Genomic DNA, 115,343 nt, shown 5'->3' on the forward strand with positions numbered 1-115,343 from the left:
AATTAAAATTAAAAATTAAAAAATATTTAATGTTGTTTTTGCATTAAAAATATAAAAAAAATCACAATGTTTATCATTGTGAAATTTATTATTTCATAACATTATTGTTGTTTAGCTAGTTCAACTATTTTTGCAAATGATTCAGGATAATTGATTGCTAATTCTGAAAGCATTTTCCGATTAATATTAATATTTGCTTTTTTTAGACCTTCAATTAATCTTGAATATGTAACACCATTTGCTCTTGAAGCCGCATTGATCCGTGCGATTCATAATTTTCTAAATTCACGTTTTACTTGTTTACGGTCTCTAAATGCATATGTTCATGATTTCACAACAGCTTGTTTGGCAACTTTATAGCCAATTGATTTATGTCCTCAATATCCTTTAGCTAATTTTATTCATTTTGCACGTCTTCTTCTTGTAACGATTCCGCCTCTTGTACGCATTTTATTTCCTTTCTAAATTTAATTTTAATTAAATTAATTCTTTATATCTTTTGAAATCTGATGCTGATAACATTGATGATTTACGAGATTGACGTTTTTGTTTTGTTGTTTTGTTTTGTGCTAAATGTGAACGGTATGCATTTCCTCTTTTAACCTTACCAGTTGCAGTTATTTTCAGTCTTTTTTTCAAACCGCTTTTGGTTTTCATTTTTGGCATATTATTTTCTCCTTGGCAATTTTTTGGAAGTTTAGTTATCTTTAATATTTGAAGTGCCAACTTTTTTCTTATCTTTTTCTAGATACATATCTAAAAAACGTTCATTTACTAAAGTGGCTTCTTTTGTAATCTTTGCAATATCTTCAACTAAAGCATAAAATTTGTTTAAAATTTCTTCTCCCAATTCAGTTCTACTACGTTCTCTTCCTCTGAATTTAACAGAGACTTTAACACGATTACCATCTAAAATAAACTCACGTGCCTTTTTTGCTTTTGTTTCAAGATCATGTTGCCCAATTAAAGGTGTTAATCTAATTTCCCGATTAATTGTTACAGCTTGTTTTTCTTTGATAATTTTTTGTTTTTTCTTCTTGTCGTATTTGAATTTTCCATAATCCATAATTCGCACAATTGGTTTGTTATTTTCAATTGAAATAAGCACTAAATCCATTTTATTTTCTTTTGCTTGTTCAAGTGCTTCTTCTTTGGTTAAGACACCAATTTTTTCATTATCTGGACCTAAAACAAAAACTTTTTTATATGGTATTTCGTTATTTACAACGTGTTCTGATTTTGGTTTTTTACTTTGACTACCTGCAAAGTTTGCGTTATCTTTTTGTATAACTTCCTCCTTAAAAATAAATAAAAAGTGGATCTAGACCACTCCCCAAAAACTACAAGATAAATTACTCTTTATGTGTAGCTATACCCAGCAAAAAATCACTTAGGTGAGAAATGAATCTACTTATTGCTATTAAAGCTTTATCATTATACTATAAAATCAAAACAATTTAAACTTATTTGAAACAAATAATTTAAAAAAATTCAACCAAAACTTAGTTGAACTTTTTTTAATATTCATAAATCTATTTTATTTTAAATTGCGGTTTTTTATCTTGATTTCAATTTGGGTTTGCATGTGTATCAAAATCATCTTTTTGTAGCACAGAAGCAACATTTCAATTTGAAAGATCTTGATTAAATGCAAAAGCATTAAAAAACATTTTATTCATATTAATCAAATTTGAAGTATCTCAATTTTTTAGATCCTGATTAAATAAAAATGCATTTTCAAAAATACTTTGCATTGTTAAAACATTTGAGGTATCTCATCTTGAAATATCTTCATTAAAATAATTTGTTGTTCTAAATAAACCGCTCATATTTTGAATATTTGAAGTATCCCATTTTTGAAGACCTCGAATTTGTTTTGATCTAACTCCATAAAACATATTTTCTAAACTTGTAATTTGCGGTGGTAATACATCAGTAATTCACTCAATATTTTTTGGCATACGAGGTACTCTAAATACTCCATCTTTATCTTTATAATATCCAATTTCTAAAATTTCAGTTGCTTTTAAATCACTTAAATCTGTGGCATATGTTTCTTTTCAGATTGGATTTCAAATTTCAAATTGAATATCATTCTTTGAATTTTCTTCTGGTTTGATTTTGTTATATCCAACAACATATCTTGTTGGTTTATTTTTAACCTCAATTAAATTCCGAAAATGTAATGAAATATCTTTATTAATATTTTTAATTGTTATATGAATAATATTGTTGCTAGATGTTTTGTTAAAACTTAATGTTTTTAAATCAAAATTATATTGCTTTAGTTCTTTTTTTAATTTTGATTCAACAAGATTTTTTGGTCATGATTCATAGATTTTATTTTGAAATTTTTTCTTTCAAATTTCTGTAATTTTTTTGATCATATCATCTGAATTTAATGGTTTAAAATTTTTTATTAATTTACCTAAATTAAAATCAAATTTTTGTTCCAAAATACTTATTCCAATTGTTTCAAAATCATCTTCTGCTTTTTTAAATTGTTCAGAATTTTCAATTAATTTTATTTCAACATTAATTTCAAATTTTTGTAATTCTTTGCCAATTTCTTTTTGAAAATCATTCAAAATATCTTGATATTTCTTTCCTTCATTTATTTTGTTAAAAAACTTGTCCAACCAAATTCCTTGAACTAAATTTAACAATTGAATTTGATGAACCAAATCTTCATTTGGCGAAGAATTAGAAGGTATTTCATTATTATCTTTATTTGCAATTGGATTTAGGTTATTTTCATTTTGATTTTGATTTGAGTTTGGTTTGTTTTCATTTTTATTTGGAACAATACCAGGTTTTATTTCTGGATTGACATTTTTTTCTTCATTTGGTTTATGAACTGGAAACACATGTGAATTACTTTGCGATCAATGATTTGAATTTGAGTTTGGTTTGTTTTACGAATTTGAATTATTAGAATTGTTTGGTTTAGGATTTGGATCACCACATGAAATTGCAGCAAGTGGTGTTGCTATTAAAGGTAATGAAACTATAAAACTAATAAGTTTTTTAAACTTATTTGCTTTTTGCTTATTTTTATGCATTATTTCCTCTTTTTTTATATTTTTTTGATTAATTTAAATGCTAAGTTGCTATTAAATAAAATTATTAAATTAAAATTAAGACTCAAAATTGATATAAATTCAATTTTTATACTTCATGTAAATTTTAACATATTTAAATAAGAATTTTAGCTACAAAAAAATACCAAAAAATCAATCAAAAATTTCTTGGTATAAATACTTTTTAAACTAAAAAAATAAAATTACATTATTAATTAATGAATGAAAATTATGACAATAAATCATCAACTGTTTCTTTTGAAAAATTCTTAACCAAATACGAACCAACAACAGCTAAATTAATACCTGCATCAAAGCAGGATTTAATATTATGCTTTTTAACTCCGCCATCAATTTGAATAATTGTTTTTAAATTATGATTAGTAATATATTGTTTAATCTTTCTTACTTTTTCATAGCTTGTTTCAATAAAAACTTGACCACCTTTACCTGGGAAAACACTCATAATTAAAACTAAATCTAAGTTTTTAAGATATGGATATAAAACTTTAATCTCAGTATCTGGATTAATTGCTAGTCCTAATTTAACATGGTCTTTTTTAGCTAACTCAATTAATTTTTTAATTTCAGTTTCTTTATCTTTAAATGCTTCATAATGAAAAGTCAAAATTGCGTTTAATTCTTTATACATTTGATAATATTTAAAAACATCTGAAACCATTAAATGAATATCCATTTGGTGCGTTTTACAATTTTGAGCAATTTCTTTAATTTTATTGAATTCCAATGCAGTGTTAGGAACAAATTCACCATCCATAACATCATAATGAACATTTGTTACACCTCAATCAATTAATGTATTGACATAATTAACCATATCCTCTTTTTTTACATCCAAAATTGAAGGACTAATTTTTCTAAGTTTCATAACTTTAAACTCCTTATTTATACTGTTAATTATTTTGCTAATTTTATGATAATCATTCCTAATAAAATGGTTCTAGCATTCGCTTTAGAAAACTAATATAGTTATCATATCTTTCTTTTTTAATGATTCCTTGTTCAACCCTTTTTTTAACTTCGCAATCCTCTAATTTTTCATGATAATGTTTACAACTTCGAAATTTACATGAAATTGAAGCTTCTCTAAAAGCATTGAATGCTTTAGGGATTTCATCAATTGTTAAATCAAACTCAATTGATGAAAAACCTGGGGTATCAATAATTTCACCACCATTGAATTCAATTAAACTAACTTCTCTTGTCGTGTGTTTTCCGCGATTAAGCGCTTTTGAGATTGCTTGTGTTTCAAAATTTGTATTTGCTAAATGATTAATTAAAGTTGTTTTCCCAACACCTGTTTGACCAACAAAAAAACTTGTTTTATTTTTAAAGATTTCTTTTAATCCTTCAAACCCGGTATTATTCTCATAATTAATTTCAAAAACTTTATAGCCTTGATCTTTATAAAAATTAATTTTTGAGGTTGAAGTTAAATCTTTTTTTGTCAATACAATAATTGGTTCAACATTTTTATTTTCAATAATGATAAGAAATTTATCGACTAATTGGGAACTAAACTCTGGCTCAACTAATGACATAACAATGATTGCCTGATCAACATTGGCAATTTTTGGTCTAATAAAAAAATTTTTTCTTCCAAAAATATGATGAATTAATCCGTTTTCTTCAAATTCTACATGATCACCAACGATTGGTTTAATATCCAGTAATCTTAATTTCCCGCTTCCACGAACACGATAAATTTTTTGATCATCAAATGATTTGATGTCAAAAAAACCGGCAACAGATTTTATAATTTTTCCACTCTTCATAATATTTTTACCTTATTTTTATTATAAATGATAAAAGATATTATTTTTGGTTATAAGAAAAATAAGTGTTGTATTTTAATTTTTAATTTATTAGTTCAAACTAGCTTCTAGGTGATTCAAATCATTGATTATTTCTAAACAATTTTTATATCTTTCATTTGGATTTTTTTTGCAACAATGAACAATAATTTCTTTAAATTCTTGAGGAATATTTTCGTTTTCTAAATCTGCGATCGAAATTTCTTTTTGAATCTTAGATAACATGATTGCTTGATAATTTTTATTAACATACATTTTTTTCTTTGTAAGCATTTCATACAAAATAATGCCAAAAGAATAAATATCACTCTCAATTGATGGATTGTGTGATCTTAAAATTATTTCAGGCGCTAAATAATGAATTGATCCAATAATTTTATTGTTATTAATCAATTCTTTTTGATTTTGATACAATGAAGTTCCAAAATCAATTAGTTTAATTTTTTTTGTATCATTTTCAATCAAAATATTGCTTGGTTTTAAATCCCGATGAATGATTCCTAAATTATGAATATCATTTAAACCATAGCATATTTGTTTTGCTAAAAAAATAATTTCCTTTAATGTCATTTTTTCTTTTTTTGCAATTAAATTTTTCAAACTAATGCCATTGATTAATTCCATTGCATAATATGATTCATCTTTACTTAAATAATAACCAATAATTTTGATTACATAATCGGAATTTATTTTTTGCAAAAATTCACATTCTTTTTTAAAAAGATCTTGTTGATATGAATGATTATTTGCAAATGAATTCAACATTTTAATTGCAACACTTCTTTTTTTATTTTTAAAATAAGCTGCATATATTTGACTATATCCACCTTTACCAATTAAAATAAAATTTTCAAAATGCTTATTCACATTTTTATATTGATCTAATGTTTTTTGCATACTTTCAAAACTCCATATTGATCAAAATATTCAATTAAATTAATTATTGATTTTAAACACTTTTTTCTTTAATTATATTAAATAAAAAATAACAACTATCAAAAAGATAATCCTACCTTTAGTAGTTGTTATTATTAATTAAAATTTAAGCTTTTCTTTCTGCTTTAATTTCTTCTTTACTATTAATTACATGATCAAAATTATTTCGAATAATTTCTTCAATTTGTGCTGTTGTTTCATCAATTGAATGATTAATGATTACATGTTCAAACATATGTGACAAATCAATTTCATATTTTGCTTTATCTAATCTTTTTGTGAATTCATTGCCCGTTTCAGTATTTCTTTCAATCATTCTTCTTTCAAGTTCAGCCATTGAAGGTGGCATTAAAAAGATTGAACAAATTTCATCTTCTCTGCCTTCTTTTTTATATTTTTCAATGATTTGCATTGCACCATTTGTTTCAATTTCAATAAAAGGAATTTTCTTAAATGCACAAATATTTGAAATTTCAGAATTTAATGTCCCATAGTAATTATCAAAATGTTTTGAATACTCTAAAAATTTATCCTCTTTGATGAATGTTTCAAAAGTGTCAAATGGTACAAAATAGTAATGCACACCATCAATTTCACTTTGCCTTTTTTCTCTTGTTGTTGCTGAAACTGATAGTTTTAGTTTCAAATCTGTTTTTTCAAATAATTTTTTTTCAATTGTTCCTTTACCAACTGCACTAGGACCTGAAAATATAATTATTTTTTTGCTCATTAATAATTCCTCCTTATTTTTTTGTTATAAAATTAAACAACTAAATCAAATTAAATTATCAAAAAAATTGGATTTAAGTCCTGTTTTGAATAAAATATATAAAAATTTTCCCATATTTTTTAACTTTTGAAATAATAAAATTGTTGTTTTCATAATTAAAATTTGCTCAATCTGTTTCGATAATAATTTTCCCTCCTTGATTAAGCATTGCATTATTTGTCAATAAATCAAGACATTTAACCAATAACTCTTTTTCCAAAAAAGGCGGATCTAAATAAACAAAATCATATTTTTTTTCTAAATTTTTATTCAAAAAAGATATCGCATTTGTATTAAATGCAAGCAAGTTTTCTTCTTTTAAATTATTTTTATTTTCTAAAATAATCTTGTAAGCATCAATATCTTTTTCAACACAAGTTGCCTTTTTTGCACCTCGAGATAATGCTTCAAAACAAAACGATCCTGAACCTGAAAATAAATCAAGAAATTCTTTATTTTCAATCTCAAAATGAATTGAAGAAAAAATTCCTTCTCTTGCCCGATCAATCGTTGGTCTTGTTGTTGTTTTTGAAGGTTGTTTTAATAATCTTGAACGATATTTTCCAGCTATAATTCTTAACATATTTAAATATTATATCTATGTTGTACTTATGTAATTAAATTTCAAGATTAATGACTTAATTTTAAGACTACTAAATTTAATAAAAATAAATAATTTTAAATTCATGAAGAATATAATTTATTTAAATAAATAAGAAAGGAATTGAGATTATGAAAAAAAATAAAAAATCAAAAGAATTTGTTTTTTTAATTGCATTTTTTCTTTCTTTATTTTCGCTTGGTTTTTTAGCAACGATTGGTTATTTCACATATCATGTAATATCGCAAAAGAAAATAAAATATGTTGAAATTCAAAACGTTGATGATGATAATTTTTTGAATCAAGATGAAGATATTAAAATCGAAAATAGTTCAGATCAATCAATTATTTTTAACCGTAAGGGCAATGAAAATGATTTTAAATTTGGAAATTTAACAATCATTGAAAAACCTTTCAAAACCACAGATGGTAATGATGAATATTTTCTTGGTCCTTGGGGAATTTCATTGTTAAATGAAATGTTCAAAGAAAGAGCAGTATTTGGCCCAGAAATAAATGATTTAAAAAGTATTCGGATTAATGATAGCATTAGTCCAAAACTTGACAATTTAGCAAATGGTTTATATTTTCCTAAAGAAAGAGAAATCTATATATCAATAAAAAATATTATTAGCAATGATAATAATCCAATTGCACAAAAAAATGAAATTGAGAAAAAGAGTATTATTGCCAAAAGAGTTGAAACTATTTTTGGAACAGTTATGCATGAATATACCCATCATATTGATAATACCTATAATAAAACTCTTCGATCAAATGATGAATTGGCAAACAATGACTTAGTTGAATATGATGATAGACATAATCATTTTTTTAATAGAGATTATGTTGCAACAACTAACAACAAAAAATTTTTAACTGAATTTCGAAAAAATTTAAATTATCAAGATCTCAAAGAAGGCGAAGATAGAAATAAATACCTAAGAAGAAAAAATGATTTTCAACATCAAATTGATACAATTCCAGTATACAAGGAATTTAGTTCAAATGAACTCTTTCGTGCTGCTAACATTAGTAATTTAAGTCAAGAAGAAAAAAATAGATACTTAGAACTTAATAATAAAAAATTCTTTTTTAATAACAATAACAAATTTGTCAAAATTCAATTTGCTCTTCCAACAGATTTAAACCAAATAAGATATTTATTTTCTTTAACTGAACTAATTCCAAGAGAATTAATTAAATTATCTCTTGGACCAAATTGATGGTTTTATGGGGAAGAAACAAATTTAATTAATCGTTTAAAAGAAGGAAGTGATTTGTTTGATGATTTCTTTTATTTCCAAAAACCAAATGGCGAATTAGTTTTCAATGCTGCTGGGGTTGATATTTTAAAGAATTTGGGTCTTGGGAAAAGAATTCAAAATGGTTTATTAACATTTGCTCCAAATTGAGTTTTTCAAGAACAAATTGAAAATTTTATTTCGAATGTAAGATTGGGTAGTAATCAAGAATTTATTAAACCTTTTAAAGATATTAAAGATCAATTTCATAAAGGTTTATTCAAAGCTTATATTGATTTAATGGGTTTTGGTGAATTAATTAGTTTTGCAAACTTTAATGAAGAAAATAAAAAAAATATAAACTTTGGTGGTTATTTTCAAATTCCGAAAGAACTTTTTAAATTTAAAAAACTAAATTCACAAGCAAATAATAAAAAGCAATTAATAAAAAATCTTAATAGTTTAAAACCAAAATTATTGCTTGTTGAAAAAGAAAATGATAAAAACTACATTGAATTAGATCTTAAATTTCAAAAATATAACTTTATTACAAAAAAACAATGAAATTCAATTTATTACTTTCATAACAAAGGCAATAAATTAAATGAAAACTATTATAATGAAAAATGAATTTATCCATTAAAAAACAATAATTACACATATGTTTCTTATTTTGCCAATAATTCCAACAAAGGCGACTTAATAAAAAAATTTAAAAACAAGCAATTTGATTTAAAACTTTGAATTGATCTAAATCAAGATGGTAAACCAAATTTAGGTGAAACAAATCAAAAAAATAATGAAACCTTTTCTTTAATGAATGATAATTTTTGAAATAATAATGGGTTTGATTTTTTTAAAAAAAATATTCAAAATCAAAGAAAAACAACAACATTTAGGAATTCATTTTTAAATACCTCTTCTAAATATGAATGATTTAAATTAAATCATGATCAGGATTCAAAAAAATACTATTACAGTATTGAAGAATATTAAAAAGCTAGTGTTGAAAGCTGGCTTTTTATTTTGTTTTATTTGAATCAATATATAATTTTTTTTATGAAAAAAATTAAACTAGTATTAGCCGGAACAGGAGAATTTTCAAAAACAATTTTTGAAAGTCTTATTTTGGATGAAAGGTTTGAAATAATTGCATTAATTAGTCAACCAAATAAAGAATATGACAGGAAAAAAAATCTTATTTTAACTCCTGTTGCAAAACTTGCGAATCAATATAGTCTTAAACTATATCAACCAAATAAAATAAAAGAAATATATGATGAATTAGCTGCCAGTGATTTTGATTTCTTTATGACTGCTGCATTTGGGCAATTAATTCCATCAAACATTTTAGAATTACCAAAAAAACTACCTTTAAATGTTCATGGAAGCATTCTTGAAAAATATCGTGGTGCAGCCCCAATTCAACATGCCTTGTTAAATGGTGATAAAAAAACTGGAATCACTTTAATTGAAATGGTTGATAAGATGGACGCAGGAGATATTTTAAAAGAGTTTTCGATTGAAATTGATGAAGCGGATACGGCACTTGAATTATTTGAAAAACTTGGAAAGCAAACAGCAAAAGTAATTGGCAATTGATTAGTTGATATTTTTAATGGAAATTACCAAAGAAGAGTTCAGAAAGAAGAATTAGTTACTTTTGCTAAAAAAATTAAAAACGAAGATGCAGAACTATTTGAAACACTAACAAAAAAAGAAGCTTTAAACAAAATTAGGGCATTTAATGATCAACCTGGTGCTTTTATTCTATACAATCAAAAAAGATTAAAAATTTTTAGAGCAACAGATAAAAAAATCAAATCACCACTTAAAATCAAATTCCAAGATGGATTTCTATATTTAATTGAGTATCAGTTTGAAGGAAAGAAAAAAGTTATCCATGAAATTTAATTTTGAAAAATTTTTAGCAAGACAAAAACTCTTACCATATTGAAAAAAGATTGAAGAAATTCTGCAATCAAAAAATTTAATTCCAAATAGAAATTTAATTTTTGAAGCTTTTAATAATTTTGATTTTGATAATCTCAAACTAGTGATTGTCGGACAAGATCCTTATCCAACAAATAACAATGCTGATGGACTTTGTTTTTCTTCCAAAAATAAACAAACACCAAAATCACTTCAAAATATTTTTATTGAAATAAAAAATTCTTATCCAAATGCAACTTTTTTATCAAATAGTCTTCTTAGTTGAAAAAACCAAGGAATATTATTACTAAATTCCATTTTAACAACCGAAGCATATAAACCTTTAGCACATAAAAATATTGGTTGAGAAATTTTTAACATCAATTTATTAAATGAATTGCTTTCAATAAACAAAGAAATTTTATTTCTTGCAATGGGTAAAAACGCTCAGGATTTTGTTCAACAATTAAAAACTAAAAAAGAAAATTTTTTCTTTACAGCACATCCTTCTCCACTTTCATGTCATAAAGGATTTTTTCATTCACAAGTTTTTAAAAAAATCAATGAAAAATTGCTCAAACTCAATAAAAAACCAATAATCTGAGATACAAAATAGTTATATTTCAAAAATTACTACAAAATTTCAATGTTTATAATTTAAAGTTTATAATTTAAGAATATTATTTATTCAAAAAAATAATGTTATTTTTAATCTAAATTTTAAGATTTAAGAAAGGGACTTAATGATTTCAAATTATAAAACACTACGTAATGATGATATGTTATTAAAAGTTGCTTATGAAGGACAAGAATTTTGTTCATGCGTTGCAACAACACATAAATACATTACAGAAGATTTTGAGAAAAACATTGCTCATATTTATGTTTCAAAAGAAGTTAAAGATTACTATGGATTTTTAAAAATCGTTGATCACATTATTAATTTAAAAAGAAGAAATTACCAAATTGATGTTGAATCATTTGCGAGTTTACCATTTTTAAGCATCGAAGAAGTTTTGAGAGCTTTTATTACAAGAATCGCTTTTTTTGATGCAAAACTTTATTCAGCAAAGAAAGAAACTAAAAAACAAAACAAAGTTAATTTATCACTTTATTTAGAAGATGAAAGTTATTCAAAATTTGCAAAAAAATTAATTACAATTTCAGAAAATGTAACAAAGACTCGTAATCTGCAAATCACTCCACCAAACATTGCAACAAGTGAATGAATAGCAAAAGAAATTGAAAAAGATTTTGCAGATACAAAAAGCATTAGTGTAAAAATTCTAAAAAAAGATGAAATTAAGAAACTAGGAATGGGATTGCTATTAGCAGTTAACTCAGGATCATCTTATGATCCAAGAGTTGTAGTTCTTGAATATTCAGGAAACAAAAAAAGTAAAGAAAAATTTGTTTATGTTGGAAAAGGTATTACTTTTGATTCAGGTGGATACAACACAAAAGGTTACCATATGGAAGGCATGAAATTTGATATGTCAGGATCAGCAATTGTTGCCTATGCACTAAAAACTATTGCACAATTAAAAATTAAAGCCAATGTTGCTGCAGTTATGATGTTAACTGACAATACAATTGATACACATGCAACTGTTCCTGAATCTGTTGTTACTTCAATGAGTGGAAAAAGTGTTGAAATTACAGATACTGATGCCGAAGGTCGTTTAGTATTAGGTGACGGAATTTATTATGCTGCTAAAAATTTAAAAGCTTCTTTAATTGTTGATGTTGCAACATTAACTGGTGCAATGGTTCGGGCACTTGGAAAAACCTACTCAGGAATTTATGCCACAAATGACCAAAGATGAAATGATTTTGAAGATGCTGCAAAAATTGCTCATGAAAAAGTTTGAAGACTTCCTATGCATAAAGATTTTGATAAAACCAATAAGGCTTCACTTGTAGCTGATTTATGTAACTATAATTCAAATGCAAAATCAGATTCAAATGCTGCAGCAATGTTTCTAAATGAATTCGCAAATGGTGTTGACTTTATTCATTGCGACATTGCAGGAACAGCTGATGCAAAAAATATGGGATTAGGAATTTTGGTATCAACACTTGTTGAATTAGCTGAAAAACAATCATAAAATAAAAGGGGAAATTTATGGAATTAATTAAAACACTAGAAACAAAACAAAATGACTTTTTATTATTAAAAGCTGTTTATGAAGATGATGAAATGTTAGCGAATGTTGTTAAAAATGAATTTGCTATCACTGAATTTCCTGACCAAAAAATTGCTTATGTTTACATGGGCGAAAGAGATAAAGTTAATTTTGATAAAGTTTATGAATTTGCAACATCACTAGCACAAAATGCTGCAAGAAATTATCAAATTGATTTAAAAACATTCCCAGTTGACAAAAGAATTTGTATTTTTGATACAACTGATGCATTTGTTAAAGGAATTAATTTTTCAGCGGCACAACTTTATAATAAAAAAACTGTTTACAAAAAAGAAAATAAAAATTCACTTTCATTATTCTTTGAAAATCCTTCAGAAAAATTATTAGAAGTTTTCAACAAAGCAATCATTTTATCAAAAGCACAAAATTGAGCAAGAAATTTAGGACTTACTGCTCCAAATGAACTTAATTCAGAACAACTAGCTGAAGCAACCAAAGAGGAATTAGCGCAATATCGAAATTTATACACCACAATTCTTAATAAAAAAGAAATTGAAAAATTAGGAATGGGGTTGTTGCTATCAGTTAACCGTGGCTCTGTTTATGAACCAAGAGTTGTTGTTATTGAATACAATGGAGATAAATCTTCAAATGAAAAAACTGTTTTAGTTGGAAAAGGTATCACTTTTGATTCAGGAGGATACAACATTAAAACTGGTCGTCATATGAATGGAATGAAATATGACATGAGTGGAGCAGCAATTGTTGCTGCAATTATGAAATGTGTTGCAGAATTCAAACCTAAAAAAAATATTGCTGCAATTATGTGTATCACAGATAACAGAGTTAATGGTGATGCTTCAATTCCTGACTCAGTTTGAACATCAATGAGCGGAAAAACTGTTGAAGTTAATAACACTGATGCCGAAGGGCGTTTAGTAATGGCTGATGGTTTATGATACGCGGTATCAAAACTAAAAGCAACAAGATTAATTGATGTTGCAACCTTAACTGGAGCAATGATCATGGCCTTAGGTGAAACTTATACTGGTGTTTGATCGACAACTGATAAAGGTTGAGAAGATGTTAAAAATGCAGCTGAAATTCAACATGAATTAGTGTGAAGAATGCCACTTGATGAAGATTATGCTGAATATATTAAAGGTTCAATTGTTGCTGATTTAAAAAATACTGATTTTACTGGCAATGCTGGTTCATCATCAGCAGCAATGTTCTTAAAAGAATTTACAAATGACATTGAATATATTCATTTTGATATTGCTGGAACTTGTGATATCAATGAAAAACCAATGTTTCCAATGGTAAAAACGATTACAGAATTACTTTTAAAATAAGATTTATTTGTTGTTAATAAGAGGTTTACGATATGTTTGTACAATTATTTCAAAATATTAAAAGAAGCATTAAAACAAAAACATATCGATTAACTATTTTTGAAATTGCACTATTTGGACTTTTACTTGCAATATACATCATTAGTGCTTTAATTCAAAAATATGCATTTCGAGGAATTTTTAGAATTAGTTTAACATATGCTGTAGTGATTATTTTTGGTTTAGCACTTGGTCCATGAAAAGGTGCAATTATGGGGTTACTAGGCAATACGATTGAATCAATCATCAATGGTATTGGTGAGTGAATGCTTGAATATGCAATGATCCCTGTGATTATTGCTTTATTAACAGGATTCTTAATGAATCTTATGAACAAAAATCAAAAGCAAACTTGAATAATTGGGTTTATTTTCTTGTTCTTAATTACGACAGTATTTATTGTTGTCCTAATTACACATTATAATAATTTGCCAATTAGTGAAGGGGCACTAAAAAGAACAAAAACAATTCCGCTGCAAACTGTTATTGGCATTTCTGCATTTGGAATTTTCTTCATTTGAGCAATTGCTTTAACACTGATGGTGATTTATTTCCAAACAAGAAACATTAAAAGAAAATATTCAGTATTTTTATTCTTTAACATTCTGATTGTTGTTTTCTTTATTTTGGTTTTAGTAAGATGATTATGAGGTCCGTTTGCATATATTACTTATCGTAATCGCTTTAGAGGTGGAAACTTTGCTTACAATGAATGGTATTCATTCTTTATGATCCCAATTGTCTTTAAGGGTCTAATTGAAATCCCTTTTTATACATTAGTAATTTTCCATATTTATCCAGTTCTAAGATTAATTCGGGAAAAAATCATTTACTCAACCAAAAAAATTAGTACTTACTAAAAATTAAAAAAAATATAAAACACTGAATGCCAGTGTTTTATTTTATTTTTTATTTTAAAAATCAATTATTGCGCTGCTTCTTGTGTTTGCTGATCAAAAGTCATTTCTTTTAGTTCATCTTGTGTCAATTCACGTGCAAGATTGTCTTCTTTTGTTTGATTTGGAATTTTTGCAACACCGACAATTGATGCATTTCTTTTTTTAAGATTTACTAGTTTAACACCTTTAGCATTTCTTCCCGTTACACTTACTTCTTTTAATGAGAATCTAATACTAATTCCATCATCAGTAATAACAATAATGTCTTCATTGCCTTCAACAGTTGCAGCATAAGCCATTGCACCAGCTTTATCTTCATTTAAAGCAATCACACCACGTGAATTTCTTTTTGTTTTTCGAAAACTATTTGCAAGTGTTAATTTTCCAAACCCTGAAGCTCCTAAACTAAGAATATATTTACCTTGTGATGATGTCGACATTGAAACAACATTTTCATTATCTGATAACTTAATTCCAATTACACCAGCGGCTGTTCTTCCCATTGCATTAATATCTTTAACATCAAAACGACATAATTTTGCATTATTTGCAGCAATATATAACTCTTCATCATTTGTTGCTACCAATGCATCCACTAAAGCATCATTTTCTTTTAACCCAAAAGCATATTTACCATTTTTATTAATCAAACGATAATTTGATAAATGCGTTTTTTTAACAATTCCATTTTTTGTAATTGTAATTAAGAATTTTTCTTTTTCATAGTCTTGATCATCAATACTTAAAATCTTAATAATTTTTTCATTTTTTTCAAGACTGCCAATAATATTAATTGCTGGAATTCCTTTTGATTGTTTTGTCCCAATTGGAATCTCATAACCTCTCAAACGATAAACTCTCGCTGCTGAACTGAAAATTAATAAATCAGTATGCGTGTTTGCGACTAAGATATCTTGAATATCATCATCTTGATAGGTTTTTGTTGTTGAAACACCAATTCCTCCACGACCTTGTTCTTTATATTCTTCTAAATCAAGTCTTTTTAAATAGCCATTTCTTGTAATTGTAATCACAACATCTTTTTTAGGAATTAAATCTTCATTGTTAATATCAGACATTTCTTCCCAATTAATTTCCGATTTACGTTTATCACCATAAATATTTTTTATTTCTTGCAATTCTTTAATAATCAAATCAATCAAAGCATCTTTATCAGCTAATATTCTTTGATATTCAGCAATTCTTTGGTGTACTAAATCAAGTTCCTCATTCATTTTTTCAATTGCTAATCCAGTTAATCTTCCAAGACGCATATCAACAATTGCTTTGGTTTGAATTTCAGATAAATTAAATCTTTTACCTAAAGTCTCTTGTGCCTCAGCATCATTTTTGGATTTCTTAATAATTGCAATAACTTCATCAATATTTTCAACACAAATTTTTAAGCCTTCTAAAATATGTGCTCTTGCAATATCTTTTTCTAAATCAAATTGTAATCTTCTTGTAACAACATCAACTTGATGTTTTAAATATACTTCTAAAGCAGTTTTTAAATTTAGTTTTTTTGGTTCATTATTTACAAGAGCAACCATGTTGAATGAAAATCTTGTTTGGAATTCGGTTAATTTAAATATTTTGTTCAAAATAACTTCAGGAACAAAACTTTTTTTAACATCAATAACAATCCGAATTCCATCCCGGTTTGACTCATCTCTAAAGTCAGCAATTCCTTCAATTTTTTTATCCTTAATTAAATGTCCAATACTTTCAATTAAGACTGACTTATTTTTTCCATAAGGAATTTCTGTGATAATGATTTTAGATTTCCCATTTTTTAACTCTTGAATTTCAGATTTTGAACGAATAATTACTTTCCCAACACCAGTTTCATAAGCTTTGATTAAACCTTCTTTATCAAAAATAATTCCACCAGTTGGAAAATCCGGTGCTTGAACATATTCCATTAACTCCGCAACACTAATATCTGGATTTTTTGCCAAAGCACAAACCCCATCAATTACTTCACCTAGATTATGTGGCGGAATACTTGTTGCCATTCCAACCGCAATTCCATAAGATCCTGAAACTAATAAATTAGGAAATCTTGCAGGTAAAACAGTTGGTTCTTTCTCAGTTCCATCATAATTATCAATAAAGTCAACAGTATTTTTTTTAAGGCCATCAACCATTGCTCCTGCAATTTTTGACATTCTTGCCTCAGTATAACGCATTGCGGCCGCTGAATCACCATCAATTGATCCAAAGTTCCCATGGCCATCAATTAAAGGATAACGAAGTGAAAAATCTTGTGCCATTCTCACCATTGCTTCATAAACAGAGCTATCACCATGTGGGTGGTACTTACCTAAAACATCCCCAACAATACGTGCTGATTTTTTATGTTGGACATTATGAAACATTCCAAGTTCATTCATCCCATAAAGAATTCTTCGATGCACAGGTTTTAATCCGTCCCTTGCATCAGGTAATGCTCTAGCAACAATAACACTCATTGCATATTCTAAGAATGAGCTTTTCATTACTGTAGCTAAATCCGCTGGTTTTAATCCGTCTTTTTCACCCTCAAGAATTTGACTCTGAACAACATAGTCATCTTTATTTTGTGGAATATATTCTTCCTCGTCAGTGTCATTTTCTTCTTCAATTTCATCCGAAAACACACGTTTAATTTCATCATCCACAAAATAATATTCATCCGATTTACTTTGTTCGTCTTTAGAATCTAATTCTAAATCTTTTTCATCCTCTAAAACCATAAAATCTCCTTAGATAATATATTACTAGTAATATATTATACCAAAATCTAATAACAAATCATTTATTGCTTTATATTGAAAATTTAAAAAAATCTTCAATAAATTAAAAAATGTGTAAGGTCAATTACACAAAATGCAATTTTGTTTATTTGAATTAATTAAAAATTAAAAGCAATGAAATAAATATTTTTTCCTTCATTTTTAAATTTTTCTTCATAATCTGTTAATTGATTATCAATCTCATAATCACAATGGTGCAGGTCATTTGTGTTATAAAGCACATTGGCATTAAATTCATTTAATTGTTCAAGTGCAAATTCATATAATAATTGATTATCAGTTTTAAAATAAACAACTCCATCTTTAGCCAAAATTTTCTTATATTGTTCCAAAAATGTTTTATAAACAAGTCTTCTTTTAAAATGACGTTTCTTTGGTCATGGATCAGAAAAAGTCAATCAAATTGTTTTGATTTTTCCATCAAAATATGAATCCAATTGAATTGCATCATTAACAATAATTTTCATATTTTTTAATTTTTTTGATTCAATCTTTTTTAGTGCTGATAAAGCAGGAGTTGAATATTTTTCTAGTCCAATATATTGAATGTTTGGATTTTTTTCAGCTAAATTTGCTAACATTCTTCCTTTCCCCATCCCTATTTCTAAGACAGTATTATTCGAAATTTTATAAGGGAATTCTTTAATACAAAATTCACTATTCTCAAGTAAATTTATTGCATTTTTATTGTATCTAAGTCTCATAAGTAATAATTTTATCTTAATTTTAATTTAAAAAATGATAGAATTTCTTATTAAGATGTTAAAAAATAAATACAAACTACTTTTATCATTTGTGTTTATTCCGATGTTAACAATTCCAATAATTTCAGCTTCATGTAAAGATAAAAAAGATAATTCTTCACAAAACACAAATGATAATTCAGAAAATCAAAATAACAATAATTCACAGCCAACACCCAATGTTCCAAATAATAAAGATGAAGAAAAAACAAGATATTCAAATTGGGAAGAAATTTCAAAAAATCAAGAACTATGAGTTGATTTTTTTAAAATGTTAATTAGTGATCTTGAAAAAATCTTTAAGACTTTTTCTGATCCGAATAATAAAAATGACGAATTTAAGCAATATATACTTGAAATAATGCAAATGGGTGAAAAAAATGATTTTAATAAAATTGCTCAAGATATTCTTCAAATCAAAGATAAATCACTAGAAGAAATTACTAGTAATGAGAAACTTCTTGCGATTGCAAAAGAAATTTTTATTAAATTCCCTAATTTCAAAGAAATTATTGAAAAACTAGTTAAATTGGCTGAGATTTAAAATTTTAGAAAGGAAACTAAAATCACAATAAGACTGTGATTTTTATTTTGTTTTATAAATTAAAAAAACCACCTTAATTATTATTTGATTAAGGTAGTTTGTTCATAATGCATTTATTATAAATGTGAATTATTCAAATTTAAAACTAATAGCATTAGCTTTTGATTTTGTTTCATCTTTAAAAAATGATTTTATTTTATTATATTCTACATTTAATCAATTTGCATAACCTGGAAATTTTTGAGTTGACCCTTTAAGTCAAAATAATGCTTTTTTAAGTTCAAATTCTAATGCAGCACTTTTATTATTTTTTAATTTTTCTAAATTCTCAAGTTTATATTTAGCTCCTAAAATAAAACCTGGAATTTTTTCATCAATAAATTTGTTAAATTCATTTTGAACATTTGAATTATTATTTTTAAAATTTTCTTTAAGATTTAATTTTTTAATTTGTTCAACATTTTTTTCTACTCTTGAAACATAATTTTTAAATTTTTCATAATCAGCTTCAATTTTTTCTTTGCTTTCTTCTTTTGGTTCTTCTTTTGGTTCTTCTTTTGGTTCTTCTTTTGGTTCTTCTTTTGGTTCTTCTTTTGGTTCTTCTTTTGGTTCTTCTTTTGGTTCTTCTTTTACATCTTTTTTAGTAGTAAATGTAACTTCTACTTCACCTTCATGCTTTTCTGAAGTAACTTTAGCATTTTTTTCTGTAATATCTTTTATAGACAAAGTTAAATCTTTAGTTTTTTCATTTTTAGCTTTTATAACATCAATAATTTCTTTTTCTGAAGGTTTGTCTTCTTTAGTTTTTATTTCACCTAAACTAGTTTCTTTGACAAAATCACTTAATTTTGACTTAACTTCAGGTTTTTTAACTGGTTCACCACACTTTGCAGCAACCAAAGGTAAAGTTGATAATGATGCAACTGAACCTAATGCTAATAATATTTTATTTACTTTTTTCATTAATTATCTCCTAAACAAAATTTATGATTCAATACTTATTGTTATTAATTTATTACTTAAGTTCAAAATATAACGTTTTCCAACGCTACGAAACCAATTATAGTTTTTTTTTTTTTTTTGCACAAAATAGTTAAAATTCGTTGATTTTATACTTAAAGCTAATTGAATTTTCAAACAAATTTATTGAAAATGGATTCATTTTTATATTGGTTAAGTTATTGAACACATTGAAACTTAATTCAATTAATTAGTAATATTTTTTTCAATAAAATTCAGTCTAAAAATAAAAAATATAAGCAATAGTTCATTGATTTTTTTAATATATTATTTAATAAAATAAAAATTGCTTTTTTAAGCTTTTTTTATTTATAATTTAAATTAATAATCAATTAAATTTGAAATTTAATTTTTTATAAAAATTAAAATCTAAAACTATATGGTGGAACATGAAATCTAGAAAAAAAAATAAAAGTTTTCATGCCCAATCACAACAAATAAAAATAAAAAAAACTGAAATTAAAAATGATCAAAAAATTTATCAAATTGGCCAACTAACTTCAATTCAAGCTTTTAAATATGATGGAACTTTATATCGTCAATATGAAGGTTGCAAAATTGTTGCTAATTTAGATGATTTTGTTGTTGTGTTATTAATGAAAACTAAAGTCCAAGAAGCAGATATTAATTGAGTTGTTTCAACGCCAATTTTATTTTTCTTTGCAAAAAAACATTTTTATAATGTACTAATTACATTAAATGAGAATGAAAAAAATAATATCTATATTAATTTAGCAAGTCCTTTTTTTATTGATAAGGAGGCAATTAAATATATTGATTTTGATCTTGATGTTAAATGCTATAATGAAAATGATTTCAACGTTATTGATTGACAAGACTTTAAAAAATCAATTACAACTCTAAATTATCCATTAAAGTTAATTTATAAGATATATAAAGAACTAGATTCCTTAGAAAATCAAAGAAAAATGAACAAGGGAATTTTTTCAAAAAAAATGATTAATGAAATTAAAAAAATGTTAATTAGTTCTGGAGACATTTAAAAAACTACCCAATTAAGATTAAGGTAGTTTTTTTATTAAAAAAATGTTAGTAGAATTATTTTTTAAATGATAATTTCAATATTGATTGATTGCTTTCATTTGAAATTACATGTTTTCCTCTAGGAACAAAAGTAGCAACTTTGTATTTTACAATTATTTCAAATTCAACAGATTTATCGCTATTTTCCTTAACGTTTTTTATTTCATAATCTAACATACTTGAAAGATTCATTCTATTTTTATTTTTTTTGTCTTCTATAGTTGGTTTATTTGCATTTACAAGTTGTTGTTTATCACGTCCAAGTTTAGAAGCCACATTTGATTTAATTGAAAAAAATTCATTATGGTTTTTCTTGGTAGAATCCTTTTCAGTCCAATTTGGTATTTGACCCTTTTTAACAAATACAATGCTATTTGATGAAAAACTATAATATAAATCTAATTTCTTTTGACTTAGATCTTGTGCTAAATTTAAATCTTCCAATTTAACTTTCTCTGATTCTTTTAATTCCAAGATATCACGAAGTTCTTTTGCTAATTTATCTTCTTTCGACTCATTAGATGTATTTTCACCATCTCTTTTGATTTTATCAACTTTGTCTTTAAATTCTCGTCTAGCTTTCTTAAACTCTTCGTCTGTTTTTAACTCTGAAATTTTCTTTTCAGCATTTCTTACTTCAAGTTGTAAAGCACTTTTTACTTTACCATCATTCATTTTTGCAATTTCTTCTTTAACTTTTTTAATTTCTTTTTCAAATAATTGTTTTTCTGTTTCAGTACATGAGATTGCTAATAAAGGTAATGAAACAACTGAGATGCTAGATAATGATAATAATAATTTTGAACTTTTTTTCATATTATTTTTTCAATTTCCTTTCCTATTTTAATGTTATTGATTTAAATTTAAATTTTGATTTTATTATTCTAATTAATTACTTTTTTTATTTTCCTTATATAAATAATTTTACTATTAATTAAGACTAAAAGGAAGAAGTTAATCAAGTTTAATCAAATAAATTTAGGTGTATTTATAAACAAAAATACTATATTTAAGTCTTTATTAAAATTAAAATAAATTTAAGTTTTTATAGTCATTTGATTAAAAAATAAACCCACAATTATAATCGTAAGTTTATTCTCTTTTTTAATAAAAAATGTGTAAATAGTCAAATAAATTATTTAATAATGTTATTAAGTTGCTATTCTTTTTTTAATTTTTTTGAAATAGCAGAATTAAGAATTTGCTAATTGAATCTTTTTAAATTATTTAAATTTATTTTATCCTTTTTTGATTTCTTCAACTTCTTTTTTAAATGCTTCTCTAGCTTTTTTTATTTCTTCATCTTTTTCTAGTTTATTTAGTTGCTCTTTTGCCTCAGTTACTTTTTTATTTAATTTATCTTTGATTTCTTCTTTTAAATCTTTTGTGTTCTTAATGTAATCTTCAACACTTTTAATTTCTTTTTCAAATAATTGTTTTTCTGTTTCAGTACATGAGATTGCTAATAAAGGTAATGAAACAACTGAGATGCTAGATAATGATAATAATAATTTTGAACTTTTTTTCATATTATTTTTCTTATTTCCTTTCTTTAATTTTAATTTTGGATTTTTAATTTATTAATTAGTTTTTAAAATTTAAGATTATTATTCTTATTTACACTATTTTTTTATTTTTTTTAAATATCAATATCAAATTATTAATATAGAAATGTAAGTCAATTAGCAAATAAAAATAAATTCAAGAAAAATTGTATATCAAAATCTTTTTTTGAAGTAAAATTTATGCGTTTTAATTCAAACTTAATCATAATTTTTAGGTTTAAATTAAAACAAACCCACAACATTTGCCCTGTTGTGAGTTTTTATAGGTTGTTAATAGATTAACTAGATAATTCAATAGTTATATTAATAATTATTAAGCTGCTGGTTGAGCCTTTTTAACAGTAAAAGTAACTTTTACTTCGCCTTTGTGACCTTCAGCTGTAACTGTTGCTTCTTTGTTTTTCTTTTCACCTTCAGCAAGTTTAATTGTTAATTTTAGATCCTTAACTTTTGGATTTTTTTCTAAAATAACTTTTTTAAGTTCTTCAACTGTAATGTCATCTTCTTGTGTTGAAATTTCACCTAATTCTTTTTTATCAAATAATTTTGTTAGGTCTTTTTCTTCAACTGGAGCTGCTTCTTTTTTAGCAGTAAAAGTAACTTTTACTTCGCCTTTGTGACCTTCAGCTGTAACTGTTGCTTCTTTGTTTTTCTTTTCACCTTCAGCAAGTTTAATTGTTAATTTTAGATCCTTAACTTTTGGATTTTTTTCTAAAATAACTTTTTTAAGTTCTTCAACTGTAATGTCATCTTCTTGTGTTGAAATTTCACCTAATTCTTTTTTATCAAATAATTTTGTTAGGTCTTTTTCTTCAACTGGAGCTGCTTCTTTTTTAGCAGTAAAAGTAACTTTTACTTCGCCTTTGTGACCTTCAGCTGTAACTGTTGCTTCTTTGTTTTTCTTTTCACCTTCAGCAAGTTTAATTGTTAATTTTAGATCCTTAACTTTTGGATTTTTTTCTAAAATAACTTTTTTAAGTTCTTCAACTGTAATGTCATTTTCTTTTGTTGAAATTTCACCTAATTCTTTTTTATCAAATAATTTTGTTAGGTCTTTTTCTTCAACTGGAGCTGCTTCTTTTTTAGCAGTGAATGAAACTTTTACTTCACCTTTGTGATCGCTTGAAGTAACTTTAGCTGTGAATTTTTCACCTTCTTTTTTAATATCTTCAGCTTTTAAGTTTTTGAAATCTTTGGCTGCTTCATTTTTAGCTTTAACGGCAGTAATAACTTCTGTTGCTGATGGTGTACCACTTTGTTCTTTGGTTGTAATTTCACCTAGATCTGTGGTTTTAATAAATTCATTTATATTCTTTTTATTATCGCAAGATGCTGCAACTAGAGGAATTGCTGACATTGAAGCAATTGATCCTAAAGCTAAAAGAATTTTGCTTGATTTTTTCATATTATTATAATAGTTCTCCTAAAATTTATATTTTTAAATTTCGTTTATTTGTATACAAATAAAAAAATGCTTTTCAACTCAAAAAAATATTAAATTTTTAGCATCATATTTCATTTCCAAAATTAATAATGCTTTAAGAACTTATGTAAAGTAAATTCATTAAATGTGCTTCATTATAAGTTTTTTAAAAAAATTTTATTATTAATCTAAAAATTGAATTATTTTTAATTAAATAAATATCGACAATGCTTTATTTTTGTGTAGATAATTTTGATGTAAAAAATAATATTTCAAATGGTAATTTAGTAATTTAAGTATAATAATCCTTCTTCTTATAATTACCATTGAATTCTTAATTATGAAAATGAAAAATATTTTTTTGTTGAAACTAAAAATTATTAATATTATTTTATAAAAATCGAATTGAAAGTATTATAGTGATATATCTTAAAAGTATTTTACATTTAAATTGTTATTTATTTTACCTAAGTCTAAAACATATAACATTTTCAGTGTTACAAACACTATTATAAATGTTTTTTTAGTTTTTTTACAAAATAAAAATATATTTAATATATATTTAGTGAAATAAATGCACTTTTTATTCAATTTAATTGAATTAACAAGAAATTATTAATTGATTTAAAAGAGTTTTGTAAATGAAAAGGCATTTAATTTATAGGAATAAATATCAATAAATTAACAATTATTTAGATTGAATTATTTGAAATTTAAGAATATTGCAAAACTAATTTTATTTAATATTATATTTCATTAAAAAAATCAAGTTTTAGATTCTTTTTAAAAATATTAAATCGATATTAAGATATATATAGATTATTTAAAATAAGAAAACTCAAATTAAAATATATTTTCATTTTAAATTCAAGGAATGTATGCAAACTTAATTTTAATTTTAAAAATAAACCCACAACAGATTTGTTGTGAATTTTTATATTTCTAATAATATTAATTAAATAATCTAATATTCAAATTAATAATTTTAAGTAGATATTTATTTTGTTTTAATTTTAACTGCAAAGGTAATCGTTATTTCTTTGCTATCTAAATAACTAATTTTAGCTGTATATTTATCACCATCTTTTTTAATATTTTTTATTCTTGAAAAAGCTGCAAAATATAAAGCATATACGAATCCCATTTCTTTTCCAACTTCTTCAGAATTTGATTCAAGCAATTTAAGAATAAACTGATCTTTTTCAAAATAAAGAGAATCAATAATTTTTTCTTCTAATTCTTCCTTACTATCTTCAATTTCAATTTCAATAGGTTTTTCTAAATTAGTTTCTTTTAAAATCTCATTTACTGGTTTGTAATTTTTTCCATTTAATATGTCAATATCAAATTTTACCTCTACTTCTTCACCTTTATATTTATTAGAAATAATTTTTGCACCATATTTGGTATCTTCAATTTTTCTAATATCTTTTACATCTAGCTCTTCTACAAAATCTAGTAAATCTTTATTATGCAATCAACTACTTTTAGATCCAGCAAGATTATTTGTATTAATAATTCTTAAAATAATTACATAAATTGATCTATTAATACTTGCAAAAATTTTATCTTCATTTTGCTCTTGATTTTTTTGAATCATAATTGGAATAGTAACTAAATTAGTTTTCTTAATATATTCCTTTAAACTTTCAAATTTTTTAAAAGTGGTTGGATCATTTTTATTTATCTTAACTTTAAATTTAACTTCAATGTCACCTTCATGTTTACTAGAAATAACTTTAGCACTATAGATATCGCCATTATTCTTAATATCTTTTATTTTCAATGTTTTTCTTAAAGTAGAAATTAACTTGGAATCATAGTTATTTTTGAATTTAAGTTGAGTATTAACTACTATATTAACAACAATAAAATCAATAATTTTGTTTGTTTCTTCATTAAGTCTTTCAAGAATTTTTTCAGGTGATTTTTCATTTCCTTTAAGATCGATCTCAAAGGGTAGAAATGATAAATAAGGATTTTCAATAAGTTCACTTATATGAGGTCTTTGCAGTAACTCAATCTTAATCTTAAATTTAATTGTTACATAACCAATATATTCGCTCGAAGTTACTTTTGCTAAATAAATACATGGCTGATTACGAGATTTCTTAATTCCTTTTATTTCTAATTTTTTATCTTGCTTCAGAGATTGCAATTCATTTTCTTTTTCTTTATTTGCCTTAATAATAGCATCAAAGATCTTATCTATCTCTTTATTAAGTGCTGCAACAACTATTTTTTCAGTTTGTTCTTCGCCTTCATTTAATTTGATTGAAATATCTTCTAGCGTAGTTTGCCTAATAAGTCCATTTAATTTCTTTTTTTCTTCAATAACTTCTGTAGGCTTAATTTTAAAAGTAACAGTTACTTCACCTTTATGATCACTTGAAGTAACTTTAGCAATAAATTTATCGCCATCTTTTTGAGAATTTTCAACTTTTAGATTTTTAAAATTTTTCGTTGCTTCATTTTTAGCTTTAATTGCATTAATGATTTCTTCAGATGATGGTATGCCATCTTTTTCTTTAGTTGAAATTTCACCTAAGTCAAGATTTTTAATAAATTCATTGAGATTTTTTTTTATTGCAGGATGCTGCCACTAATGGAATTGTTGACAGCGATCCAATCGAACCTAAGACTAAAAGAATTTTGTTTGATTTTTTCATATTATGTTTAATAAATCTCCTAAATTCTAAATAAATTTCAATTATTTATGTACAAATAAAAATGCATCTTAACATTAAAAAAATATTAAACTCTTAGTAGCATTTTCATTTTCAAAATTAGCAATGTTTTAATCAACTTAAATAAAAATAAATTCATTAAATGCAAAATATCTGATCAGTTTTTTTAAGAACTTTATTATTATTCTAAAACCTAAATCATTCAACTAACTAAGTGAATGTTAACTATGTGCTTTTTTATTAGTACGAATTAAGTTTTAATGATGAAAATGAAAAATTTTTTTTGTTGGATCTAAAAAGTGTTACGATTATTCTTTTTAAAAATTGAATATAAAGTTATTATATTTTTTATATGTTAAAAGTATTTTACATTTAAATTGTTATTTATTTTATTTAAGTTTAAAACATATAACATTTCAATGTTAAAATCAATTATTTTAAAGACTTTTTTGGTTTTTATTGCAAAATAAGCATATTTTCAGCAAAATTCAATGAAATAAACATAATTCTTATTGAATTAGATTGAATTTATAAAATATTGTACATTGATACAAAAAAATACTTTGATCAAGAAAATATTCATTCATAAAATAAATTAAAAAAAATAAAAAACCTGAATTGCATCAGGTTTCTTATTTTAATTAATCAATTAAGAAAAGAATTTTTAACTCCCCATTTTGTGGACTAATAAGTTTAGCTGAATTTTCTTGTCTTATTAATTCTACACTTATACTTAAGTTTTTAGTTTCAGAATATTTTTTATTAATGTCATCAAGAATTGCTTTTTTTAATAATTCGTCATTTGATTTATTAATTTCAGAACCTCTTAGATCAACAAATGGAATATTAACAATTTCTTTTAATGTTTTGATTGATGAAACAAATTTAATTTCAACTGAATCATCATGTTTTGATGAAGAAACGATTGCAGTAGTTGATGTTATTTCTTTGATATCAATTTCTTGTTCAAATTTCTTAGCTTCTGGATTTTTTGCAACAAGTGCAACAAAAATTTCTTCTTTAGTTGGTTGTTCACCAGTTAGATACTTAATTTCACCTAAATCTGTAACTTCAATTACATCTAATAATTTTTGTTTGATTGGAGCATAAGTAACTTGTATTCTGCTATTAAATTCAGATGAAATAACTGTTGCTTCTTCTTTGGTAATATCTTTGACTTCTAAATCTGCTTCCAAATTTAGCATTTTTGTTTCTTTTAATTTTTTTAATTCTGGATTTTTTTCAACTAATTTATTAATTATTTCTAAATATGATGGTAATCCACTTTTTTCTGATGTTTTAATTTCACCTAAGTCAGTTACTGGTGCAATTTCATTTAATTTAAATTTAGATGAAATGAATTCAACTTTAAAGTCTTTAATTTCATATTTTTTTGAAGCAATTTTTGCACTAAATTTATTATTATCTTCTGCATCTTTTTTAATTTCCCCAATTTCTAAATCTAAAGCCAAACATTCGGCATTAGGGTTTTCTTTAATGATCTTTTCAAGTACTTGTTTTTTTGTTGGTCTATCACCTAACAAGTATTTAATTTCTTTTAAGTTAGTAACTTTAATAATGTCAGATAATTTTTCTTTGACAACATTAAAATTAATTTCAACTTTATCATCATAAGATTTTGAGGTTATTTTTGCTTTATTGTTAGTAATATCTTCAACATCAAAAAGTAATTTTTTTGCTTTTGGATTATTTTTATTAATTAATTTAATAAGTTGTTCTTTAGTTGGAGTTTTTCCACCAAAGGTTACAATTTCACCTAAATTTCTTTTATCAAAAAACTCTGATAATTTTTCTCGCACAAGACTGAAATTTACAATTACATCACCAAGATGTTCACCTGAAAAAATCTTTGCATTTTCATCTGTAATATCAATTGCACTTAATTTTTTAAAATCCTTTGTTTTTTGATTTTTGTTTTTGAATACTTCAATAATTTTTTCAGAATTTAGTTTTTGACCACCTTGAGTTTTAATTTCTTTTAATTCTAGTGTAGTAATAAAGTCTTTTAAATTTTTTCGATTATCACATCTTGCAGCAATTAAAGGTATTGTTGATAATGAGACAATTGAACCTAATGCTAACAAGATTCTACTTGATTTTTGCATTATTTATAATCTCCTAATAATTTAATATTGAATGAATTATTCAAATACAAAATACTTTTTTAATTGCTTACAAAATTCTTTAATTACTTTTTTTATTTTATTTATATTGAAATTATTTTTATTTAAAATGCTTTTGCATTTAAACTTATTAAAATTAAAATTTATTCCAACAATGAATTTAAATTTCAATATCTAACGCTATTTTTTTAAATTAAATTAAAAAAATTAATAATCTAAGAAATTAAATTATTTTAATTTTTTTTATTAGAACAAATTATTAATAAAAGAATGCAAATAATATAAAGAACAAAATTTTATTTATTCATATTATTTAATTTCGTAAGTAAATTATTTATATTGAAACTAAAATTATTAATCCAAAGAAATTACATTTACATGTGATCAATTAATAAATGTTTTTTCTTGCTTAAATTGATTAAAAATTGATATATATTTGTAAAGTATCTTGTATTTTAATTTTTTATTGTACTTAAATTAAAAATATATAACTTTTAATGTTACAAAAAAAATTATAAGTCATTTTCTAAAGATTTTTTGTAAAAAGTAATTACTTTTTTAAAATAATCATCTTATTTGCTGCAAAAAAAATATAAAAAAATACAGATTGTAATTTACACATGCCAAATAATTTTTTTAAAAAATATTTTTAGCATTTAGTTTTTAATCTGTATTTTTATTTTAAATTTAATTATTAATTTTCAAAATCATTTTCTTTAGATTCGTTATTACCTTTATCAGCAACATCATTTTCATCTTTGATCGCGTGTTTTTTTAACTCTTCGTCAAGATCGTCTTTATATTTATCTTCAGTAATATTTTTCTTGCCAGAAATTTCATTAAATAAATTATTAAAATCATTTTCAGAATATTCTTCTTTTAAAGTTTCTTTTGTAGTTGTGATTTCCTCTGGTAATTTCATGTTTTTAGCAATGTATTCAATTTCTTCGGCAACTATTGTTTCTTTAATAATTAAAGCGTCTTTGATTAGTTCTAATAATTCACGATTTGATGAAATAATTTCATGCGCTTTTTTTTCTGCTTCTAGAATAATTTTTCTAATTTCTTCATCAATTTCTTGGCCGACCTTACTTGAAAATGAAGTATTTTTCATATAATCACGACCTAAGAATGGATTAGCATTATCTTCTTCGTATTTAATTGGACCTAAATCTGATAATCCTCATTCAGTAACCATTTTTCTAGCAATGTTTGTTGCTTTTGCGATATCATCACTTGCACCAGTTGAAACATTTTCTTTGCCATAAATAATTGCTTCAGCAACACGACCACCCATAAATGAAGTAATAATTGCAAGTAATTCTGATCTTGAATGATTATATTTTTCTTCTTCAGGCATCATTAAATTGTATCCACCAGCTTGTCCCCGTGGGATGATAGTAATTTTTTGAACTTTATTACCACCTTGCATTTTAATCCCAACAACAGCATGACCGGCTTCATGATAAGCAACAGAAATATTTTCTTTTTCTGAAATTGTTCTTGATTTTTTCGCAGGACCAGCCATTACCCGGTCAATAGCTTCATCAATTTGGTCTAAAGTAATGAATTTTGATCTTTCTCTAACACTTAATAATGAGGCTTCATTAATAACATTTTCTAATTGTGCACCCGAAAAACCTGGTGTTCTTCTTGCGACTTGTGAAAAGTTGATTTTTGGATCTATTTGTTTTCCTTTTGAATGAAGTTTTAAAATTGCTTCTCTTTCTTTTACATCCGGTAGTCCAACTGTAATTACCCGATCAAAACGACCTGGTCTTAATAGTGCTGGATCCAAGACATCTGTCCGGTTGGTTGCTGCCATAATTAGAATTCCACTATTTTCTTTAATTCCATCCATTTCAACTAGTAATTGGTTCAGTGTTTGTTCTCTTTCATCATTTCCACCACCAATTCCGGCACCTCTTGAACGCCCAACTGCATCAAGTTCATCAATGAAAATAATTGCTGGTGCTTCTTTTCTTGCATTTTCAAACATGTCTCTTACACGTTTAGCTCCAAGTCCAACAAACATTTCGACAAAGTTTGATGCTGAAATAAAGAAAAATGGTACATTTGCTTCACCTGCTGTTGCTTTGGCAATTAAGGTCTTCCCTGTTCCTGGAGGTCCACCTAATAAGATTCCTTTGGGAATTCTCGCACCTGCTGCTGCATATTTTTTAGGATTTTTTAAATAGTCAACTAATTCAAAAACTTCTTCTTTAACTTCATCATTTCCAGCAATATCTGAAAATTTTTTATCTGAATAAACTCTTTGTGCTAATGATTTATTATTAAATCCTGCAATATCACCACCCAAACCTCTTAATGACATTGATCTAATACTATAAATTAAAGCAATAATAATTACACCAATGAAAATAAAATTAAGGGCAGGACTGATATATCTTGAAAAAATCCCTGGTCTTGGAACTGGAATTGCAACATATTGTCCGACTGCGCCATTTGCTCCGGTTGTTATTACTGATAGTGCACCATGGTATGTTGTAACTGATTCTTTATTAACCCAGCTCACAACTGCTTTAGGAAGAGTTTTCTCAATTAATCCACTTACATGCACAGTAAATGTATAAGAATTAAAAGGATATGAACTATTTCCTAATAGTTGACCAATTTTGTTGGGTGGTCCTGCTATTGTGACTGAAAGTGTATCTGCATATGGATTTTCAATTCATTGAGAAACATATAATTCATTATCTGCTACTGTTTCTTTAACAACTTTTTGTAAGAATGATATATCTTGAAATTTAATTGATGCTGCTCGGATCTGTTCAATTGCAATTAAAATTAAAACAATTAATGCAACAATTCCAATAAAAATTCCAATAATTCCAACCATCCCAATTTTTTTCTTTTCTTTGGGTTGAACTGGCTTATTATTTTTGTCCATAATATTAATTTGCCTCCTTATTTATTTATAAATAATAAAATTATAAATTAAAACCTATTTTTTATCGATTTTAATAATTTTTAGTAGTTTATTCTTTTTAAAAATTGCGAGATTTTTATTAATAATAAATGACTTAAAATTCTTTTGTGACAAAATGAATTTTTTAAATCCAATAAGTTTATTTTTAGAGATTTTAATATCACCAAGATTTCTGTGTAAATATTCAAAAAGAATTTCATTGATATAACAATGATTTAAATCTAATTTTTTGTAATTAAAATTGCTTTTTTCAAAATCAAGATATATTGATTCAACAATTTGATTTTTTTTGCTTAAATCTTTATTTACTTGATGAATTTCATTTATAAGACAATCCTTTTGATTGTTTTTGCATTTTGCTAATTCAATTCGAATTTTATTTCTTGTATAAATCGGCAATAAATTTGTGCAATCAATTGCATAAGGGATTTGGAAGTTTTTGCAAAATTCTAAAATTTCATCTTTGTACCAAAGATTAATCATTGGTCGAAAAATTTTCATTCCCAAAATATTATTTAATATTGAAATTCCGACATTCCTAGGTTTTCTTTTTGATTGTTTTTGAAATAAATAAGTTTCCAATAAATCATCTTTATGATGTGCCAATAATAAACAAGAGGCTTGATATTTATCATAAATTTTTTTATAAAAGCAATAGCGTTCATCTCTTGCAACTTTTTGGAAATTACCTTTTTTTTCTTGTTCACATTGATCTAAAATTAATAGTTCATATTTGATATTGTGCTCTTTGCAAAAATCTTCAACAACTTTTTGATCAACTCATGAATCTGCACGTTTGTTGTAATTAACACAAGCAACAATAATATTTTGATTTTTCATTAGGTTAAGTAATCACATTGAATCAGGACCCCCACTTATTCCTAAAATAAATGGCTTATCAAGTGTAATATTTTTGTTTGCAAATTCATTGAAAAATTTACTATTTATTTGCTGCATCATCTTATTTGTCATGATTTTTGTTTGAGAAATTATTCATTACATAACGAATGTCGTTGTAAATAAATGAAATCAATGCCTCAGTTGCAACATCAATAACTTTTTCAATGATCTGGTAATCTGCAAAACTAAATTTACCCAACACAAAATTAATTGCATTATTACTTCTTCCAATCCCAATTTTCAAACGTTTGATTTCATCTGTTTTTAAATGCTGAATGATACTATTAATTCCATTATGACCACCTGACGAACCTTTTTGACGAATATTAACTTTTCCAAGTTCAGTATCCATATCATCATAAACAACAATAATGTCATCAATCAAAATATCATAATATTCAGAAATTGCTTTAACAAATTCACCACTATTATTCATATAAGTTAAGGGTTTTGCTAAAATCACATCTTTATTTTTAAAAAAGATTCCGTTGAATTTTTTTTCTTTAAGTGGTGCCTCTAGTTTTTCAGATAATTTATCAATCACCATAAAACCAACATTATGTCTTGTTTTTTCATATTCAACTCCAGGGTTTCCTAACCCAACAATTAATTTCATTTTTTTAACTCCTTTTATTTCACAAGTATTTGATATTTGTTATTCTTTCTGAATCACTATCATTTTTAATTCCAAATTCTAAAGCTTCTTTCTCTCCGATGATAACACTATATTGTTTTGCTCTTGTAATCGCTGTATAAATTAATTTCTTGCTTAATAATTTTTTTGCTTCAGAAAATAAAACAACAATAACTGCTTTTGTTTCGCTTCCTTGATATTTATGCACACTTGTGCAATAAGCTGGGTAAGTGTTTTCAAAAAAATTGCTTCGTGAATATGTGATGCTTTTTTTATCCTGATCAAAATCAACACCAATATGGGTAAGAATTTTTTCTTTTTTTGTTTTAAGATTTCCAAAAACAAAACGCGAAATATAACCAATTTCCCCATTAAAAATTTTTTGTTTTGAATCATTAACTAAATTAATTACTTTATCATTTAAGGCAAGTTTTTTATCATGATATGTAATTATTTCTTGATTTTCTTTTTTTCTAAAATAATCATTTAATTCAATATTTAGTTCATCAATCCCTGTTTGATATTTATAAATTGGACTTAGGACTGCAATTTCTTTTTTATCATATCCAGCTTCTAGCAATAAATCAATTTTTTTAATTAATTCCTTTTTTAATAATTCAGGTTCACACTCAATAAATTGCGAGCTACTTCCATCAAAAAAAGGCATAAGTCCTTGATTAATTTTTAGAGCATCATGAACAATTTGATAATTTTCAGCTTGACGATAAATTTTTTCTAAAAAAATTGTTTCAAAAATTTTTGCGTCAATGAAATCATTAATTAAATAACCTGAGCCAATTGCTGGCAATTGATCTTTGTCACCAACTAAAATAATTTTTTTTAATGACTTTTTAGAAAGACCTTTCAATAAATGATAAAAAAGTTCAAGTGAAACCATTGAAAATTCATCAATGATTAAACAATCAATTGAAATTGGATTTTTTTCATTAATATAAAACTTATTTTCATCAGCATCTCATTGTAAAAAACTATGAATTGTTTGGGCTTTAACGTCATTTTGTTTTGTATTAATATTAATTGTTGCTCGCCCCGTGGGGGTTAAAATTGCAATGTTTTCTTTGTCATATTTTTTTAGTAGATGATGAATAATTTCATTTGTAATTAAAGTTTTCCCTGTTCCTGGATTACCAGTAATTAAAAGTAATTTTTTTGCAAGTGCTTCTTTAATTGCTAATTCTTGTGTTTGATCAAAATTCATTGTTGGTTCAAACAAAATATCAAAATTAACATTTAAATTATTAATATGAATTAATTTATTAATGACATATTTTTCCATATAAATAATGTCACGAGTTGTGTAATAAATTCCATCATCATAAGCTAGTTCAATTAAATAAACTTTTTGAATTAATTCTTCTTTTGCAGCATTAAATTTATTGATTTCTTTAAACAATTCTTGACCATAATTATTTTGAAAAAGTATTTTATATAAAAGTTCTTTTTTTATTCTTGTATTTCCAGATAAAAAAAAGTATTCTTGTAAATAATGGTATAAATATGTTGCATTTTTATAAGCAAAAGCTTCAGGATGATAATTTTTTACAATTTTATCCAGGTCAGTTAATCTTACTTTTTTATCTTCATCTGCATCAAAATAATATTGATAAAAATTATCATGATATTCTTCAAGAAATTCATTGAGATTTTGAAATGTTTTTGCTATTTGCTTATAAAAATTTAAACTCACATCAATTTTAAATAAGGCTGAAATATCAGAAATAAATGCATAATTTTCTTTTACAATTGAAACAAATTCATTTCAAGTTTCTTCCTCTATTCCAAATAAGCTACCATTGATTCTTTGATTCTTAATAATTTTAAAAAAGAGGTCTTCTTTTAGTTCATTAACTAAAATTCCTGCTTTGGAATCAACTAGTTTTTTAAAAATTGGTAATCTTAACACACGAACTAGGTAATTTAGTTTATTAATCTCAGTTTCTTTATTTTTAATTGGTAAGATTTCTGAAGATAAATCAATTAAATAACTATCAGGATATTTTGAAACTTGATTTTTAATCAAACTAAGTTGATAATCTTGCTCTTCAAAAACAATTTTTGAATCAGCAAAAAGATTATTTTTAAAAGTTATGGAAATTCCTTCATATTTATTCAATGAAACAGGATTAAGATCATCGTTTTTTTTGATATAAAAAGAGACAATCAATGTTTTTGAATCACTTGATTGCCAAAGAATTTTCTTAAACTGCCCAATAACTTTTGAAGTTTGTCTTTCCATTATCTTTTAAATTGTAACATAAACACCCATTTTATTCCTTTTTTAAAAATAAGTTATCTTTTGGGTTTTTCATTAATTTTTTTGAACAAAAAAAGTATAAAATTTAAACTAATATAAGGAGAATTAAATGATTGATCTAAAATATCTTTTAAGAAATAAAGAAGAAGTTACAAAAAAATTAGCAACAAGAAACTTTGATCATTCACTATTGGAAGCAATTTATTCACTAGGTGAAAAAAGAAATAAATTAATTCATAATCTTGAGATTTTACAAGCAAAAAGAAATTCATTAAGCGAAGAAATTGGAATTAAAAAAAGAAGAAAAGAAAACTGTGATACCTTAATGGAAGAAGTTAATCAAGTAAAAAAAGAAATTGAAATTATTGAAGATCAAACCAACAAAATTTTTTTAGAAGTTGAGCAATTAAGATTGCAAATTCCTAATATTCCTTATGATGATGTACCAGTTGGATTGGATGAAGAAAGTAATCTTTGTATTAATGAATATCCAAATTTAGGGCGTGGCTTAGTTGAAAATGTTTTACCCCATTATGAAATTGCAACAAAATTAGATATTGTTGATTTTACAAGAGCAACTAAACTTGCCAAGTCACGCTTTGTTTTATACAAAAATGATGGTGCCAAATTAATCCGCGCACTTGAAAATTTTATGCTTGATACACATCTTAAAAATGGTTACAAAGAAATCATGCCAATGCATTTAGTTAATTCAAATATGCTATATGGGACTGCTCAATTACCAAAATTTGCTGATGATTTATTCAAGATTGAAAATAGTGATTTATGATTAATCCCAACTGCTGAAGTTCCAATTACAAATTATCATTATGATGAAATTCTAAATTTAGAAAATCCAATTAAATATGTTGCTTATACCAAATGTTTTCGTTCAGAAGCAGGAAGTGGAGGCAAAGATACCAAAGGCTTAATTCGTCAACATGAATTTCATAAAGTTGAATTAGTAAAATTTGTTAGTGAAGAAGATGCTTTGGTTGAATGAAAAAAAACTGTTGATGATGCAAAATTAATTCTTCAATTATTAGAAATTCCTTTTAGGGAAATTCTTTTATGTACTGGTGATTTAGGTTTTGGTTCAGCCAAAACAATTGATTTGGAATTATGAATCCCATCAGAACAAAGATATCGTGAAACAAGTTCAATTTCAATCTATAAAGACTTCCAAGCAATTCGCGCTAAAATTCGGTACAAAACAAAAGATAATAAAACTAAATATGCTTATACAATTAATGGATCTGGTTTAGCAATTGATCGAGTTGTTGCAGCAATTTTAGAAAATTATCAAAACAAAGATGGAAGTATTAACATTCCTAAAGTTTTAATTCCTTATATGCAAAAAGAATTTATTAAATAAAAACAACGAAATACAAAAAATGTATTCGTGTTTTTTTAATTTGATTTTAAAATCAAACAATAGAAAATCTCATCTAATTTAAGTTATTCATTAATTTAATATAAAATGTATTATATGAAAAGAGTTAAAAAAAATATTTTGTTTTTAATGGGTTTAATAGGAATGATTTCACCACTTACAATTTTGTCAGCAAAATGTGAGAATAGAAATGATGAAGCTAAAAACACTAATGAAAATGAAAATAATTCAAGTAATAGAGATGATACAAGTCAAGATTCAAACAATGATAAGAATGAAATAATTCCTAACCCTTCGCCAAATCCAAGTCCAATTCCAGTTCCTGATCATTCAAACAATGACAAAGACAATCAAAATTCAAATCCAAATCCAAATCCTCAGCCTCAACCTCAACTAAAACCAAATAACCAATGAAGTGAAGAATCTAAGGAAGTTGAAGGACTAAGTTTTGACAAATATAGTGAACTGGCTAATTTTTATAGGCTTACCAATGAATTAACAGTAGAAGAAGCAATTTCAAAAATAATTAATAAAGAAGAAAATGGAATTAAAATATCAAATATAAAAATTATTGCTTTTGATGAATCAAAAGGAACTCTTTCAATTTCAATTGGTATTGAAGAAAAAGATTTTAAAGTATCAAATAAAGAAATTAATATTTCTGGGTTCAAAAAAATTGAAATATTTGATGAAAATTCAATATCAATATTTATAGATAATGAAAAACTTTTTGAGCAAAATAAAAAGATAGTAGATATTGAAAACAAGGACTTAGAAAGTTATATTAAAATAATAGGAATTAGTAGTTTAGGAAATAAGATAAATATAATTGGTCAAATAAAAAAACACCCAAAAAATTATTTTGTTGATCACGAAAATAAAATTAAATTCTCTAATAGTAAAAAAGAAGGAATAAATTTTGAATTAAATATAAATTATGATAGAAAAGTAAACAATAATGTTGAAAAAATTTCAAAAAAGATCAAAGTCATAAATAAAAAAATTCAAAATAAAGATTGAGATAATAAAAAAATTTTAGATCATTTAATTGATAATTACATTACCATAAAAAATGACATAGATTTTAATAGATATCCTTCATTTTTTTTAAATAGTCTAAGAAATACAAAGAAAGTTGCTGACAACTTTTTAAATAATGAGAAGGAAGACTATTTCAATAAAAATGATGGTTTAAGAATTGAATTTGCTAATGAAGATCTAAATATTGATGACCAGTTAGGAGAATTAGATATCACATTTAGTCTTAAAATAAAAGAAGATAATGGTGTTGAAACTTATTCCAAAACAAAAAAAATCAAAATTCAAGGATTTAAAAAATTAACAATTGATTATTTGAATAACTATTTTAATTTAAGAATAGACACAGTAAGTGAAAGTGGAAAAAAATTTGCTGCAAATATAAAAAAATATTACCTAAAAAATAAGACTTTAGATTTTAACTATGTAATTAGGCATTTGAATAAAAGTGAAAGCAATAAAAAGACACTTCTAAGTTTAATTGATACTTTTGATAATCTTAATACTACAGAATTAAAAATATTTAAAAATTCAATAATAAAATTAGATGCTAATTCAAAAGATATTGAAGAAGTTATAAGAAATGGAACTCAAATAAATTTTTTAAATAGTGAAGATTCAGATAATTTTGAAATTGAAAATTTAGCTGTAAATTTCAAAAGTTTAAAAATTGATGATAATAGAAACAATATGGTTTGATTGAACTATGATTTAGAAATATCTCTTAACCCTAGGTCAGAACATCAAAAAAATATAATAATTCCAAAAAGCACTTTCTTCATTTTTTAAAAATTCAGAAATTTTTTACTAAAATCAAAATATGAAGACAATATATTTAGAAATAGTATTAACATTGAAAACATGAAAAGAAGTAAAAAATATTGATAGAAAATCATTACCAGCAATGAATCTTGATTTTTTTCCTTTTTCTAATAAAAAAAGAGTCTTTTTTGATGAAAATACACAAAGTTTTTATGTTACAAAAAAAGATAAATCAAATTTTTGAAAAATAAATGTTAAATTTGAATTAATTAAATTTAATGAAAACTTAATATCATTTTTAGAATCTATATATAGTCAATCAATAAAAAAATTAAAACTTCTTTTTAATATAAAAAATGACGATGATATTCGTTTTAAAGAAAAGGAGCCTGGAAGTCTAATGGGTTCTCTAACATCAATAGTTAATCATTATTGTTATATTGACGAAGAAATTGATATATTTGATTTTATAACAGATATATTCATAAGATTATTAAATGGTCATTTCTTTTATGATGGTAATAAAAGAGGAGCTCTAATGTTTGCAGTGCAATTATTAAAATTTTTAGGATATTACTTTTATTGAAATGATAATAATAATACAATGTTTATTTCTGATATATATTCAAAATATTTGGAAAAAGAATTAAAAACATTTGTTAAAAAATTAGAAAATAAAGCAAATATGGGAAATACTAAAAAATCAATAAAGGAATGAATTTACAAAAACATAATGATAAATCTTTGATAAATTTGCAAAAATATTATTAAATTGTTATATTCAATGCTAACAAAAGTTTGATAAAATTAAATTAAAGATTCTATGATAAGGAGGCAACAAAAATGGACAAATGACCAAAAGGAACTTTTGTAGAAAATTCAAAAAGATTTACCGATAAAAAACTAATGATGAAAATTATTGAAAAAAATCTGGACGATACAATGAAAGATAAAAATTTTGTTGAACTTCTAAAAAGATTGGATAAATCATAATTTTTAAATGAATGATAAAAAAGTAAAAAATGAATTTCTTAAATAAAAACAAATTAAATTTTTTAATCAAATATGAAAAAGATCTTAATATAGATCAAATTTTGGATTTATTTGAAAATAAAATAAAGACTATTGAAAATCCAAAAAATCAAGAAGAATATGTAAATTTATTATTTGAAATTATTAGTGAAATGACATATTTAGATGACCAAATTAATGCAAAAATTTATAAATCAATATTGTCTTTTGATATTAATAAATTAGAACAAATTAAGAAATTTATTCAAAAATGAAAACAGATTGATAAGGTTGAATTTAATCAACAAATATTCGGAACTTCAATTAATTTTATGATGAGTGATCGAGAAATATATGAAGCTGAAAATCTTTATGATCTAATTGATGAATCAATTAAAAACCATGGGATGGTAAGTGAATTTATTCATTTAGTTGGCCCATGATTTAGCTCTTCTGGTCAATATTTAGAATTAAATGACAGTGTAACTGGATTTAAAAACCAATATGAAAAAAGTGATTTAATAAATGAATTTAAAAAAGAACTTGCAAAAAGAGACTTTGATGATTTATTAAACCCAGATTATTACTAATTTTTATAAAAATAATCTTAATTATTATGGAATTAAAAAAATGAAGTTTTAAGATAGAAAAAATCTTTTAACTTCATTTTTATTTTAATCTTCTTCAATAATATAGTCTGTAAAAATTGATAAATCCTCCATTTTAAAAACATGAAAAGAAACTAATGATTTTTTAAATCAATTTATTGTTCTTAAATGTTGTAAGGCTTTAGTAATTTGTAACAAATTATTTATTGATCTTGAGAAATAGAAACTGTTTGATAATCAATGAAAACCATAATGACGTAAGATATCACGAATATCTTCATATGCTTGCTTATAGTTTTCTTTATCAATATTTTCTTTTTCTTTTGTATATTCTCTAATTAAGTTTTCTTTTTTTAAATAAAAAACTAATCCATACATAATTAATTCCTTAAATATTGCGCTAATTAATTATATCATAATCATTTTTTAATCCTTGTGGGGTCAATTTTGAGAAATATAAATTATTTAATTGATCAGTTTTTTAGCTTCAGTTAGATTAACACTGAAAAAACTAGTTACCCCTCTTTTTTGCATGGTTGCACCATATAATTTATCAACTCTTTCCATTGTTCCTTGACGGTGTGTAATCACAATAAACTGTGTATTTTCTTTTAAGTTTTGTAAAAATTCTGCAAAACGGATCACATTTGCTTCATCTAAAGCCGCTTCAACTTCATCCAAAATACATAATGGTAATGGTTTGGCTTTCAAGATTGAAAATAGCAATGAAATTGCAATCAAGGCTTTTTCACCCCCTGAAAATAGTTTCAAATTTTTAATTGATTTTCCAGGAGGTTGAGCCATAACATCAATCCCACTTTCTAATAAGTTATCAGGATCAGTGTATCTTATTTCAGCCGTTCCACCCCCAAACATTTTTGAAAATACATATTTAAATTCTTCATTTGCAAGCGAAACAGTTTCAGTAATTCTTTGAATAATAATTTTATCCATTTCATCAATTACTTCTTCAATTGTTCTTTTAGCTTCAATGATATCTTTTTCTTGTGTTTTAACTTCATTGTAACGACTTTCGACTTCTTCTAATTGCGCAATTGAGTTTAGATTAACATAACCCAATTCTTTAATATCATTTTTTAAATCATCAACAATTTTTCTAGCAACTTCAAAATCAATATCAGGATTATAAAATTCTTTAGCCGTTTCAAAAAGCATATTATATTGCTCTGCTAATCTTTTTGTAATGTTATTAATCATTACTTCTGATTTGGTTTTTTCAGCAATCTTATTTGCATTATTAGTAATCAAAATATTAAGTTCATTGTTTGCAATACTTTTTTTTGTGTTTGCATCTGAGAATTCTTTTTTGGTTGTTTGTAGTAATTCATTTTGTGAATTTCTAGTTGCAATTAAATTACTTTTTTCAAGAATTAATTTTTGAATTTCTGAAGCAATATCAACAACTTTTAATTCATCAATTTTTTCATCACTAATGCTTTCATATTTGATTCTTAACTCATCAAATTTAGTTTCATTACTTTCTAAAAGAAATTCTTGTTTTCTAATGTCTAAACTAATATTTGATAATAAAATTCCTAAGTTTTTTTCTTCTTGTTCTAAATTAATATAGATTTCATTTTTTTGTGCAATGTCACTTAGAATACTTGGTTTTTGCGATTCTAAATCTTTAATTTGCTCATCCAAACCCAACAATGAGGAATCTTCATTTTTTTGTCCCCCACTTAGAACACCACCAACACGAATGATATCGCCATCAAGCGTTACAACCATGTATCTTTTTTCTAATAATTTTGAAATTTTATTTGCATTTTCAATATTATCAACAACTAAAATATTGCCCAATAAGAATTTTTTTAGAATTTCATACTCTTTTTCTACAACGACTAAATCTGAAGCAATACCAATAAATCCTTTTTGCGTTTGTGCAGCAATTGCATAATGTTCAACAACATGCTTTGGAGCAATTGAACCTAAAGGAATAAAAGTTGCCCTTCCACCATTATTATTTTTTAAAAATTCAATCGCTTTAACTGCTGTTTCTGAGTTGTCCACAACAATATGATGCAAAGCATTTGCCAATATTGTTTCAATTGCAATTTTGTATTGTGTATCAACTCCAATAAGATCAATTACTAATGCTTTAAATCCTTTAAATAAATGCGCATTATTAACAATATTTCTTGTTCCTTTTTGTAGATTATTTCTTGAATTTTTAATGTTTAATAAGTAATCTAATTTTGAATTTATTTTTTGTACTTTATCTTTTTGAAAATCAATCTCATTTTTGATATCTTGTTTTTTTGCAGCGATAGCAACAATTTTTTCATTAAGACTGTTGATTTCTTGTTTTTGTTTTTGAATAAATTCTTTTATGATTGAAATTTTTGTATGAATAGAACTTAATTCATCTTTTAAAGCAGCTTTTTTTTGTTTATTATCAACAGTTATTTCACCATTAATTAGCATCTCACGATGTTTTTCTTCTCTTGCTGCCCGAATTTCTAGGTTTGTGATTTGATTTGTTATTTCATCAATTTGGGTGCTTAATTTTGTAATTGTTGAATCTAAATTTGCCATTAAATCACTTTTTTGTTCAACAATGTCCGAATACATTTTTATTTTTATTTCTAAATCTTCTTTTTCTTGACTATAAGTTAAAGATTCAGTACTTAATTTTTCAAGATTTTGTGAATGTTCAATAAAATCATGAATCAACAAAGACACTTCAAGATCTTTTAGTTCCTGGGTTTTTTGAGTATAAATTTTTGCTTTTTCAGCTTGCTTTTGTAATGGTTTAATTTGTTTTTCTAACTCTTGAACAACAATTTCAATTTGATTTAGTGCTTCTTGTGTTCTTTCTAATTTACGCATTGCTTCTTGTTTTTTTGAACGATACATCGAAGTTCCTGATGCTTCTTCAAAAATTTCACGCCGTCTTTCAGGTGTAGCTTCAGCAATATCCGAAATTGTTCCTTGACTAATAATTGCTAAAGAAGATTTTGAAATTCCACTTTGCATGGCAATTTCTTTAATATCTCTTTGACGCGCAATCTCACCATTAATGTAATATTCATTTGATCCTTTACCTCGATTTAAGACACGTGATATTGTAAAAAAATCATCTTGAACACTAATTGCCCGATCTTTATTATCAAATGTTAAAACTACCTCAGCACGATCCATTTCTTTTTCTGTTTTGGAACCAGCAAAAATAACATCTTCCATGTTATCTCCACGTAGTGCTTTAGAACTAGTTTCACCTAAAACCCAACGAATTGCATCATTTATGTTTGATTTTCCTGAACCATTTGGTCCAATAATTGCTGCAACTCCGCCATTGAATTTTAAGGTGATTTTATCTGCAAATGATTTAAATCCGTGAGCTTCTACTTGTATTAATTTCATTCTTGTTTGTTCTCCATAAATTTAATCTTTTTTTAATTACAAATAACTTACTTTAAAATAAATTATAGTAGTAACTAAAAAAATATCAATAATAATTAATTTATTGAACATTTATAATTAAAATCTATCTGAAAAATAGTCGATGAATTTTAGATTTTATAATCTATAAAAAATTCAAATAAAAACAAAAAATCAGTTCACTAGATTCAATAAATTCAATAATTTGATTTTTTTTATTGTTTTATCCTAGGAAATTACTAATTTCAATTTAAAATAAGGTGCAATATTTGATAAAATTTATATTTAAAATAAAAGAGGTATGATAAATGTCAAATCACAAAAAATGAAAGAATAAAAAAATAAATATTAATAATTATCAAAGCTTTGAAATCAAAAAAGAAAAAAGAACTCTTTCAGATTCATGAAAAACTGCTTTAACAAGTTTATTTTTAATTGCAATACCTTCATTTATTTTATTTTTGTTAATTGGAAAAGATGGTTGAATTATTCCAACAACCAAAAATTTTGCAAGATGAGAACTTTTGTTACCAGTTGCAATTCTAATTGCAACATTGCAAACGTTAGTTGCTTGCTTACTAATTTTTAAATTTAAAGCACTGAAAAGAAATTCCTTAATTTTTTTAGTCCCATTTGCAATTGCAATGTCATCTTTCGTTGTATCATCTGGTGCAGAAAGTTGAATATATCGGGTATTACCTGCTGTTGGTTTAGCATTATTGGCACTTCCTATTTTGTTAGTTATTAAAAAAATAGAAAAAAATATCGACAATAAAAAAAGAATTGAACTAGAAAAATTAGAAAAAGAACAAAAATCATTACTAGACTAATTTAAGTTTAGTTTTTTTATTTTTATATAAAGAGGTTGAATATGTATAAAAAAATATCGCTACATGACAAAGAAATTGCGCAAATTATTGAAAATGAATCTAAAAGACAAGAAGAACATATTGAATTGATTGCTTCTGAAAACTATGTTTCTGAAGATGTATTGAATGCTGTAGGTTCATGTTTAACCAATAAATATGGTGAGGGTTATCCCGGAAAAAGATATTATGGTGGTTGTGAATACATTGATCAAATTGAGCTACTAGCACAAGAGCGAGCAAAAAAACTTTTCAATGTTAAATTTGCTAATGTTCAACCATATTCTGGTTCTGTCGCCAATGCTGCTGTTTATATGTCGCTTTTAAATCCTGGTGACAAGGTTTTAGGATTATCACTTGATTCAGGTGGACATTTAACACATGGGTATAAAATCTCATTTAGCGGTATTTTTTATGAATCTTATACATACAGTGTTAATGAAGACGGAATAATTGACTTCAACGAAGTTCTAAAAATTTCTAAAAAAGTTAAACCTAAAATGATCATTTGTGGTTATTCAGCTTATTCGCAAATTGTTGAATTTGATAAGTTTAAAAAAATTGCTGATGAAGTTGGTGCTTACTTATTTGCTGATATTTCACACATTTCAGGGTTAGTAATTGCTGGATTGCACCCTTCTCCTGTTGGTTATGCTGATGTAATCATGACAACAACACACAAAACATTAAGAGGAACAAGGGGAGCAATTATTCTAACAAATAATGAAGATCTTGCTAAAAAAATTGATCGTGCTGTATTCCCTGGTTATCAAGGAGGAGCATTGTTTCACCAAATTGCTGGAAAAGCTGTTTCATTCTATGAAGCAATGCAACCTGAATTTATTGAATACCAAAAACAATTGCTAAAGAATTCAAAAGTATTTTGCCAAACTTTTATTAACAAGGGTGTGAAAGTTATTTCCGGATTAACTGCAAATCACTTATTTATGATTGATGTGAAAGAATCATATGGACTAACAGGAAAAGAAGCTTCAGCAATTTTACAAGAATGTAATATAACTGTTAATAAAAATTCAATTCCAAATGACACAGAAAGTCCGCTTGTTTCAAGTGGAATCAGATTGGGGACTGCAGCAATGACTTCGAGAGGATTTACTGAAGATGAGTTCATTATCTTAGCAAATTTAATTGATAAATGTTTAAGAGAACATCAAAATGGTGACTTAAAAAAAATAATTAAAAAAGAGATTGCAAAATTAACATCAATGTTTCCAATTAAAAGAAACTATATTAAAAAATAATTGGGGTTTATAGAATATGGAATATGATACTTTAGAAACGAACATTAAAAATTGGATCTCAGTTGTGGCTGGAATTGTTGATTTTTGCCCTTTAGATCAAAAAAATGGCATTGATTTTGAAAACAATGGGATTATTATTCAAAAAAGTAGACAAATAAAAAATGGAATCGATTTAAGTCTTGGTTTAATTATCCTAGTTAATTTAAATGCAAAAATAATTGTTGAAGAAATTTATCAAGTACTAAATTATAGATTAGAGAAAAATAATTTAAAAATATCAAGTTTAAGTGTTTACATAAAAGGGATTAAATAATGAGAAATATTAATGGAAAAGAGTGATTAAATGCTGTTTTATCTGGAGCTTATAATTTAAAAAATAAACAAAATTTAATTAATGCATTAAATGTCTTCCCAGTCCCTGATGGTGATACTGGTTCTAATATGGCTTCAACAATTTTGGGTGCAGAAGAGGTTAAATTAAATGATAATCTATCAATATCTAATGCATCAAGTGCGATTGCACAAAATATGTTATTTTCTGCAAGAGGAAACTCTGGAGTTATTTTAAGTCAAATTTTTAAAGGTTTTTCAGTTGCTTTTCAAAATAAAAAAGATATAAATTCTTATGATTTGGTTCGAGGGTTTGAAGAAGCAGCAAAATATGCCTATAATGCTGTTTTAAAACCAATTGAAGGAACAATTTTAACTGTTATCAGGGAAATTTCTGAAGGGCTAAAAGAAAGCGTTTTAATTGACACAGATATTATTGATGTTTTGAAATTAGCCTTAAATATGGCGCGTAAAAGTTGTGATAACACACCAAATTTATTAACAGTTTTAAAAGAAGTAAATGTTACTGACTCTGGTGGTGAAGGACTATATGCAATTATTGAAGGAATTCTTGCATATTTTGAAGGCAATGCAATCAAACCACTAGAAAATGAACTAGAAGTTAATAAATTCATTTCTGATACTGAAGTTTTTGATGGTGAATTTGGTTACTGCACAGAGTTCATTGTTGAACTTAAAAAACCAAAAAAATTCAATAAAGAATCATTGATTAGTAAATTAGAAAAACACGGTAACTCAATGGTTGTTGTTAAAGATGATACTTTTTTAAAAATTCATATTCATGCAGCTAAACCTGGAAATATATTGAATATTGTTGATAATTTAGGTCAATTTGTAAAGATAAAGATTGAAAATATGACCTTGCAAGCAAACAATAGCAAAAAAAATAGTGATTCAATGCAAAGCAATGATAATACAGATAATAAACCTAAAAAATCAGCAATTATTTCATGCAACACAGGTTCAGGAATTATTAATTTATTAAAAGAAAACGGCGCTTCATATATTATTGAAGGCGGCCAAACAAATAATCCTTCAATAAAAGATATTATTTTTGCAATTGAATCAATCAATGCTGAAACAATTTTTATTCTTCCTAATAATTCAAATATCATTCTTTCAGCACAGCAAGCTTCAACAATTATCAAAGATAAAAAAATTATCATTATTCCAACAAAATCACAAGCACAGAGTTTAAGTATTTTATACAACTTCAATGAAGATAATAGTCCTGAAGATAATCACGAATTAATGAATAATGCTTTATCATATATTCATTATGGTGAAATTGCTCCCTCAATTAAAACAACTAAATTAAACAATATTAAAGTTAGAGCTGGTAGTTTCATGGTTATAAATGAAGGTAAATTAGTTGATACCGCACCAACATTTAATGAAGCAGCATACCGATTACTAGATGAATTAATTCATGAAGACACACAATTAGTAACGGTTTTCTATGGTCAAGGAGTCACAGAAGCTGATATTAATGATTTAAAAAATTATATTGAAATTAATTACAATATCACTTTTGAAATTTATGATGGTGGACAAGATATTTATCCATATCTAATTGCTGCAGAATAGGAGAAATTAAAATGAAAAAAATTGTTTTTGATGTTTTAAATAATGATAATGGTACTCATTTTGCAATTCTTGGAGCTGCTGCTTTTAAATCAAAAAATAAAAATTATGAAATTGCCTTAGTTGGAGACAAAGAAATTATTGAAGAGGAATTAGCAAAAAAACCTTTTTCATTAACAAAAGATGATTTCATCATTGTTGATTCAAAAAATTTAGTTTATATTAAATCAAGTCCAAGAGAAGCACTAAAAAATCCTTCATCAATGTTAGATGCTTTTAATTATTTAATTAAAAATGATTTTGATGCAATATTAAGCAGTGGTGATAGTGGTGCTTTTACAACTTTGTCAATGTTAAAAATAAAAAGATTGCCAAATGTTGAAAGAATTGCTTTTATGCCAGTCTTGCCATCAACAAAAGGAATACATACTTTATTGCTTGATGCAGGTGCAAATATTGAAACGTCTGCTCAGTATTTACAAAATTGAGCAATAATTGCAAATGAATATCACAAATTAATTTTTAATTCAAATAATCCAGTCATTGGTTTATTAAATATTGGGAGTGAAGAATACAAAGGAAGCACAATTCTTAAAGAAGCCAACTCGTTGTTAAAAGAAACTTCAAATCTTAATTATCTTGGTTTCATTGAACCAAAAGATGCAATTAATGGTGTTGTTGATATCATTCTTGCTGATGGTCAAAATGGAAATATCTTTTTAAAAACAATGGAATCATCTTTTCTTGGATTTGGAAAACTTCTTAAAAAAATCATTCATACAAATTTAAAAACTAAAATTGGTGGTTTATTAATCAAAAAACAATTGAACAAACTTAAAAATGAGTTTGATTATCGCAATGTTGGCGGTGCTTATATTATTGGACTTGAAAAAGTTGTGGTGAAAGCTCATGGTGGATCCGATGAAATTGCATTTGAAAATGCTTTAAACCAAATTAAATTTGTTTTAGACAAAGAAGATTTTAATAAGAATCTTAAAGAAGGACTAAGTAAAATCAATAATGAAATTAAGTAAAGAAGATATAATTTTTTGGAATTCATTATCATTATTTCTCGCTAATTTTAATTTAGATGTTTCTTCTTTGGATGATAAGCAAAAATATATTTTAATTACTGCTTTTACACATAAATCATTTTCAAATGAAAACAAAAACTCTCACCATAATGACTATTTAGAATTTATTGGTGATGGGTTATTACAATTTATTACAACTGAATGAATTGCGAAAAAAAATCCATGGTGGGAATCGGGTTTAGCAACAAAATTAAGAAGTTCAATTGTTGACAAAAATAATTTGGCAAAACTAGCAAAAAAATATCATTTATTCCAACATCTAAGACATTCAAAATCAGCTTTTATTAATGGAATAAATCAAAAAACAATTTCCAATCTCTATGAAGCCTTTATTGGTGCAATTTATATTGTTTATGGTTTAAATATTGCAATGCAAATCACAAATGATACATTGGGGTTAACCTTTGAAGAGCATTATAATTCACAACATTCACATCCCAAGAATGTTTTACAAGAATTCTTTCAAAAATCAAGTGCTTCAAATGTTGAATACATTACTGAACAACTTCCTAACAACACATTTGGTTCAATTGTTAAATTTGAAAATATTCAGTATGGTGAAGGTTTTGGTAAATCCAAAAAAGAAGCTGAAACAAAAGCTGCAATTGATGCTTTAGAGAAACTAAAAAAATAAAATTTAAAATCTATAAGAATGGAATTTTCATATATTTTTTAAATAAAATAATCTTCTATTTTTTAAATAAATTTGAATAAAATTTCAATCAAAATCATGCTAAAAGAAGTGAAAATAGGGAAAAAATTCCCTATTTTTCAAAAAAAAAAAAAAATGTTACTATTACTTAAATGGACCAAATTTACATAAAAAAATGTCCATAATATATGTTAGAAACAAGAACTAAAAAATTGAATTTTATTTTAAGAGAGGATTTAATTTTATTAAAAGTATGAAAAAAACAAATAAGATACTACTAGCAATAGGATCAATATCATCAATATCTGCATTACCACTAATTGCAGCTTCATGTAAAAACAAAGAAAAAGAACAAAAAGAAAAAGAACAAAAAGAAAAAGAACAAAAAGAGAAAGAACAAAAAGAAAAAGAACAAAAAGAGAAAGAAAAGAAAGAACAAATTGAAAGAGTTACTTCTCAAGTTAAAGAAATTTGAAATAAAGATTTCAAAAACAAAGTAACTAGTGCAAAAAATTATTCAATGCTTGTTGAAGAAATTAAAAAACAAATCACAAGACCAGATTCAAAATCTTTAATTAAATTAGTTGATCAAAGTAAATTAAGAGAAAGACCTAAAAAAGGGCAATCAGGCCAAAAGCTTGAGTTAAATGTTGGAAAAATTAAAGTAAGTTTAGAATTTGGTGAAGTTAAAGAAGGAAAGCAAGTAACTAAATATATTGATGAGCATGGTAAACTTCAAGAAACTGATGCAATTGATTTATCAGATACAAAAAAATATGGTGATAAATTTAAGAATGTTAAGAAAATAGTTCAAATTGGTTATTATGAGCATGAAGATAATCATGATGGTAATAAACTTCATATAAGAGCAGTTTCAATGCCAACAACAGTTGAGGAAGTTCCAACTGAATTACCAAAAGAAATTACTTCAACAAGATCAATGTTTTGGGATGCTGCTAAATTTAATCAAGATATTTCTGGATGAGATACCTCAAACCTAGAAACAATTGATCAAATGTTTGTTGGAGCAAAAATGTTTAATCAAGATTTATCAAAATGAAATGTTTCAAATGTTAGAATTCTAGATTTTGCATTTTCTGAAACAGAAGCATTTAACCAAGATTTATCAAAATGAGATATAAGTAATGTTACATCAATGGAAAGAGTTTTCCAGAAAGCAAAAGTATTCAACAATGGAAATAAACCTTTATTATGAGGAAACAAAACTAAAAAAGTTAAAAATATGAACAGTTTATTTGCACATGCATTTAAGTTTAACCAAGATATTTCAGGATGAGATGTATCAAGTGTAACTGATATGGAACAATTATTCCTTTCTGCTCATGAATTTAACCAACCTCTAAATACTTGAAATGTTAAAAATGTTAAGAATATGAGAAATATGTTTTATTCAGCTCATAAATTCAATCAAGATATCTCTGGATGAGACACTTCTAATGTAGAAGATATGGGAAATATGTTTTTAGATGCTAAAGCATTTAATCAAAATATCTCAGATTGAAAAACTCCAAAAGTTAAAAAATGAGATGCATTTGATCAAAAATCAAATAAAGAATGGAAAAACGGACATAAACCTGCAAAATGAATTGAATATAAAAATAATAAAAAAATTAAAGAATAATTCTAATTCTCATTCATTGCATTTTAATTTTTAAAATTACAAATTTAAATAAACTTTATAAAATATTTTTTAAATGCCAATGAATTTGGTAGTTATCAAAATAAAATTCAGACTTTTTTTGCATAATGCAAATTGTCTGAATTTTTTATTTTTAAAATAATTCAATTTGGTTTGTTTCGTTTAGATCTTTTAAGATTCCTAATTTTCTTAATTCTGAACAAATTTTAATGTTTATTTTTGCACGATCAATTAAATCTTCAATTGATAAAAAAGGACTTTCATTTCTTGCTTTAATAATTGCTTCAGCAACGGTGTCCCCAAGGCCATCAACAACAATAAACGGAGGAATCAAGGAATTAGTTTCTTTATCAACAATTCAATCTTTTGCTTGTGATCTTTCAAGTGAAACATTTTGGATTTTATAACCTCTTGCATACATTTCTTTTGTAATTTCAAACGTTGTAATTAGTGCATTTTCTTTTGTTGAAAGCGGATTTGAACGATCATTTTTACGATTTTTATATTCATATAATAAGGCACTTACTTTATTATACCCATTTGACATTGTTTCAATATCAATTGCATCTGGACGAATTGAAAAATATGAAGCATAAAATTCAAGTGGATAATATAGTTTATATCAACCAATTCTTCAAGCCATGATTACATAAGCTGTGGCATGAGCTTTTGGAAACATATATTCAATTTTCTTTAATGAATTAATGTATCATGAAGGAATATTTTTATTGATTAATAACTCTTCCTGTTCGGTTGTTAATCCTTTGCCTTTCCGCACTCTTTCCATAATTTCAAATGCAATAAGCGGTTCAATATTTTTTTTAATTAATTCTTGCATAATGTCATCACGACAACAAACACAATCTTTTAATTTAAACCCTTTTTTTACTAAATCTTCAGCATTTCCTGCTCAAACATTTGTTCCATGACTTAGTCCACTTAATAAAATTAAGTCATTGAATGTACGAGGTTGTGCTTCTTTCAACATTCCCCTTACAAAGGAAGTTCCAAATTCAGGCAATCCATATGCTCCTGTTGTTTCATTATCAATCATACTTGGTTCAATTCCCAATGATTCAGTTGTATAAAATAATTTCATAACTTCTTTATCAAATTTAGGGATTTGTTTAACACTTATTTTTGTTAAATCTTCAAGCATTTTAATTGTTGTCGGATCATCATGCCCTAACAAATCAAGTTTTAGTACATTATCATGAATTGATTCAAAATTAAAATGTGTCGTTTTTCAACTACTACTTGTATCATTTGCAGGGTAATTAACTGGCGTAAAATCTTCAACATCAAATTCTTTAGGAATAACAATAATTCCACCGGGGTGTTGACCCGTTGTCCGCTTGACTCCGGCTGATTTTGTTGCTAAAAAATCTAAAAATGTTCTTGATCAAGGAATTTCAGAAGATCTTACTTCATGCATATATTTTTCACAAAATCCAAAAGCAGTTTTCAAAGCAATTTTTGAAATTGTTCCTGCGCGAAATGAATGATCCTCACCAAATAATTCCTTAACTAAGTTATGAATGATTGGTTGATATTCACCACTAAAATTTAAATCAATATCAGGAACCTTATTTGCTTCAAACCCTAAGAAAGTTTCAAAAGGAATATTATGTCCATCTTTTGTTAAAAGTTCATTACATTTTGGGCATTTTTTATCTGGCAAATCTCAACCGGAATAAATATTTTCATTTGTATTTCATTCAAAATATTTACAACTTAAACAAAGATAATGTGGTTCAAGTGGATTAACTTCAGAAATTTGTGCCAGATTCGCAACAATTGATGAACCAACCGAACCTCTACTTCCAACTAAATATCCATCTTCATTTGAACGCTTAACTAGTTTATGACTAATTCAATAAATTGCTGAGTAACCATATTTGATAATTGGATTTAGTTCTTTTTCAATTCTTTCAACAATTTTTTTATCTGGATTATTACCATATTTTTGGTGGAGATTTTCATACACTAATTCTCTTAACTTGATTTCAGAATTATCGAAACTTGGCACATATAATTTATCCTTAATAACTTGAATATCACCAATTTGATCCGCAATTTTTTTCGGATTATAAATCACAATTTCTTTAATTTTTTTCTCATCATTTAGAAATACAAATTCATCAAGCATTTCTTTTGTTGTTAAATATTTAAAAATTGGTTGTTCTTTATTTTTTAATCAATGTTTACCCCCGCCTAGAGAAGGAGCATTAATATAAATTGCATGAATCAATTTTTGGTAATCATACACATATCTTGCATCTGAGGTTGCAACGCAGATTTTTTCTAAACTATCACATTTAGCAATTAAATCTTTATATGCTCATTGTAAATCACTTCATGCAATGTCTTCTTGTTGCACATAATAAACAAAGGAACTAATTGGTGGTAGTTCAATATAATCAAAATTTTTAATTTCATCAAGAATTTCATCATCTGTTCCAAAAAGAACTTTGTCCCATAGAAGTGATTGATTTGTGGCTGAACCAAATAAAAGATTTTGATATTTATTTTTATTTTCAATATAAAACTTGGGACCTTCAGCAAAGTCTGATGTTAATGAATTTGATAAAACGTTAAATAATTCTTTTAATCCTTCTTGATTTTTTGCTAGGATCCGAATCTCTGTTGGTCTTTTTCTTTTTGATCACAATGTTGTATCAATATTTAGTAATTCATTTGCGTTATGAATATTTTTTTCAACTGCTAAGCGATGAATCATCCGCAATCAAACTTGTGCTAAAACATTTGCATCATAATCAGCGCGGTGTGCCTCTGCAACATTGTATAAAATATTGAAACGCTTACATACTTTTTCAAGTTTATGAATTCTTTCATCTGTATCTAAAAAATAAGAAACTCTTAATGTATCAATGCAAACTAAGTTGTTAATATCCAAATTGTAGTTTTTAAATTTTTGAAAACACATTCGCATATCAAAACTACCATTATGCGCAACTGCAATTCTTCCATTTAAAATTTCATAAATTTTTTTAATTCCTTCTTCTTGTGAAAGACCTTTTTTTAATTGCATTTCATCAATATTTGTCAATTCTTTGATTTTTTGACTCAAAGTCTTTTTAGTTTGTAAGAAAAATTGAATTTTTTCAATTTGCATCCCATTTTTAATAATTGATGCTCCAAATTCAATAATGTCATCAAATCTTGAAGATAATCCTGTTGTTTCAAGGTCAAATACCACATATTCGGCATCTTTTAAAATAAAATCTTTATACCCAATAAATATTGAATTTCTTGCTGAAATTGTTGAAACTGTTGCACCATAAATTGGTTTAATATTTTTATTTTTTTTCAATAAGTTATAAAAACTTGGAAAACTTTGGGCATTATCTAAATCTGTGATCGCAATTGCTTCATGATTATACGCAGTAACTGCTTTTAAATATTCTTCTGGTGAAGAAATCCCATCCTGAACACTCATGTTTGTCCGAATTGCTAAATCAATTCTTTTTTCTTCCTCGTTGTCTTTTGATAAACTGATTAGGGGACTTGTGGTCGTAAACCAATTTTTTCCAGATGCCATGATGAATTTTGTTTTTGTATAAGCATCATCACTTAAAAGTCCTTGGACATAAATTGTGTCGCCTTCTTTTAAATTAGGTTTTTCTTCATCTTCATCTTGAATGCATTTAATTGTAATAGCTTCTTGATAATCTGAAATTCGAAGACTTAAAATTCTTTTATTTGTACTCGTTAATTTTTGCTCAAGAAAAAATATTTCACCCTTAACAATGACTCTAATTTGCTCAAAAGTCATTAAGGCATCACTTATGCTCATTTCAATTGGTTTTTGATTATTTTTTGTAAATTTGGAATTAAAGGCAATTTTATTTTCTTGATTTTTAATTAAATTTTGCTCCGCTTCTTTTTTATATAAATCAAATGAATTAATTAAATTGTTGACAACAAATTTTCCTTTGTTAATTTCTTTTTTTTCATCTAATTTATAAATTGGAAAAAGAAATTCAAACCCAATTTTTTTAAGCGCTAATTTGATATTGTCATTGTATAGTTTAAATTTCTCATACGCATTTTTTAGCGGAATATTAAAAACTATTTGATTATCACTTAACTCTAAGGTTTCAGGAGTAATAAATCCTGAGATTGATTCTAAGTTTAAAAAAGAATTATTAATAACATATTTCAAATAATCTGCAACTATTTTTTTATCTAAGATTACATTTTGAATTGATAAATTGATTTTACAATCAGGAAATTTTTTCTTTAAAGCATTTTTAAAGTTTATATATTCCAAAATATCAATATGTTCTTCAAACAAAAGATCAAAAACTCAATTTTTATATCCTTCAATCGCTGGTTGAACCGATAAAAGTTTTGTTCCATCAAAAACACTTGAAGCTTCAAATTTTATTTCCTTGCATAAAATTTCAAAACTCTTATCAAGCATAAAATCTCCTTTTTTAAAATTAATTAATAAATAAAATTGCTGATGTCATTAATACAACAAATGAAGTTGAATCAAAACGATCCATATATCCACCATGTCCAGGAATTAAATTAGAAAAATCCTTAATTTCATATAGTCTTTTAATTCCTGAAAATGCTAAATCACCAATAATTGAAACTGTTGGTAATAAAAATATTCCTGCTAAAAGTTGTTTTCAATTCTTAAAAATTACAAATTTTTGGTTATTTGTTAAATGTCCTAGATACATTGTAATAAAAACAAATAAAGCCCCAAAAAGAAAACCAATAAATACTCCTTCTCATGATTTTTTTGGACTTATTTTTGGTGCAAAACCAACCTTAATTAATTTTTTACCAAGCAAAGAACCTCCAAAATAAGCAAAAGAATCTGTAACAACAGGAATAATGATTATTGCAAACAAGAAATATAAACTACTTGCATTATAAATGAATAATGTTTTGAAAGAAAGTGGAATAAATCAGGTAGCAAAAATTGCAATGAAATATGAAATCATTTTTTGCTTAATTGGTTTCTTTAAAACAAATAAATTTATTAGATATATTAAAGAAATAAAAATAATGATAATTGAAATTTGAAGTGCTCTAAAATTAGTTAAAGTATCAGTTGAAAAAAAGATTGCTTTTTTAATTTGAATTGCAACTTCGGTAATACTAATTCCGGTATGGTTTGCTAAATATAAAAAAGAACTTGAATCTTCCTGGTTTGGTATGTTTGCTGTATTCACTGGAATTTGGTATCAATCAAATGGCATCATCCAAATAACTGAACTCAAAATTGCAATTAATACATTTTGTCATTTTTTTAAAACACTATGTGACAAAACTTCATAAACAGCTCAAGTTGTAATTATTGCATAAAATGAAACACCAATTACTTTACCTGCAATTTTTCCAAAATAAACAATCAATAAAAAAGGAATTAAAATTGCTAATAAAATAACTGCGGATTTTATTCTTTGCTTAATATTTTTCATATTTTTTTACCTTTATTGATTTCTTAATTTTAAGTGATTCCTAGAAATAAAAAATAGCCAATAAAGAAAAATTATATTGTCATCAATTCTTTTTCTTTAATTTTGGCTAAATTATTTATTCTTTCAATTGCCTTATCAGTCTCTTTTTGGATTTGGTCTAAAAAGTTTTTTTGTAAATCTTCTGATAATTCTTTATCGGCCTTGATTTGCTTATTGATATCTTGACGAATTTGTCTAATTCCAACTCTTGATTGTTCGGTTGTTTGATTTAATAATTTAGTCATCTCAAGACGTTTTTCAGTTGTCATTTGTGGATATATTAATCTAATTTGGTGACCCATATTCATAACTGTAATATTTAATTTTTGATCAAGAATAGTTTTTTCAATATTTTTTAAAATCACCATATCATATGGCTTCACAAACAATTCAAGTGGTCCATTCGGTGTGATTGAAGCAATTTCATCAAGATTCATTCATGAATCATAATAATTTATTTTAATTTTGCTAATCAAAGCCGGATTTGCTTTTCCAACGGCTACTTTTAATAATTGTTTTTCAAAATTTGCTATTGTTTTTTCAATATTCTCTTTTAAATTATCAATATAAAAACTTAATTCCATAATTTTTCCTTAAATATTATTCCTATTTTGTAATAACTGTATTAGGTATTTTATTTTCAATTGCTCTTAATAATGAATTTTCTTCATTAATATCAAAAATAATTATATCAATATCATTATCTTTTGCCATTGCGGCTGCAGTTTGATCAATAACTCTCAGATCTCTTTCTAATAATTCATCATAAGTTATCCTATCAAATTTAATTGCATTTTTATTAAATTTTGGATCACTATCATAGACACCATCAATATTATTTTTACCCATTAAAATTGCATCCGCTTCAATCTCCGAAGCATAAAGTGTTGAAGCTGTATCAGTTGTAAAAAAAGGTCTTCCAGTTCCACCAGCAAAAATAATAACTTGACCATCTTTTAAATATTTTTTTGCTTTTTCATTAATATAAACTTCGCAAACTTTTGGATCCATTGTTAATGAAGATAGAACTCTTGATTGTAATCCATTGTGTTCAAACCCAGATTGAAGTGCTAATGCATTCATTGTTGTAGCAAGCATACCAATATAATCAGCTCTCACTCGATGGATGCCATTTTTTGCCGCACTTGTTCCTCTTCAAAAATTTCCACCACCAACAACAATTGCTACTTCAACTTTATTTTTAATTATTATTTGTAATTGCTTTGCAAATTTATTAACTAATTCATAATCAATTGCTAAGCTTTTTTCTTTATTTGCCAACCCTTCGCCAGATAATTTTATTAAAACTCGTTTGTACTTGTAACTCACGGCTAAACCCCCAAATAGATTTATCTTTATAAATTATATAGTTTAAATATAATATCTTTAGGATATTAATTTGAGAATTTAAAAAAATTATTTTTCATTAATTTTTTCATCAAGTAAAAGTAATTTTTTCTTTGCTTTATTAACTGCGTCATAAGCACCAGCACGGGTCATTGCTAATTCATTAGCAATTTCACTAAATGATAAATCTTCAAATAAATGTAAATATATTGCTTGTTTTTGTGATTGTGTTAATAGTGCTGAATATTTATCGTACAATTCAATTAATTTATTTCTTTCTTCAAGATCTTGCATTATTCATTAATGCCTTTCATTAATCCAAAAATATATGATTCAAGATCAAATTCTTCAAGATCTTCGACTTTTTCACCTAATCCAATAAATTTAACCGATAAATTAATTTCATCTTTAATTGTTAGAACAATTCCACCTTTTGATGTTCCATCCATTTTTGTTAAAACAATTCCACTTAAATTTGTTGCTTCTCCAAAAGCTTTAGCTTGTGAAATACCATTTTGTCCTGTTGTTGCATCTAATACTAATAAACTTTCATGTGGAGCACCTTCAATTTTTGAAGATAATACTTTGTTTATTTTTGCCAATTCTTGCATTAAATTGATTTTATTTTGAAGTCTTCCGGCTGTATCAATAATTAAAACATTATAATTTTGTTCTTTTGCTTTTTCGATTGCACGATAAACTACCGCTGCTGGATCAGTTTCATTTTGTAATGGTTTTATTATATCAGCGCCAACTTTGTTTGCCCAAATTTCAAGTTGTTCAACTGCTGCTGCCCGAAATGTGTCTGCTGCTGCAATTAAAACTTTATTTCCTTCAGAAATTAATTTATGAGCAATTTTAGATATTGAAGTTGTTTTCCCCGAACCATTCACACCTACAACCAAAATTGTATTTATGCGGTTTGGTTTAATATTCAAAGTTGTATCAACAATTGAATTTGATGTATAAATTGTGAACAATTTATCTGCAATAATTTCATTTATTAATTTCGGATCATCTATATTTTCATTACGAACTTCTTTTTTACATTCCTCAATAATAATTTGCACTAATTTTATTGAAATATCTGACATAATTAAAATTTCTTCTAATTCTTCAAAAAATTCTTCATCGATTTTGTTATGTCTATTTTGAAGTTGCTTAATACTTTCTACAAAAGAAGAATTTGATTTTGATAAACCCGCAATATAGTTATCAAGTTTTTTTTGTTTTTTTAACTCTTTTTCTAATTGCTTTTTTTCCTTAGCTTCAATTTTTTCTTGTTTTTTGGCGATTCTTTCTTCTTTAGTCCCAAATAGTTTTTCTTTTAATCTTAACCAAAATCCCATTATTTCTCCTTAGATAAAATAAATAAGTTTATTTTATTTATAAATTTTAATATAAAAAAATTTAATAAAAAATTTGTTAGTAAAAATTAGCGAATTCATATAGATTTTTTTATTTTTTAATTAATTAAGTTTTTATATTTTAAAAAGAGCTTATTTTTTTTCAAGTAAAACTAATGTTTCAATATGATGCGTTTGAGGAAACATATCATAAGGGATAACTTCTTTTATTAAATAATTATTATTAATTAATTCTTTTAAATCACGAACTAAGGTTTTAGGATCACAACTTAAATAAATTATTTTTTTTATTTTTGATTGAATTATTGCTTCAATACTTTGCTTTTTTAATCCTTCTCTTGGTGGATCAAAAATTGCTAAATCAATTTTTTTGGCATTCTTTACAATCCAATCATTTGCATCATCATTAATTACTTCAAGATTTTTAAGTTTATTTTTTAAAATATTACTTTTTGCTAGCATTGTTGCAATTTGATTAATTTCAATTGAATAAACTTTATTTGCTTTATTTGCAATATAACTTCCAATTGTTCCAACCCCAGAAAAAGCATCAACAATGTTTAAATTACTTGATTCAATTCAATCAAAAATTTGTTGATAAATCAAAACCATAATTTCTTCATTTATCTGATAAAAACTATCATTCTTTACATTAAATCTAAAATTATTAATTTGATACTCAATTCCATTGTGATGCAATAAATTTATTCAATGATTTTTGTTTTCAATAAAGATTGAAAATTTATAAATTGATATTTTTTTATTTATTTTTTCTAAATTATCAATTAAGTTTTTATTTGGATGATTTTTTAAAATTAAAATAATTTCAATTTCTTCATTTAAATTATTATTTGATGGCGATCTTAAAATTATTTTTTTAGGTTTTAGATTAAAAATTGCTTTTTTTAATTCTTGATCAAATTGATTATTTGGATCTAATAAAATATTTTTATAGAACTTTTTAATTGTTGAGTTTCCTAAGTATAAATCACTTTGTGCAATTAATTGATGACTGTGCTTTTTATAAAAACCAAATTTAATTTGATTTTCATGGTATTCAATTTGGAGACTTATTTTATTTCGATAATTTAATTGATTGTTAGATTTAATGATTTTTTTAACATTAAAATAATTTAGATTTCTTTGAAATAAATTGTTAATAATTGTTTGTTTGAAGTTTAATTGATCTTGATATGACAAAGAAAGAAGTGGACTTGAACCACTTTCATATAATTCTTTTAATTGATTATTTAATTCTTTTCTTTTACTTGATTTATTTCAAAGTTTAATTACTTTTGCAAAACAACATTTTTTAGAATAATAAGTTATTTCAATATCTGCTATTTCATTTGGTAATAAGTTATATACAAAAATAGGAATATCAAAATCGCGGATTATACATAATCCTTCATATGATAATCCTTGATTAAGATTTGATTGGTTTTGAATTTTTTTTAAAATCAATCCTTTTTTTAAAGTAATTTTATTTTGATTATTATCCATTTATTTACCTAAGCAAAATTTATTAAACATATTATCTAATAAAGCCTCATTATCATGTTCTTTATTAAGAATTTCTCTTAAAATCATTCAAGCCTTATTGATATCTAAAATAACAACTTCAGGTCCATAACCCAATTGTAAACTTTTAATTGCAGTTTCCAATTCATTCACACATTGTTTTAGAAGTCCTAAACGTCTCGTGTTATAAATAAGTTCTGGATCTTCATAATCAAGATTTAAATAATTTTTTACCAAAGCATTTTTTAATTCTCAAGTATATTTGTTTTTAGCAGATGTTAAAACAATATCTTTTGAAACTTTTTTTTCTAATAAATCACTTTTATTTATGACAGGAATATAAATTTTATTTTTTGATAATTTTTTAATTAATTTATCTTCTTCATTTTCAGTATGCAATGGACTTGTTAAATGAACAACAATTTTTGCTTCTTCAATTGCTTTAATTGATCTTTCAATTCCAATTGATTCAACTAAATCTTTTGTTTTTCTGATTCCTGCTGTATCAATAATTCGAAATAAAATTCCATTTAATTCATAATCATCTTCAACAACATCTCTTGTTGTTCCAGCAACATCTGTAACAATTGCTTTTTCTTTTTCTAATAAAAGATTTAGTAGTGATGATTTTCCTGTATTAGGTTGTCCAACAATAGCAACTTTTATTCCGTTATATACATCAGTTGCATTTTCTGATTTTTTAATAATTATTTCAATATTATTTTTTAGATTAGAAATTAATTTTAATAATTTATTTTTATCCATTTGTTCAATATCATTATAATCTGAATAATCAATATTGATTTCAATGATTGAAATAATAGTCAGTAATTGTTCTTCTAATTTTTCAATAATTTCATTATCTTTATTATTGAATTGTTTTATTGCAATTTCAGCTTGAATATTTGTTTTAGCATGAATTAATGAATTAATCGCTTCAGCTTTTTCTAATGTTATTTTTCCATTCAAAAATGCTCTTCTTGAAAATTCACCTCGGTTTGCTATTCTTGCACCATTGGCAATTATTAAATTGAGAATTTTATTTGTTACAATAATTCCTCCATGAGCATTTATTTCAATGGTATCTTCTCCAGTATAATTTTTATTTCCAATATGAAAATTAACTAAAACTTCATCAATGATTTTTTTTGTTTTAGGATCAACAATATAACCATATGTTATTGTTTTATCTTGGCCAATTTTTCCAGTATAAATTTTTTTTATAATTTCAATTGCTTCTGGACCTGAAATTCGAATTATTGAAATGGCTTGATTAATATTTCCTGATGATATTGCAGTTATTGTGTCATTATAAATATTCTTCATAAATTGAAATTATAAATTAAAAAATTAATTTGATTATGACACTGATACAAAATAAATTTATGTTTATATAAAATTTGAAAAATTTGAGTTTTGTTGTTAGTTAAATTAATAAGAACAATAAGAGTTGTTAAAATCTTAATAACATCAAAATATTACTAAAAATAAGATGAAAAAAAGAATTAAAACTATGTTAATTATCTGTTTGTAAAAACTAATTTATTAACATTTAAAAAAATAGAAATTTTTATTTTTTTTAATTAAATTTAGTTTAATTTTCTTAAAAAAAATACTTATTTTAAATAAGTTTTAAATTTGTTTTCAAGAAAATAAAAAAATTAAACAAAGCTAGAATTTCTTTGCTTAATTTAAAGTAATTTTTATCAAATCTTTACTCTTTTTTTAGGACTCAAATACATTTTGTCACCTTTTTTAATATTAAAAGCTGTATAAAAATCATCTGAGTTTTGAACTTGAATGTTAGCTCTTAAGATTGTTGGAGCATGGACATCAGTATCTAAAAGTAATTTTTGTAGTTCTTTACGGTATTTAGATCTTCAGTTAATTGCATAATTAATATAAAAATGTTTAGCATTAAAATCTTTTTCAGTTTTAGCTGCTTCGAGTGCACAAGAAACTCCGCCAGCATCAGCAATGTTTTCTGAAACAGTTAATTTACCATTACATTTTCCTGCTTCAGTTTTTTTGCCATCGAATAATTCGATCATTTTTTTTGCTCTTTTTTCAAATTCGATTTTGTCTTCTTTCGTTCATCAATTGACCATATTTCCAACTTCATCGAAGTTTGCACCATTGTTATCAAAAGCATGTGATATCTCATGTGCTATAACAGCTCCAATTCCTCCATAATTTGCTGATGAAGATTGTTTTTTGCTATAAAAGGGAGCTTGTAATATTCCAGCTGGGAAAACAATGATATTTTTTGTTGGATTATAATATGCATTTACAATTGCCGGTGTCATTGATCATAAATCTTTATTTTTCTTTTTGCCATATTGTTTAAATTCAGATTTTTTTCTTATTGCATAAAAATTAAGTACATTCATTAATAAATCATTGTAACCGTCATATTTTTTGACAATTAAATCTTGATAAAATTCATCAATTATTTCAGGGTATCCAACATAAACACCAATTTTAGATAATTTAAGAATTGCTTTTTCTTTTGTTTGTTGTGATAGTCAAGTATTTTCTCTTAAACGATTTTCATAAATTGAAATCATTTTACTTATCATTTTTTCAACATTCTTTTTATTTTCTTTACCAAAAAATGTTTCACCATAATATTTACCAAATGGCATTGCAAAAACATAATCAGCAACAAATTTAGTTGCTTCTTTTTTCTTATCAAGTGGTTTAATTTGACCTCTTAATGTTCTTGAAAATTCATTTGCAACCATAAGACTTTCATAGTCCAAATAATGTGCAAGTCTTAATAATGTATTGATATATAGAAAAGCTTTATAGTTTTCAAAATTTTCTTTTTTAATTAGATTAGCAAAATCATCAATCAAATTATCTGATACACAAATAACTTCATTTATTTCTTGTTTAAAAATGTTAGATAGTATTTTTGATAGTTTTAATTCTTTAATTTTTTTATCAAAATTATTAACTTTTTTGGGATTATAAATATTAGTTACAATTGCTCATTCTTCTGCTGACAAAATATATTTTGCGGCTTCAGTGTCTCAAATTAAAGATTTATTAATTAAGTCTTCTGCTCAATGAACATTGTTATTAATTTTTAAAAGAAGTTTCATTGTCATTGTTGTTCAAACTTTGTATAATGAATTTTTTTTCTCTTCATCTAAATAGTATTGCTTTTCAGGAAGAATAACATCTGGACAAGAAACAAAAAGAGTTTGTTTTTCAAAATTTTTAAAATCAGTTTCAACAAATAAAGGAATGGGTAAATCAAAACCCTTAAATAAAAAATCAGCATAATTTTTTTCTAAGTCATGTCAACTACTTAATTTTTCAATTGAATCTAAAATTTTGATTGCTGGTTTAATTCCGTTTTTCTTTCTTTCATTTCAATTGTTAACTAAAGTAAAAAAATTAACCATTTCTATTAAGATCGGATCTTTTTTAATTTCTTCATTATTAATTGCTCATTTGTTTAGCAGTTTAATTTTTAATTTTGTAAGATTTTCATCTAGTCTTTCAAAAGAACCAACTGATGATTTGTCATCTGGGATTTTGTGTTTAGCTAATCATTCACCATTAACTGCTTCAAAGAAGTTTTCTTTTATAAGTTTCTTATTCATAAATTACCTTTCAAAAAGATTCTCTTTCTTACTACTTTGTTTTTTGTTGCCTTACTTCTTGTGTAAAACATTTTTAAATCATGATCATATATAAGTTTCTTATAGTTTTTGTAGTCCAATTTTTCAAAAATAATTGCAATATTTAAATCTTTTGCTTTTTTAATTAAAAATCTTATGTAAAGCATAATTGCTGGATTCTTAATTTGCGCAGTAAGATTTTCATCAATTCAAATAACCTTAACTCATTTATCAATTAAATAAATAATATCATCATCAAGTTCTTTTAACTTAATTGCTGTACATAAATTAGGATTATTTTTTTGAATTTGTTCAATCTTCTTTTTAACTCTTGCCATTGTTTTTATATTATTGATTTTAATTAATTGAAAGAACGAATTTGTATTTGATGATAACTCATTAACATCATTATTTTCAATAAAATTAAACACATAATCATTGATATTTAAAATTCTTCCTTGTGTATTTGTTTCAGTTTTGTTTTTATAGAATTCAAAGAAAAAGTTTTTATAAATATCAAGCATTGATAAAGTTTCAAAATTATCAATTTCAAGATTTTTAAATTTTTTTTCAATCAATAAAATATTGAGTTTTGTATTATTGTCATTGAAATCATTGAAAAAGATTGGTTTTATATCAATGTTTGTATTGCTTTTTAATTGATTTGAAACATCAGTATATTTTTTTTGAAATTGAATAAAAGATTGCATTTTTTCTATTTCATTTGATAATCAATATTCCTTGACTAAAGGGATTGATTTTAAATAATCAAAAATTAGTTCATAGGCAAAAATACTATTATTCTTTGTTAATAAAATTCCATCAAACGCATAAAAGGCTTTAAAAAGTGTCTTATATGTTTGGGCATAATCATGAATTGTTTTAATGCTATTCATGGCTTTTTTCTTGCTAAATTTTGGTGAAGGAAAGACGAAAAATAATTTATTTCAATCCCAAATTATTTTTATTCCTAGAATTTTATTTTTTATGCATATATCTCTAAAAATTTTAATAAATGCATTCACACTAGTGATTGATTTCATATCTAAAATAAATGCACAGGCAAAATATTTATTATCTGGAGTTATTAAATAACTAATATTAGTATTAATTGGTTCAAAAACGAGTTTATTCAAATAATTGGATTCTTTTCAATTAAGAGTTAAAAAAATTCTTTCTTCATTAATAAAATTAAGATCAATATTTATTTTAATGATGCTTTTTGAAAGGCGGTTTTTCTTTTTTTCAAAACTAATAAAAAGATTTTTTTTAGCTTCTAAAGCTTTTTCAAATGTTAGTAATGATTTTTTATCAAGGATTGCTTCAAATTTACTAAGTTTAATTCATTTTCGATTTTGTAAATTTAATCTTTTTAAAAAAATTGGTTGAGATTTAATATCAAAAATATGATTATGTGATTTTATTCTTTCTTTTTCAATATCAATTTCAAGAAAAAGGAAACCATTTTTTGTATCAATTGCTTTTTTTCTTTTGGTTGTGAAATAAATTCCTAAATATGAGCCAAGAACAATAACAATAATAAAGAAAATGACAAAAGGAATTAAAAGGGCATTACTCATTTGAATTTTCATCCCATTTCTTAATTGAATGGTGTGATCTTTCAAATTGTTTAATGATTTTTTGAAAGTCGAATTTGACTGTGATGATTGAATCGACCATTTCAATTATTTTTCCCTTGCCATATGTTTTGTGCATAATATAATCACCAATAATTAAATCAACATTATTTAGATTATTTTCTTGTGCAATTGAAAAATCAGAAGCTAGATTTATACTATTATGCTGTTCCTTAACACCCATTTCTTTTAGGAATCGACTTGGTTTGCTAAATCCTGATTTACTTATTGCGAATGATAAAAACAATTTCTTTTTTGCCCTTGTTATTGCAACATACATTAATCTTCTTTCTTCTTCTAGTGCTTCAATATTTTCTTTGTATGTATTCATATAGCGAATAAAAGTAAAATCTTTGTGAGGTGAACTGATGATTGCTCTACGCAGAGGAAAAAGACCTTCGGCTAAACCACAAATAAATACATAATCAAATTCTAACCCCTTTGCATTATGTACTGTCATTAAAGAAACAAAATTTGTTGCATCATCATCACTATCATGGTCTGTAATAAGTGCCATTTCTTGTAAATATTCAGCGATAGTACCAAATTTATTGTTTATTTCTCACTGTTCAATTGCGTTTATTAAACTTAAAAAATTTTCTTTTTTACTTTCATATTCTTCTTCAGTATTTTTATAAATTTCAAAATACCCAATAATCTTAAACATGAATTCTTTTAATGTACTGCTTATTGAATTAGTTTTAAGAGCGACTCTTGCTCAGCGAATTGCATTAATTAGATCAGCAATTTTTTGCATTGTCAATGAGGAGATACCAAGTTTTCCTTGAATAGCATCAAAATTATTTTCAATCGCAGTGTATAAATCAAGATTTTTGCTTTTAGCAAAATTAAGCAATTTTTCAATAGTTACTTCACCAATTTTTCTTGAAGGCTTGTTGATAATCCGAAGAAACATTAGTTCATTTCCATCATGAATAACTCTTAAATAAGCCAATGCATCTTTGATTTCTTCTCTTTGATAAAATTTGATTGAACCAAAAAGTTTATATATTGAATTTTCTTTGATTAATGCTTCTTCAATTGCTCTTGAGTAACTATTTGTCCGGAATAAAACAGCAATGTTTTTTAATTGAATGCGATTTCTTTTTAATTTAGAAATACTTTGTGCGATTCATCTTGCTTCATCTTCTTCGCTATAACCACAAAAGAAATCAACTTCTTCCCCTTCTTGGTTTTCTGTGAATATCTTTTTTTCCAATCTTAATTTGTTATTGTCAATTAATTGGTTTGCATGTCTTAAAATTGTTTTAGTTGAACGATAATTTTCTTCCAATTTAATTGTTAATGCATCTGGATAATCTTTGTGGAAATTAATAATAATATTTATATCAGCATTTCTTCAACTATAAATAGTTTGATCAGGATCACCAACAATAGTTAAGTAATTTGTTGAACAAAGTTTTTGTAGAATTTTATATTGAATTAAACTTGTATCCTGGAATTCATCAACCAATAAATAATCATATCTTTTTGATCATTTTTTTGCAGTTGCTTCATATTTTGGATCATAAAATAGAGTATATACAAAAACTAATAAATCATCAAAATCAAGAGCTTTTGCTCTTTGTAGTCTTTCTTGGTAATTTTTGTAAATTGATTCTTTAATTTTATTAGATTTTTTTTCTTCATTTGAAATTGATAGATCTTCTTCTTCATCTTCTTTTTGTTCATTGCTAGGAAGATTAAATAATGAATTTTTTTTGTTTTGAATAAAACTTAAAATCGAATTATAACTAAATTCATTATTTGAGATTCCTAATTCAGAATAAATAGATTTTAGAATTGATTTTTGATCAAGTTCATCAACAATTTGAAAATCATTTTTGTACCCTAACAAATGGATATCGTGACGAAGAATATTTGAACAAATCGAGTGAAATGTACTTATTGTCGGAATCCTTTTTGGGTCTTCCAAAATTGTTGTGACCCTAGTTTTCATTTCATTCGCTGCTTTATTTGAAAAAGTTAACGCTAAAATACGTGAAGGATTTATGTCTAATTCTTCAATTAAATAAGAAATTTTTTTCGTTAATACTCGAGTTTTACCTGAACCAGCTCCAGCAATGATCCTCAACGGTCCATCATTGTATTTGACCGCCGCTTTTTGTTGTTCATTTAAATTGTTCAGATTCAACATATTTCCTCCTTGTTATTATCGAAATTCGATATTTAATACATTAAATTATATCTTATTAGGTTTCTACAAATGATGAGTAATAAAAAATAGCTGTTTTTTAGCTATTTTTATCTAATAAATGAATTTTTGGTAATTCTCTTTTTTTAGGTAAAATTATTTGTTTATTTTCTTCTATTTCAACTTCTTCATATTTGTTTTTTCAAACTGTTTCTGTTTTGGATAACTTGTCATTTCAATTTATTCTTGATGGGCCAATCCCACTTAGAATAACTAAAGCCTCAAGGTTAACTGCAATTGTTGCTAAGATTACTGGAAGACTAAGAACAATTTTTTCAGCCGAATTTAGTTTTTGTCCTCTTGCTGCTTTTAAAAAACCATCAGTTGAAATTAACATGAAACTTAAAAAAATAAAAATTCAAAAAAAAGCAAATAATCTTTGTCGGTCAAAAATATATTTTGAAATTTTTATTTTTTTATTAGTTTCTTCATTTGCTTGGATTTTTATTTTGCAAATAAGCATACCAATCGTTTGACCCTTGCTAAAAATTGGAATTAACAAATATGAAAAGATAATAAATATGATTAATAATAAAAGTCAAAAACGATAAATTAATTCACGATATAAAATATTTTCAGTATAAAAATTTGCTTTTTTATAATTAAAAACAATAAAAGATGTTCCGATTGCAAAGAGAATAAAGAATAATAAATCAATAATTGTTGCTAATATTCGAATTCAAAAATTAGCTTTTATATTTTTTTTAATTACCATACGAATTTTTTAAAAATTAAATTTCATTTTTTTGTGAATTGATTTGTCAATTCGTTTAAATCACTAATTTTAAATTGCTTAAAATATGGATTTTCATTAATTTCTTTTAATCAAAATTCTTTTTGTTTTTCAATTTCTTTTAAAAGTGATTCAGACATGTTATTAAAAACTTTTGATTTCAATGAATCATTTTTAATTTTAAATATTCCTAAAAATCCGGCAATGTAGTAACAATAAGACATAAATCTTGCAAATTCAATTGCATTTTTTTTATCAATTTGGTCTTGAGCAATTGATGCAATGATTGAATTTCATGTTCTTGATAATGATTGAATATTGAACATAAAAAATTTGCCATTCAAATCTCTTATTCAAGTGTTTTTAAAATAAATATAAGTTTTTGATTTCAAAATAACTTCAAAAATAAATTTTGTTGAATTTTCAAAGTTTAGATCTTTGATTTTTCATTTATTAATTACTTCTTCAATCATTTCTTTTTTGACAATGTAATTAAAAATTGATTGTGAAGCTAAGGCAATTGGCAAGTTATTTTTTTCTAATTCAACTAAACCTAATGAAGGTAATATTTCATCTTTGTAAATTGAATATAGAAATTCTTTTTTAGAGAATGGTATTTCAATTAAATCTGGTTGTGTTTCAAGATTTTCTAAAAATAAATTAATTCTTTCAATAAATTCACTTTTAATTTTGTAATTTTGATAAAGAATATAAATGTATGGTGTTTCAACAAAATTTAAAACCTCTTTTAACTTAATGTCAAAATTTTGATGGGAAGTATTAAAAATAATTTTTAGATTTTCATAGTTTTTATTTTGTAATTTATCCAATTCATAAAAATGATCATTTTTGGGATTATCGATGACTATGATTGCATTAAAATCTTCACTTTTTTGTTTATAAATATTGTTTAAAATTTTTTCAATTGGAAGAATTGGATTATAAATTGGAATAATAATTGTTAATTTTTTTTTCATTGTGCATTCACCTACATTTTTATTTGACCAGCCACACGTGGGAATGGGATAACATCTTTAATATTTGCAACACCTGTTACATACATCACCAAACGTTCAAATCCAATTCCAAAACCACTTGTTTGCGCATATCCAAAACGTCTTAAATCTAAATATCATTGTAATGATTGCGTTGGAATGTTAAGTTCTTTCATTCTTTCAATAAGATTTTTATAGCGCGATTCCCTTTGACTTCCTCCAATTAATTCACCAATTCCAGGAACTAATAAATCAAATGCTGCAACAGTTTGCTTGTCATCATTTTGATACATATAAAACGCTTTAATATCTTTTGGATAATTAATAACTGCAACAGGACCTTTAATGATTTGTTCTGACAAGAATTTTTCATGTTCAGAAGCTAAATCCATTCCAAAATAAATATCTTTTTCTTCAAAGTTATTCTTAAATTCTTCAAGTTTTTTAATTACATCTTTGTAATCAATAATTGTTAATTTGTTGTCTAAAAATTTGTTTAAATTATCAAGTAAACCACTGTTGATTGAATCTAAATATTTCATTTCGTCAGTATAGTTTTTTATTGTATTTTTGATTACTGTTTTTAAAAGGTCATCAGCTAAATAAATAATATCATTTAGTTTATAAAAAGCAACTTCAGGTTCAATCATTCAAAATTCAGCAAGGTGTCTTGATGTGTGTGAATTTTCAGCACGAAAAGTTGGTCCAAAAGTATAAACTTTTTTGAAACTTTCAGCATATGCTTCAGCATGCAACTGTCCCGTTACTCCTAAAAATGCTTTTTGTTTAAAGAAATATTCTTTTGATTCATCATCAACTAATAAAGTTTCCCCAGCACCTTCACCATCATTTGATGTGATTATTGGTGAAGCCATGTATAAAAAATTATGTTCTTGAAAATATTTATGAATTTCATACGCTAATGAATTTCTTATTAACATGATTGCTTTAAATAAATTTGTACGGTTTCTTAAATGCGGAATTTCTCTTAAAAATTCAAGTGATGTTTCTTTTTTTTGGATTGGAAAATCACTATCAACATTGCCAAGAATTTTTATTGTTTTTAAAACTAATTCAAGTGGTTGCTGTGCATTAGGAGTTAAATGAATTTCTCCAGTTGCAGATACAGAAGTTCATAAAGAAATTGTTGCTAGTGATAATTTATTAATGATTTCTCCCTTAATAACTACTTGTAAATTCGAAATTGTACTTCCATCATTAATTGTTAAAAACCTTATTTTTTCATTTCCTCGATTTGAAACAATTCATCCTTCTATTTTATATTCTGATCCTTCTTTGATTTGATCTATTTTTTTTAATATTTCTTTGATTGTCATTTTATTCTCCTGATTTATTATTGAAATACATTTCTATAATATTAAATATTATAACTTAGTAATTTTAAAGTTTTAATGAAAGTTAATTAGGTAATAAATTAAGCACTAACTTTATTCTTTAAAAAAGATAAGAAAATTTTTATTATATTCGTATCATAATTTTTTTATTTTCTTTTAAAAAAGAAACATAATTTCTTGCTATGAAAAAAATGAAGAGAATGTTATTAAGTTTTGGAGTGGTTTCTTCCTTTATATCTTTTCCGATTTTAGTTGTTTCGTGTGGAAATAAAGCAAAAGAAGTTGAAACCGTTAATAAATCTAATTCAGAAACAGAATTAAATAATAATAAAAACAATCAAGAATCAAATCCAAATAATCAAAATACAAGTGATATTAAAAATAATCAAACAAATAAAATTATGGGGAATTCATCTATATCTTCTGACAAGAATGATACAAAAGGGGTTCAATCAGATTCGAGTGTAGTAGATGACAAGAATAATGAAAATTTATCTAAAACAATTGATTCAGAGAGTAAAAAGAATATAGAAAAAGAAAATCATGATTCAGACTCAACTAAAAATAAAATTCAAGAAAAAAATAATTTGTCTGAATCAACTAAAAAAGATAATAAAGATGACTTAAATATTCAAAAAGATAAAAATACTGATTTTAAAATAAGTGAATCTTCAAGTATTGAGGAATTTGAAAAGTTTTTTGATTTTATCCATAATTTGCATGATAAATCAAAAGGCATTCTTGGTTCATTAGGAAGAAAAGAATTTGGAGATGATTTTTTAGATAAATTTAGTTCATTTGTTGATAAAACAGCAGAATTAAGTATTAATTTTGGATTTCTTTTAGAAATAAAGGAAAATGATAAAAAAGAATCTGGTCAAATTATAAAATCTAATTCAAAGAAAGAGTTAGAAAATAAAATTAATTCCTCAAAAAAAGAAATATCTAAAATATATAAAGAAATAAAAGATGATATAACTAAATTAGTTAAACTTATTGAAGAGCAAAAAAAGCAAAAATAAAGTAAAAAAACTCATAACATTGAAATTGTTGTGAGTTTTTATTATTTTTAAAATTATGATTTGGTTAGCTCAAAATAGTATGAAACGATTTTTGTTCTTAAATTATTATCAATAATTGGATAAGTAAATAATGAGTATTGATTTTTGATTGGTTCTGGTTGAGAATAAATGCTTTTTGCAGTTTCATCATTGCCAAAATATCATTTTTCAATAAATTCATAAGTTAATTGATCTGCGGGTGTGTATGAAATATAATCAAAATTTCCAATTTCTGATAGTTCAATATCTGCAAATGTATTTGAAAAAGCTTCTTCAAATATTGATGCACCATCATCAGAATTATTTCTTATTATTAATAATCAATCTTTGTTTGTGCTATTTTCATTGTTGACAAAATTCTCAAGTTGATTATTTCAATTATCAATTTCTTTTCAATTATTGTTTTTGAATTTTTCATTTTCATTTAATTTTTCAATAATTTGATTTTTTTCTTCTTGGTTATTAAAAATATTTTTCAAAACTTCTTTTGCAGCATCAAGATGTTTTTCTTTATTTTCATTGATGTTTTCTTTTACTTTAGCAATGAAATCATTTTCTAATTGGTCTAGTTTTTCTTCATAAGTTTTTTTGTCGCTATATTTATGATTATTATGATAAATATTGATTCTTAAGGTTTCAAGAAATTTATTTGTGTCATCTTCACTTAATTTATGAGAAATAATTCATCCATCCATTAGAATATAATTATTTTTTGGACGAATAAAACGAATCTTCCCCTCTTCAACACTTTCAAAATTATCTTTTGAATAATAACCATCCAATGCATCACCATTGTAAATTACAGCTGCATCACTTCGCCCTGATTTTGGTTCAATTAGATGATTTAATAATTCTAATCCATCACCGCTTAAAAAATTGTACTTGGTATTACGAATTGGTTTACCTGAAGCATGTTCAACAAATTTAACAAATGATTTAATTGCATCTTTGTAATTATTTTCATTGAAATCAAACAATTTTCCCTCTCCATTTAAAGTAAAATTTTTGATTCAATCATCTCCTGAATTCATTGCTCCGATCATTAAATTATCAATGTAGGCATTGGTTCATCCAATTCTTTGATAGTTGTTATTTTTCAAGATTGAAAAAATTTCTTTTCAATCAATTTGCAATGTTTTTTCTTCTAAATGATTGATTTCGTCTTCGATATTCAAATGTGGTCTTGTTTCTTTATTGATATTGTAAGCAATACCTTTATCTTGTGAATAGTATGGAATAATAAAATCAGAAAAATGATCCCAATTATTTTCATTAATTTGTTTGGTTTCAAATGATCTTCAACGTTTGTTATTTGCATCAATTTCAAAACCAATTTTATTTCCCTTGTCTTCCATATTTGCTAATTTGCTATAAATTAGATTATCAAAATTTTCAAGATGATCTTGAATTGTTTTTGTAAATAATTTTTTTCTTTTTTGTCATGTATTTGAATTATTTCCAAAAATTTTTGTATAATCAATTTTTTTAATTTTTTTATCAAGAATTAATTGCGCGGCTTGGAAATCGCTTCCCACCCCAGCAATTGCTTTATCTTGCGTTAAAGCTTGAGTAAATTCACTAACTTCTTTAAATTCTTTGTAGTTATAATTTTTTCCAATTTTTTTAATAATTTCAGGTGATAAATATGATTCATAGTTATAAATGCTTGGACGGTATTTATTGCTTAATTTTAAAATGATTGATCCAAAAAATAAAAAGATAAGGAAAACGATTGCGAAGCAAGATAATAAAAACTTAAAAATTCTTTTATTCAATTTATAAAAACCTCCTTAAAAATCTTTTTGTTGTTGTTTTTTTGTTAATAAAATATTTTTTTTAGTTCTAATATCTTGACTTCTTTTGAAAATGATGTATACTGTGTTTGAAAAAATTACAACAAGTAATGAAATTGCACCAATAGCGAGAGATCAAGCTTGAAATTGACCTTCATATAATTTTGTTCCTAATGTTTGTGTGTTGGAAATGATTCTTGTGATAATAAAATCATCAAATGAAAGTGTCATTGTCATTACAAAAGTAAATCCAATTGAACCAAGCATATAAACAAAATATGTTTTGAATCATGTTTTAAATTTTGAATATCCTAGATCTTGACTTGATTCAAAAACACTTTTTGAGAATTTATCACTTTTTGGTAGCATAATCAAAATTCCGTATGGCAAGCACATTACAGTATGCCCAATAATTGCCCGAAAAAATCCTTCACTTGTTGCTTTTAGTGTACCAAAAAATAAGAAATTAAGTACAATTGCTAATGTTAATCCAGTAATGACATCTGGGTTTATTAAAGGAACGTTTGATGTTGTTTGAACAAATGATCTCGCAACACGATTTTTGTTTCTTCATAAAGAAAAAACGGTTAACAAAGAAAGACTAATTACTAAAATTGATGTTGCTAGTCCTAATAAAAATGAGTTAGCAAAAGCTAATAAATTAGATTTAGAAAATAATTCAGCATAAGCTTCAAATGAGGTGCGGTTCCATGTTGTGACTGAAAAAATTCCCTTATCTGATGGCGCATTAAAACTATAAATTGCCCCAAAAATGATTGGAATATATAAAAAAGCAAGAATGATAAAGACATATGAGCATTTTAAAAAATTCTTAAATTTATTCATAATTACTTCCTTGTCTTTTTTTGGCAATTAAATATGGAATTCCATAAATAATGCCATAAATTGCTAATAGTACTGAAAGTGTAATAATAACCAAAGTTGATGAGTTTGCTAAATCAAATGGGTTTACAGTATTCGCAAATTGATTAATAAGATTACCAATTAATTGTTTTTGACTTCCATTTGGCAACAATTTATCAGAAATAATAATTGATGTTGCAGCCATCATTAAAACAATGCCAAAACCACTTAAAATTGCTTTTGCTGAATATGGAATAATAACTTTGAAAACGGTTTTAAATTTTGAATATCCTAAATCCTCAGAAGCTTCTAAAATGTTTTTAGGCATATCTTTAAGAACTTGGTATAAAGGTAAAACCATAAAAGGTAAATATAAATATACCATTCCAAAAATAATGAAAAAATTATTGTTTAATTGGTTTTCATCAAAAATTGCCGAAAATAATCCACGTACAGCTAAAGCTTTTGAAATTGTAAAGATGGCAAGTGGGCTTAGAATCAAAGTCAATCCTAAAATTTTAATTATTTTGTATTTTGATCTTGAAACAATGTATGCGTAGGGGAAACCAATAATTAAAGCAAAAATCGAAGCAAATAAACCAGTTAGTAAAGAACGACCAATGATTAATCATGTTGAAGGACGCAGAGCAATTGCTCAACTCTCAAGTTTTGTTTGTCCTTCTAAGGGTTTAAAAGCATAAATGCAAACAAATATCATTGGTAAGATAATGAATAAAATTGCAAAAATGATGTATGGAATCAGAAATGAAATTTGCAGTTTTTTCATTGGTGAAGAGTTTTTAATTTTTTTTGATACCGCAATCTCTTTATTAGTCATTTGCACTCTCCATTTCATTTTGATTTTCTTCAAATTTTTCATCTTTTTGCATTAAGTGGATTGAGTCAATATCTCAGTTTAAATAAACTTCTTTTCCAACTTCATGTTTTGAAGGGGTTTTAACATTGATGATTTTTCCTTTGAGATTGATATCATAGTTATAATAAATACCACTATAAGTTGATTTAATGATTTGGCCAGTTAATTTTGCCTTTGCTTTAGTTTTAGTAATAATAATGTCTTCTGGGCGAATTAAGGCATCTAATTTTTGACCTGGTTTAAATTCAGTGTGGATTGTATCAAATGTTTTTGAAATAAATTTAACTCTTCCTTCCTTGACAAAAGTTGCATCAAAAAAGTTTGAATCACCAATAAAATTTGCAACTCATTTGTTAATTGGATAATCATATAGTTCCTTTGGTGTTGCAAATTGTTCAACTTTTCCATCCCGAATAATCGCAATGCGATCGCTTAGTTGCAGCGCTTCATTCCGATCATGAGTAACAAAAATGAAAGTTAATTTTAGTTTTTGTTGAATATCTCTTAAGAGAATTTGCATTTTTTCCCGGATTTTAGCATCCAACGCACTAAGTGGTTCATCTAATAAAAGAATTTCTGGCTCAATAACTAAAGATCTTGCTAAAGCAACTCTTTGTTTCATTCCTCCAGATAAGAAATTAACATTTTTTTTCTCATTACCACTTAGGCCAACAAGACTCATGATTTGTCTAACTTCTTCATCCATTTCGGCATTATTTATACGCCGAGTTAAATATCTTTTTTCATATGTTTCTGTTTTTAGATCAACATAGTTTTCCCAATATGAATATTTGAAGTCCATATCATCAATTCATTGTTGATATTTTTCTTTTTTTCGTCTAGATAACTTGGAATTTGTGCTTAATTCTTTTTCATAAATTTCAAATTCTTTATCTAGAGCTTGCATTTTTTGTTCTGCATATTTTCTTCATTTTTCTTTTTGTGTTTTTAGTTTAATTTCAAAAGATTTTGGTACATTTTCTTTTTTAATTCGCTTAAGTCTTAAACCATATTTAATGTTATTTTCAACATTCAAATGGGTAAATAAAGCATAATCTTGAAAGATTGTTGAAACATCACGTTTATGTGGGGATAAATCCTTGATATCTTTTCCATGAAGTTTAACTTCTCCACGTGTCACTCATTCAAATCCACCAATGATTCTTAGGATTGTTGTTTTTCCTGAACCAGAGGGCCCAAGCAAGGTGATAAATTCACCTTTTTTAATTTGAAGATTAACATTATCTAAAACAGTTTTATCTTCAAATTCTTTTACAACATCAACTAATTCAATAATTGAAGTATCTTCTTTTTTGATCTTCTTTTTTTCCATGATTTACCTTTCAATTTTGTTATGAATTTGTTATTTGGTAATAATATTCAATCATTTTGGTTTTTAATTCCAAATTAAGTGGTTGATAAGCTCTAAAATTGATTTTTGCTTGGTCATTAGCAGCAGATTCAACAAAATCAAAAATATTTAAAGCTTTTTTATCAGGATTTTTTTCATCATCTAAAAAATATCATTTCTTTAAAAAATTTTTAATATTTTTAAAACTAGGTGAATAGTTAATTTGATGAAAATTCATTAGATGCGGTAAGTTATCATAGTCTCATGCATTTTGAAATTCTTCATAATTTTCTTTGAAAAAACCTGCATCAATTTTTTCAAGGTTTTTTGCTTGATTAATATCATCATTGTCGAATAGATTTTTTAAAAATTCAGTTTCCTTTGTTGGTTGCTTATTTTTTAGATTATTAAAAACATTATTTAGATATTGATTTTCTAATTCTTTTGTTTTTTTATTTGTATCAGCATATAAATTTTCGTTTAACACTGAAAGTAATAAATTTGCTTGTGAGTCGCTTGTATCTTTGGAGATTATTCAAGCATCAATATTCATATATGTATCTTTTGGGCGAACAAAAGAGATATTGTTTTTTTCAGGTAAACTTGCGAAATTATCTTGACCATAATAAGCATCCAAAGCATCACCATTATACATGATTGCAATATCTGCTTTACCTGTATTTGGTTCAATGATTGATGATACTAATTCTTGACCGTCTGTAACTAATTTATTACGATTAATATCTTTAATTGAACTACCTGTTGAGTTGATTACAAACTCATTGAAATCATTAAGAATATCTTTGTAATTATCTTTATTGAATTCTTTTCAAATATCATTTTCTTTTTGGTCATTTTTTTTATCATGAGCATAAAATTGACCAATCATTGTATTATCTAAAAATCAATTTGTTCAATAAATTCTTGGTTTTTTGTATTTATTTGTTAATTTTTTTATTGTTTCTAGTCATGTTTTTCCATCTTTAATATCATCAAAATTTTGGTTTTCTTTGAGATTATTTCTTTTCTTTTTCGCAATTTGGGAATTTTCAGGATTATAAACAATCATTTTGTCAAGCGTAAAATAAGGAATTAAGAATTCATAAAAATTATCGATTTGTCCATCATTATTGATATCAAATCCAATTGCTTGCTTTTTTTCATTATAAAAAATATAAGGTTTATTTTTTTTATTTTCAGGATTGATTTTTTTTATTTCATTAATAAGTCAATTATCAAAATATGCAAATTGTTTGTTTACTTCATCAGTATATAAAGCAGAAATAACTTCTTTTTTATTGTTATCTTCATATTCAATGCCATAGACTTTTTTAAAATTAATTTTTTTTAATTCATTTTCAAGAATTAATTGTGCAATTTGATAATCAGAACTTACTCCTGCAACAGCTTTCTTATTTTTTATTGCCCTTGTAAATTCATCAAGATTCTTAAATACATGATATGAATAATTCTTTTTTATTTTATTGATTATTTCTTTGCCCAAGTAGGATTCATAGTTATAAATACTTACTTTATAAGGGTTGGATAATTTTGCAAACAAAATAATAAAAAATAATAAAAATAAAATTGCAATACTTATACTAAAAAGAATTAATTTCATTCGATGAGTTAACAAACCAGTTTTCATTATTAGTAGCCAGCTCTCTTAATTTTTTGCTCATTATTGACTCAGTTGTCATCAACTTTAACTTTTAAAAATAAATTAACACGATGCTCAAAAATTTCAGTCATTCTTTTTCTTGCATTCATTGAAATTGTTTTTATTTTATTACCATTTTTACCAATGACAATCCCTTTTTGAGATTCATTTTTAACAAAGATTGTTGCTTCAATATGATAAGGAAGATTTTTTCCTTCATTTTCTTTGAATTCTTCAATTGAGATTGCAATTGAGTGCGGGATTTCTTGATAAAGATTATTTATTGCAGTTTCACGAATAATTTCTTTTGCAATAAATCTTAGGGAAACATCACTTAATTGATCTTCGTCATAAATTAGTTCATCTTCATAAGCATGTTTTTTTATTTCATCAATTAAATCATAATAGGTTTGTTGATATCCTTGACCTGTTCCTAAGATAGTTTCTAAACCTAATTCCTTTAATTGGGAGGCTTTTTCGTCTAATAATTCTTTTTCTTTGATTAAATCAATTTTTGTAATTATTCCAAGTAATTTATTATTGGTTAACTCTTTAATTTTATTAATAATGTATTTGTCTCCAGTTCCTAATTTTTCATTAGCAGGAGTTAAGAATAGAACAACATCAACATCTTTAATTGTTTGATAACTTTTTTCGTTTAATTTTTCAGATAATAAAAATTCAGCTTTGTGAATTCCTGGTGTATCAATAAAAATAATTTGACTATCAACATCATTATAAATGCCTTTGATATTATCCCGTGTTGTTTGTGCTAAATTAGTAACAATTGATAAGTCAAAATTTAAAATATTATTTAATAAAGTACTTTTTCCAACATTAGGTCTACCAATTAGTCCAACATAACATATTTTTTTCATTTTACCCCCGTTTTAAAAATCTATCTTTTAATATTTAATTTTGTCATAATGTTTTCGACATGATCATTCATAATTTTTTCTTCTTCTTTTGTTTGGTGATCAAAACCAAATAGATGTGCAACACCATGTGCAAAAATGTAACAAAATTCTCTTCTTATACTATGATTAAATTCTTTAGCTTGTTTAATTATTTTTCAAGGTGACATAATAATTTGTCCGAGTTCCAATAATTCAAGAAAACTAAGCTCATTTTCTGCTTCAAATGGAAAACTTAAAATATCCGTGGTATAGTTTTTTTGGCGATACAAATAGTTTAGTTTTTTCATCCTAAATTTAGTAACAAATAAAAGATCAATTGAGATATCTTTTTTGCTATTAAATTCTTCTTTTGCCTTTTGTAAAATATTTAAAAAATCCTCTTTAAATTTGAAGCAAAAAAAGCTACGGTTTTTAATATTTAAATTATGCATATCGATAATTATAAAGCAATGAAAAAAATAGATATTATTTTTTTATTTTAATTTAAAAATTTTATGATTTTTTGCAAGATATCTTTTTGTGTGACTTGTCTCAATAAAAATTGAATTTTCTTGTTTTTCTAAAACAAGATTTCTAATAATTTTAAGTGTATTTTTTGCAATAAATTCAAGAGATTCATCAAGTAAAATTAATTGGTATTTTTTAATCATTAAAGGGAGTAATTTTATGACTTGAATTTGGCCCATTGAAAATTTGTTTTTTTGTAAAAATAAGTTAGAAAATAAGTCAAGATTTAAGTCTTTTAATAATGAAAGAAATTCTTTGTTTTGTAGAATATTTTCTCTATCTTTTTGTTCAACATTTCAGAATAAATAACTATATAAATCAGTGTTAGGAAAATTATTGTCTTTGTCTGAAAAATATATATTATCTATTAGTCAGTTTTTTTCAATGTTTTCAATAGGTATATTATTAATAAAAATTGAGTTTTTAATATCATCAAAATAACCAAGCAAAATTTTTAAAAATGTTGTTTTTCCAGCACCATTTTTTCCAGAAATTATTAGGTTGTTTTTTATATCTAAATTAATATTTGAAAAAAGTGTTTTTGTTGAGTATCCAAAGTTTAAATTTTTAATTTTAATTTCGCTTATTTTTGAAGGATTTTTTTGATTTTTATTGTTAATTTTTTCAGGAATATCAAGAATGAAAAAAAGTCTTTCAATATTGATTTTATTTACTTTTTTATCAAGCAAGAAAAATTGAAAATTATTTATTGGTTCATTTAAAAGATTTTGAATTTGAAAAATAAAAAATATTTCAGAAACATTGTTATTTTTTTGGTTAATAAAAATTAAAAAAATTAGAATATTGCTTAATAATGTAAGAAGTGAAAATAAGAAAGTTTTTATTGAATTAAAATTGTTGATTTTATTTTCATTTTTTTGATTAAGTTCAATAGTTTGTTTAAAATCAAAAAAATTCATATTTCTTCAAAAACTTTTGCTGTATGTGTCATTATTTTTTGCAAAAAAAGTTAGATCATTTATTTCATTTAGATTTCTTACAATATTTCTTTTTGATCATGAAAAAATTTTTATATTAATAAGATAACCTAATATTGTTTTAATCAAATTTAAACTAATAATTAAAATGATGTAATTAAAGCTGATATAAAAAAGTAAGGGAATTGAAAGCGTTAAAAAAAAGATAAAAGTTGGCCAAAAACTAAAAATATTGGCATAAAAATTAGAAATTAAATTTATTGATAAGTACCTTAAAATAATTTCATTTTGTTCAATTTTCATTAATTGCTGATATTGGGCATTTTCAATCTTTTTAATAAAATCATTTTTAATATTTTTTGCAATTTTTGTTTTTATAATTCCTGATGCCAAACTATTTAAAAAAGAAATAAGAATTAAGGTTATTGAACTTCAAAATAGAAGTAAGAGGTTTTTGTTTGCTTGCAATCACTCTGAATTTTGAATGTAAGAAAAAACAAATTTATTTATGAAAGAAACAAAGTAATTTATTAAAACGCTTATAAAACTAAAAATTAAAAATACTAGAATTGATGAAAAATTAATCTGAAAGGGAGTCTTTTGTTTTTCTAAAAAACTCTTTTTGATGCTGTTTGTTTTTGATTTCGAAACAAAAAGTACAATTCCGCTAAAAGATTCCTTAAAAATTAATAAATCAAGCTCTCTTTTTCCATTGACTGAATCATAAGTTTCAACAATTCCATTTTTAATTTTTTTGATTATGACATAGTGAAAAAAATTATCAATTTTAATAATTGATAAGCAAGGAAAATTTATTTTTGAATTAACAAGTTCTTCAAAATTTGCTTTATAAGCTTCAATTTCAATTGAAATTTCTTTTCCAATTTCAATTAAATTAGAAATTGAAATTCCATTTTCATTATATGAAGCATAGTACTTTAATTGATTGATATCTAATCATTTTTTTCAATAAAACTTATATAGCGATTGTAAGGCATAGATTCCACAATCTTTTATATCTTCCTGAATTCTTATTTTCATAAATTAAATTTTTTATTAATTATTTCGAATTAATTTTAATTAAAGAAAAAGAAGTGAAAATAAAAAGAATTTAGAAAATAAAATTTAAATATTTTAGTTAAAATTAATTCATATGAATAAAAGACATAAAACAAATTCAATAATTTTGCCAATGTTAGCTACTTTTTTAACCATGTCAGCGCCAATCACAGTTGCTGCTTCATGTACCCATGAGAAACCAGTAGTTACGATTTCATCTAACTCAAATCATACTTTTTTAAATGAAAATGGAGAAAGAATAATTAAGGGAAGTGCATCTGAATTTTTCAATACAAATCGTTCTGGCATTTTTAATCCAATTGATTCATCTGATCGTTTTTATCATATTCTTAGAAAAGATAATAATCAATTAATAAATGATGTTCATGATAAAAATCACAAATATAAAATTAAAGGAAATTTTGATTTTCTAAATTTTGAAAATCTAAGTGCACCTTATAGTTACCGAATTTATTCATTTAGATATGATGAGTTAGTAAAAAATATTCCTGGTGTTGCAACAAGAAAAAAATATTATGAACACCGTAACAATCCTAAAGCAGTTTATATTGTTTTATATTGGACGCTAAAAACAAATGAGGCTGCTCCAAATTTTGTTTCTGATATTATTACACCATCTGCTGCAAGATTAGGAATCCAATTTAACCCTGAATTAAAAGAAGAAGCACCATGACCATTTGTAAAAGGAATATTGGCAAATAATAATTTTTGGAAAAATGTTATTGAACCAGTTGTTTTAATCTTTGATAAGGAATAAATATGAAAACAGTACGAACAAGATATGCACCAAGTCCAACTGGATATTTACATATTGGGGGTGCAAGAACTGCATTATTTAATTATTTATTTGCAAAACATTTCAATGGTAGTTTCATTTTTAGATTGGAAGATACAGATATTGCTCGAAATGTTCCTGGTGGGGAAGAAAGTCAATTAAATAATTTGATGTGACTTGGAATTATTCCTGATGAAAGTCCAATTAAACCAAATAAAAAATATGGAAATTATCGCCAATCAGAAAAACTAGAAATATATCAAAAAATTGCCAATAAATTAGTAAGTAAAAATTTAGCTTATAAAGCGTATGATACTGCTGACGAATTAAGTTTGCAAAGAAAAGAACAAGAAGATGCTAAAATTCCATCATTTAGATATGACCCTAATTGATTAAAGATTTCAGATGAAGAAAAAAAAGAAAGGGATGCTAAAGGTCAATATTCAATTAGATTGAAACTTAAAAAAAATACAATTTATGCCTGAGATGATTTAGTGCGGGGCAAAATTGAAGTTAACAGTGATGATATCGGTGATTTTGTAATTTTAAAAAGTGACGGGTATCCAACTTATAATTTTGCGGTTGTTGTTGATGATCATACAATGGAAATAACACATGTGTTGCGAGGTGAGGAACATATTACCAATACACCAAAGCAATTAGCTATTTATGAAGCTCTAAATTGAGTGCCACCAATTTTTGGGCATTTAACAATCATCACAAATATGGAAGGTAAAAAATTATCAAAACGTGATAAAAGTTTAAAACAATTCATTGAAGATTATAAAAATGAAGGTTACCAGCCACATGCAATTTTTAATTTCTTATCATTGCTAGGTTGAACTTCAAAAGATAGTAAAGAAATTATGAGTCATCAAGAATTAATTGAAAATTTTGATTATGAAAGATTATCAAAATCACCTTCAAAGTTCGATATTGTTAAGATGGAATGATTTTCAAAACAATATATGAAAAAAGTTGATAATCAAGAAATTATTAACCAAATTAATTCACCTTTTTCATTTGAATGAAATAATTTATTTGTGGAAACATATAAACAATCAGCTTCAACAATTAATGAGATTAAAAATAATCTTTTAATTTATGAAAACCCAAAAAAGGATACTGATTTAAAAATCAATAATCTTGAAGTTGTAAAAACATTTTTAGAATTTTTAAAAAATGTTGATTTTACAATTGAAAACATCCAAAAATGCATTGAATTAACAAAACAAAAATTAAATCTTAAAGGAAAAGATTTATTCATGCCAATTCGAATTGCAACAACCTATGAGGAACATGGTCCAGAATTAGCAAAAGCAATTTATTTATTTGGGAAAGAGATTGTATTTGAAAGATTATCAAAATGAAACTAAAATATGTTTTAAGTTCAGAAATAAATAACCAAGAGAATGAAGTCATTGAAACTGAATATGTTGATTTTTTTGAAAAAGAACACGGTAAATTTACACATATTGAATTTACTGACAATAAGACAATGAATTGTGTTTTAGATGTTTCTGATGATGAAATTAAAATAAATTATGCAAATCAAGAATTGCATATGAAAAAAAATTACTTTATTCCTAATAAGTTAAAAATTTCAGAGGGTGATTTTTTTGAAATTGATGTTTACTTAATTAAAGTTATTATTAGCAAAGAATTAATTCTATTTACATATGATTTATTACAAAATAAAAATATTATTGTTCGTAATACTGCGAAATTAATTTTTCAAAATTAAATTTATATTGAAATTATAGTTTTCTAAAAAATAAGGAAACTATAATTTTTTCAATAAAAAAACTTAGAAAATCAATATCAAGATTATATATTGAAATGAAATAAAAAAAATCAAAGAAAAAGATTGAAATATAAAGTATTTTTTAAAGAAATTTCAATCTTTTCTATTAATTATTAGATTTTTTAAAAAAGAATTAAATTCAATGTGGACATTGCTATTATTATTGGATTTTATTTCAATAAGACATTAAATATTTTTTTCTTCTTTTTAGGGTTAAAAATAAAGAAAAAAATATTTGTATAAAAATAAGGTATTATTTTTCTATGTTTAATTGACAATATGTATGAGTTAATTTGATAATTTTATTGATTGGTTATCTACTGGGATCAATTAATATTTCAATCTTAATATCTAAAAAATGAAAAAAGGATATTAGAAATTGTGGTTCAAATAATGCAGGCGCAACAAATGCCTTGCGTGTTTTTGGAATTAAGTTTGCAATTTTAGTTTTTTGTTTTGATTTACTAAAATCCTTTATTCCAACAATGATTGTGTTTTTTGTTAAAAGTAGTTTAAATAATCAATTTATTATTCCTTTATTTGCAGGACTAGGAGCATTCATTGGACATATTATCCCATGTTTTTTTAAGTTCAAAGGTGGTAAGGGTGTTGCTTCATATTTTGGGATGATCTTAGCTTTTGATTTAATAACATTTTTATTGTTAGCATGATTTTATATTATCTTAGTTTTAATTACAAGATATATTTCAATTTCTTCAGTTCTAACTGTAATTATTTTTGCATTTATATCATTTATTCCATATTATTATTCAACTTGAGTTTTATCTTTTATTAATAAAAATATTCCGCAATGATCCCATAGTTATATTTTAGTTTTTGCTTCAATTTTAATTTTGTTAAAACATATTCCTAACTACATTAGATTTTCAAATAAAGAAGAAAAGAAAATAAATTTTAAAAAAATTAGCAATTAAACAATTAAAGTGCTAATTTAGTGCTAAAATTATTAAGATAATAAAACCAAAAAGGAGTAATTTTATTATTTAATTATGGATATTAAAAGTCGACATTTAGAAATTTTTAAAATGATTGTTGAAACTTTTTTTGAAACAGGCGAACCGGTGGGATCAAAAAAACTTGTTGAACGCAAGAATTTATCTTTTTCTTCAGCAACATTGAGAAATATTATGTCAGATTTAGAAAAACAAGGTTTTTTAGAAAAACCTCATGTTTCAGGTGGAAGAGTGCCATCAACTTATGGACTTGAGTACTATACAAAATATGTTGCATATAATCCTAAAAAATTTTTTAATAAAAATTTGAATGATATTTTAATTAAAAAAAGATTAAAAGTTGACACAACACTTGATGAAGCAGCTAATTTGATTAGTAAAATGGCACATTTTACAGTTGTAGCAACTTCAAATAATAAGGATGAAAGATTAAAAAGTATTCAACTAACACCATTAGATAAAAATTCGGCTGTAATTGTTATTGTCACAAGTAGCGGTAATGTTCAAAACAAATTATTTGATTTTGATGAAGATATTGGATTAAATGATTTAAGAATTGCAATTCGACTTTTCAAAGAAAGATTAATTGATACCCCAATGATTGAACTTGCTTCAAAAGCAAAAGCATTATTACCATTATTTAAAGAAAGAATTGGTAATTATGAAAGACTTTTTGAACGTTTCATTAAAACAATTTTTGTTTTTGAAGAAAAAATTCAAAATAAGACTTATAACAAAGATGCAATGATTTTATCAAAAAATATTTCAAGAGAAGAATTAGTTGTCTTGCTAGATTTGATTGAAAAGCATTCAGTATGATCAACAATTGAAAATAATTTAGATGAGGATAATAAAATAAAACTTGATTTCTCAAGAGAAAATTTAAATATAATTAGCAAAAAAATTGATTTTGAAAATGAAAAAAATATTAAAGAAATATCAATTATGGGGCCTAAAAATATTGATATTCAAGAATCACTTGAAACACTAGATTTATTATCAATACTCATTAAAAAAGGAGATAAATAATGCAGAATTTTAATAAATTTGACAATGTAATTTTTGAACTAGGTAAAAAAGAGTCACCAAAAGATAAATTTGATTTCAAAAAATATTCCTATATTTGGGATTATGATGAGATTGATCCATTAATTTTAGAAATCATGCAGAATGGTAAAAAAATCAATGATAAAGAAATTAGTTGAAAAAATAAAAAATTATCTTATCTTTTAAAAATAATTTCAATTAAGAAAGTAAATTCTAAAGTGAAAGAATTAATTGAAAAAACGCAATCTTTAGAAAATGAGACTAAATCAATTGAAAATAAATTAAAATTACAAGAAGAAAGCATTAATAACTTGAATGCCCAAATTGATATGTTACAAAATAAGGCAATTGAGGAAGCAAATTTATTTAAACAAGAAGTTCTTAATATTCAAAAGAAAGCACAAGAAACAATTAATGAACATAAACAAAAAACAACTCAGCATCAAGAGCAACAAGCAGAAGAAATAAAAATGTATGCTTTACAATCACTTCTTGAAAAATTAATTCAGCCCTTAAATAATTTTGAAATTGCAATTACTGTTGCACAAAAAATTGATAATGATGTTTTGAAAAATTTTATTACTGGATTTAACATGCTTTATAAGCAAGTTGAAGATATTTTAATAGAAATTGGATTAACAAAAATAATTCCACAAGTTGGTGATGTATTTGATGCTAATTTTCATCAGGCGTATGAATTAGTTAATTCAGATTTTGAAAAAGATACAATTTTAGAAATAAAAAATATTGGCTATAAATTACATGATCGTGTTATTAAGCCAGCTTTGGTTGTTGTTGCAAAATAAAATTTCATTTTTTCTTAAAATTAAGATATTTTGCAGTCATTCAATTAAAATAAAAAAATTACGAAAAGAGGAAAAAAATGACATTACCATTTATACCAATCAAAAAACAAGTTCTTATGCCTTATGATTTAGATGAAATTCGAGTTGGACGACCTAATTCGATTTTAGCAATGAAAGAGGCTTTTAATGGTAAACCTAAAAATAAAATTCTAATTGCTTTTATTAAAGAAGAATATGTTACTTCTGCTGCAATTACAAGCAAGGATATGGTTGAAGAAATTGGCGTTATTGCAACAATCAAAAACCATTCAGAAAGTAATGGAATTTTTAAATTGAAATTAGAATGCTCAACAACAGTTAGATTAAATGAAATTTTGCAAATTGATGCAACACAAAATGAGAGTCCATCTATTCTAGCATCATTTGATCATATTATTTCAAGCAAAAATATGGTTTCTTCAGAAAAAATTGAACTAGGATTAAAATATTTAGATTCATTTATTGAAAAAATTGCTAATGCTCAAAAAACGCCTAAACCTTTTGGAATGCAATCTTTTGATCTTTTAGTGGCTGAAGATTTCAAAAGATCAATTGAGAGATCAATTTTAAGCACCAAAGAACCAGAATATAATGAAGCTTTTTTAAATGAAGCACTATGAATTGCGATTCGAGGAATCAAAAAAATTTTTGACCGAAGCGATTTATTGTATTTACTACCCTTAAAAAATGATGATTTAATTAAGGGTGTTGTTGAAAGATTTTCATGAAAATTTGAAGCAAGTAACGTTGAGTATGAACTTAATAAAAAAATGAATGAAGAAATGGAAAATTCACAAAGAGATTTTTTATTAAGAGAAAAAATCAAACAATTAAGACAAATGCTTAATGATGATTCTTCAAATAATGCGGAAAAAATTGAAAAAGATCCAGAAGAAAGTAAAAGATACCCTTCGTATGTTTTAGAAGCACTAAAGGCTGAACAAGCAAGATTAGCTTCAATGATGGCATCTAGTCCTGAAGCAAATATTTCTAAAAACTTTATTGATTTAATATTAGCACTTCCATGAAGAAAAGTAAGCAAGGAATTGATTGATATTAATTACGTAAGACAAGTTTTGGATAAACATCATTTTGGTCTAGAAAAACCAAAACAAAGAATTCTAGAATTTATCTCAGTTTTAACCCATACAAAAAGCAAAAATGCAAATGAAGAATATATTGCAATAAAAAATGATGATGATCATTTCATTGATACAAAATTATTTGTGCACAAAACTGGCGAAACGCTAAATAATCCAGTTAATAATATTCCAATTTTAACTTTAATTGGTCCCCCAGGAACTGGGAAAACAACTTTAGCAAAATCAATTGCTGAAGCTTTAAAAAGAAAATTTATTAAAGTTTCTTTAGGTGGCGTGAAAGATGAAAGCGAAATTAGAGGGCATCGAAAAACCTATGTTGGAGCAATGCCTGGGAAAATAATTTCAGCAATCAAAAAAGCTGGTGTTTCTAATCCAGTTATTTTGTTAGATGAGATTGATAAAATGTCGTCTGATTTTAGAGGTGATCCAACAAGCGCAATGTTAGAGGTTTTGGATCCTGAACAAAATGCCAATTTCCAAGATCATTATTTGGATTTGGAATATGACTTATCAAAAGTATTATTTATTGCAACTGCAAATTATTATGACAGTATTCCTGCTGCATTGATTGATAGAGTTGAGTTATTGGAGTTATCAACATACACAACAAATGAAAAAATTGAGATTGCAAAAAGTCATTTAATTCCTAAAGTACTAGTTCAAAATGCATTGCTAGCATCACAAATTCAAATTTCTTCAGAAATATTAGAATTTATTATTCGCTCATATACAAGAGAAAGCGGTGTGCGGGAACTTAAACGTTTATTAGATAGCATTGCCCGTAAAATTGTTGTTAAGATCTTAGACAAGGAAATTGAAAACGATTTTGTTGTCACAAAGGATGTCGTGATTGATTTCTTGGGACCAATTAAATTTGATGAAGATGAAAATGAAAACAAGGATCAAATTGGGGTTGTCAATGGATTGGCTTATACAAGTTTTGGCGGTTCTACATTAGCAATTGAGGTAACAACATTCCCGGGTAAAGAAGGTTTAAAACTAACTGGGCATTTAAAAGATGTGATGAAAGAATCAGCACAAATTGCTTTAGCATATGTCAGAGCAAATGCCAAAAAATTTGGGATTGATTTTGATTTTGAAAATAAATCAATTCATATCCATGTTCCAGCTGGAGCAATTCCTAAAGATGGTCCATCAGCCGGAGTAACATTTACAACCTCAATTATTAGTGCATTATCAAAAAAACCAGTTCCTGCCAATATTGGAATGACAGGTGAAATTACATTAAGAGGAAAAGTTCTTCCAATTGGTGGATTAAAAGAAAAATCTTTGGCAGCTTCACAATTTGGAATTAAGAAAATTTTTATTCCATATGATAATGAAAAGAATTTAATTGATGTTCCAGAAGAAGTAAAAAAAGAAGTTAAATTTATTCCTGTTAAATACTATGAAGAAATTTTTGAAGCAATTTTTAAGTAATATTTAAACTAAAATAAGTATAAAAAATAGCCTTTTTAAAAATGGGGCTATTTTTTATAATTCAAATTTATTTTATAGTTTTGCTAGATATTTTAATGTTCTTATATATTGGTGAACAAATGAAGATTCATTGTCATATCATGCATAAACTTTATACATTTTTTTGCCATCTACTTCAAGAACTTGTGTTAATTGTGCATCAAAGATTGAACCAGCAGTTGAACCAATAATATCACTTGATACAATTGGATCTTCAGTATAAACAAATGAATCTGATGCAGCTTTTTTCATTGCAGCATTAATATCTTCAACTGTTGCATCTTTTTTAAGTTCAATTGTCAAGTCGACAATTGAACCAGTAATTGTTGGAACTCTAAGTGCAATTCCATTCATTTTACCTTTTAGTGTTGGAATGACTTTACCAATTGATTTTGCTGCTCCGGTTGTTGTTGGAATCATATTTGCACCAGCTGCTCTTGCTCTTCTTAAATCTGAATGTGGTGCATCTTGTAGTCTTTGATCAGCAGTGTAAGAGTGAACAGTTGTCATATATCCTTTTTCAACACCAAATTCTTTTTCTAAAACATTTAAAACTGGTGCTAAAGAATTAGTTGTACATGAAGCTCCTGAGACAATTTTGTCATCTTTTGTTAAAATGTTTTCATTAACTGAGTAAACAATGGTTTTAACTTCAGGACTTTTTGAAGGTGCAGTAATTAAAACCTTTTTAGCTCCAGCATCAAGATGCAATTGAGCTGCTTCAGTTGTTAAAAATCTTCCTGTTCCTTCAACAACAATTTCAACACCTAATTTTTTTCATGGTAGTGCTGCAGGATCTTTTTCGCTAAAAATTGGAATTTCTTTTCCATTCACAATAATTTCATTTTCTTTGCTTTGAATATCATTATTAAATACACCGTGCGCTGTGTCATATTTTAATAGGTGTGCTAATGTTTTTGCATCTGTTAAATCATTAATTGCAACTACTTCTAAATCTTTGTCATTAATTAATTGTCTAAAAATTAGTCGACCAATTCTTCCAAAACCATTAATGGCTATTTTTGTTTTCATTATTCCTCCCTAGTTTTAGTTGAAATTTAAATTTATAAATTTAATATATAAAAAATTATAGTCCAATTTATTGCTTTAAATTTTCAATTTTTCGCACAGCTTCATAAACACCAGATTTTTTATAAGAACCAGCAATTCATGTTGCTTGTGATTTAATATTTTTTAGGGAATTTTTCATTGCTACAAATGCCCCAACATATGGAATTGATGATGTATCATTTCCTGAATCTCCAAAATGAATTGCTTCTTTTGGATCGATATTTAAAAGTTTTGATACAAATTCAATTCCTCTTCCCTTACTTGCATTTATATCATTGATTTCAATTGCATATCCTTTTGAAACAATATATAAGGAAATATTCTTAAATTGGTCTTGTAATTCTTGTGCCAATTTTTTAACATTTTTTTTACTTGTTCCAAAAGTGATAATTTTTGTTAATTTTGTGATTTTTGGCATCTCATCATAATTTTTTTGCACCATTTTTTTAATTCATGGTCGGAATAGTTTTAATTTTGCTGAGCTACCATAAATAGTATTTCCACTATTGAAAATGAAAAAAAGTTTTTTTTCTTTCAGCGCGTCAACAATTTTGATGACAGTATCTTTTTCAATTTCATGTTTGATTAAAACTTCACCGTTTGTATCAACAACCAATCCGCCATTTTGACATATCACATAAGGTGAATTAGTTTTTTTAGCTAGATCTAAAACAAAGTCTGATGCATAGCGACCAGTTGCAATGATAAAAGGTATTCCATTGTCATTTTTTTCTTTAAGAATATTTAAGTTTTTTTGACTAATTTTTTCTTTAGTCTTTGGCAAATCTAATAATGTTCCATCCAAGTCCGTGAAATAGGCTTTAGGTTTAAAATTAATCATATTTTAATTTCTTAATCAAATTGTTTTTTTAATTCATCTAAAGGCAAGTAGCCTTTTGTTGAATTAACCAATTTACCATCTTTAAAATAAAATAGTGAAGGTATTGATGTAACATTCATTTCACGTGCAAATTCTGTATCTTTATCAACATCAAAATCAAAAATTTTAATGTCTTCTTCTTCATCTCCTAAACGTTGCAATTCTGGTCCTATCATTTGGCATGGAGGACATCAAACTGCTCTAAAAGCAATAATTGACTTTCCTGTTAAATGTTGTTCTTTTAATTCACTTTTTTCAATTTTTTTGTACATATATTTCTCCTCAATGCAGTTAATAAGATTTTGCAAAAATTACAATTTTGTCAGTTTTTTCATTTGAATAGAAACAAGATTCAGTTTCAATTTTGATATCCAAATTAAATGGCATGCAACGAGTCGTTGCTCCAGTTTCTTTCTTGATTTCTTCTTCATGAAGAGGATCACCACTAAATTTAGTTACTGCCCAATTTCCAGATTCAATGATTTTTTTAAATTCTTGATAGTTATTAGCTATTTTAAGATTTTTAATCAATCTTTGTTTTGCTTGGTTGAATAAATTTAGTTGAATATCGTGTAAGATTTCTTCAGTTTTTTTTGTAACTTGATCCAATTGAATTTCAATTTTTTCAAGTGTATCTCTTCGTACAAAAATAACTTTATTCTCATTTAAATCTCTCGGTCCAATTTCAATTCTCAAAGGTGTTCCATGAATTTCAGAATTAGCAGCTTTGAAACCAGCATTCTTATCAGATTTATCAATTTGGACTGAAACATTAATTTTTTCTAGTAATTGATAAATTCTTTTTGCTTCTTGCGAAACTCTTGGATCTTTTTTTGCAAATAATTCAATAATATCAACTTGAATTGGTGCAATTTTTGGTGGAATAATGATTCCACGATCATCACCATGAGTCATAATTAAAGCACCTAATAATCTTGTAGAAACCCCTCATGAAGTTCCATATGGATTCTCAAGAGAATTTTTTTTATTTTTAAAAGTTATATCAAATGCTTTTGTAAAATTTTGACCTAAATAATGACTTGTACCAATCTGTAATGCTTTGCCATCTTTCATCATGCCTTCAATTGTATAAGTATACTTAGCACCAGCAAATTTTTCATGTTCAGTTTTTTGCCCTTTGATTACTGGTATTGCTAAATATTCTTCGACAAAGCTGGTGTATACATCCAACATCTTTGTTGTTAGATTTTGAGCCTCTTCTTTGGTTGCATGAATCGTATGTCCTTCTTGTCAAAGAAATTCACGAGTTCTTAAAAAAGGATTAGTTGTTTTTTCTCATCTTAAGACATTTACTCATTGGTTATAAATCAGTGGTAAGTCATTATATGATTCAACCTCATTTTTAAAAAAGTCCCCAAATAAAACTTCACTTGTTGGCCGAATGTAAAATTTTTCAGTTAATTTTTTTCCACCAACTTCAGTTACAGTCGCTAATTCAGGATTGAAACCTTCAATATGGTTTTTTTCTTTGTTTAAAAGACTTTCTGGAATTAATAGAGGTAAATTAACATTTTTTACACCGACTTCTTTAAATTTTCTATCCAAAATAAGCCGAATATTATCCCATATTCCAAATGAAAGTGGTTTAAAAATAATTGAACCTTTTGAAGAACCATAAGCCATTAGATCACCATTTTGGATGACATCTGTATATCACTTAGCAAAATTTTCTTCCTGTGTTGTAATTTTCTCCAATTTCTTCATAACTATATAAATTGTATAGCGTTTTTTATTTTTAAATTAAAAATAAAACAGGTCAAAACTGACCTGTAGATTTTAATTATTATTTTATTTTAAACTAAATCATCAAAGATATCTTCACCAGTTGCAACACAAGGAACTCCAAAGTTTCTAGCAACAATATTACCAGCTGTTCCTAATCCTTTTAGTGTGCCTAAAACTTTTGGTTTTTTGAATAATTTTGAGTAAATTGTTAAAGGCAATGCTTCTCTTGTATGATCTGATCCATAGGTCGGATCATTTCCATGGTCTGATGTCATTATTAATAGGTCATCTTCTTTCATTGCATTAATCAATTTTGTTAATTTGATATCTAATTTTGAAACATTTTGACTATATCCAACTGGATCTTCACGATGACCATAGTGACTATCAAATTGCACTAAGTTAATAAAAATAAATTTGTTCTCTGAGTTTGATGCGGCAATGTCAATTGCAATATCCATATTTTCATCATCTGAAGCAGGACCATAATTTTTATCAATACCAACACCTGTGAAGATGTCATTAATTTTTCCAACTGCAATAACTTCAACGCCAGCTTTTTGTAAATCTTCCATGATAATATGTCCAGTTGGTTTATTTGCAAAATCATGACGGTTAAATGTTCTTATGAATTTACCATTTTCATAAACAAAAGGTCTTGAGATAACTCTTGCAACATTTCACTCAGGTTTTGATGAACAAATTTCTCTTGCTTTTTTGGCATATGCATTTAGTTTTTCGACACCAAGAGTTTTCTCATCACCAATGATTTGTAAAGTTGAATCAGGTGATGTATAAATGATCATGTCACCTTTTTCCATATGTTGGTGTCCTAATTCTTCAAGAATAACAGTTCCCGAAGCGTTTCTATTACCAATAATTTTTCTTCCATCTCATGCTTTTGATAATTCCTTAACTAAATCATCTGGGAAACCATTTTTTGTAAATTGTGGATTTGGGGTTTTGGTATAAATACCCATCATTTCTCAATGTCCAGTTAAAGTATCTTTTCCATTTGACATCTCATGGATTTTTCCAACATATGCAAGTGGATTTTTGATTTTTTGATTATGCCCTGAAATCTTTGCAACTTCAGTAATTCCTAAAGATTTTCAGGTGGGAATTTCAAGCGGAAGTGCTTCTGAAGCATGCAATAAACTATTTGCTCCTTTATCACCAAATTCTTCTTGTCTTGGTTCAGGACCAATTCCTAACCCATCTGTTACAATAAAAAATATACGTTTAAATTTCATTTTTTTCTCCATACAATAATTATTATATTACTATAATACTTTTCATTGATGAAGATAGATGTTGAAATTAATTATTTTATCAAATTATTTTAATCTTTTAATGCATTTATTGGAATAACAAAAATTCCATCTTCTCTTTGATAGGCAACATTGCCAAACCCACAAATAATGCATTTTATTTTTGGCATGCTTGCACCACTTTGCACCATTTTATTGGTAACTTTATTCAAATTGTTTGCTGCTTCTTCAATACGACTTGAACCTAATTTAATTTCAAATGCACATCAATTTCCATCTTCTAATTCAATAATCGCATCTAGTTCATTATTTGCATAATCTTGATAATGAAAGACTTTAGCATTCATTGCTTGAGCATATATTTTTAAATCTCTAATAACTAAGGATTCAAATAGTAAACCAAATAAATTAAAATCACTAAGTAATTTTTTGGGAGTTAATTCTAATAAGGCAGCAGCCATTGCTGGGTCACTAAAACGTCTTTTTTCAAATTGTTTAACTCTTAATGAAGATCGAAAATTTGGTGAGTATGGTTCTTGATTATTTGTTAAAAAATTCTGATTAATTAAATCTAAATAATTTCTTAATGTAGTTCGTGAAATTGATTCATTATCATTTTCTTTAACATCATTTAGTATTGATACTTCTGATGCACAAGTTGATTCATTTCTTGCCAAGGATTTAAGAATTAATTTCATTTTTTGAGTATTGAAATTTAGTTGTTGATATGAGTGCAGAGTATTATTCAAGATTGTATCGACATACGATTTCGGCATTAAATTACAATCATTTTCATTGGTATCAAGATTACCAGGTCAACCACCCCGTATAATTAAATATGCCAATTTTTCAATTGAAATTTCATCAACATTTTGAGTTGTTAGATTCCCATTGCATAATTCTTTTAATGAAATGCTACCACTTGAATCATTTGATTCATATAGTGACATTGTATTCATGCGTAAAGTAATAATTCTCCCAGAACCACTATGCATGACCCCCTTATTTGAAGGTGCGGATGAACCAGTTAAAATGAATAATCCTTTTTTATTTCTTTTATCAATTTCAAATCTAGTTGCATCTCAAATGCTTTGAACTTCTTGCCATTCATCAATCATTCTAGGATTCTCACCTTTGAGAACAAATTCAAGATTATTTTCTGCTAATTTTCGATTTGAAAAATTGTTTTTAGGATCATCTACAAAAAAGAAGCTTTTTGAATTATGGATTGAAGTTCATGTTTTTCCTGATCATTTTGGACCTTCAATGCATATTGCACCAGCAACTTTTAAATATTTTTTTATCAATTTATCAATAATGCGTGGTCTATATTCTTTATCAAAGTATTTATTCATATTTTTATTCCTTACTTGTGTATATATTATATACTATTGTACAGAATTTTGTACACTTACTGTACAGAATTTTGTACAGTTACTGGACACTTTTTTAAAATAAATAAAAAACCTATGAAATTAAGAAAAAGAAATTGTTAATTTCTTAGTCTTTTCTAGGTTTTTTGTTATTAAATAATAATTTCTTCAGTTAACCGAATTTCCATATTTTTTAGTGTTTCATGATCTGAATCGCTTGAAATTGCTGTGCGATGTAAAAATAAACCAGAAAGTTTTTTAATTTGATTGAAAGCTTTTTTAGCCACTTCTGAATTATTGGCACTAACTGATAAAGCAAATAGTGTTTCTTTTAAATCAAGGGATAAATCATTATAATGAAGTGAATTTTTAAGATTTTGAACTAGAGCAATAACTTTAGGTTCTAAAACATCAATATTCTTGTCAATTTTGGCAAAGTATTTTAAGGCATTTAGAATTACTGCACTATTTGAATTAAGTAAATTTGATTCCTTACCAATGATGACATTATTCTCATTTATTTCAATCGCTGAGCAAATGCGATTATTTTTTAAACTAAAGTCATTGGCAATTTTAATTGATTTAATTAGGTTAATATCAATCTTATTGTCTTTAATAATTTTAAGTAATCTTTTTACATGAATTTTTGGACTTTTATCTTGTTGATAATTGATATTTGTATGATAATAACGTCGAATAATTTCTTTTTTTGAAGCATCACTAACAACATTGTCATCAATGATACAAAATCCTGCCATATTAACACCCATATCAGTTGGAGATTGATAAAATGATTTTTTATAAATTGTTTCTAGTAGTTTATTTAAAATTGGAAATGCTTCCAAATCACGATTATAATTTGTTGCCTTAATACCATAAGCTTTTTGATGGAAAAAATCAATCATATTCAGATCATTTAAATCAATCGTTGCTGCTTCATAAGCTAAATTGACTGGATGTTTAACATCCAAATTTCAAATTGGAAATGTTTCAAATTTGGTGTAAGAAGATTTAATTTTTCTTTGATGATCATGATAAAGTTGTGACAATATTGCACTTAGTTTCCCCGATCCCGGACCAGGAGCAGTGATAACAATTAAATTTTTGGTTGTTTTGGCATATTCATTTTTTCCAAAACCATTTTCTGAAACAATTAAATCAACATCATGTGGGTAATTTTTAATTTTATATTGCTTAATAACTTTTATTTGCTTTTTTGCTAATTTATTAATAAACGATTTAGTTGCTTGATTGTTTTCATATTGGGTAATAATTACACTATTTATTTCAAGTTGGTATTTTTTAAATTTATCAATTAAGCGAAATACTTCTTCTTCATATGTTAAATTAATATCAGCACGAATTTTTTTATTCTTAATATCAAGTGCATTAATTACAACAATCATTTCCAAATCATTTTTAAGTTTTAAAAGCATTTTTAATTTAGCATCATGCTCAAATCCAGGTAAAACGCGTGTTGCATGCAAGTCATTGAATAACTTTCCGCCAAATTCCATATAAAGTTTATTGCCAAATTTACTAATTCTTTTTTTAATTGCTTCAGATTGTAAATTTATATACTTATCATTATCAAAACCCTTAATCATTTTAATCTCCAATCAAATTCAATTTGTTCTATATTTAAAAATTATAGTTAAATTAAAAATAAGATTTTTAATAATGAAACTTTGGTGCATCTTTTTTATTAATAAAAAAATTGCAGCTAAATTTAGTTGTAAAATTTTTGTATAAAATAAACATACTTTTTGAAAGGTAAGAATATGAAATTTAATGAACAAAGAACAAAAATTGTCGCAACAATTGGTCCAGCAAGTGATAACTATGAAACAATGCGACAATTAATTGAAGCAGGAGTAACAACAATCCGGGCAAATTTTTCACATGGAAATGGGGAAGATCATAAACATAAATTTGATTTAGCAAGAAAGATTTCAAGTGAAATTGATCGTCCAATTTCTTTAATGTTAGATACAAAAGGACCTGAAATTCGGGTTGGAAAAATTAAGGATGGTGGATGTTTAATTCCTGCCAAACATAAATTAGTAATTAAAACAAATCAGGATGCATATGAAAATTTAATTGGTGATGAAAACACAATTAGTGTTTCATACCGAATGGATTTAGATCTTAAAGAAGGTAATAAAGTTTTATTAGATGATGGAAAATTGGTAACAATTGTTAAAGAAATTAAAGAAAATGAAGTTATTGTTGAAACAGTTAATGCCCATAAACTAAAAACAAATAAAAGAATTAATATTCCAGGTGTTGATTTTTCGCTTTCTTTCTTAAGTAAAAAAGATATTGATGACATTATTTGAGGAGCACAATATAAGGTTGATTATATTGCTGCATCATTTGTTAGCAATGCCAAAAATGTCCAAGAAATTCGCAAAATTTTGGATGAAAACAATGGTAAACATATTCAAATAATCTCAAAAATTGAATCACAAACAGCAATTAAAAACATTGAAGAAATTATTCGTGCTTCAGATGGAATTATGATTGCCAGAGGTGATTTAGGTCTAGAAATTCCTTATTATGATGTTCCATACTATCAAAAAAGAATTATTCGTCTAGCAAGAATGCAAGGCAAAGAAGTAATTGTTGCAACACAGATGCTTGATTCAATGGAAAACTCTCCAATTCCAACAAGAGCTGAAGTAACTGATGTTTATTATGCAGTTGAACTGGGTGCTGATGCAACAATGTTGTCTGGTGAATCAGCAAGTGGGAAGTATCCTGTTGAAGCTGTGAAGGTGATGTCAAATATTGTTAAAAGAGCAGAAAAAGAGTATTTTACAGAACTATTTTATGAAAAACAAATTGAAAAAGTTGCGAATGATCAAAGTTCAAGAATGTTAATTTCTTATGAAGTTGCATCGATTCTACAGTCTGGTGAATACAAGTATGCAATTGTTTTAAGTCATAGTGGTAAATTATTAAAAGAAATTGCTAAATATCGTCCAAATGCTTATATTATTGGTGTAGTTAGTGATGATAAATTAGTTTGAAGTTATGGCATCACAGCAGGAATATTTTGTGAAAAACATTCAGAAGCAGTAAGAGGTTTAATTAAATACAATCATGATGCTGGACGCCAAATTTTGGATGCTTATGGAGCTAAAAAAGGTGATAAATTTATTGTTGTTGATAGTCTAAATATCACAATGCATGAATATTAAGATCGCTTGTTTTCAAGCTATAATAAAAAAAAGCACCTTATTATTTAGTGGGTACTTTTTTATGTTTTTATTTTAAGTTTCTTTGTAATAATATTAAGTAAAATTTTTATTTTTAGTATTTCAATTACTAATATAACTTAAATTAAATTTTTCTGCTCCCTTAAACATTGCAAATACAGCAACATCTTTCATTACTCTTCAATTACCAATATTTTTATTGAATGAAGTTGCATCGGTAAACATTTGTCCCATTCTTTTAACTTTTTCAACATTTCAATTGGCTATGTCACCATTAAATGCTTTAGCTTCTTGAAACATGGATTCCATATCTACAACATTATTTGTTTTTCAATTTGAAAGATCTTGATTAAATTTAGTAGCTCCCGAAAACATGTCAGACATTAGAGTTACATTTGAAACATCTCAAGAATTTAATGGTTGATTAAATGAAGTAGCTCCAAAAAATGCTCCAGACATATTTTTAATATTCTTTGTATCTCAATTAGATATATCTTGGTTAAAAAAAGGTGAATCAGAGAAAATATGATTAATATCTGTTATGTTTTTAGTATTTCAATGTTCAATATTTTTTACTTCTTTAACTTCTAATTTTGAAAAAGCATAAGTTAAAGATTCTATTTTTAAGGGTAAATGTTTTGGTACTAATGTAGTTTTTTTAGGGAATTTTGAAATTAAAATTTTATCTTTAGATTTCATATATCCTATTTGAGTAATAACAATATTTTCATTCGAGTTTTTTGGTTCTTCAAATTTTCCATCTTTACTAATTATTATTTTGTTTGGATTATTTTCTAAATAATATTTTGTAACAACTTTATCTTTAAAAACACTACCCAATTTAAGATTAAATTTATTTTCACCTATTTTAAATTCAATATTATTTTTTCCACCATTTTCATCTTCTTCTAAGAATGAGTTAATTTTTGCATCATTGGCAAGCTCTAGAGTTGATATTTTTTCTTCATTTGCATAAACATTAATTTGATCTAGTACATCTTTATGAGTATGAAATGTTCCAAATTCATCTTTATGCATTTCTCATAAAGATTGGATCTTTTTTATTTTTTCTAGATTTTCTTGTTTTTCTTTAGCTTGTAAATCTTCTTTATTTGTTTCTAAATTTGATTTATTTCCTATTTTGTTACTTTGATTGTCTTGTTGATTTTGATTTTTTTGTTCATCTTCTTTTTCTTTATTTTCTTGCTGATTATTTTCATCAAATTTTATTGTTTTTTGAATATTATTCTTTTTTTCACATGAAGCAGCAACTATAGGAAATGGAATTGATATTATTGATATAGCAGATAATATTCTTCAAGATTTTTTCATTTTTTTCTCCCAAATGATTTTTATTACTAATTTAAATAAAATAGTAGCATCTTTTTTTTTTTTTTTTAAAATATGCTTAAAATGTGAACAAAATTTAATTTTATTTGCTTTAAGAAGAATAAAATAAAAATAAAACTTAAGCATTTCCTTGATTAATATCAATACCTAAGTTTTTTGCTTTAATTATTTAATTTTGTAATTTAGACTTGAATCATCTCTTAATTTTTCTTCTAAGAAATTTTTTAATTCTTGGTCTTTAACTTCAAGTTCTACAGTTTGATATTTATTGTCCTTATTGTTACCACTAAAATAAAATAGTTTTTCTGAAACAAAATTCTTTTTTAAATTATTGTGTAATTCTAATTTTTCAAATTTATTCATTGCTAATGCAGATTCTTCAATTGTAACAATATTTGTAAGATCAATTGACTTTAATTCATTTTTTGCCAGCACACCGGCACTTAATTTTTTGATATTAGTTAAATCTTTTAAATTTATTTCTGATATTTGATTATTATAAAATGCATTCTTATCAATTTCTAAGATTGATTGTGGTAAATCAATTTTTGTTAGACGATTATTAGCAAAAGCATTCTTAAAAATTTTTGTTAATTTATTTGTGTGTTTGCTAAATTGAATTTCTTTTAAACCAAGGCCTTCAAATGCACCATTTTCAATCACTTCAAGATTCTCTGGCAAAACAATTTTTTCAATATTTATTGTTTTAGTAGTTAAATCAAAAATCCCATCCGGAGCTCGTCATTCAGGACTTGGATTAGCAGCGGCAACTGTTTTTTGGAATAAATTTAATAATGCTATCGCTGAAAATGATCCTTGCGGAATAATTTTTATATCTTTTTTACTTAAATCTAGGGTTTTGGTTTTCTTATTATAGTTTTCAGTTCCAGTATTTCCTAAAACAAAATTTTTTGCAAATTCATTTTGTTTTTCGCCCTTACCACAAGAAACAACAGCAACTGCGACTGCTGTTGGCATTATTGCACTTAATGTTAACAAGATTTTTTTTGTAGATTTCATAATTTGTTTATTTTAACATAATTTATCTTAGAAAATTAAGAATAGACTTAAGATGTAATTAAATTTGTAAAAACTTTATTAATTTTGATTTTATTTATTTAATAAAATGAAAGATTTTTTAACTAGTTTAAACATCAGTTTCATTTGTATGAGATAGCATAATTTCTTTAATGTTTATTTCTTGTGGCAATGAATAAACATAAAAAGCTGTTTCTGCAATTTGTTCAGGACTAAGTCCGCCATTGATTTCATCTCTTCATTTTTTATATTCATTATATATTTCTTTGTTTTTAGTATTTTCTAATAAATTGGTGTTTACAATTGCTGGTTCGATTAGACTGAATCTAATATTTGTATGAGCTAATTCTCTTCTTATTTGCTCGGTTGCAGCATTGACTGCAAACTTGGTGGAATTATAAACTGCATGATTTTTATAAGTGTATCTTCCAGCGACACTAGAAATATTAATTATTGTTCCATGATTTCTTTCTAACATGCTAGGTAAAATTGCATCCATTCCATTTAGGACACCTTTAATATTTGTATCTAGCATGTCATATTTTTCATCTTGATTTTGCTTGTGATATTTTTCTAAATACATCACTCCGGCGTTGTTAATCATTAAATCAATTTCACCGATTTTTTTATGTGCATTTTCAATTGCTTTTTTGATTGCATTGAAATCTTTTACATTCGTTTTTGATATTAAAAGATTTTTTGATTCAATCTTTTTAAGATTTTCAATTTCTTTATCAATTGCTAAAACTGAATAATTTTTTTCTAAAAAAAGTTTTGTGCATGCTAAACCAATTCCTGAATTAGCACCAGTAATTGCGACCGCAAATCTCATCATTTCATTTCTCCCAGTTATAATAAGTAATTAAATTATTTTTTATACAAATATTTATTTTTTTTAAAAACATAAATTTTTTCAACTTGAGTTGCTTTTCCTGCTTTAGAACCAAAAGAATTTGTTGCTTTTGAATTTTGATTAATTTCATCAATATATATTTCTTTTAAAATTAGATTAGTCTCTTTTTCAATTAAAGAAATATGGTCATATATTGAAAACACTTTATTATTACGATTAACATCACCAATTACCATAATTAATTTTGATTTATCATTCATAATTTGGTGACATTCTTTCATAAATTTGATTAGAAAATTATTTAAGTAGTTATTTATGTTATGAAAATCATCAAGACCAATTTTTTTATTATCTAATTCAGTTTCATAGCCAAGCATTCACATTTTGATCCAATTTTGTTTTGTATAATTGATGATATTTAAATAAGGAGGCGAAGTAAAAATTAACTTTGGTGTAATGTCATTTCATGTTTTAGAAATATTAAGCGCATTTGATATTTTAAAGTATCCATCAAATTTAGTATTATTTAATTCTTTTGTTCTTTTTTGATAAATTTTTTTTATTTTTGTTGAAATTAAATCAAAAATATCATTTTCAGGTTTAACTAAATTATTTTTTAATGCATATTTTTTGACATAATTTGGAGACATTGAAAGATTATTTGACATTGATAATGAAAAATATGACGAATCACCATTTTTTTTTGCCGGACCATGCATTAGACCTAGTGATATTGCTAATATAAAATTATCAATATCACTATTTTTTTTTCATTTTTTTCCTATTTTTTCTTTTAAAAAAGAGATTTGTTTCAAATTATAATCTGAATAATAAATTTGCATTGTTTCCAAATTATTTATTTTTTTTAGATATTTTTCTTTGTCGTTGACTAAGTAATATTTTTTTTTCAATTCATTTACTCGATTGATTATTTTTTCAAGATCAAGATTTTTTTCTTTTGATTTGCTTAAAACATATGATAACGGATTTAGATCGCTTGCATAGCTTATTCGATTTAGAATTCTAGCTTGTAGTAATGTTGTCCCTCTTCCTGAGAATGGATCTAATACAATATCTTTTTTATTTGTATATTTTTTAATAAAGAAATCAGCAACTCGAATTGGAAACATTGCGTTGTAAGCACATGTTTTATGCAATGGATCACCTCACATTATGCTTCTTTGTTTTCAACTATTTTCAATAAATTTATCATTTAAAAAAATAGAGTTTGTTTCATTATTAATCTTGAATTCTTTAATTAAAGCCATTATTTCTATGCCCCTTTACTTATTGGTTATATAAAAATTATAGCTTTTTAAAAAATATATTAAAAAATATCAAATTACTAACTATAAATTTATTTTCTATTTTTTTTAATTAAGAGTCAATTTTCCAATATTGAATTTAAAATTTCAAATTGCATATTTAGGGATTGAAAGGCACTATCAAAATTATCACTATCATTTAAATAATGATAAGTATGGATTATTTTGTTTGGAATTTTTAGGTTTTGACCTTTAATCATTCCCGAAATATATGAAGCATAAATTTCAATTTTTTCAGATTTTTGATCTTTTTTGCCTTTAGTTATAGATTCTAAAATGTCTTCAATATCGATGTAATTTTCTGACAATAATTTTTTTACAAATGCAAATACTCCATCTGTTTTTTGCTTATTATAAATAGATTCTTTTATAAATTCTTTTTTGTTAGATTTAAATAATTTTTCAAACAATCAGGATGTCTTTTTTCATTCTTCTTTCTTTTCTGGATCAAGATTATTCCATTTTTGAATAATTTTATCCAGTAATTTTTCTGATTGTGATACTGCAAAAAAGCAAAGCAGTTCAAGAGTGGATCTAATCAATATTGAAGAAATCAAAAAAGGATAATTTTAGGTGTTTTTTTATTTAAATTTATTAAAGGTCCAGAATTATTTTCTCACATTTTTTTAAGGCCAATTTTAATTGCATCATCTATTTCTTCATCTTTAATTTCATTTAATTCTTTTTGTATATTTTTTAGTTTAGAAATGTTATCACGATATTTTATGTATTCTTTTTGCATTTTAGTTAGTTTATTCTCATCGATTTCTTCGGCACGTTTTATTTCTCCCATAATTGTTGTTGAATTATTTTCATAATTATCATCTAAATATTTATTAAAAAATTCATACAAGAGATATTCAATTTCTTCATTTCAACCACGAGTAGTAAATTTTTTATTTTTTGCAGAAGATACTAAGAAATCATAAAGTTCTTGTTTTTCAATTCCTTTTATTTCAACTTTTCAATTATTGATATCAATTTCTATATCAAATAGATCATTTAAATTTTTTGTCTCATATTTATAATCAATTCTAATATTTGACCGAGATAATTCTAGTGCAGAAGTGTAATCGTTATTTTCTGTTTCAATTACTTTTTCATCATCATTCTTATTTTGATTGTAGGTATCAATTAAATCTGTTATTCATAAAGAAGATTTGACATCATTTTTTATTGATGAGATTGGTTTGTTAAATCTAGATGAAATATTTTCATATTTTTCATTTATTTCTTTTGTTTTCTTGTCATATAAAAATGCATCTCTTAAATCATAAAGATATTTTAATCTTGGTCAATTTCTTTTTCCCTTGTTTTCTCCCGCATGTCTTGCATAAATTATTTTTCATATTTCATTTTCATCATTATTTTCTAAAGTTTTTAATAAAACAACATCCAATTCATCAAATTTACCAGTTCCTTGATTTTTTTCTAGTTTTTCAAAAACCTTTTTAAAATTTTTAGTATTTTTGAATTTTGATAAAACGTCTTTATATTTTTCAAAGTCATTTATAAGGTTCATGACCATAATTCTTCGATTTCCCTCAATTACATAATAGAAATCATCTTTTCCAGTAATTAGAAAAATTTGATCTAGTGCGGAATTATATCCCAATTCTAATTGTTCAATCAATTCATAAAGATTTTCTCAATCTCCCTCATGTTTCAACAATGTTTCAATAATTTCACTTTTTTCATATTTTTCAAATTCAATGTTTAGTATGTCAATTTTTGAAGCTAATGTATATCTTGGATTATTAGGTAATAATCTTAATTTGTTGTCATTATATGATATTTTTATTTGCTCAGTCTGCATAAAATACTTCTCCTTTAGATTCAATCTTAATATCTTGTGAAAGTTAATATCTATATTTATTTTAATAAAAAATTACAATATTATTTATTTAGATTACTTATTTATTGGGATTTTGAAATTCAACTTTAAAATAATTTATTTTTTTATCATTAACAAATAATTGAAGAAATTATTTCTAGATCAATGGAATAATTTTTCAATTTAAATGTGTTTTCATATTCTATAATATTGATATGAATAAGTTTAAAATGGTAACTAATTTTGTTCCATCTGGAGATCAACCAAAAGCAATAAAGGAATTGGTTGATGGAATTAATAATAATAAAAAACATCAAGTACTTCTTGGGGTAACTGGTTCAGGGAAAACTTTTACCTTAGCTAATGTTATTAATGAAACAAATCGACCTGCTTTAGTAATTAGTCATAATAAAACTTTAGCTAGTCAAATATATCAAGAACTTAAAGAATTATTTCCACATAACAAGGTGGAATATTTCATTTCATACTTTGATTATTATCGTCCTGAAGCTTATAAACCAGCCGAAGATTTATACATTGAAAAATCTTCAATTACCAATAAAGAGATTGAAGCAATGCGTATCTCGACATTGAATTCATTGATTTCTAGACACGATACAATTGTTGTTGCTTCTGTTGCTTCAATCTATGGTGCATTCAATCCTGAAGAATATAAAAAGCATTTTTTAAAGATTGAGGTTGGAAAAAAAATAACAAAGAAAGAGATTCGAAGTTCTTTAACAAAAATGCATTATAACAATAAAGGATACTTTCCTGAAATTGAACAAGGTGAATTTAAAAGTGTTGGAGATACAATCACAATTTCACCTGGATATAAATTTGATTACTTAATTCGAATTGAGTTATTTGATGATGAAATAAGTGCAGTTAAATTTATTGATCCAATTACAAAGGAAGTCATTGAAAGCATTGATGAAATTGTAATTTATCCTTGTACAAGTTTTTTAATTAATCAAAATTATGTTGAACGTATTTGTGAGGATATTGAAGAAGAATTGAAAGAACGAATCGAGTTTTTCAAAAATAATAATAAATTAGTTGAAGCACAAAGAATTGAAAGCAGAGTTTTTGCTGATATAGATTCAATTAAAGAATTTGGATATACAAGTGGAATGGAAAATTATGCCCGATATATTGATGGAAGAGAAGTCGGGCAAAAACCATATACACTATTTGACTATTTACATAAAGATACAATTTTATATATTGATGAAAGTCACTTGATGCTTCCTCAAATCAAGGGAATGTATGAGGGAGATAGGTCAAGAAAAGAAAAATTAGTTGATTATGGTTGAAGATTACCCTCTGCATTAGATAATCGTCCTTTGAAATATGATGAATATAAAGCAATAAATCTTCCAAGAATTTATCTTTCAGCAACACCAGGAGACGAAGAAATTGCTTTGGCTGATGGTGAGGTCATCACACAATTTATTAGACCAACAGGATTGCTAGATCCAGTTATTAAAATTATGCCTAAACAAGGTCAAATCCAAAAGATTCATGACTTATTAAAAAATCAAATTGCCAATAATGAAAGATCATTAATTTTAACCCATACAAAACAAAATGCTGAAGAACTAACAAAATATTTAAAAGAACATAAAATTAAATCAGCATATATTCATGAGGAATTTGAAGTTTTTGAAAGAAATGCAATTCTAACTGGACTAAGAATGGGTAAGTATGATGTTGTTATCGGTATCAATTTGTTAAGGGAAGGGATTGATTTACCAGAAGTTAGCTTAATTTTAGTTTTGGATGCTGATGTAAGTGGATTAGGTAGAGATAAAAGATCATTAATTCAAATTGTTGGTCGTGCTGCAAGAAACGATCATGGACAAGTCATATTTTTTGCAGATAAGATCTCTAAATCAATGGAAGATGCAATAAATGATAATAAACTAAAAAGAGAAATTCAAATGAAATACAACAGGGACAATAATATTGTCCCGAAAACGATTATCAAACCAATTCCAACAAAAAACATTGATATGGCATTGAATGTCAAATTCAAAAAAGATTTAAAAACATCAATTAACAAAAGTTATATTAATGAATTAGTTAAGGAAATGAAAGAAGCTGCTAAAAGAATGGAATTTGATAAGGCTATTGAAATTCAAAATATATTGGCAGATTTAGGATATAACAAAGAAAAATAAAGAAATTAAAAGAAAAAAAACATTGAAATTTATTGAAAATATAAATTTTAAATGATTGAATAAATATTGAAAAAACATTGCTAAAAACCAAGGAGTATTACTTATTTATGATCAAGTTGACAAAAAAAATTTTTCTATCACTAACACCTATTTTATTTACACTACCAATAATGTCAGCTAGTTGCGTTGAATCTAGAAATGATAACAATGAACAACAATCTGGCTCAGAAGTTAAAAAACAAAAAAATAGAGAAAATATTGATCATTCCAATACATTTAAATGAGGGCATTGAAATATCACAAATTTTACTGGTAATAGAAATCAAAATGATAAAACTACAAGAATAGCATTACTTGCTAATGAAGCAAAATTTGATATATTAGGATTAACAGAAGTTTTAAATGCAAATGGCGTAGAAAAAATAGTTAATAAAATGAATGAATTATCTAATTCGAACATGTATTCATATATTGCTTCAAAAAAATTAAACGGTTCAATGTTTAAGAAAAAAAATGGAAATTCTAGAGATAACTCTGAGCATGTAGCAATTATTTATAATAAAAATAGATTTGACCTAGAAAAATTTAGTACAAATGAGGTTGGTTATAGTTATACTGATAAATTTAATGATTTTTTAGGAAATAATGCGGAATATGCTAGACCACCATATGGAGTTAAATTTAAATTTAAAGAAAAACCAGACAAAAAAATGACTGTTGTTTTTGCACATTTTGATTCTCCTGGAGTTTCTAGAACTAATAGAAAACTTGGAGAAAAAAAAATGAATGGTATTGGTATTTTTGAATATAGAGAAGCAAAGCAACTATTTAATGTATTAGAGCATTTTGACAAAATAGGAAATAAAGAAGGAAATATATTTTTTGGTGGAGATACTAATATAGGCTTAGGTAAGCAAAATATAGCTTTTGATTGACTGACAAATGGAAATGATAAAGATTACAAATCAGTATTTGAAGATAGTGAAAATAATAAAACCTCACTAGGCAAAAATGATACTTGATCTGAACCATATGACAAGATGTTTTATAAAACTAATTGAAAACTAGTTACAAAAGAGATATTTGATATATATAAAATTATTAATGACCAAAAAATAAAGACTTTATTTAAAAAACACAAAGTCGAAATAAAAAAAATATCTGATATTAGAAAAGGTACAGTTTTAAGTGATCATACATTCACATCTGCAACGTTTGAAATTCAATAAAATTAGGCTTTCTAATTGAATAAAATTGAACTTTGTGTTCATTTTATTTTTATTTTATTTTAAAGAAGTCAAAAAGTTGCTAAAATATACATATCTCAATGTTTTTTATTGATTAAATTCTTGAAATTTAACATAATGTTATTGAACAATAAAAAGGAGAAAAATGAACAAATTTAACTTTTTTGCTTTGGGTGGATTGGATGAGAATGGTAAGAACTCTTATGTTTTAGATATTCAAGGTAAATTATTCATTATTAATGCTGGTACAAAAATACCAATTAATTTACATAATGGTATTGACACATTAATTTGTAATTATGAATATTTAGAAAAAAGAGCAAAAGATATTGTTGGAGTTTTTATTACTGATGTTAAAAATGCGTCATTTTCAGCAATTCCATGGTTATTGATGAAAATCCCTGGGTTAAAAATTTTTACAAGTTCATTTAATCGAATTGTTTTGTTAGAAAGAATTACAAAATACAACATTGATCACACTAAGTTTGAAATTAAAAGTATAAATGATCCAATCAAGTTTAATGATGTAGTTGTTACTCCTTTTGATTTAGCAGGAGGGTTACCTGGTCAAATTGGTTTTAATTTTGAATATAGTGAAGGAAATATTCTTTTTATGTCAAACTTTGTTGATGGGAATTTAGGAACATACGGTAAAACTGACATGCTAGAAATTAAAAGAATTATCGATAATGGCAAGGATTTGCAATTATTGATAATGGATGCATCACACTCAAATTATCCTGGAAGAAGCATTGACCATCTTTGAATTTCTAAAAAAATTGAATATAAATTTAAAGAAACCTCAAATGATAAAAGAATTATTTTTGGTTTATATGATGAAGATATGATCACAGCACATGAAATTTTAATTCTTGCTTGCAAATATAAACGCCCTGTTGTTACATATGGAAGAAATTATTCACAATTAATTAATTTAGTTTCAAAAATTAATCCAAACCTTGAATTTCCTGAATTTATTGATTATCGTGTTGCAAATGAAGTTCCTAATGCTGTTATTTTAGTTACAGGAGCTGTTGAAAGACTTTATGCGCGTTTTATTCGCATCGTTTCCGATAATGATGTTTATTTGAAATTGAAATCAAATGATGCAGTAATCTTTGTTGCACCACCTGTCAATGGATTGGAAGTTAATTATGCTTTAACATTGGATGAAATATCGCGGAAAACACCAAATTTAATTGAACTAAATTCAGTTCAATTTTATCCATGTAGTCCAGCAAAGGAAGATATTTATAATGTAATTAAGTTTTTGAAACCAAAATATTTTATTCCGATTCAAGGATTATATCGTTATTTGGTTGTTGCAACACATTTAGCTAAGGTTGCGGGAATGAATTTAAGTAATTGCATTGTTTTACAAAATGGTAAAGTTGCTGAATTTGTGAACAATGAATTAGTTTCACAAAAACAAGGAATAAAAAGCATTGGTGATGTTATCATTGATGGGTTTGGTATTGGTGATGTTTCACAAGAAGTTTTCAATGAAAGAAAAAATTTAGCACGTGATGGAGTGATTGCTTTAAGTTGTTTAGTTGATTTCAAAACTAAACAACCAATTGGTCAACTTCAAATTACATCATACGGGATTATTTCCAAAGATAATAAAGAAATCGTGACAAATATCGTTAATACTTTATTTTCAAAAGAATTTGAAAATAAGAGTGTTGAAGAAACAGATTTAAAAGATATTCAAGAGCGATTAAGAAAAAGTGTTAAAAGAAAAATATTTAAAACATTGAATAAAGAACCAATTATTGTCATAACACTATATGAAATTTAAAAAAAGTAATAAAATTTAAAATATGACAAGCAATAATTTAAGCATACAATCAAATAAAGGAAAACAAAAAAAAATAAGACAAAAAAAGTCATACTTTTTTTTAAAGGACAAGATATTCATATGAACCATAATAAGTTTTATCATGGTATTTTTTATGATTATTTCTTTTTTAAATATTAAGGGTTTGACTTCAATTCATACTTATACATTTGGCTTATTTTTTGGCATGTTTTCAATTGCTATTTTTGTTTATGTAATATTGTTAGGCTTAAAAAATATTTTCAAAATGAAAAACACTTATTCAGCAGGTGTTTTTCATTTTAGTTTATGAAGATTTGGAATCTTATTAATTGCATTAATGATTCTTGGGACATCAATTTATTATGCTAAGTTTAAACCAGATAATTACACAGCAAAAAATGCATTTTCTTTAATTTTTGAAAAATGATATATTGATTTTAGTGATTATGGTTTAGATAATGCTTGATTACCAAATAAATGAACACCAGGAATAATTTTTACATTTATTTATGTCCTAATTTCATTTCCCGGAATAAAATTGGGAATGATTTTATCTTTTATTCTTTCAATCATTTTTTTCTTAATGTCAATTACTTTATTTTTTCTTAGTGATAATTTATTTAAAAAAATATTTATTAAGAGAAAAAAGAATTTAGACACTGAACCAAAAACAATGACTAATATTAATTTGAATCTTGAAAAACAAGATTTATTTGAGCAAGACAAAAAAAATATCATTATTAATGATAAAAAAAATGAATTGGAAGATGAAATATATTTATTAAATATCAATAAAAATATTGAAGAAAAGGATAAAATTTCAATTGAAGATATTCAAATAATTCCTGATGAACCAGATTTCAGAACACAAGAAATCGATTTATCAATTATTAATCAGCACAAACAAAACAATAATACTGAAAATATCAATAAAAATAATTCACAAAACATTGAAATTGAAACGAAAGAATTTGAAAAAGAAGACTTTTTTGATAATGAATATATTGATTCAGAAAGCAAAGAAAACAAAGAAAATAAAAAAGATAAAAGATATGCAATAATCCAAGATAAAGAAGACCTTTTTTAGCTATATATTTATCCCTTTAAAAGGAGTAGAATGGGAGATAAAACAGAGTTAAAAAATCAATCTAGAAATTTAGATTGAAATAAAATATTTAATAATCAAGTTCATACTATTTATGAGCCATTAGTAGATGAAATGAATAACGGGTTAAAAAAAGTTTATGAGAAATATGTTATTAATGGTAATGAAGAAAAAATTCAATTAATTGAAAAAAATATTGAAAAAATCAATAATTTAAAAAATGAAATTGCAAAAGAAAAAATCAATAAGGGAATTACTAAAAAAAGAGTTGCCAATGGATTTATTATCTTTTTTTGTTTCTTAATTATTGGATTATTCTTTTTAGGTTTTTATTCAAAAAATAAAAAAATAATTAAAGAATTTATTGTATTTGAAGCAGAAAGAAAATTATTAATGAATAAATACATTGCTGAAAATAGCAATATACTATTGACTATTTTTAACAAATTTTCAATGTTAGATTGAAAAAATAAGGTTCTAGAAGAATTGCAAATCACAAAAGTAAATGGAATTGCTAAAAACGATTTATTGATATTCAAAGAAAATAAAAACTTTTTTGGATTTAATTCAATCCAAAAATATAGAATTCGAGATTCATATTATTATGATGTTTTATATACAAAAGAATATTGAAAAACAGTTACAACTAGTGCAACAGGGACAATTGTAATTACATCAAAAGATGGACCCGAACAGCAAGTAGTTGTAGCATATCATCATGAACCAACACCGTTTATGGAAAGAAAACAAGCAATTAGTGTTCCAACTAATTACAAACCAGATTTAACTTTTAATAAAATTGAAAAAAATTTAAGCAAAAAAGAATATGATAAAAAAATTAAAAAAGGTGAATTTTTATTGGAAAATTATGAATTTTACCAACATTATAATTTTGAATATAATGATAAAATTGCCTTTATTGACTATTTTAAAGTTAAAACACAGGAAAACTTTATTCAGTATAGTAAATATTTCAATGGTGAAACTTATTTATTTGGAAAGAAGAATCAAAATATTTATGTTGCTAAAGATTATAGTGATAGATTACTTCCATATTCATCAGTTTATAATTGACTAGGTCATTTAGTAAATTTATCAGATGTTGTTTCTGTTGATCGTGTTTATAACTACTTAATGGCACCAATTATTGTGAATGCATTAAGACCAGTTTTCAAAGAAATTACACAAGCATATTTGAATACAAATATTGCTTCTGAAGTTTATAATCCAAATGCAAAATATTTATCAAATTATGTTTATTCTCTTCACAAAGAAAAAAGTGAACCAGATTTGAGTATTTATGACATTGCAAATAAGGCGTTATCAGGCCAATTTCTTTCTTTAAAAACGTATGAACCACAAAAAGAAATTGGGATGTTTGTAAAAGGGCATGTATTTAATAAAGAAAAAAATGATGTTAGAGCAATTATAAGTTTAAGTATGTTTTCATACTGAAAACTTAAACTATATGATCATGTTTTTACAAGAGGAATTACGATTGCTGTTCCATTTGAAAGATTTAAATTTTTCTCAGAAAATAAATATATTTTTTATTCATCAAAATACAAGACAAAAAAGAATGGTGCAAAAATACTGTTTAATGCTTCTAATTATTCAAAATGAGATGTGGAAATTAATTCAATTCTTTTGGAAGATTATGAGCAAAAACAAGAACTTGAAACTATTTTTGATGAATTTAGAAATCACCGAATCATTGAAGATTGTAAAATTCTTGTTGATAATGATGGATTATTTATTTTCATAAATGAAGAAATTAATAAGCCAAAAATAAACAAATTATTTGAACTTTTATAGCAAATCAACTATAATAAAACTAAAAATTAAAATTATTTAAAAAACAAAATAATTGTTAAGGAGGATTAAAAAAATGTTATTTGATACAAGAGAACAACAAGAAAAACAAGAATTTAGACCGAATGTTGATAATTCAATTAAGCATCCAACAGCAACAAAGGGAGAAAAATTCTTGTATGTGTTGTTATACATAATTACATTAGGTTTGTTTTTTATCGCTACGATTTCACGTAAAAATTATTTATTAGCAAAAATGAATAAAATTCAAGAAGCATCATCATTAATTCAAGCAGCAGAGAAAAAAAGAAGAGCAACCTTAATTAAGCAATTAGATGTTGTTAAGGGTTATGCTCAATTTGAAAGTAAAACATTGACTGAAGTGACAAAATTACGTGCTCAATTAGTTGAATTAGATAATGAAAGTGATTTGTCAAAATTTTCAGAAAAATTAAACCAAATAAAAACAGGAATTAATTTACAATTTGAGCAATATCCAGATTTAAAAGCAAATCGTTCATTTTTACAATTTCAAACAGAAATTGCTATTCAAGAAGATGAAATTTATGCAACAATTAGAAATT

General features: G+C 25.2%; 96 protein-coding genes (1 of these 96 running past the window's edge). 36 read left to right on the forward strand and 60 right to left on the reverse strand.

Annotation, left to right across the window (positions count from 1 at the left end; translation table 4 throughout):
- Positions 1-101: 101 nt before the first annotated feature.
- From rplT to rsmD, 10 genes are all read right to left on the reverse strand, one after another.
- Positions 102-449, reverse strand: a complete 348-nt coding sequence (gene rplT / locus D2845_RS02495) for a 50S ribosomal protein L20 (RefSeq protein ID WP_110858404.1) — start codon at positions 447-449, stop codon at positions 102-104.
- Positions 450-477: 28 nt separating this feature from the next.
- The gene (gene rpmI / locus D2845_RS02500; protein WP_002881436.1) at positions 478-666 is read right to left on the reverse strand and encodes a 50S ribosomal protein L35; all 189 of its coding nucleotides are present in this window, start codon (positions 664-666) and stop codon (positions 478-480) included.
- A 31-nt stretch (positions 667-697) separates the two neighbouring features.
- Complete coding sequence (gene infC, locus D2845_RS02505; protein WP_110858405.1) at positions 698-1,288, reverse strand: translation initiation factor IF-3; 591 nt, start codon at positions 1,286-1,288, stop codon at positions 698-700.
- A 244-nt stretch (positions 1,289-1,532) separates the two neighbouring features.
- Positions 1,533-2,867, reverse strand: a complete 1,335-nt coding sequence (locus D2845_RS02510) for a BspA family leucine-rich repeat surface protein (RefSeq protein WP_110858406.1) — start codon at positions 2,865-2,867, stop codon at positions 1,533-1,535.
- Positions 2,868-2,915: 48 nt separating this feature from the next.
- The gene (locus tag D2845_RS03515; RefSeq protein WP_170107394.1) at positions 2,916-3,062 is read right to left on the reverse strand and encodes a hypothetical protein; all 147 of its coding nucleotides are present in this window, start codon (positions 3,060-3,062) and stop codon (positions 2,916-2,918) included.
- Between the two features lie 247 nt (positions 3,063-3,309).
- Positions 3,310-3,969 (reverse strand): ribulose-phosphate 3-epimerase, encoded by a 660-nt coding sequence (locus D2845_RS02515; RefSeq protein WP_110858407.1) that lies wholly within the window; start codon positions 3,967-3,969, stop codon positions 3,310-3,312.
- Between the two features lie 58 nt (positions 3,970-4,027).
- A complete protein-coding gene (gene rsgA / locus D2845_RS02520) occupies positions 4,028-4,876 on the reverse strand; it encodes a ribosome small subunit-dependent GTPase A (protein WP_002881446.1) in 849 nt (282 codons plus the stop codon).
- A gap of 90 nt (positions 4,877-4,966) precedes the next feature.
- Positions 4,967-5,812: a serine/threonine-protein kinase gene (locus D2845_RS02525; protein ID WP_002881447.1), complete on the reverse strand. Its 846-nt coding sequence runs from the start codon at positions 5,810-5,812 to the stop codon at positions 4,967-4,969.
- A gap of 145 nt (positions 5,813-5,957) precedes the next feature.
- The gene (gene gmk, locus D2845_RS02530; RefSeq protein WP_110858408.1) at positions 5,958-6,581 is read right to left on the reverse strand and encodes a guanylate kinase; all 624 of its coding nucleotides are present in this window, start codon (positions 6,579-6,581) and stop codon (positions 5,958-5,960) included.
- 73 nt (positions 6,582-6,654) lie between these two features.
- Positions 6,655-7,203: a 16S rRNA (guanine(966)-N(2))-methyltransferase RsmD gene (gene rsmD, locus D2845_RS02535; protein WP_002881449.1), complete on the reverse strand. Its 549-nt coding sequence runs from the start codon at positions 7,201-7,203 to the stop codon at positions 6,655-6,657.
- Between the two features lie 149 nt (positions 7,204-7,352).
- Between rsmD and D2845_RS06650 the strand changes: the two genes are divergently transcribed.
- From D2845_RS06650 to D2845_RS06655, 6 genes are all read left to right on the forward strand, one after another.
- Positions 7,353-9,461, forward strand: a complete 2,109-nt coding sequence (locus D2845_RS06650; RefSeq protein ID WP_110858409.1) for an MYPU_1760 family metalloprotease — start codon at positions 7,353-7,355, stop codon at positions 9,459-9,461.
- Positions 9,462-9,524: 63 nt separating this feature from the next.
- Positions 9,525-10,379, forward strand: coding sequence for a methionyl-tRNA formyltransferase (fmt, locus tag D2845_RS02545; RefSeq protein ID WP_110858410.1), 855 nt, complete (start codon positions 9,525-9,527; stop codon positions 10,377-10,379).
- Positions 10,369-11,013 carry a uracil-DNA glycosylase gene (locus tag D2845_RS02550; protein WP_110858411.1) on the forward strand — a complete coding sequence of 215 codons (645 nt, stop codon included), beginning with the start codon at positions 10,369-10,371 and terminating at the stop codon, positions 11,011-11,013. Before fmt ends, D2845_RS02550 begins: the two co-directional genes overlap by 11 nt.
- Before the next feature lie 127 nt (positions 11,014-11,140).
- Entirely contained in the window at positions 11,141-12,505 is a 1,365-nt protein-coding gene (locus tag D2845_RS02555; protein WP_110858412.1) for a M17 family metallopeptidase, read from the forward strand.
- 17 nt (positions 12,506-12,522) lie between these two features.
- Positions 12,523-13,899: a M17 family metallopeptidase gene (locus tag D2845_RS02560; protein ID WP_002881459.1), complete on the forward strand. Its 1,377-nt coding sequence runs from the start codon at positions 12,523-12,525 to the stop codon at positions 13,897-13,899.
- Between the two features lie 32 nt (positions 13,900-13,931).
- Positions 13,932-14,798 (forward strand): ECF transporter S component, encoded by an 867-nt coding sequence (locus tag D2845_RS06655; RefSeq protein ID WP_110858413.1) that lies wholly within the window; start codon positions 13,932-13,934, stop codon positions 14,796-14,798.
- 65 nt (positions 14,799-14,863) lie between these two features.
- Here D2845_RS06655 and gyrA read toward each other — a convergent pair whose 3' ends face one another.
- Positions 14,864-17,575, reverse strand: coding sequence for a DNA gyrase subunit A (gyrA, locus tag D2845_RS02570; RefSeq protein ID WP_110858414.1), 2,712 nt, complete (start codon positions 17,573-17,575; stop codon positions 14,864-14,866).
- A gap of 158 nt (positions 17,576-17,733) precedes the next feature.
- Positions 17,734-18,339: a tRNA (guanosine(46)-N7)-methyltransferase TrmB gene (gene trmB, locus D2845_RS02575; RefSeq protein WP_110858415.1), complete on the reverse strand. Its 606-nt coding sequence runs from the start codon at positions 18,337-18,339 to the stop codon at positions 17,734-17,736.
- A gap of 55 nt (positions 18,340-18,394) precedes the next feature.
- Between trmB and D2845_RS06660 the strand changes: the two genes are divergently transcribed.
- Positions 18,395-18,922, forward strand: a complete 528-nt coding sequence (locus tag D2845_RS06660) for a hypothetical protein (protein WP_110858416.1) — start codon at positions 18,395-18,397, stop codon at positions 18,920-18,922.
- Between the two features lie 129 nt (positions 18,923-19,051).
- Here D2845_RS06660 and D2845_RS03470 read toward each other — a convergent pair whose 3' ends face one another.
- Complete coding sequence (locus D2845_RS03470; RefSeq protein ID WP_145960851.1) at positions 19,052-19,885, reverse strand: variable surface lipoprotein; 834 nt, start codon at positions 19,883-19,885, stop codon at positions 19,052-19,054.
- A 446-nt stretch (positions 19,886-20,331) separates the two neighbouring features.
- On the opposite strand from D2845_RS03470, the gene D2845_RS06665 reads away from it, so the two are divergent.
- Entirely contained in the window at positions 20,332-20,946 is a 615-nt protein-coding gene (locus tag D2845_RS06665; RefSeq protein ID WP_110858502.1) for a DUF402 domain-containing protein, read from the forward strand.
- 55 nt (positions 20,947-21,001) lie between these two features.
- Here the strand turns inward: D2845_RS06665 and D2845_RS02595 are convergent, their stop codons facing one another.
- The 4 genes from D2845_RS02595 to D2845_RS06670 form a co-directional block, all read right to left on the reverse strand.
- Positions 21,002-21,802 (reverse strand): variable surface lipoprotein, encoded by an 801-nt coding sequence (locus D2845_RS02595; protein ID WP_117275979.1) that lies wholly within the window; start codon positions 21,800-21,802, stop codon positions 21,002-21,004.
- A 422-nt stretch (positions 21,803-22,224) separates the two neighbouring features.
- Complete coding sequence (locus tag D2845_RS02600; protein ID WP_002881514.1) at positions 22,225-22,515, reverse strand: variable surface lipoprotein; 291 nt, start codon at positions 22,513-22,515, stop codon at positions 22,225-22,227.
- A gap of 349 nt (positions 22,516-22,864) precedes the next feature.
- Positions 22,865-23,956: a variable surface lipoprotein gene (locus D2845_RS02605; RefSeq protein ID WP_117275980.1), complete on the reverse strand. Its 1,092-nt coding sequence runs from the start codon at positions 23,954-23,956 to the stop codon at positions 22,865-22,867.
- Positions 23,957-24,971: 1,015 nt separating this feature from the next.
- Positions 24,972-26,132, reverse strand: coding sequence for a hypothetical protein (locus tag D2845_RS06670; RefSeq protein WP_110858479.1), 1,161 nt, complete (start codon positions 26,130-26,132; stop codon positions 24,972-24,974).
- A gap of 112 nt (positions 26,133-26,244) precedes the next feature.
- Between D2845_RS06670 and D2845_RS06675 the strand changes: the two genes are divergently transcribed.
- Entirely contained in the window at positions 26,245-26,580 is a 336-nt protein-coding gene (locus D2845_RS06675) for a hypothetical protein (protein ID WP_170107400.1), read from the forward strand.
- On the opposite strand, the gene D2845_RS06965 is transcribed toward D2845_RS06675, so the two are convergent.
- The 6 genes from D2845_RS06965 to D2845_RS02635 all read right to left on the reverse strand — a co-directional run bounded on the left by D2845_RS06965 (position 26,533) and on the right by D2845_RS02635 (position 35,546).
- Positions 26,533-26,643 (reverse strand): variable surface lipoprotein, encoded by a 111-nt coding sequence (locus D2845_RS06965; protein WP_145960852.1) that lies wholly within the window; start codon positions 26,641-26,643, stop codon positions 26,533-26,535. The genes D2845_RS06675 and D2845_RS06965 overlap by 48 nt on opposite strands.
- A gap of 659 nt (positions 26,644-27,302) precedes the next feature.
- A complete protein-coding gene (locus D2845_RS02615) occupies positions 27,303-28,787 on the reverse strand; it encodes a variable surface lipoprotein (protein ID WP_110858480.1) in 1,485 nt (494 codons plus the stop codon).
- Positions 28,788-29,499: 712 nt separating this feature from the next.
- Complete coding sequence (gene ftsH / locus D2845_RS02620) at positions 29,500-31,716, reverse strand: ATP-dependent zinc metalloprotease FtsH (protein WP_110858481.1); 2,217 nt, start codon at positions 31,714-31,716, stop codon at positions 29,500-29,502.
- 54 nt (positions 31,717-31,770) lie between these two features.
- Complete coding sequence (gene tilS, locus D2845_RS02625; protein WP_110858482.1) at positions 31,771-32,727, reverse strand: tRNA lysidine(34) synthetase TilS; 957 nt, start codon at positions 32,725-32,727, stop codon at positions 31,771-31,773.
- Positions 32,717-33,271 (reverse strand): aminoacyl-tRNA hydrolase, encoded by a 555-nt coding sequence (gene pth, locus D2845_RS02630; RefSeq protein ID WP_002881544.1) that lies wholly within the window; start codon positions 33,269-33,271, stop codon positions 32,717-32,719. Before pth ends, tilS begins: the two co-directional genes overlap by 11 nt.
- A gap of 4 nt (positions 33,272-33,275) precedes the next feature.
- On the reverse strand, positions 33,276-35,546 hold the full coding sequence (locus D2845_RS02635) for an AAA family ATPase (RefSeq protein WP_002881547.1): 2,271 nt from the start codon (positions 35,544-35,546) through the stop codon (positions 33,276-33,278).
- Positions 35,547-35,673: 127 nt separating this feature from the next.
- Here D2845_RS02635 and serS point away from each other — a divergent pair, with 127 nt between their 5' ends.
- From serS to D2845_RS06700, 5 genes are all read left to right on the forward strand, one after another.
- A complete protein-coding gene (gene serS, locus D2845_RS02640) occupies positions 35,674-36,939 on the forward strand; it encodes a serine--tRNA ligase (RefSeq protein WP_110858494.1) in 1,266 nt (421 codons plus the stop codon).
- Between the two features lie 114 nt (positions 36,940-37,053).
- Positions 37,054-38,784 (forward strand): hypothetical protein, encoded by a 1,731-nt coding sequence (locus D2845_RS06685; RefSeq protein ID WP_170107402.1) that lies wholly within the window; start codon positions 37,054-37,056, stop codon positions 38,782-38,784.
- 31 nt (positions 38,785-38,815) lie between these two features.
- Entirely contained in the window at positions 38,816-39,508 is a 693-nt protein-coding gene (locus tag D2845_RS06690) for a type II toxin-antitoxin system death-on-curing family toxin (protein ID WP_110858492.1), read from the forward strand.
- A 92-nt stretch (positions 39,509-39,600) separates the two neighbouring features.
- On the forward strand, positions 39,601-39,750 hold the full coding sequence (locus tag D2845_RS06695) for a hypothetical protein (RefSeq protein WP_170127865.1): 150 nt from the start codon (positions 39,601-39,603) through the stop codon (positions 39,748-39,750).
- 29 nt (positions 39,751-39,779) lie between these two features.
- Positions 39,780-40,358 (forward strand): Mbov_0392 family ICE element protein, encoded by a 579-nt coding sequence (locus D2845_RS06700; RefSeq protein WP_002881553.1) that lies wholly within the window; start codon positions 39,780-39,782, stop codon positions 40,356-40,358.
- An 84-nt stretch (positions 40,359-40,442) separates the two neighbouring features.
- Here the strand turns inward: D2845_RS06700 and D2845_RS06705 are convergent, their stop codons facing one another.
- Together D2845_RS06705 and D2845_RS02665 are read right to left on the reverse strand one after the other, a co-directional pair.
- Positions 40,443-40,754 (reverse strand): hypothetical protein, encoded by a 312-nt coding sequence (locus D2845_RS06705; RefSeq protein WP_002881555.1) that lies wholly within the window; start codon positions 40,752-40,754, stop codon positions 40,443-40,445.
- An 87-nt stretch (positions 40,755-40,841) separates the two neighbouring features.
- The gene (locus D2845_RS02665; RefSeq protein WP_110858485.1) at positions 40,842-43,763 is read right to left on the reverse strand and encodes an AAA family ATPase; all 2,922 of its coding nucleotides are present in this window, start codon (positions 43,761-43,763) and stop codon (positions 40,842-40,844) included.
- A gap of 326 nt (positions 43,764-44,089) precedes the next feature.
- On the opposite strand from D2845_RS02665, the gene D2845_RS06710 reads away from it, so the two are divergent.
- The 7 genes from D2845_RS06710 to D2845_RS02700 all read left to right on the forward strand — a co-directional run bounded on the left by D2845_RS06710 (position 44,090) and on the right by D2845_RS02700 (position 51,232).
- Positions 44,090-44,611, forward strand: a complete 522-nt coding sequence (locus tag D2845_RS06710) for a hypothetical protein (protein ID WP_002881559.1) — start codon at positions 44,090-44,092, stop codon at positions 44,609-44,611.
- A 41-nt stretch (positions 44,612-44,652) separates the two neighbouring features.
- Entirely contained in the window at positions 44,653-45,909 is a 1,257-nt protein-coding gene (glyA, locus tag D2845_RS02675) for a serine hydroxymethyltransferase (RefSeq protein WP_002881560.1), read from the forward strand.
- 16 nt (positions 45,910-45,925) lie between these two features.
- The gene (locus D2845_RS02680; RefSeq protein ID WP_002881562.1) at positions 45,926-46,222 is read left to right on the forward strand and encodes a hypothetical protein; all 297 of its coding nucleotides are present in this window, start codon (positions 45,926-45,928) and stop codon (positions 46,220-46,222) included.
- The gene (locus tag D2845_RS02685; RefSeq protein ID WP_002881564.1) at positions 46,222-47,847 is read left to right on the forward strand and encodes a DAK2 domain-containing protein; all 1,626 of its coding nucleotides are present in this window, start codon (positions 46,222-46,224) and stop codon (positions 47,845-47,847) included. The genes D2845_RS02680 and D2845_RS02685 overlap by 1 nt, the downstream gene beginning before the upstream one ends.
- A gap of 11 nt (positions 47,848-47,858) precedes the next feature.
- On the forward strand, positions 47,859-48,878 hold the full coding sequence (plsX, locus tag D2845_RS02690; RefSeq protein ID WP_002881566.1) for a phosphate acyltransferase PlsX: 1,020 nt from the start codon (positions 47,859-47,861) through the stop codon (positions 48,876-48,878).
- Complete coding sequence (locus tag D2845_RS02695) at positions 48,865-49,572, forward strand: ribonuclease III family protein (RefSeq protein ID WP_110858484.1); 708 nt, start codon at positions 48,865-48,867, stop codon at positions 49,570-49,572. Before plsX ends, D2845_RS02695 begins: the two co-directional genes overlap by 14 nt.
- A 271-nt stretch (positions 49,573-49,843) precedes the next feature.
- On the forward strand, positions 49,844-51,232 hold the full coding sequence (locus D2845_RS02700; protein ID WP_117275981.1) for a BspA family leucine-rich repeat surface protein: 1,389 nt from the start codon (positions 49,844-49,846) through the stop codon (positions 51,230-51,232).
- A gap of 151 nt (positions 51,233-51,383) precedes the next feature.
- Here the strand turns inward: D2845_RS02700 and D2845_RS02705 are convergent, their stop codons facing one another.
- From D2845_RS02705 to asnS, 14 genes are all read right to left on the reverse strand, one after another.
- Positions 51,384-55,697 carry a PolC-type DNA polymerase III gene (locus tag D2845_RS02705; RefSeq protein ID WP_110858128.1) on the reverse strand — a complete coding sequence of 1,438 codons (4,314 nt, stop codon included), beginning with the start codon at positions 55,695-55,697 and terminating at the stop codon, positions 51,384-51,386.
- Positions 55,698-55,716: 19 nt separating this feature from the next.
- On the reverse strand, positions 55,717-56,712 hold the full coding sequence (locus D2845_RS02710; protein ID WP_110858127.1) for a phosphatidate cytidylyltransferase: 996 nt from the start codon (positions 56,710-56,712) through the stop codon (positions 55,717-55,719).
- Positions 56,713-56,783: 71 nt separating this feature from the next.
- Positions 56,784-57,335, reverse strand: a complete 552-nt coding sequence (locus D2845_RS02715) for a ribosome-recycling factor (RefSeq protein WP_002881575.1) — start codon at positions 57,333-57,335, stop codon at positions 56,784-56,786.
- A 22-nt stretch (positions 57,336-57,357) separates the two neighbouring features.
- Positions 57,358-58,080: a UMP kinase gene (gene pyrH / locus D2845_RS02720; RefSeq protein WP_002881576.1), complete on the reverse strand. Its 723-nt coding sequence runs from the start codon at positions 58,078-58,080 to the stop codon at positions 57,358-57,360.
- An 87-nt stretch (positions 58,081-58,167) separates the two neighbouring features.
- On the reverse strand, positions 58,168-58,392 hold the full coding sequence (locus D2845_RS02725) for a sigma factor-like helix-turn-helix DNA-binding protein (RefSeq protein WP_002881578.1): 225 nt from the start codon (positions 58,390-58,392) through the stop codon (positions 58,168-58,170).
- A complete protein-coding gene (gene ftsY, locus D2845_RS02730) occupies positions 58,392-59,447 on the reverse strand; it encodes a signal recognition particle-docking protein FtsY (RefSeq protein ID WP_110858126.1) in 1,056 nt (351 codons plus the stop codon). Before ftsY ends, D2845_RS02725 begins: the two co-directional genes overlap by 1 nt.
- Positions 59,448-59,597: 150 nt before the next feature.
- On the reverse strand, positions 59,598-60,968 hold the full coding sequence (gene rlmD / locus D2845_RS02735) for a 23S rRNA (uracil(1939)-C(5))-methyltransferase RlmD (protein WP_110858125.1): 1,371 nt from the start codon (positions 60,966-60,968) through the stop codon (positions 59,598-59,600).
- Positions 60,969-62,312, reverse strand: coding sequence for a tRNA uridine-5-carboxymethylaminomethyl(34) synthesis GTPase MnmE (gene mnmE / locus D2845_RS02740; protein ID WP_110858124.1), 1,344 nt, complete (start codon positions 62,310-62,312; stop codon positions 60,969-60,971).
- 377 nt (positions 62,313-62,689) lie between these two features.
- Positions 62,690-64,600, reverse strand: coding sequence for a M13 family metallopeptidase (locus D2845_RS02745; RefSeq protein ID WP_110858123.1), 1,911 nt, complete (start codon positions 64,598-64,600; stop codon positions 62,690-62,692).
- Complete coding sequence (locus D2845_RS06715) at positions 64,582-66,210, reverse strand: MHO_4530 family protein (RefSeq protein WP_110858122.1); 1,629 nt, start codon at positions 66,208-66,210, stop codon at positions 64,582-64,584. Before D2845_RS06715 ends, D2845_RS02745 begins: the two co-directional genes overlap by 19 nt.
- Positions 66,191-68,413 carry an ATP-dependent helicase gene (locus D2845_RS06720; protein WP_110858121.1) on the reverse strand — a complete coding sequence of 741 codons (2,223 nt, stop codon included), beginning with the start codon at positions 68,411-68,413 and terminating at the stop codon, positions 66,191-66,193. The genes D2845_RS06715 and D2845_RS06720 overlap by 20 nt, the downstream gene beginning before the upstream one ends.
- Positions 68,414-68,510: 97 nt before the next feature.
- Positions 68,511-69,185: an RDD family protein gene (locus D2845_RS06725; protein WP_002881586.1), complete on the reverse strand. Its 675-nt coding sequence runs from the start codon at positions 69,183-69,185 to the stop codon at positions 68,511-68,513.
- Positions 69,179-70,180, reverse strand: coding sequence for a glycosyltransferase family 2 protein (locus tag D2845_RS02765; protein ID WP_002881587.1), 1,002 nt, complete (start codon positions 70,178-70,180; stop codon positions 69,179-69,181). Before D2845_RS02765 ends, D2845_RS06725 begins: the two co-directional genes overlap by 7 nt.
- An 11-nt stretch (positions 70,181-70,191) precedes the next feature.
- Positions 70,192-71,535: an asparagine--tRNA ligase gene (gene asnS, locus D2845_RS02770; RefSeq protein WP_002881588.1), complete on the reverse strand. Its 1,344-nt coding sequence runs from the start codon at positions 71,533-71,535 to the stop codon at positions 70,192-70,194.
- A 200-nt stretch (positions 71,536-71,735) separates the two neighbouring features.
- On the opposite strand from asnS, the gene D2845_RS02775 reads away from it, so the two are divergent.
- The gene (locus tag D2845_RS02775) at positions 71,736-72,575 is read left to right on the forward strand and encodes a hypothetical protein (RefSeq protein ID WP_145960854.1); all 840 of its coding nucleotides are present in this window, start codon (positions 71,736-71,738) and stop codon (positions 72,573-72,575) included.
- A gap of 53 nt (positions 72,576-72,628) precedes the next feature.
- Here the strand turns inward: D2845_RS02775 and D2845_RS06730 are convergent, their stop codons facing one another.
- The 8 genes from D2845_RS06730 to D2845_RS02815 are packed head-to-tail and all read right to left on the reverse strand — an operon-like array spanning position 72,629 to position 82,562.
- Positions 72,629-74,389 (reverse strand): hypothetical protein, encoded by a 1,761-nt coding sequence (locus tag D2845_RS06730; RefSeq protein WP_110858119.1) that lies wholly within the window; start codon positions 74,387-74,389, stop codon positions 72,629-72,631.
- Between the two features lie 15 nt (positions 74,390-74,404).
- A complete protein-coding gene (locus tag D2845_RS06735) occupies positions 74,405-75,253 on the reverse strand; it encodes an ABC transporter permease (protein WP_110858118.1) in 849 nt (282 codons plus the stop codon).
- Positions 75,246-76,109 carry an ABC transporter permease gene (locus tag D2845_RS02790; protein ID WP_002881595.1) on the reverse strand — a complete coding sequence of 288 codons (864 nt, stop codon included), beginning with the start codon at positions 76,107-76,109 and terminating at the stop codon, positions 75,246-75,248. The genes D2845_RS06735 and D2845_RS02790 overlap by 8 nt, the downstream gene beginning before the upstream one ends.
- Positions 76,102-77,481, reverse strand: coding sequence for an ABC transporter ATP-binding protein (locus D2845_RS02795; RefSeq protein WP_110858117.1), 1,380 nt, complete (start codon positions 77,479-77,481; stop codon positions 76,102-76,104). The genes D2845_RS02790 and D2845_RS02795 overlap by 8 nt, the downstream gene beginning before the upstream one ends.
- Positions 77,482-77,500: 19 nt before the next feature.
- A complete protein-coding gene (locus D2845_RS02800) occupies positions 77,501-79,147 on the reverse strand; it encodes a type 2 periplasmic-binding domain-containing protein (RefSeq protein WP_110858116.1) in 1,647 nt (548 codons plus the stop codon).
- Positions 79,148-79,149: 2 nt separating this feature from the next.
- Positions 79,150-80,037 carry a GTPase Era gene (gene era / locus D2845_RS02805; protein WP_110858115.1) on the reverse strand — a complete coding sequence of 296 codons (888 nt, stop codon included), beginning with the start codon at positions 80,035-80,037 and terminating at the stop codon, positions 79,150-79,152.
- A gap of 20 nt (positions 80,038-80,057) precedes the next feature.
- Entirely contained in the window at positions 80,058-80,507 is a 450-nt protein-coding gene (ybeY, locus tag D2845_RS02810) for an rRNA maturation RNase YbeY (protein ID WP_110858114.1), read from the reverse strand.
- A 42-nt stretch (positions 80,508-80,549) separates the two neighbouring features.
- Entirely contained in the window at positions 80,550-82,562 is a 2,013-nt protein-coding gene (locus D2845_RS02815) for an Mbov_0121 family peptidase domain-containing ABC transporter (protein ID WP_110858113.1), read from the reverse strand.
- A gap of 112 nt (positions 82,563-82,674) precedes the next feature.
- On the opposite strand from D2845_RS02815, the gene D2845_RS02820 reads away from it, so the two are divergent.
- From D2845_RS02820 to lon, 7 genes are all read left to right on the forward strand, one after another.
- Complete coding sequence (locus tag D2845_RS02820; RefSeq protein WP_002881606.1) at positions 82,675-83,358, forward strand: hypothetical protein; 684 nt, start codon at positions 82,675-82,677, stop codon at positions 83,356-83,358.
- A gap of 2 nt (positions 83,359-83,360) precedes the next feature.
- Entirely contained in the window at positions 83,361-84,752 is a 1,392-nt protein-coding gene (gene gltX / locus D2845_RS02825) for a glutamate--tRNA ligase (protein ID WP_110858112.1), read from the forward strand.
- A complete protein-coding gene (locus tag D2845_RS02830) occupies positions 84,743-85,120 on the forward strand; it encodes a hypothetical protein (RefSeq protein WP_002881608.1) in 378 nt (125 codons plus the stop codon). Before gltX ends, D2845_RS02830 begins: the two co-directional genes overlap by 10 nt.
- A 323-nt stretch (positions 85,121-85,443) precedes the next feature.
- Positions 85,444-86,115: a glycerol-3-phosphate 1-O-acyltransferase PlsY gene (gene plsY, locus D2845_RS02835; RefSeq protein ID WP_002881609.1), complete on the forward strand. Its 672-nt coding sequence runs from the start codon at positions 85,444-85,446 to the stop codon at positions 86,113-86,115.
- A 75-nt stretch (positions 86,116-86,190) separates the two neighbouring features.
- The gene (gene hrcA, locus D2845_RS02840; protein ID WP_110858111.1) at positions 86,191-87,183 is read left to right on the forward strand and encodes a heat-inducible transcriptional repressor HrcA; all 993 of its coding nucleotides are present in this window, start codon (positions 86,191-86,193) and stop codon (positions 87,181-87,183) included.
- Positions 87,183-88,007, forward strand: coding sequence for a nucleotide exchange factor GrpE (locus D2845_RS02845; RefSeq protein WP_110858110.1), 825 nt, complete (start codon positions 87,183-87,185; stop codon positions 88,005-88,007). Before hrcA ends, D2845_RS02845 begins: the two co-directional genes overlap by 1 nt.
- A 77-nt stretch (positions 88,008-88,084) precedes the next feature.
- On the forward strand, positions 88,085-90,589 hold the full coding sequence (lon, locus tag D2845_RS06740) for an endopeptidase La (protein WP_110858109.1): 2,505 nt from the start codon (positions 88,085-88,087) through the stop codon (positions 90,587-90,589).
- Positions 90,590-90,661: 72 nt separating this feature from the next.
- On the opposite strand, the gene gap is transcribed toward lon, so the two are convergent.
- From gap to D2845_RS02885, 7 genes are all read right to left on the reverse strand, one after another.
- On the reverse strand, positions 90,662-91,660 hold the full coding sequence (gap, locus tag D2845_RS02855; protein WP_110858108.1) for a type I glyceraldehyde-3-phosphate dehydrogenase: 999 nt from the start codon (positions 91,658-91,660) through the stop codon (positions 90,662-90,664).
- 67 nt (positions 91,661-91,727) lie between these two features.
- Positions 91,728-92,540 carry an HAD family hydrolase gene (locus tag D2845_RS02860; protein ID WP_110858107.1) on the reverse strand — a complete coding sequence of 271 codons (813 nt, stop codon included), beginning with the start codon at positions 92,538-92,540 and terminating at the stop codon, positions 91,728-91,730.
- A gap of 11 nt (positions 92,541-92,551) precedes the next feature.
- The gene (locus D2845_RS06745) at positions 92,552-92,851 is read right to left on the reverse strand and encodes a thioredoxin family protein (RefSeq protein WP_002881621.1); all 300 of its coding nucleotides are present in this window, start codon (positions 92,849-92,851) and stop codon (positions 92,552-92,554) included.
- 19 nt (positions 92,852-92,870) lie between these two features.
- Complete coding sequence (gene proS, locus D2845_RS02870; protein WP_110858106.1) at positions 92,871-94,304, reverse strand: proline--tRNA ligase; 1,434 nt, start codon at positions 94,302-94,304, stop codon at positions 92,871-92,873.
- A gap of 89 nt (positions 94,305-94,393) precedes the next feature.
- A complete protein-coding gene (locus D2845_RS02875) occupies positions 94,394-95,578 on the reverse strand; it encodes a phosphopentomutase (RefSeq protein WP_197712579.1) in 1,185 nt (394 codons plus the stop codon).
- An 89-nt stretch (positions 95,579-95,667) separates the two neighbouring features.
- Positions 95,668-96,951: an ATP-binding protein gene (locus tag D2845_RS02880; RefSeq protein WP_110858104.1), complete on the reverse strand. Its 1,284-nt coding sequence runs from the start codon at positions 96,949-96,951 to the stop codon at positions 95,668-95,670.
- A 170-nt stretch (positions 96,952-97,121) separates the two neighbouring features.
- Complete coding sequence (locus D2845_RS02885) at positions 97,122-98,576, reverse strand: DUF1846 domain-containing protein (protein ID WP_110858134.1); 1,455 nt, start codon at positions 98,574-98,576, stop codon at positions 97,122-97,124.
- A 174-nt stretch (positions 98,577-98,750) separates the two neighbouring features.
- On the opposite strand from D2845_RS02885, the gene pyk reads away from it, so the two are divergent.
- Positions 98,751-100,172, forward strand: coding sequence for a pyruvate kinase (pyk, locus tag D2845_RS02890; protein WP_110858103.1), 1,422 nt, complete (start codon positions 98,751-98,753; stop codon positions 100,170-100,172).
- A 93-nt stretch (positions 100,173-100,265) separates the two neighbouring features.
- On the opposite strand, the gene D2845_RS06750 is transcribed toward pyk, so the two are convergent.
- The 6 genes from D2845_RS06750 to D2845_RS06760 form a co-directional block, all read right to left on the reverse strand.
- Positions 100,266-101,522, reverse strand: coding sequence for a BspA family leucine-rich repeat surface protein (locus tag D2845_RS06750; RefSeq protein WP_231992764.1), 1,257 nt, complete (start codon positions 101,520-101,522; stop codon positions 100,266-100,268).
- 183 nt (positions 101,523-101,705) lie between these two features.
- Positions 101,706-102,560: a leucine-rich repeat domain-containing protein gene (locus tag D2845_RS02900; RefSeq protein ID WP_110858102.1), complete on the reverse strand. Its 855-nt coding sequence runs from the start codon at positions 102,558-102,560 to the stop codon at positions 101,706-101,708.
- 127 nt (positions 102,561-102,687) lie between these two features.
- Complete coding sequence (locus D2845_RS02905; RefSeq protein ID WP_245391258.1) at positions 102,688-103,413, reverse strand: SDR family oxidoreductase; 726 nt, start codon at positions 103,411-103,413, stop codon at positions 102,688-102,690.
- Positions 103,414-103,445: 32 nt separating this feature from the next.
- The gene (locus tag D2845_RS06755) at positions 103,446-104,699 is read right to left on the reverse strand and encodes a DNA methyltransferase (protein WP_110858100.1); all 1,254 of its coding nucleotides are present in this window, start codon (positions 104,697-104,699) and stop codon (positions 103,446-103,448) included.
- Between the two features lie 89 nt (positions 104,700-104,788).
- Complete coding sequence (locus D2845_RS02915; protein ID WP_110858099.1) at positions 104,789-105,166, reverse strand: hypothetical protein; 378 nt, start codon at positions 105,164-105,166, stop codon at positions 104,789-104,791.
- Entirely contained in the window at positions 105,124-106,572 is a 1,449-nt protein-coding gene (locus D2845_RS06760; protein WP_110858098.1) for a hypothetical protein, read from the reverse strand. The genes D2845_RS02915 and D2845_RS06760 overlap by 43 nt, the downstream gene beginning before the upstream one ends.
- A gap of 233 nt (positions 106,573-106,805) precedes the next feature.
- Here D2845_RS06760 and uvrB point away from each other — a divergent pair, with 233 nt between their 5' ends.
- The 6 genes from uvrB to D2845_RS02950 form a co-directional block, all read left to right on the forward strand.
- On the forward strand, positions 106,806-108,773 hold the full coding sequence (gene uvrB / locus D2845_RS06765) for an excinuclease ABC subunit UvrB (RefSeq protein WP_110858097.1): 1,968 nt from the start codon (positions 106,806-106,808) through the stop codon (positions 108,771-108,773).
- 107 nt (positions 108,774-108,880) lie between these two features.
- Positions 108,881-110,002 (forward strand): endonuclease/exonuclease/phosphatase family protein, encoded by a 1,122-nt coding sequence (locus D2845_RS06770; protein ID WP_231992765.1) that lies wholly within the window; start codon positions 108,881-108,883, stop codon positions 110,000-110,002.
- 163 nt (positions 110,003-110,165) lie between these two features.
- Positions 110,166-111,821 carry a ribonuclease J gene (locus D2845_RS06775; RefSeq protein WP_002881636.1) on the forward strand — a complete coding sequence of 552 codons (1,656 nt, stop codon included), beginning with the start codon at positions 110,166-110,168 and terminating at the stop codon, positions 111,819-111,821.
- A gap of 142 nt (positions 111,822-111,963) precedes the next feature.
- The gene (locus tag D2845_RS06780) at positions 111,964-112,929 is read left to right on the forward strand and encodes a hypothetical protein (RefSeq protein WP_231992766.1); all 966 of its coding nucleotides are present in this window, start codon (positions 111,964-111,966) and stop codon (positions 112,927-112,929) included.
- A 30-nt stretch (positions 112,930-112,959) separates the two neighbouring features.
- Positions 112,960-114,762 (forward strand): hypothetical protein, encoded by a 1,803-nt coding sequence (locus tag D2845_RS06785; RefSeq protein ID WP_110858096.1) that lies wholly within the window; start codon positions 112,960-112,962, stop codon positions 114,760-114,762.
- A gap of 73 nt (positions 114,763-114,835) precedes the next feature.
- Positions 114,836-115,343 carry the 5' portion of a LemA family protein gene (locus D2845_RS02950; RefSeq protein WP_110858095.1) on the forward strand. 161 nt of this gene lie beyond the right edge of the window, so the window shows 508 of its 669 coding nt (coding positions 1-508); its start codon is at positions 114,836-114,838; its stop codon lies beyond the right edge, outside the window.

This window comes from Metamycoplasma alkalescens (assembly GCF_900476125.1).
In the GTDB taxonomy this organism is placed as follows: domain Bacteria; phylum Bacillota_I; class Bacilli_A; order Mycoplasmatales; family Metamycoplasmataceae; genus Metamycoplasma; species Metamycoplasma alkalescens.